General features: G+C 59.7%; 104 protein-coding genes and 1 tRNA gene. 56 read left to right on the plus strand and 49 right to left on the minus strand.

The window, feature by feature from the left end; genetic code table 11:
* Positions 1–314: 314 nt before the first annotated feature.
* The 3 genes from AAFN47_RS22270 to AAFN47_RS22280 all read right to left on the minus strand — a co-directional run bounded on the left by AAFN47_RS22270 (position 315) and on the right by AAFN47_RS22280 (position 2912).
* A complete protein-coding gene (locus AAFN47_RS22270; protein WP_499811468.1) occupies positions 315–1934 on the minus strand; it encodes a site-specific integrase in 1620 nt (539 codons plus the stop codon).
* A 202-nt stretch (positions 1935–2136) separates the two neighbouring features.
* Positions 2137–2544, minus strand: a complete 408-nt coding sequence (locus AAFN47_RS22275; RefSeq protein ID WP_499811469.1) for a helix-turn-helix transcriptional regulator — start codon at positions 2542–2544, stop codon at positions 2137–2139.
* 278 nt (positions 2545–2822) lie between these two features.
* A tRNA-Ser gene (locus tag AAFN47_RS22280) sits at positions 2823–2912 on the minus strand.
* Positions 2913–3164: 252 nt separating this feature from the next.
* On the opposite strand from AAFN47_RS22280, the gene AAFN47_RS22285 reads away from it, so the two are divergent.
* The 3 genes from AAFN47_RS22285 to AAFN47_RS22295 all read left to right on the plus strand — a co-directional run bounded on the left by AAFN47_RS22285 (position 3165) and on the right by AAFN47_RS22295 (position 5324).
* Positions 3165–3482: a hypothetical protein gene (locus tag AAFN47_RS22285; RefSeq protein ID WP_499811470.1), complete on the plus strand. Its 318-nt coding sequence runs from the start codon at positions 3165–3167 to the stop codon at positions 3480–3482.
* 11 nt (positions 3483–3493) lie between these two features.
* The gene (gene msrA, locus AAFN47_RS22290; protein ID WP_499811568.1) at positions 3494–4153 is read left to right on the plus strand and encodes a peptide-methionine (S)-S-oxide reductase MsrA; all 660 of its coding nucleotides are present in this window, start codon (positions 3494–3496) and stop codon (positions 4151–4153) included.
* A 178-nt stretch (positions 4154–4331) separates the two neighbouring features.
* Positions 4332–5324 carry a BMP family lipoprotein gene (locus tag AAFN47_RS22295; protein ID WP_499811471.1) on the plus strand — a complete coding sequence of 331 codons (993 nt, stop codon included), beginning with the start codon at positions 4332–4334 and terminating at the stop codon, positions 5322–5324.
* Between the two features lie 62 nt (positions 5325–5386).
* Here the strand turns inward: AAFN47_RS22295 and AAFN47_RS22300 are convergent, their stop codons facing one another.
* Complete coding sequence (locus AAFN47_RS22300; protein ID WP_499811472.1) at positions 5387–5758, minus strand: YraN family protein; 372 nt, start codon at positions 5756–5758, stop codon at positions 5387–5389.
* Positions 5755–6639: a 16S rRNA (cytidine(1402)-2'-O)-methyltransferase gene (gene rsmI, locus AAFN47_RS22305; RefSeq protein WP_499811473.1), complete on the minus strand. Its 885-nt coding sequence runs from the start codon at positions 6637–6639 to the stop codon at positions 5755–5757. Before rsmI ends, AAFN47_RS22300 begins: the two co-directional genes overlap by 4 nt.
* A 141-nt stretch (positions 6640–6780) precedes the next feature.
* Between rsmI and AAFN47_RS22310 the strand changes: the two genes are divergently transcribed.
* Positions 6781–8028 (plus strand): penicillin-binding protein activator, encoded by a 1248-nt coding sequence (locus tag AAFN47_RS22310; RefSeq protein WP_499811474.1) that lies wholly within the window; start codon positions 6781–6783, stop codon positions 8026–8028.
* A gap of 12 nt (positions 8029–8040) precedes the next feature.
* Here AAFN47_RS22310 and AAFN47_RS22315 read toward each other — a convergent pair whose 3' ends face one another.
* Complete coding sequence (locus tag AAFN47_RS22315; protein ID WP_499811475.1) at positions 8041–8544, minus strand: DUF2244 domain-containing protein; 504 nt, start codon at positions 8542–8544, stop codon at positions 8041–8043.
* A 22-nt stretch (positions 8545–8566) separates the two neighbouring features.
* Here AAFN47_RS22315 and nth point away from each other — a divergent pair, with 22 nt between their 5' ends.
* The gene (gene nth, locus AAFN47_RS22320; protein ID WP_499811476.1) at positions 8567–9316 is read left to right on the plus strand and encodes an endonuclease III; all 750 of its coding nucleotides are present in this window, start codon (positions 8567–8569) and stop codon (positions 9314–9316) included.
* On the opposite strand, the gene AAFN47_RS22325 is transcribed toward nth, so the two are convergent.
* Positions 9317–10030, minus strand: a complete 714-nt coding sequence (locus AAFN47_RS22325; RefSeq protein ID WP_499811477.1) for a sulfate transporter family protein — start codon at positions 10028–10030, stop codon at positions 9317–9319. It lies immediately after the preceding gene.
* 194 nt (positions 10031–10224) lie between these two features.
* Here AAFN47_RS22325 and AAFN47_RS22330 point away from each other — a divergent pair, with 194 nt between their 5' ends.
* On the plus strand, positions 10225–11250 hold the full coding sequence (locus AAFN47_RS22330; RefSeq protein ID WP_499811478.1) for an adenosine kinase: 1026 nt from the start codon (positions 10225–10227) through the stop codon (positions 11248–11250).
* A gap of 27 nt (positions 11251–11277) precedes the next feature.
* Here the strand turns inward: AAFN47_RS22330 and grpE are convergent, their stop codons facing one another.
* Both grpE and hrcA read right to left on the minus strand, forming a co-directional pair.
* Complete coding sequence (gene grpE, locus AAFN47_RS22335) at positions 11278–11931, minus strand: nucleotide exchange factor GrpE (RefSeq protein ID WP_499811479.1); 654 nt, start codon at positions 11929–11931, stop codon at positions 11278–11280.
* Between the two features lie 140 nt (positions 11932–12071).
* A complete protein-coding gene (gene hrcA, locus AAFN47_RS22340; protein WP_499811480.1) occupies positions 12072–13148 on the minus strand; it encodes a heat-inducible transcriptional repressor HrcA in 1077 nt (358 codons plus the stop codon).
* Between the two features lie 196 nt (positions 13149–13344).
* Here hrcA and rph point away from each other — a divergent pair, with 196 nt between their 5' ends.
* From rph to hemW, 4 genes are read left to right on the plus strand one after another with little or no spacing between them, the layout of a single operon-like run.
* Positions 13345–14061: a ribonuclease PH gene (gene rph / locus AAFN47_RS22345; protein WP_499811481.1), complete on the plus strand. Its 717-nt coding sequence runs from the start codon at positions 13345–13347 to the stop codon at positions 14059–14061.
* Between the two features lie 9 nt (positions 14062–14070).
* Positions 14071–14487, plus strand: coding sequence for a VOC family protein (locus AAFN47_RS22350; protein WP_499811482.1), 417 nt, complete (start codon positions 14071–14073; stop codon positions 14485–14487).
* Between the two features lie 4 nt (positions 14488–14491).
* Positions 14492–15103: an RdgB/HAM1 family non-canonical purine NTP pyrophosphatase gene (rdgB, locus tag AAFN47_RS22355; RefSeq protein WP_499811483.1), complete on the plus strand. Its 612-nt coding sequence runs from the start codon at positions 14492–14494 to the stop codon at positions 15101–15103.
* 2 nt (positions 15104–15105) lie between these two features.
* The gene (gene hemW, locus AAFN47_RS22360) at positions 15106–16269 is read left to right on the plus strand and encodes a radical SAM family heme chaperone HemW (RefSeq protein WP_499811484.1); all 1164 of its coding nucleotides are present in this window, start codon (positions 15106–15108) and stop codon (positions 16267–16269) included.
* Positions 16270–16282: 13 nt separating this feature from the next.
* Here the strand turns inward: hemW and AAFN47_RS22365 are convergent, their stop codons facing one another.
* Entirely contained in the window at positions 16283–18244 is a 1962-nt protein-coding gene (locus AAFN47_RS22365; RefSeq protein ID WP_499811485.1) for an FAD-binding monooxygenase, read from the minus strand.
* Between the two features lie 110 nt (positions 18245–18354).
* Here AAFN47_RS22365 and AAFN47_RS22370 point away from each other — a divergent pair, with 110 nt between their 5' ends.
* The 4 genes from AAFN47_RS22370 (at position 18355) to AAFN47_RS22385 (ending at position 21644) form a co-directional block, all read left to right on the plus strand.
* Entirely contained in the window at positions 18355–18816 is a 462-nt protein-coding gene (locus AAFN47_RS22370; RefSeq protein ID WP_499811486.1) for a MarR family winged helix-turn-helix transcriptional regulator, read from the plus strand.
* A 201-nt stretch (positions 18817–19017) separates the two neighbouring features.
* The gene (locus AAFN47_RS22375) at positions 19018–19413 is read left to right on the plus strand and encodes a (R)-mandelonitrile lyase (RefSeq protein WP_499811487.1); all 396 of its coding nucleotides are present in this window, start codon (positions 19018–19020) and stop codon (positions 19411–19413) included.
* Positions 19413–19913 (plus strand): NUDIX hydrolase, encoded by a 501-nt coding sequence (locus tag AAFN47_RS22380; RefSeq protein WP_499811488.1) that lies wholly within the window; start codon positions 19413–19415, stop codon positions 19911–19913. Before AAFN47_RS22375 ends, AAFN47_RS22380 begins: the two co-directional genes overlap by 1 nt.
* Before the next feature lie 138 nt (positions 19914–20051).
* The gene (locus tag AAFN47_RS22385) at positions 20052–21644 is read left to right on the plus strand and encodes an inorganic phosphate transporter (protein ID WP_499811489.1); all 1593 of its coding nucleotides are present in this window, start codon (positions 20052–20054) and stop codon (positions 21642–21644) included.
* A 9-nt stretch (positions 21645–21653) separates the two neighbouring features.
* On the opposite strand, the gene AAFN47_RS22390 is transcribed toward AAFN47_RS22385, so the two are convergent.
* The 5 genes from AAFN47_RS22390 to mepA all read right to left on the minus strand — a co-directional run bounded on the left by AAFN47_RS22390 (position 21654) and on the right by mepA (position 27374).
* Positions 21654–22289, minus strand: coding sequence for a 2,3-bisphosphoglycerate-dependent phosphoglycerate mutase (locus tag AAFN47_RS22390; RefSeq protein WP_499811490.1), 636 nt, complete (start codon positions 22287–22289; stop codon positions 21654–21656).
* Between the two features lie 16 nt (positions 22290–22305).
* Positions 22306–23124, minus strand: coding sequence for a 4-hydroxy-tetrahydrodipicolinate reductase (gene dapB / locus AAFN47_RS22395; RefSeq protein WP_499811491.1), 819 nt, complete (start codon positions 23122–23124; stop codon positions 22306–22308).
* Positions 23121–24974 (minus strand): ABC transporter ATP-binding protein, encoded by a 1854-nt coding sequence (locus AAFN47_RS22400; protein WP_499811492.1) that lies wholly within the window; start codon positions 24972–24974, stop codon positions 23121–23123. Before AAFN47_RS22400 ends, dapB begins: the two co-directional genes overlap by 4 nt.
* A gap of 35 nt (positions 24975–25009) precedes the next feature.
* A complete protein-coding gene (locus AAFN47_RS22405) occupies positions 25010–26050 on the minus strand; it encodes a glucokinase (protein ID WP_499811493.1) in 1041 nt (346 codons plus the stop codon).
* A 286-nt stretch (positions 26051–26336) separates the two neighbouring features.
* Positions 26337–27374: a penicillin-insensitive murein endopeptidase gene (mepA, locus tag AAFN47_RS22410; RefSeq protein ID WP_499811494.1), complete on the minus strand. Its 1038-nt coding sequence runs from the start codon at positions 27372–27374 to the stop codon at positions 26337–26339.
* A gap of 349 nt (positions 27375–27723) precedes the next feature.
* Between mepA and AAFN47_RS22415 the strand changes: the two genes are divergently transcribed.
* The 10 genes from AAFN47_RS22415 (at position 27724) to trxA (ending at position 42809) form a co-directional block, all read left to right on the plus strand.
* Entirely contained in the window at positions 27724–28101 is a 378-nt protein-coding gene (locus tag AAFN47_RS22415) for a GtrA family protein (protein ID WP_220228867.1), read from the plus strand.
* A gap of 339 nt (positions 28102–28440) precedes the next feature.
* Entirely contained in the window at positions 28441–28842 is a 402-nt protein-coding gene (locus AAFN47_RS22420) for a PTS sugar transporter subunit IIA (RefSeq protein WP_220228868.1), read from the plus strand.
* Between the two features lie 2 nt (positions 28843–28844).
* Positions 28845–29132, plus strand: a complete 288-nt coding sequence (locus AAFN47_RS22425; protein ID WP_499811495.1) for an HPr family phosphocarrier protein — start codon at positions 28845–28847, stop codon at positions 29130–29132.
* Positions 29133–29270: 138 nt separating this feature from the next.
* A complete protein-coding gene (gene ahcY, locus AAFN47_RS22430) occupies positions 29271–30671 on the plus strand; it encodes an adenosylhomocysteinase (protein WP_499811496.1) in 1401 nt (466 codons plus the stop codon).
* A gap of 195 nt (positions 30672–30866) precedes the next feature.
* Complete coding sequence (locus AAFN47_RS22435) at positions 30867–33428, plus strand: sensor histidine kinase (RefSeq protein ID WP_499811497.1); 2562 nt, start codon at positions 30867–30869, stop codon at positions 33426–33428.
* 42 nt (positions 33429–33470) lie between these two features.
* Positions 33471–34976, plus strand: coding sequence for a tRNA (adenosine(37)-N6)-threonylcarbamoyltransferase complex ATPase subunit type 1 TsaE (gene tsaE, locus AAFN47_RS22440; protein ID WP_499811498.1), 1506 nt, complete (start codon positions 33471–33473; stop codon positions 34974–34976).
* A 25-nt stretch (positions 34977–35001) separates the two neighbouring features.
* Positions 35002–35730, plus strand: a complete 729-nt coding sequence (locus tag AAFN47_RS22445) for a nucleotidyltransferase family protein (protein ID WP_499811499.1) — start codon at positions 35002–35004, stop codon at positions 35728–35730.
* On the plus strand, positions 35727–38858 hold the full coding sequence (gene addB, locus AAFN47_RS22450; protein WP_499811500.1) for a double-strand break repair protein AddB: 3132 nt from the start codon (positions 35727–35729) through the stop codon (positions 38856–38858). The genes AAFN47_RS22445 and addB overlap by 4 nt, the downstream gene beginning before the upstream one ends.
* Positions 38858–42388: a double-strand break repair helicase AddA gene (addA, locus tag AAFN47_RS22455; RefSeq protein ID WP_499811501.1), complete on the plus strand. Its 3531-nt coding sequence runs from the start codon at positions 38858–38860 to the stop codon at positions 42386–42388. The genes addB and addA overlap by 1 nt, the downstream gene beginning before the upstream one ends.
* Positions 42389–42488: 100 nt before the next feature.
* A complete protein-coding gene (gene trxA, locus AAFN47_RS22460; RefSeq protein WP_220228874.1) occupies positions 42489–42809 on the plus strand; it encodes a thioredoxin in 321 nt (106 codons plus the stop codon).
* A 578-nt stretch (positions 42810–43387) separates the two neighbouring features.
* Here trxA and AAFN47_RS22465 read toward each other — a convergent pair.
* The 9 genes from AAFN47_RS22465 to gyrB all read right to left on the minus strand — a co-directional run bounded on the left by AAFN47_RS22465 (position 43388) and on the right by gyrB (position 53861).
* The gene (locus AAFN47_RS22465) at positions 43388–44683 is read right to left on the minus strand and encodes a bifunctional folylpolyglutamate synthase/dihydrofolate synthase (RefSeq protein ID WP_499811569.1); all 1296 of its coding nucleotides are present in this window, start codon (positions 44681–44683) and stop codon (positions 43388–43390) included.
* 16 nt (positions 44684–44699) lie between these two features.
* The gene (gene accD, locus AAFN47_RS22470; RefSeq protein WP_499811502.1) at positions 44700–45704 is read right to left on the minus strand and encodes an acetyl-CoA carboxylase, carboxyltransferase subunit beta; all 1005 of its coding nucleotides are present in this window, start codon (positions 45702–45704) and stop codon (positions 44700–44702) included.
* A gap of 54 nt (positions 45705–45758) precedes the next feature.
* Positions 45759–46598 (minus strand): tryptophan synthase subunit alpha, encoded by an 840-nt coding sequence (trpA, locus tag AAFN47_RS22475; protein WP_499811503.1) that lies wholly within the window; start codon positions 46596–46598, stop codon positions 45759–45761.
* Between the two features lie 8 nt (positions 46599–46606).
* Complete coding sequence (gene trpB, locus AAFN47_RS22480; protein WP_499811504.1) at positions 46607–47827, minus strand: tryptophan synthase subunit beta; 1221 nt, start codon at positions 47825–47827, stop codon at positions 46607–46609.
* Between the two features lie 30 nt (positions 47828–47857).
* Positions 47858–48514: a phosphoribosylanthranilate isomerase gene (locus AAFN47_RS22485; protein WP_499811505.1), complete on the minus strand. Its 657-nt coding sequence runs from the start codon at positions 48512–48514 to the stop codon at positions 47858–47860.
* Between the two features lie 66 nt (positions 48515–48580).
* Complete coding sequence (locus AAFN47_RS22490; protein ID WP_499811506.1) at positions 48581–49309, minus strand: M48 family metallopeptidase; 729 nt, start codon at positions 49307–49309, stop codon at positions 48581–48583.
* A gap of 108 nt (positions 49310–49417) precedes the next feature.
* A complete protein-coding gene (locus AAFN47_RS22495; RefSeq protein ID WP_499811507.1) occupies positions 49418–49834 on the minus strand; it encodes a DUF2852 domain-containing protein in 417 nt (138 codons plus the stop codon).
* Positions 49835–49961: 127 nt separating this feature from the next.
* The gene (locus AAFN47_RS22500) at positions 49962–51272 is read right to left on the minus strand and encodes a polyhydroxyalkanoate depolymerase (protein WP_499811508.1); all 1311 of its coding nucleotides are present in this window, start codon (positions 51270–51272) and stop codon (positions 49962–49964) included.
* A gap of 153 nt (positions 51273–51425) precedes the next feature.
* Entirely contained in the window at positions 51426–53861 is a 2436-nt protein-coding gene (gene gyrB / locus AAFN47_RS22505) for a DNA topoisomerase (ATP-hydrolyzing) subunit B (protein WP_499811509.1), read from the minus strand.
* A gap of 221 nt (positions 53862–54082) precedes the next feature.
* On the opposite strand from gyrB, the gene AAFN47_RS22510 reads away from it, so the two are divergent.
* Complete coding sequence (locus AAFN47_RS22510) at positions 54083–55447, plus strand: cytochrome P450 (protein ID WP_499811510.1); 1365 nt, start codon at positions 54083–54085, stop codon at positions 55445–55447.
* 70 nt (positions 55448–55517) lie between these two features.
* Here AAFN47_RS22510 and AAFN47_RS22515 read toward each other — a convergent pair whose 3' ends face one another.
* The 11 genes from AAFN47_RS22515 to AAFN47_RS22565 form a co-directional block, all read right to left on the minus strand.
* The gene (locus AAFN47_RS22515) at positions 55518–55697 is read right to left on the minus strand and encodes a hypothetical protein (protein ID WP_499811511.1); all 180 of its coding nucleotides are present in this window, start codon (positions 55695–55697) and stop codon (positions 55518–55520) included.
* A 235-nt stretch (positions 55698–55932) separates the two neighbouring features.
* A complete protein-coding gene (locus tag AAFN47_RS22520; protein WP_499811512.1) occupies positions 55933–56910 on the minus strand; it encodes a complex I NDUFA9 subunit family protein in 978 nt (325 codons plus the stop codon).
* Between the two features lie 88 nt (positions 56911–56998).
* On the minus strand, positions 56999–57520 hold the full coding sequence (locus tag AAFN47_RS22525) for a GNAT family N-acetyltransferase (protein WP_499811513.1): 522 nt from the start codon (positions 57518–57520) through the stop codon (positions 56999–57001).
* 30 nt (positions 57521–57550) lie between these two features.
* Positions 57551–57838, minus strand: a complete 288-nt coding sequence (locus tag AAFN47_RS22530) for a DUF1330 domain-containing protein (protein WP_499811514.1) — start codon at positions 57836–57838, stop codon at positions 57551–57553.
* A gap of 23 nt (positions 57839–57861) precedes the next feature.
* A complete protein-coding gene (gene pyrF, locus AAFN47_RS22535; RefSeq protein ID WP_499811515.1) occupies positions 57862–58560 on the minus strand; it encodes an orotidine-5'-phosphate decarboxylase in 699 nt (232 codons plus the stop codon).
* 61 nt (positions 58561–58621) lie between these two features.
* Positions 58622–59209, minus strand: a complete 588-nt coding sequence (locus AAFN47_RS22540) for an NADPH-dependent FMN reductase (RefSeq protein ID WP_499811516.1) — start codon at positions 59207–59209, stop codon at positions 58622–58624.
* Positions 59210–59239: 30 nt separating this feature from the next.
* Positions 59240–59845: a phospholipid N-methyltransferase PmtA gene (gene pmtA, locus AAFN47_RS22545; RefSeq protein ID WP_499811517.1), complete on the minus strand. Its 606-nt coding sequence runs from the start codon at positions 59843–59845 to the stop codon at positions 59240–59242.
* Positions 59846–59858: 13 nt separating this feature from the next.
* Entirely contained in the window at positions 59859–60998 is a 1140-nt protein-coding gene (gene dnaJ / locus AAFN47_RS22550; protein ID WP_499811518.1) for a molecular chaperone DnaJ, read from the minus strand.
* A 226-nt stretch (positions 60999–61224) separates the two neighbouring features.
* Positions 61225–63156 carry a molecular chaperone DnaK gene (gene dnaK, locus AAFN47_RS22555; RefSeq protein ID WP_499811519.1) on the minus strand — a complete coding sequence of 644 codons (1932 nt, stop codon included), beginning with the start codon at positions 63154–63156 and terminating at the stop codon, positions 61225–61227.
* A gap of 283 nt (positions 63157–63439) precedes the next feature.
* On the minus strand, positions 63440–64054 hold the full coding sequence (locus tag AAFN47_RS22560) for an acyloxyacyl hydrolase (RefSeq protein WP_499811520.1): 615 nt from the start codon (positions 64052–64054) through the stop codon (positions 63440–63442).
* A gap of 193 nt (positions 64055–64247) precedes the next feature.
* The gene (locus AAFN47_RS22565) at positions 64248–66404 is read right to left on the minus strand and encodes a transglycosylase domain-containing protein (RefSeq protein ID WP_499811521.1); all 2157 of its coding nucleotides are present in this window, start codon (positions 66402–66404) and stop codon (positions 64248–64250) included.
* A gap of 159 nt (positions 66405–66563) precedes the next feature.
* On the opposite strand from AAFN47_RS22565, the gene AAFN47_RS22570 reads away from it, so the two are divergent.
* Entirely contained in the window at positions 66564–67652 is a 1089-nt protein-coding gene (locus tag AAFN47_RS22570; protein ID WP_499811522.1) for an acyltransferase family protein, read from the plus strand.
* On the opposite strand, the gene AAFN47_RS22575 is transcribed toward AAFN47_RS22570, so the two are convergent.
* Positions 67621–69018, minus strand: a complete 1398-nt coding sequence (locus AAFN47_RS22575; RefSeq protein WP_499811523.1) for a dipeptidase — start codon at positions 69016–69018, stop codon at positions 67621–67623. The genes AAFN47_RS22570 and AAFN47_RS22575 overlap by 32 nt on opposite strands.
* 794 nt (positions 69019–69812) lie before the next feature.
* On the opposite strand from AAFN47_RS22575, the gene polA reads away from it, so the two are divergent.
* Positions 69813–72764, plus strand: a complete 2952-nt coding sequence (polA, locus tag AAFN47_RS22580; protein WP_499811570.1) for a DNA polymerase I — start codon at positions 69813–69815, stop codon at positions 72762–72764.
* Between the two features lie 213 nt (positions 72765–72977).
* Here polA and AAFN47_RS22585 read toward each other — a convergent pair whose 3' ends face one another.
* Positions 72978–74522 (minus strand): ABC transporter permease, encoded by a 1545-nt coding sequence (locus AAFN47_RS22585; protein WP_499811524.1) that lies wholly within the window; start codon positions 74520–74522, stop codon positions 72978–72980.
* Positions 74519–74851, minus strand: a complete 333-nt coding sequence (locus tag AAFN47_RS22590; RefSeq protein WP_499811525.1) for a hypothetical protein — start codon at positions 74849–74851, stop codon at positions 74519–74521. The genes AAFN47_RS22585 and AAFN47_RS22590 overlap by 4 nt, the downstream gene beginning before the upstream one ends.
* A 46-nt stretch (positions 74852–74897) precedes the next feature.
* Between AAFN47_RS22590 and AAFN47_RS22595 the strand changes: the two genes are divergently transcribed.
* Positions 74898–75161, plus strand: a complete 264-nt coding sequence (locus AAFN47_RS22595; protein WP_499811526.1) for a hypothetical protein — start codon at positions 74898–74900, stop codon at positions 75159–75161.
* A gap of 6 nt (positions 75162–75167) precedes the next feature.
* Here AAFN47_RS22595 and AAFN47_RS22600 read toward each other — a convergent pair whose 3' ends face one another.
* Positions 75168–76250: a LacI family transcriptional regulator gene (locus AAFN47_RS22600; protein ID WP_499811527.1), complete on the minus strand. Its 1083-nt coding sequence runs from the start codon at positions 76248–76250 to the stop codon at positions 75168–75170.
* 385 nt (positions 76251–76635) lie between these two features.
* Between AAFN47_RS22600 and AAFN47_RS22605 the strand changes: the two genes are divergently transcribed.
* From AAFN47_RS22605 to AAFN47_RS22630, 6 genes are all read left to right on the plus strand, one after another.
* Complete coding sequence (locus tag AAFN47_RS22605; protein WP_499811528.1) at positions 76636–77871, plus strand: ABC transporter substrate-binding protein; 1236 nt, start codon at positions 76636–76638, stop codon at positions 77869–77871.
* Between the two features lie 68 nt (positions 77872–77939).
* Positions 77940–78833: a carbohydrate ABC transporter permease gene (locus AAFN47_RS22610; RefSeq protein ID WP_499811529.1), complete on the plus strand. Its 894-nt coding sequence runs from the start codon at positions 77940–77942 to the stop codon at positions 78831–78833.
* Positions 78826–79749 carry a carbohydrate ABC transporter permease gene (locus AAFN47_RS22615; protein ID WP_499811530.1) on the plus strand — a complete coding sequence of 308 codons (924 nt, stop codon included), beginning with the start codon at positions 78826–78828 and terminating at the stop codon, positions 79747–79749. The genes AAFN47_RS22610 and AAFN47_RS22615 overlap by 8 nt, the downstream gene beginning before the upstream one ends.
* A 6-nt stretch (positions 79750–79755) precedes the next feature.
* Positions 79756–80841, plus strand: a complete 1086-nt coding sequence (locus AAFN47_RS22620; RefSeq protein WP_499811531.1) for an ABC transporter ATP-binding protein — start codon at positions 79756–79758, stop codon at positions 80839–80841.
* Between the two features lie 50 nt (positions 80842–80891).
* The gene (locus AAFN47_RS22625) at positions 80892–81644 is read left to right on the plus strand and encodes a sugar phosphate isomerase/epimerase family protein (RefSeq protein ID WP_499811532.1); all 753 of its coding nucleotides are present in this window, start codon (positions 80892–80894) and stop codon (positions 81642–81644) included.
* A 3-nt stretch (positions 81645–81647) separates the two neighbouring features.
* The gene (locus AAFN47_RS22630) at positions 81648–82796 is read left to right on the plus strand and encodes a Gfo/Idh/MocA family protein (RefSeq protein WP_499811533.1); all 1149 of its coding nucleotides are present in this window, start codon (positions 81648–81650) and stop codon (positions 82794–82796) included.
* A 59-nt stretch (positions 82797–82855) separates the two neighbouring features.
* On the opposite strand, the gene AAFN47_RS22635 is transcribed toward AAFN47_RS22630, so the two are convergent.
* Positions 82856–84169 (minus strand): MFS transporter, encoded by a 1314-nt coding sequence (locus AAFN47_RS22635; RefSeq protein ID WP_499811534.1) that lies wholly within the window; start codon positions 84167–84169, stop codon positions 82856–82858.
* 457 nt (positions 84170–84626) lie between these two features.
* Here AAFN47_RS22635 and AAFN47_RS22640 point away from each other — a divergent pair, with 457 nt between their 5' ends.
* The 3 genes from AAFN47_RS22640 (at position 84627) to AAFN47_RS22650 (ending at position 89161) form a co-directional block, all read left to right on the plus strand.
* Complete coding sequence (locus AAFN47_RS22640; RefSeq protein WP_499811535.1) at positions 84627–85613, plus strand: LysR family transcriptional regulator; 987 nt, start codon at positions 84627–84629, stop codon at positions 85611–85613.
* Between the two features lie 178 nt (positions 85614–85791).
* A complete protein-coding gene (locus tag AAFN47_RS22645) occupies positions 85792–86838 on the plus strand; it encodes a diaminopropionate ammonia-lyase (protein ID WP_499811536.1) in 1047 nt (348 codons plus the stop codon).
* Between the two features lie 4 nt (positions 86839–86842).
* Positions 86843–89161: a molybdopterin-dependent oxidoreductase gene (locus AAFN47_RS22650; protein WP_499811537.1), complete on the plus strand. Its 2319-nt coding sequence runs from the start codon at positions 86843–86845 to the stop codon at positions 89159–89161.
* A gap of 7 nt (positions 89162–89168) precedes the next feature.
* Here the strand turns inward: AAFN47_RS22650 and AAFN47_RS22655 are convergent, their stop codons facing one another.
* A complete protein-coding gene (locus AAFN47_RS22655) occupies positions 89169–89645 on the minus strand; it encodes an Lrp/AsnC family transcriptional regulator (RefSeq protein WP_499811538.1) in 477 nt (158 codons plus the stop codon).
* Between the two features lie 285 nt (positions 89646–89930).
* Between AAFN47_RS22655 and ehuA the strand changes: the two genes are divergently transcribed.
* From ehuA to AAFN47_RS22680, 5 genes are all read left to right on the plus strand, one after another.
* Entirely contained in the window at positions 89931–90704 is a 774-nt protein-coding gene (gene ehuA / locus AAFN47_RS22660; protein WP_499811539.1) for an ectoine/hydroxyectoine ABC transporter ATP-binding protein EhuA, read from the plus strand.
* A 43-nt stretch (positions 90705–90747) separates the two neighbouring features.
* Positions 90748–91593 carry an ectoine/hydroxyectoine ABC transporter substrate-binding protein EhuB gene (ehuB, locus tag AAFN47_RS22665; protein ID WP_499811571.1) on the plus strand — a complete coding sequence of 282 codons (846 nt, stop codon included), beginning with the start codon at positions 90748–90750 and terminating at the stop codon, positions 91591–91593.
* A gap of 63 nt (positions 91594–91656) precedes the next feature.
* Positions 91657–92331 carry an ectoine/hydroxyectoine ABC transporter permease subunit EhuC gene (gene ehuC / locus AAFN47_RS22670; RefSeq protein ID WP_499811540.1) on the plus strand — a complete coding sequence of 225 codons (675 nt, stop codon included), beginning with the start codon at positions 91657–91659 and terminating at the stop codon, positions 92329–92331.
* Complete coding sequence (ehuD, locus tag AAFN47_RS22675; RefSeq protein WP_499811541.1) at positions 92328–92984, plus strand: ectoine/hydroxyectoine ABC transporter permease subunit EhuD; 657 nt, start codon at positions 92328–92330, stop codon at positions 92982–92984. Before ehuC ends, ehuD begins: the two co-directional genes overlap by 4 nt.
* Positions 92985–93255: 271 nt before the next feature.
* Positions 93256–93705 (plus strand): CreA family protein, encoded by a 450-nt coding sequence (locus AAFN47_RS22680; RefSeq protein WP_499811572.1) that lies wholly within the window; start codon positions 93256–93258, stop codon positions 93703–93705.
* 2 nt (positions 93706–93707) lie between these two features.
* Here the strand turns inward: AAFN47_RS22680 and AAFN47_RS22685 are convergent, their stop codons facing one another.
* On the minus strand, positions 93708–94757 hold the full coding sequence (locus tag AAFN47_RS22685; protein ID WP_499811542.1) for an MBL fold metallo-hydrolase: 1050 nt from the start codon (positions 94755–94757) through the stop codon (positions 93708–93710).
* A 310-nt stretch (positions 94758–95067) separates the two neighbouring features.
* Between AAFN47_RS22685 and AAFN47_RS22690 the strand changes: the two genes are divergently transcribed.
* Together AAFN47_RS22690 and AAFN47_RS22695 are read left to right on the plus strand one after the other, a co-directional pair.
* Positions 95068–96702, plus strand: coding sequence for a BCCT family transporter (locus tag AAFN47_RS22690; RefSeq protein ID WP_499811543.1), 1635 nt, complete (start codon positions 95068–95070; stop codon positions 96700–96702).
* A 49-nt stretch (positions 96703–96751) separates the two neighbouring features.
* The gene (locus tag AAFN47_RS22695; RefSeq protein WP_499811544.1) at positions 96752–97168 is read left to right on the plus strand and encodes a universal stress protein; all 417 of its coding nucleotides are present in this window, start codon (positions 96752–96754) and stop codon (positions 97166–97168) included.
* A 9-nt stretch (positions 97169–97177) separates the two neighbouring features.
* Here AAFN47_RS22695 and AAFN47_RS22700 read toward each other — a convergent pair whose 3' ends face one another.
* Both AAFN47_RS22700 and AAFN47_RS22705 read right to left on the minus strand, forming a co-directional pair.
* Positions 97178–97891 (minus strand): hypothetical protein, encoded by a 714-nt coding sequence (locus AAFN47_RS22700; protein ID WP_499811545.1) that lies wholly within the window; start codon positions 97889–97891, stop codon positions 97178–97180.
* A gap of 2 nt (positions 97892–97893) precedes the next feature.
* Positions 97894–98073, minus strand: a complete 180-nt coding sequence (locus AAFN47_RS22705; RefSeq protein ID WP_499811546.1) for a hypothetical protein — start codon at positions 98071–98073, stop codon at positions 97894–97896.
* 192 nt (positions 98074–98265) lie between these two features.
* Here AAFN47_RS22705 and AAFN47_RS22710 point away from each other — a divergent pair, with 192 nt between their 5' ends.
* The 8 genes from AAFN47_RS22710 (at position 98266) to AAFN47_RS22745 (ending at position 107831) form a co-directional block, all read left to right on the plus strand.
* Positions 98266–98664, plus strand: a complete 399-nt coding sequence (locus AAFN47_RS22710) for a DUF302 domain-containing protein (protein WP_499811547.1) — start codon at positions 98266–98268, stop codon at positions 98662–98664.
* 110 nt (positions 98665–98774) lie between these two features.
* Positions 98775–100004, plus strand: a complete 1230-nt coding sequence (locus AAFN47_RS22715; RefSeq protein ID WP_499811548.1) for a S8 family peptidase — start codon at positions 98775–98777, stop codon at positions 100002–100004.
* Between the two features lie 209 nt (positions 100005–100213).
* Positions 100214–101449 carry a thioesterase domain-containing protein gene (locus AAFN47_RS22720; protein WP_499811549.1) on the plus strand — a complete coding sequence of 412 codons (1236 nt, stop codon included), beginning with the start codon at positions 100214–100216 and terminating at the stop codon, positions 101447–101449.
* A gap of 142 nt (positions 101450–101591) precedes the next feature.
* Positions 101592–102884: a thioesterase domain-containing protein gene (locus AAFN47_RS22725; RefSeq protein ID WP_499811550.1), complete on the plus strand. Its 1293-nt coding sequence runs from the start codon at positions 101592–101594 to the stop codon at positions 102882–102884.
* Between the two features lie 360 nt (positions 102885–103244).
* Positions 103245–104558, plus strand: a complete 1314-nt coding sequence (locus tag AAFN47_RS22730) for a capsular polysaccharide export protein, LipB/KpsS family (RefSeq protein ID WP_499811551.1) — start codon at positions 103245–103247, stop codon at positions 104556–104558.
* Positions 104555–105814 carry a thioesterase domain-containing protein gene (locus AAFN47_RS22735; protein WP_499811552.1) on the plus strand — a complete coding sequence of 420 codons (1260 nt, stop codon included), beginning with the start codon at positions 104555–104557 and terminating at the stop codon, positions 105812–105814. The genes AAFN47_RS22730 and AAFN47_RS22735 overlap by 4 nt, the downstream gene beginning before the upstream one ends.
* 266 nt (positions 105815–106080) lie before the next feature.
* Positions 106081–107103, plus strand: coding sequence for a putative sugar O-methyltransferase (locus tag AAFN47_RS22740; RefSeq protein ID WP_499811553.1), 1023 nt, complete (start codon positions 106081–106083; stop codon positions 107101–107103).
* Between the two features lie 17 nt (positions 107104–107120).
* A complete protein-coding gene (locus AAFN47_RS22745; protein WP_499811554.1) occupies positions 107121–107831 on the plus strand; it encodes a methyltransferase domain-containing protein in 711 nt (236 codons plus the stop codon).
* A 141-nt stretch (positions 107832–107972) separates the two neighbouring features.
* Here the strand turns inward: AAFN47_RS22745 and AAFN47_RS22750 are convergent, their stop codons facing one another.
* Positions 107973–108947, minus strand: a complete 975-nt coding sequence (locus tag AAFN47_RS22750) for a glycosyltransferase family 8 protein (protein WP_499811555.1) — start codon at positions 108945–108947, stop codon at positions 107973–107975.
* A 506-nt stretch (positions 108948–109453) separates the two neighbouring features.
* Here AAFN47_RS22750 and trhA point away from each other — a divergent pair.
* Positions 109454–110131, plus strand: coding sequence for a PAQR family membrane homeostasis protein TrhA (gene trhA, locus AAFN47_RS22755; RefSeq protein WP_499811556.1), 678 nt, complete (start codon positions 109454–109456; stop codon positions 110129–110131).
* An 83-nt stretch (positions 110132–110214) separates the two neighbouring features.
* Positions 110215–110412: a hypothetical protein gene (locus tag AAFN47_RS22760; RefSeq protein WP_499811557.1), complete on the plus strand. Its 198-nt coding sequence runs from the start codon at positions 110215–110217 to the stop codon at positions 110410–110412.
* A 66-nt stretch (positions 110413–110478) separates the two neighbouring features.
* On the opposite strand, the gene AAFN47_RS22765 is transcribed toward AAFN47_RS22760, so the two are convergent.
* A complete protein-coding gene (locus tag AAFN47_RS22765) occupies positions 110479–110892 on the minus strand; it encodes a hypothetical protein (RefSeq protein ID WP_499811558.1) in 414 nt (137 codons plus the stop codon).
* Between the two features lie 133 nt (positions 110893–111025).
* The gene (locus AAFN47_RS22770; protein ID WP_499811559.1) at positions 111026–111820 is read right to left on the minus strand and encodes an alpha/beta hydrolase; all 795 of its coding nucleotides are present in this window, start codon (positions 111818–111820) and stop codon (positions 111026–111028) included.
* 325 nt (positions 111821–112145) lie between these two features.
* Here AAFN47_RS22770 and AAFN47_RS22775 point away from each other — a divergent pair, with 325 nt between their 5' ends.
* Positions 112146–112586, plus strand: coding sequence for a hypothetical protein (locus tag AAFN47_RS22775; protein WP_499811560.1), 441 nt, complete (start codon positions 112146–112148; stop codon positions 112584–112586).
* A 49-nt stretch (positions 112587–112635) separates the two neighbouring features.
* Here the strand turns inward: AAFN47_RS22775 and AAFN47_RS22780 are convergent, their stop codons facing one another.
* Positions 112636–113118 (minus strand): hypothetical protein, encoded by a 483-nt coding sequence (locus AAFN47_RS22780; protein ID WP_499811561.1) that lies wholly within the window; start codon positions 113116–113118, stop codon positions 112636–112638.
* 245 nt (positions 113119–113363) lie between these two features.
* Here AAFN47_RS22780 and AAFN47_RS22785 point away from each other — a divergent pair, with 245 nt between their 5' ends.
* Positions 113364–114254, plus strand: coding sequence for a DMT family transporter (locus tag AAFN47_RS22785; protein WP_499811562.1), 891 nt, complete (start codon positions 113364–113366; stop codon positions 114252–114254).
* A 100-nt stretch (positions 114255–114354) separates the two neighbouring features.
* On the opposite strand, the gene nanR is transcribed toward AAFN47_RS22785, so the two are convergent.
* Positions 114355–115110 (minus strand): transcriptional regulator NanR, encoded by a 756-nt coding sequence (gene nanR, locus AAFN47_RS22790; protein ID WP_499811563.1) that lies wholly within the window; start codon positions 115108–115110, stop codon positions 114355–114357.
* Positions 115111–115343: the final 233 nt, after the last annotated feature.

Raw genomic sequence — 115343 nt, forward strand, 5'->3', positions numbered from 1 at the left:
TCTGGATCGTGCTCGCTTATCTTGACGAGCAAGATCAAGCTCAGCGCTCCCATGTCGGAACAAGATTTTCTGAAGGTGTGATCAGAAAAGGCTCTTCATGGATATTGATCGTGGTTGAAGGTCGAGACCGACGCCGCCCAGGAGGTTCTGACCACATATTGCAATGGGCCAGTAGGCGGTTGCGATGTGCGGTCTCCAATCAGGCACGGGCTTGATACGCGTTCGTGTCTAATATGGCGTGACCTGATCGAAGAACGGTTTCCATTTCCCAGTTTTAGCTTGGTAAGCTCTGCTTCTGGTTGTGTTGGGGGATACTAAGTGGTTAGATTCGCTGCAGCAGACACTCCTTTTCGCCGAATCCTCCTTGCATCAGCAAGCTCTTCTGCTCTTTCAAACTCAGGGGTCTCAGGCGTGAGTTGGTGTTCATAGTACGCTAAAAGCAGATCCTTTTCCTTCTCGGTTTCAAAATCAGAAGTTAGTAGATTTTGAAAAACTTCATCGCGGCGCTGGTCTGTCATCTTGGCATAGTTGGTTTCAGTAATACGCTCATTTTCATGCCCCAGATTGTATGACCACGCCTTGCGCTGCTCCGGTGTGTGACAATAGTCGTCGCGGACCAGTTTCAGAAAATGCCGAGCTGAATGGGGATTGAAATGGGGTAGCGCAGCTTGAGCACAAGCCTTTTCAAAGGCACGCCTGATTGAATCGCCAGTTTTCCAGGGCATGATCGGCGTGCGGTTCGATTTAGAAAAATATTTCGGAGACAGAAGAAACTTGTCTGGTGGAAATAAGGCATCATTCGAGGAGCAGCCAAGTCGATAAAGTTCCTCAATCCAGCCCTTTAGAATGTCAACGAACTGTTGTCCGATGGGAAACCAGACGTTGGTTTGACTCTTCTTGTTCTTCACACGTTCGATAGTGGCATCCTGTGTGAGTTTCTTCTTGTCGACATCGATGGATTTCAAAATGAGTGAAGCAGTGGAATCTGAACGGGTACCAAATAGAAAGGTTGCAACAATTATTGCACGATTTCTACGCTGTATCAGCGTTTTCGTCGGCATCTTAGTTATCAGCAAATCGACTTCTTCTCTGGTCGGGATAGGACGAGGTTCAGGTTGAAGCGCAATATTGGTCAGATCCTTTGGGAGCAGGAAATACTCCCCGAGGATCTTGTTTATTTTTCGATATCCTTCTTGCTGGACCAACCATTCAAAGTACTTTTTCAGATGCGAAGCACGATGCCGAACCGTGCTTCGGCTTAGATCATTCTGACCAGCGGAAATCAGATGCTTGCGATAATTGCTGACATCTTCCGTTCTAATTTTGGACAGTGACTTGTCGTCATGAAATGCCAAGAAGTCACGGACAGAGGCCAGAAAAGCGTCGAGTGTTTGGGATGAATATCGATCGGCGTATTGCTGAAAGGCGAAAATTGTTCGCTCATTCTCAAGGTTCCACTCAGGACGTATTGACCTGGAGTTTGTCCCAATACCAACTAGGAGCGCCCCTTTGTCTTCGTCTATCGTGTGCAAGCTTGTATTGAGTTTTTTGCATTCGCTGAGCGTGTCGCATTCTGTCTCACAGAGTATCTTCCTTAACCGCCCGTTACATTCCGGACATGTCGCTTGGGCTCGACAGTACCTTTCAGTATCAATGGTCAGCATAGATACATCCGGGAACACACGCGCCTTGCAGGTAAAGCATTTAAACTCACCCACGCGAAGCGGACGGTAGTTTCTGAGCGACCGCTGTTCGTGGAACCATTTGAGTTCGGCGCCACGGAAAATCTGCGGACGTCCTTGATCAATTGGACGAAGGCCGTCCTTAATCCAATTGCTCAGCGTATTGCGGCAAATGTCGTAAAGCTGAAGTACCTCTCCAACCGAATAGACCCGATTGCCCTTTGGTCGGACGGAATGGTAGGCCCGGGACATTATCCCGTCCCATCCTGCGCCTGACTATCCAGCAAGTAGTTGCATGCAAAGCATAAACTACTCGCAGCTTGTGAACGATCATTTCTGCGGAAATATCCAAAGTCGAGTGTTGACGGCGCATGACAGAATGCCGAACCTGAGGCCCGCCAACTTGACTGCGACTGCCAGGACAAAGGTCCAAGCGCTAACTTCTGGTCCTTGATCACGCCCGACGTTCCAGACCATTTTCGAATACTTGGATCTCAGATTCTCGCCATCGGGTAGTGCCAGGCGACAGCTTGATTGGTTGGGGAAAGCCAGGAGTGCTTTTGGTCCAGCGCCAAATCGTGGCCTTGGATACGTTAAATCGCTCGCAAAGATCGAGAACGCTAAGGTAGATTACCGGTGAAGGCCGCAGGCCAAGATTCGGCACATGGACAGTCCGCGAGGGTGGGATGTCCACCGGGATTGCAGCGGGCGTTTCGTCTTCTAAAGTATGTAAAGCAGCTTCTTTCTCTTTATCGAAGCTGGTGGACTGATCCGAGCTGTCAGCCTGTTGTCCGGCCGGGTTAGAACTCAGCAGCTTTCCAAAAAGTTCAGATTGTTCTGGTGATGGGTGTATTCGAGACATGCTTGCTCCCATGCTGCAAAGCAGCGTTTGGAGCCCAGCACGTCCTGCGCAGAGGCTTTGTTAAATATCGGTATCAATGTGACTGATTCATACTCAGACTGCAACATTCGGCATCATTTGAAGTCAGATCGTAAACTTCGATGTCTCAGGCCACTCTGTTAAAAGCACCGTCATGGCAATAAGCCAAGACAGCCAAAGAGCAATTGTGGGGCTAAATGATGGGTCGTACGTTTGTCATTTAAAAATTATTTTATTTTACAATTACTTATAGTTATTTCTGGCGGAGAGAGAGGGATTCGAACCCTCGAGACGGTTTCCCGCCTACACACTTTCCAGGCGTGCGCCTTCGACCACTCGGCCACCTCTCCGCAATATGCCGGGCAGGCCCTGTGGGACTTCTTCCGGAACGGCGCGCACTATAGTCAAGACGAAATCAGGATCAACCAGAATCTCGCGCGAAGATGACAGAAATGACACAGCCACAAACCGGCCGCCGGCCGGCGTCGGCAGAACTGGCGCATTTGCGCGTAACCGTAACGTCACTGTTTCGATTTCAAGTATGGCCGACATGGTTTAAGACTTGGATGAGATCCTATATGGAAGTGCAACGGAGCCAAAATATGAGATTTCTGCTTCGCGCCATCAGCTTGCTGGCCCTGATCATGGCCGTGATAACCGGCGTGCAGGACGCCATCAAATCGGTGGCCTCTTCGCAGATCGTGATCACATCGCTCGGATCAGCATGGTACAATGTCAGCCCGGATACGCTCACCCAGAGCCAATCGCTTATCCAGGGTCACCTGCACCCCGACCTGTGGGATCCGGTGATGCAATGGATATTGATGCAGCCGGCCTGGGCCGTGTTTCTGGCGATTGCGCTATTCTTCTATCTCATCGCATGGCGCCGGCCAAAACCGGCCGGGCGCTTCTCCGTCTGACAAGGAGCCGTATAATGTTCACTGACCTCTTTTCGAAACGCCACAAGCTGGAAATGCCCACGCAGGCCGATGCATTGCCGGGTCGCGACACGCCGCTGCAGACGGCAGAAAGCCATTTTGTCAACGGGCGCGCTCTCAAGGGTCCCTATCCCGACGGCATGAAGACGGCGATGTTCGCCATGGGCTGTTTCTGGGGCGTTGAGCGGATTTTCTGGACACTCGGCGGTGTGTGGATAACGGCGGTGGGCTACGCCGGAGGCATAACGCCCAACCCGACCTACGAGGAAACCGTCACCGGCATGACCGGCCACGCCGAAGTGGTGCTAGTCGTCTATGATCCGGAAAGAATTTCCTACGAAGAATTGCTGACTGTATTCTGGGAAAGTCACGATCCGACACAAGGCATGCGCCAAGGCAACGACATCGGGACCACCTACCGATCGGCAATCTACGCCTCCGACGATGCACAGCTTGCAGCGGCCGAAAAGAGCCGAAAGGACTATCAGGCCGCTCTCGACAAGGCCGGATTCGGTTGTTCCATCACCACTGAAATCGAAAAGGCGCCCGTGTTTTATTTCGCCGAAGACTACCACCAGCAATTTTTGGCAAAGAATCCCAACGGCTATTGCGGTGTCAGGGGAACCGGCGTCGCCTGCCCGATTGGGGTGTAAAGCATAATTGCGCATTTCATGGGCCTCAGAGGCCTTTGCCTGCATTTTATGCGTGATTCTTGCCATGAGCCATGCAAGGATACGCCAAGGCCGGCGGCGCACAGCGCAATGGCCCGCCGCAACCGGACTGGCGGTGCGGAAACCAATAACGAATGGAACAACGACAGGGTTGGTCACAATGAAGCGTACACTTCTCAGCATGTTTGCACTCGCCGCGATGTCGGCCACGGCTTTGGCCGCCGATATCAAACCGGCGATCATCTATGACCTCGGGGGAAAATTCGACAAGTCATTTAACGAGTCCGCCTATAACGGCGCGGAGAAGTTCAAGGAAGAAACCGGTATCGAATACCGGGAATTCGAAATCCAGAACGATGCGCAGCGTGAGCAGGCACTCCGCCGCTTCGCCCGCGACGGCAACAATCCGATTGTCATGGCCGGCTTTTCCTGGGCAGCCGCACTCGAAGACGTCGCGGCAGACTATCCGGACATCAATTTCGCGATCATCGACATGGTCGTCGACAAGCCGAATGTCCGCTCGGTCGTCTACAAGGAGCAGGAAGGCTCCTATCTCGTGGGCGTGATGGCCGCCATGGCGTCCGAAGGCGACACGGTGAGCTTCATCGGCGGCATGGATATTCCGCTGATTCGCAAATTCGCCTGTGGCTACAAGGGTGGCGTGATGGCCACCAAGGAAAACGCGAAAGTTCTCGAAGCCATGACCGGCGACACGCCGGAAGCCTGGAACAACCCGGTCAAGGGCGGCGAGATCACCAAGTCGCAAATCGCCCAGGGTTCTGACGTCATCTACGCCGCCGCCGGCGGAACCGGCATCGGCGTTTTGCAGGCGGCCGCCGACGAAGGAAAACTCGGCATCGGCGTCGACTCCAACCAGAACGGTCTGCAGCCCGGGCACGTGCTTACCTCCATGCTGAAGCGCGTGGACGTCGCCGTCTACAACGCCTTCAAGGACGCGCAGGAAGACAAGTTCACCTATGGATTCAACGTTCTGGGTCTCGCCGAAAACGGCGTGGACTACGCCATGGATGAAAACAATGCGCCGCTGGTGAGCCAGGACATGCGCGACGCCGTTGAACAGGCGAAGTCGGACATCATTGAAGGCAAGATCGTCGTGCACGACTACATGTCGGACGAAAGTTGCCCCTATTGATGGCATTCGACGACAAGTGATCATGAAAGCCGCCGGGCCGAAAGGCCCGGCGGCTTTCTTTTTCAGAAGGCATTCGGAAAATGAACCGGCCAGCGACCCGGGATGACCGCTACGATGTCATAGCGCAGGGACAAGCGCGAAGCGTCCGATTGCCGTGAGAGCCATATATCGCCGGCGGCCGCAATGCGCCTGGCCGCGGTCGCTGTGACCGCATCGACGGCGGCCTGTTCGCTGGCGCGCGCCTTGACCTCCACAAAGACGGCCAGATCGCCCTTGCGCATGATGAGATCGACTTCGCCATGGCGGGTGCGATACCTCCGGGCGACCGGCCGATACCCTTTCAGGACAAGCGCCAGCGCAGCGAACCATTCACTCAAATGCCCTTTTCTGAAGGCCTTTCGACGAGCTGCGACGCCTGTTTTGCCGCCGTTCACGCGCCGCCAGCCTTCATTGCGAGAAGCCGGCTGTAGAGCGACTTGCGGGAGATGCCGGTCACCTTTGCGGCTTCAGTCGCCGCCTTTCCGGGCGCAAGGGTTTCGCCAAGTTCCCTGAGCAGACCATCGACATCGACTTCCTCCATCTCCCTGGCTTCGGGAGGACCGATCACGAGCACGATTTCGCCGCGCACATTGTCCGTCGCGGCATAGCGCAGGGCAAGCTCCTCCAGTTCGCCACGCCGGACTTCTTCATAGGTCTTTGTGAGTTCACGGCAAACCGCAGCCGGCCGGTCGCCGCCGAGCGTTTCGGCGCAGTCGACCAGCGACGCAGAGAGGCGCTTCGGCGACTCGAAGAAAACGAGTGTGCCCGGAATGCTCTTCAACTCGTTCAGCCTGTCGATCCGCGCCTTTTTGCGATTCGGCAGGAAGCCTGCGAACAGAAATGCGTCCGTCGGCATGCCGGAGGCGACGAGTGCGGCAAGCGGCGCCGAAGCGCCTGGAACCGGCGTCACCAGAATACCCGCCTCTATCGCCTGTTCGACTAGTCTGTATCCGGGATCGGAGACAAGCGGCGTTCCCGCATCAGAGACGAGAGCGACCGATTTGCCTTTTTCAAGTGCTGCAATCAGTGCCGGCCCGGCCTTCGCCGCATTGTGCTCATGATAGGCGAGCGGCCGCACGGAAATAGCGTATCGATCGAGCAGCTTCCGCGTAACGCGCGTATCCTCGCAGGCGACGATGTCGGCCGCTGCAATGGTCTCCAGCGCACGTATCGTGATATCGCGAAGATTGCCGATTGGCGTGGCCACGAGGTAGAGGCCAGGCTCGATTATCCCTGCGGAAATTTCCTGCGATCCGATGTGAAAGCTGCCTGCCATGCGCCCTGGTTCCGCGATCCCGTCCTCTCGGTTTCGCATACTTTGCCTGCTGCTGGCAATTGCCAGGCCGGCGACCCGCTGCCCCCTTTACCGCTGGTATTTTAATCAATACTAATCGTTCGGATCGCCATTGGCGAAACGATGGGGGACTGGGGATTGCGGGATATACCGAAACGGGCGTTCGCTCGCCTTACGGGGTTGAGCATTGCGACCGTCGCCTTGGCGCTCGCTTCATGCCAGCAGACGGTCAATTACGGCCTGCCCACGGATATCCAGCAGGAACCCGCGTTCCAGGCAACAAGTTTACCAGAAAAGACAGGTCCCGCGCTGGGGGAAGTGCTGGGCTCCGGTCCGACGCGCGTCGCCATGCTTCTGCCGCTGTCGGCGCCGGGAAATGGCGCGCGGGTCGCCGCCGAGTATCGCAACGCCGCTGAACTGGCGCTGGAGACGCGCGGCGAGCACACGATGGAACTTGTCATCAAGGACACCGGCGGCACCCCGCAAGGCGCGCGAGCGCGCGCCGAAGAGGCATTGCGCGAAGGCGCAGCTCTCGTGCTTGGTCCGGTCTTCTCAACCAGCGTCGCCTCGGCCGCAAGCGTCACCCGACCCGGCAAGCGGTACGCAATCGCATTTTCCTCTGATCCGACAGCCGCTTCGCCTGGCGTCTACCTGATGTCGTTCCTGCCAAGCCAGGTTGTCGACCGGGTCATTTCCTATTCTGTGAGTATCGGATCTCCGTCCATCGCTGCGATTCTGCCGGAAGGCGCCTATGGCGCGCTTGTCGAGCAACAGTTGCGCGCTTCTCTGAAACAGCGCGGCGGCAGGCTGACCGGAGTTTCCTACTATCGCTATGACAATCAGTCTCTGGTTACCGCCGTAGAGCAGCTTCTTCCTGCGATCGAGGAGGCTGATGCGATTTTCCTTCCCGATGGGGGCCAGGCGCCCACAGCGCTTGCGCGGGTTCTCCAGTCGGAAGGCGTAAACCTCCTCGAAAAGCGCCTGATTGGCACAGGGCAGTGGCGGTCGTCCGATCTGAAATCCGCCTATCTACAGGGCGGTATCTTTGCTGATATGGACGAGACCTATTTTACGCCGTTTCGTGAAAACTATCGCGAGAAATTTGGCGCCGACCCGACCGTCAACGGCGGTCTTGGCTTTGATTCGGTGATGCTGGCCGCCGATCTGTTGGCCTCCGGAAACCCTGAAGCGCTATCGCGTTCGAATCTCGAAAACAACCGCGGATATCTCGGCGTCACAGGCGCCTACCGTTTTCTGCCGGACGGTCTCAGTTCGCGAAGCCTCGCCATCTACCAGATACAGGAAGGCGCGACGGTCGTTCTCCAGCCGGCGCCCGCCCATCCTGGCGCCATCACCACGGCCCAATACTGAACCCGCTATGCGTCAGCGACGCGCTCTTGCGAGAGCTCCTGAAAATGCATCCGCAAATGTCTCCCTGTCCTCCGGATTGAGAAAAGAGCCAATATCGGTTTCGCGCCCTTCTCCGGACACGTCCATGCGCGTGATGCCGATCTCGTCGTGCCGGGAAACATGAAACCGCGCCCAAAGCGGGTTCCAGTGAAACTCGGTGGAACGGCCGGAGGGCGCATATTTGTTGATCAGCAAATCGGTCCGGGAGACGCTCACCGTTTCCCTTGCGCGCGCCGAACGATAGTTTAGCCAAAAGGCCCCGAAAAGAAGTGCAAGATCGAGCCCGAAAAATGCGCCCACAGGCCAGGCGCCGGAAACCATGAAGACCGTCGAATGCGCCAGGGTGATGACAGTGGCGATGCCCATCACGACGATGAAGCCCACACGGCCGAGAGAGCGGTGCGGCGTAAGCATGGCCTCGAAAATCGGTTTCTCCGGATCGGGCGCGACGCACTCCGAAGAATTGCTTTTGTCCATGACAGGCGAATATAGAGAAAAAATGCAAAAGGCAAAACCAGAATCAGCGCCTGCAGGCGCACGCGGTCCGAAGCGGCGCAAGCCAAGAAAAAGGCTTCCAAAAAGCCTCTATTCAATGAGCGAACTGGACGAGATCTTTCGACGTTTCTCAGTGCAACGACCCGAGCCGAAGGGCGAACTGGAGCATGTCAACGCCTATACGCTTCTGGTCGCAGTCGTCTTGTCGGCGCAGGCGACCGACGCCGGCGTGAACAAGGCGACGCGCGCTTTGTTTCAAATTGCCGACACGCCCCAGAAGATGCTGGATCTCGGAGAAGACAGGGTGCGGGAGCACATCCGCATGATCGGCCTTTACCGCAACAAAGCGAAGAACGTCATCCTGTTGTCGCGCGCGCTCATCCATGACCATCTCGGAGAGGTGCCGGCCGACCGCGACGCCCTGACGGCACTGCCAGGCGTCGGACGAAAAACCGCCAATGTGGTGCTTAACATGGCGTTCGGCCAGCCGACCATGGCTGTCGACACCCATATTTTTCGCATCGCCAACCGCATCGGCCTTGCGCCAGGGAAGGATGTCGACGAGGTCGAGCAAAATCTGCTGCGCACCGTGCCGGAATGCTATCTGCTGCACGCCCATCACTGGCTCATTCTGCATGGCCGCTATGTATGCAAGGCCAGAAAACCGGACTGCGCCGCCTGCGTGATCGCCGACCTTTGCAAATACAAGGCCAAGACGACGGATATTCCGGCGGCGCTTATGCAGATTTCCTGATCACGCCGCGAATTCGGGGTCTTTGCGCGAAATCATCTTGTGAAGATGGACCATCATGGATGCGCCGAAGATCGGCGTCAGCAGATTGACGATCGGTATGGCGAGCACCACCGCAATGACAAGACCGCCGAGGAAAATCGTCGTGCCGTGCTTCGATCGCATCCTACGAACTTCTTCTTCGCTGCGGAATCGCATTGCCGCGAATTCGAAGAACTCGCGGCCGAACAGATATCCGTTGACGACGAAAAAGGCGACGAAGTTTATGCCAGGAACCAGCAGCAGAAAGAGCGCAAGCAGATTGCCGGCGATGACGACGCCGAGGAACTTCACAGTATAAATCGCGGCGCGGCCGATGGGGAGCGCCTGTCCCGGCGCATCGGCCGGGTAATCGCGCGTTTCGATGATTTCAGCGACGCCGTCGAGAAAAAGGCCGGCGATAATCGCTGTCACCGGCGCGATCAGAAGAACGAAAGCAGCAGCAAGTCCCAGCGAGGCGATGATGCCTGCGAGAGAACCGAGCCAGACGACCCAGTCCGGCATCGTCGGCAGGAAGGTCTGGATCCACGGCGCCACATAGGCGACGAATATCTCGCGAATCAAAACCCAGCCGCCAATGAGCAGCAGCAGGGTCAATCCGAGAATTCTCCAGAAGGCGGCCCGCGTCTCCGGCGCAAACATGTTGCGGCCAGCAAGCCGCGCGGCTTCAAGAATCATGGGAAGGGTTCGTCTGGATCATGGGATGCAGATAGTGATCCGCCTGACCAAATCAAGCGCAAAGAAAACAGGTCGCGCGATCGCGAATTCCCAAAACCCCGGTCATCGGCTTTTCAAAGGCGGCAAACCCGGCTAGATCACTCTCGTCATCAACGGGCGACACAATCGAACCAACAACATGAGGGACTGACCGCATGAGTGATCTGGATGTTCTTTGCATCGGAAACGCAATCGTCGACATCATCGCAAGATGCGAGGACTCGTTTCTGATCAAAAACGAGATCACAAAAGCGGCCATGAACCTGATCGACGCCGAACGGGCTGAACTGCTCTACAGCCGCATGGGGCCGGCCATCGAAGCCTCGGGCGGCAGCGCAGGAAACACGGCCGCCGGCGTCGCGAGCTTCGGCGGCAAGGCCGCGTTCTTCGGCAAGGTCGCCGACGATCACCTTGGCGGCATCTATCGGCACGACATCCGCTCGCAAGGCGTGGTGTTCGGTACAAAAGCCCTCGAAGAATATCCGCCAACGGCCCGTTCCATGATTTTCGTGACCCCGGACGGCGAACGGTCCATGAACACCTATCTGGGCGCCTGCGTGGAGCTCGGCCCGGAGGACGTGGAGACGGATATCGTCGCGGCCGCAAAGGTCAGCTATTTCGAAGGTTACCTTTGGGATCCGCCGCGCGCCAAGGAAGCAATCGTGTTGTGCGCGAAGATCGCGCACGAAAATGGCCGCGAAATGTCGATGACGCTGTCAGATCCATTCTGCGTCGATCGTTATCGCGACGAATTCCTGGATCTAATGCGCGGCGGCACTGTCGACATCGTGTTCGCCAACGAGCATGAAGCGATTTCGCTGTATCAGACGGCTTCACTGGAAACCGCGATTGACCTGCTGGCGCAGGATTGCAGCCTCGCCGTCGTCACACGAGGCGAGAATGGCTCCATCGTCGCCAGGAAGGACGAGCGGATCATCATTCCAGCCATCGAGATCAATGAGCTTGTCGACACGACAGGCGCTGGAGATCTCTACGCCGCCGGCTTTCTCTACGGCTACACCAATGGTCGGACGCTGGAAGATTGCGGACATCTCGGAAGTCTCGCCGCCGGTCTGGTAATCCAGCAGATTGGGCCTCGGCCCATGCTCTCGCTGAGACAGGCGGCGATCGATCGGGGGCTTGCAGACGGCGCATCGACGGACACGCGCGACCAAGCGTGACAGGCCCGGGCTTTTTGGCCTTTCCGACTATTCCTGATCGCCGGCTTCCGCGCTAGCGGCTTCGGTCTGTTTGGGGCCGCCTTTGGCGACGCCTACCATGGCGGGCCGCAACACGCGCTCGCCAATCACGTAGCCGTCCTGAACCACGTCGACGACCGTGTTGTTGGGCACGTTCGGATCAGGCACCTCGAACATGGCCTGGTGAAAATTCGGATCGAATTTCTCGCCCTTCGGCGCAAGCTTCTTAACGCCGTGGCGCTCCAGGGCCGACAGCATCGAACGCTCTGTCATTTCGACGCCTTCGATCAGCGTCTTCAGGCCAGCCTCGCCAGCCTCTCGTGCTTCGGCGGGTATGGCGTCGAGGGCGCGACGCAGATTATCAGACACACTGAGCATGTCGCGCGCGAAACCGGATACGGAATAAGACTTGGCGTCCTTGACGTCTCGAGCCGTGCGGCGACGCAGATTGTCCATCTCCGCAGCCATGCGCAAATATTTGTCTTTCCATTCGTCGGCTTCGGCGGCAAGAATCTCCAGCGGCCCCATCGGATCGGCGGATTCGCCATTGCCGGCGTCCTGTTCGACGACTTCATCCTGCGGCGCAGAGTCGTTGGCGGCGTCCTGTTCGGGCACAGTCTTACCTTCGTCGTCAATACCGGGTTTATTCGTCTCATCGGTCATGACGTGACTTGTCCTTCTTTCTTATTTTCGATGTCGTGACGCATATCGAGGTTTCGCGACAAAAAATCAAGGGACGAAACCACCCGAATCGCGGCTTGAAAGCCTGGACGGGGGCCATGCTCTCTGTCTTGCGCGGAGGCCTAGCGAATCATTCTCGACACAACCTGCGCGGTGTAGTCAACCATCGGGACGATGCGGGAATAGTTGAGCCGCGTCGGACCGATGACGCCGACCGCGCCGACGATACGGTCATCACTGTCGCGATAGGGCGCAACCACAAGGGAAGAGCCGGAAAGGGAAAACAGCTTGTTCTCCGAACCGATAAAGATGCGGACGCCGGAACCGGCCTCCGCAAGGTCGAGCAATTCGATCAACCCGTCCTTTTTCTCCAGATCATCGAAGAGCATGCGCAACTTGTCGATCTCCTCGATGTCTCGCATGGTGTCGAGCAAGTTGGCGCGGCCGCGCACGATCAGACGTGCCGGCTGACCTTCCGACGAACCCGACCATACGGCGACTCCCTTCTCGACGAGGTCGCGGGACAGCGCATCCAGTTCGTCGGCGACCGTCTGCTTGAGGCGATGCAACTTCCCGCGCAACTCGGGCAGGGTATGGCCGGCCAGGTGTGCGTTGAGAAAATTGGCCGCCTCGACGAGCTGGGACGCCGTGACGCCGACAGGCAATTCGATGATCCGGTTCTCGACCTGGTCGCCCTCGCCGACAATGACGACAAGGGCGCGCGCAGCGTCCAGCCTGACGAACTCGATATGACGCACGATGGCGTCGCTCTTGTTGGCGATCACCAGCCCGGCGCCGCGCGAAAGACCAGAAAGCAACTGACTCGCCTCGGTCAGAAGCGTTTCCACCGAGTGATCGCGGTTGCCGCCGCGCACCTGGCGTTCAATCATGTCGCGCTCTTCGGCTGAAAGGTCGCCTGTCTCCATGAACGCGTCGACGAAGAATCTCAAACCCTGCTGGGTCGGAAGGCGTCCGGCGCTCACATGCGGCGCATAGATCAGTCCAAGCTCCTCGAGATCGCTCATCACATTACGGATCGATGCGGGCGACAATGGATGGACGAGGATGCGCGAAAGGCTCCTCGAGCCTACCGGCTCGCCGGACTCCAGATACGTCTCCACCAGACGGCGGAATATTTCACGCATCCGCTCGTCATGCGGCATGGCGTTGGAGAGATCGAAATTTGCCATATTACTCATGCGAACCCCGTGACCGGCCATTTCCGGACGCTGTCTATCGATCAAGCTACAGCCCGTTCCACCCTTTCGATCAGGCCGCTGACGACCGGAAAATATACATTTGTTATATCACTATATAGGTGTTTTTCTTTGCTTGCATACACAAGGGGCGTTACATAGCAACAGAAACAGTAAGTCGTTCCAAGGGAGTTGAAAGATGCGGCCATCAGGCAGGAAGCCCGACCAGATGCGGGACGTCTCTTTTGAAAGAGGCTATTCCAAACACGCTGAAGGCTCTTGCCTGGTCAGGTTCGGCGATACGCATGTGTTGTGCACTGCGAGCCTCGAAGAACGGGTTCCGCCATGGCTGCGCAACGCAGGTCGCGGATGGGTTACGGCGGAATACGGTATGCTGCCGCGGGCGACAGGCGAACGCATGCGCCGTGAAGCGAGCGCTGGCAAACAGAGCGGTCGCACGCAGGAAATCCAGCGACTGATCGGCCGGTCGCTTCGCGCCATTACGGATCTGGAAGCGCTGGGAGAGCGACAGATTTCCATCGATTGTGACGTTATCCAGGCCGACGGGGGAACCCGCACCGCATCAATCACCGGAGCCTGGATTGCGCTGTACGACTGTCTGAAGTGGATGGAAAAGCGCCAGATGGTGAAGGCGGAAAAGGTTCTAAAGGATCACGTCGCCGCGATTTCCTGCGGCATTTTTCTGAATCAATCGGTGCTCGATCTCGACTATGCCGAAGATTCGTCTGCTGAGACGGACGCCAATTTCGTCATGACTGGCGCGGGCGGCATCGTGGAAATACAGGGAACGGCGGAAGGCGCGCCGTTCAGCCAGGACGAATTCCAGGCGATGCTCGATCTCGCCAAAGCCGGTATTTCAAATCTTGTCGAATTGCAAAAACAAACCATCGGATAACAACAGGCCATGACAGCCATCTCCGGCATTCTTGAGACAGTCCTATATGTTCGAAACCTCAACGCAGCGGAAATATTTTACGGGAACATTATCGGCCTTGAAAAGGAAGTGCGGGTCGGCAATCGCCATGTGTTCTTCCGTTGCGGCCATGGCATGCTCCTGATTTTCAATCCGGAAGAAACGGTAAAACCTCCGACCAGCTCCAAGACGCCGGTTCCCCCGCATGGCGCCCATGGCGAGGGGCACGTCTGTTTCAGCGTGCCGGGCGATGAACTTGACGCCATCAAGGACATGCTGGAAGGCAACGAAGTTTATATCGAGGCGGATTTCCGCTGGCCCAATGGCGCCCGTTCGATCTATATCCGAGACCCGGCTGGCAACAGTGTGGAATTCGCCGAGCCGCGCCTGTGGGATTTTGAAAAGTAGTCCGTTGCGCAAACTCACCGAAAGAAAACTCGTGATCGCGAGCCATAATCAGGGCAAGGTGCGCGAATTGCGAGCGCTCATGGATCCGCTTGGCTATGAAGTGGCGACGGCCGCCGATCTCGATCTCGACGAGCCCGAGGAAACCGGCGCCACCTTTGAAGCCAATGCTGAGCTGAAAGCGCTGGCCGCCGCAAAGGTCGCCAAAAGGCCTGCACTTGCGGATGATTCCGGCCTGTCCGTGGACGCCCTCAATGGCGATCCCGGGATCTATTCCGCTCGCTGGGCAGGACCGGACAAGAACTTCCGGCTGGCGATGCAGAAAGTCACGGAGCGGCTTGCCGGACTGCCGCCGGAGAAACGCTCCGCGCAGTTCGTGTCGGTCATCTGTCTCGCCTGGCCTGACGGCCATGCCGAGTTCTTCCGTGGCGAGGTTAAGGGAACGCTGACGGAAAGTCCTGTCGGCGACGGCGGGTTCGGATACGATCCGATCTTTGTTCCGGAAGGGCATGCGCGTACTTTTGGCGAGATGGGCGCTGAGGAAAAACAGGCGCTCTCGCACCGGACCCGCGCCTTCGCCCAGTTTGCCGACCAGTGTCTCGTTAAAACTGGACCCTGACTGTGCAGCCCCGTGATCCTGCCGAACCGGGATTCGGCGTCTATGTGCATTGGCCCTTCTGTGCAGCCAAATGCCCCTACTGCGATTTCAACTCCCATGTCCGGCACGGAGGGATCGACCAGGATCGCTACGTCCTAGCATTTGCGCGCGAAATCCGGCGCATGCTGGAACTGACAGGTCCACGCGCGGCGACCAGTGTGTTTTTCGGCGGCGGCACGCCGTCTTTGATGGGACCGGCCACTGTTCAGGCGGTTCTCGACCTGATCGACGCCGCCTGGCCGTTCGTCGACGGGGCAGAAATAACCCTTGAAGCCAACCCGTCCAGCGTCGACGCACAGAATTTTCGCGGATATCGCAGCGCTGGCGTCAATCGCGTTTCGCTCGGCATTCAGGCGTTGAACGATCCGGACCTACGATCGCTTGGGCGGTTGCACGATGTCGCTGAGGCCCTGCGCGCAATCGAGCTTTCCAGGGAACTGTTTCCACGCATGTCCTTCGACCTCATCTACGCCCGACCCGGCCAGACAGTGGAGGCGTGGGAACGTGAACTTAATCAGGCGATGTCCTACGCGGTCGATCATCTGTCCCTGTACCAGCTTACCATCGAACGCGGCACACGTTTTTTCGATCTGCACAAGGCCGGCAAACTCGTCGTGCCCGACGGCGACCTGTCTGCGGAACTCTACGAAGCAACGCAAGAACTCACGGAGGCGGGCGGCCTGCCCGCCTATGAGATCTCCAACCATGCAAGACCAGGTGCGGAGAGCCGGCACAATTTGACCTATTGGCGCTACGGCGACTATGTTGGACTGGGCGCGGGCGCGCATGGCAGGATCACGACGCAAGAGGGCAAGATCGCGACCTCCAATCATCGCCTTCCGGAAACCTGGCTCGAAGCGGTTATGAAGAAAGGCAACGGCTTCGACGCGTTTGACCCGCTGGACGATCCGGCGCAGGCGGACGAACTGATGCTGATGGGTCTGCGTCTGAGAGAGGGCATGGATCTTGTGCGGTGGAGCAGCCTTTCGGGCCGCTCCATTGATCCCGGCACCGAGACCTTCCTGCAAAGCCACGGACTGATCGAGCGCGCCGGCAATGCGCGGTTGCGCTGCACGCCGGCGGGCATGATGGTGCTGGACGCGGTCGTCGCAGATCTTGCGGTCTAAGGACGTTCCTACCCTATAGCACAATGGATTCCTTGAGTTTTTCGGTCGCAGACGGCCGATATGCTTCAAGCATGAAGCCGTCGAAGAATGCGGCAAGGTCTGCGTGTGCTTCAAGCGGAAGCACATGCGCCACATACTGGTCCGGTCTGACCACGACCATGCAGCCAAGATCGCGGTCGACGCCCCGCGTGTCGAATATATCGCCGCGCGTCGGATCCGGGCAGTATATCTTGGTATAATCGATCAGACCGTGACGCCCTTTCACGGGCTTCAGAAATGCGGGTAGTGTTTCCAGCGCCAGTTCCCTGTGGCCCTGCTGGAATACCGCGCGGACGTCGATCACCGAATCGACATCGGAGTCCTCGGACGTGTACATGCACACCGGAGAATTGGGCGATCCGGAAAGGAACTTGCAGAGCGCATCAATCGACGAGCCGGCTTTTGAGGGATCTTCCGAAGGCGCGAATGCATAAATACGCCACCGACCGTCTGCCATGGCGGCATGGCCAAGCTCGATCGGCTTTGCGTCAGCCAGACGGATAACCGGAGCGGAATGCAATCGCATGCCGATCGTCAATCCTTTCGCCAGATGCTGATGGGTCGGTTCGGCTGAAATCACGGATTGGCGATAGCGCGTTGCGGTCCCCGCCGTGTAACGGCCGTGGCGTACGAAATAATCCTGCACGTCGGCAGGCTCCACGCCGTCGGGATTATCGGCGGATTTCAAGGGCGCACTCAGCATTTTTGCCCATTCCCGATCGAAGTCGATCAGTTCCGCGGCGATCGCCTGGCGTTCGGCCGAATAGCTGTGCAGCAAGGTCGGCGGCGTCTGGCCTCTCAGAACCGCAGCGAGTTTCCAGCCGAGATTGAAGGCGTCCTGCATCGAAACATTCATGCCTTGCCCGGCCTTCGGACTGTGTGTGTGGCAGGCGTCGCCGGCAATAAAGACCCGCGGCAGGCGCTCCGCCACCTTGCTCTGTGGCACGTCATCGAATTTGTCGCACAGCCGTTGTCCGATCTCGTAGACCGACCACCACGCCACCTCTTTCACATCGAAACTGTATGGATTGAGAATCCGTTTCGCCGCCGCGATTAGATGGTCAACGGTGATGTTGCGGTTCGCCACGCGTTCGTTTTTCCTCAGTTTGTCAAGCTCCACATAGACGCGGACAAGATAGTCGCCTTCCCGCGGTATCAACACGATACTGCCTTCGCCGGTCGACTGAATGAGCGATTTGCGGCGGATATCCGGAAAATCCGTCACTGTTAGAACGTCCATAACACCCCAGGCCTGATTGGCCGAATCGCCGCGCAATTCGCGACCCAGAAGCCGGCGAACCGCGCTTCGGGCGCCGTCGCACCCCACGACATAGCGCGCGCTGACGGTTTCCGTTTCACCTTCGTGACCCTGATCGACCCTTTCGAAACACGCAGTAACCGGTGAACCTTCCCCATCTCCGATTTGCATGTCGGTCAATCGACGCGAATAATACGGCGCCATCCGGGACGGTGATCCGCGCATGGTTTCGAGATAGAAATCATGCACCCGAGCCTGATTGAGAATGACATGGGGGAACTCGGAAAGGCCGTCTTCCACGTCCTGAACTACGCCATGTCGCTTGATTGCATCCGGCCGGGCGTCGTCAGGCCTCCAGAAGGCTGTCTCGTTGACCCAATAGGCCTCCTTCAATACTCTTTCGCTAAAGCCAAAAGCGTGGAACATCTCCATTGTGCGACAAGCAATGCCGTCCGCCTGGCCCAATTCGAGCGGGCCGGGTTTCTGATCAACGATCATCGTCTTTATATCTGGGAAGGCCGACAGTTGCGTCGCCAGTGTAAGGCCAGCAGGGCCGCAACCGACAATCAGAACATCGACCGTGTCGGGCCAGTTTTCCCCGGACAAGGCCGGATGGGCCGTCGAAGCCTCGGAGACCGCCGGGTCTCCAGTTCTGAATCCATTGAGATGAAATTGCATCGATACGCCCTCCTCACGCCCCGCGACAGATCCGGGCTCGCGTTTTCTATTGATCAGTATACTGATTATCAGTATACATGTAAACCTTGATTGATCACAAGGAAATAGGCATGGACAGTTATGATGTAATGCCGGGTCATCTGGTGCGCAGGTTGCAGCAGGCGGCGGTGGCGATCTTCCAGGTCGAGGTTGCGCGCGCGGGATACGATATGACGCCCGTTCAGTATGCGGCGCTGACCGCCGTCCGGGTCAATCCGGGCATCGATCAGGCGACGCTCGCAGGACTTATCGCCTATGATCGGACGACGATTACCGGCGTCGTCGATCGACTGACCCAGAAGGGTTTCCTGACGAGGAAGCCGAGCGAGACTGACCGGCGCGCCCGCATACTGCAAGTCACCGAAAACGGGGACAAGGCGCTTCGAGAAATCCAGCCTGCGGTGGAGCAAGCCCAGCACATCATGCTGAGAGGTCTGGACGATGCTGAATCGCAGGAATTTATGCGCCTGCTCGCAAAAACCGTAAACGCCGTCAACGAACTCAGCCGCGCGCCGCTCAAGGCGATCAGATAGAATCTTCTTTCAATACTTGCCTTGTCGGGGTCGTCTGACGCTTCGTCGCGTTGCGTGACCAGGCGGGAATTCCGCTTTGCGCATAACAAGGCGTTGCCGCCAACACGGGTCGAACAATTGCTCCTCAACCCTTACCGAACGCCGAGGAAGCGCTATAAGTACATTAAACAGGTGTTCACAACCTGAAAGCGAGGGATTTTGATGGATATCAGCAAAGCAGGCGCCCGCCCTTCCAGACCGGGTCCTGAAGAGTGGTTTACAGGGCGGGTTCGGATCGATCCGTTGTTCGAAGCGCCTTCACCGGCTCGCGTCGCCGGCGCCAGCGTGACGTTTGAACCTGGAGCCCGTACCGCCTGGCACACACATCCGTTGGGGCAGACGCTGGTAATTTCAGCCGGGTTTGGACTGGCGCAACGCGAAGGCGGACCCATCGAGGAATTACGGCCGGGTGACGTCGTCTGGTTTGCGCCGGGTGAAAAACACTGGCACGGCGCCTCGCCTTCAACGGCGATGACCCATATAGCGATACAGGAAATGCAGGACGGCAAAGCTGTCGACTGGATGGAACAGGTCTCTGCGGAGCAGTATCCAGCCTGATGGTATTTTCAAACATCCTCGACTTGTTGACTGGCCGGGCGCTCTCTCCGCCTCCGCGCATCCAGTTTGCCGCTCTGCCCTATCGCACAAAGAAGAAGACCGTCGAGTATCTGCTTGTGACCAGTCGCGACACAGGCCGCTGGATCATACCCAAAGGCTGGCCGCTGAGCGGAGGCGATGTTGCAGAGACAGTGATGACGGAAGCTTGGGAAGAAGCCGGCATTTATGGAAAATTGCATGGTGAACCCGCCGGGCAGTACAGCTATGACAAAAAAATGGAGAGCCATTCGGTTCGGTGCCGCGTCATTTTCTATCCTGTTCTGGTGACAAAACTCGCAAAGGATTTTCCAGAGCGAAACGAGCGCCAGAGGGAGTGGTTAAGCGCAACCGAAGCCGCTGTGCGCATCCAGGAACCTGATCTGCGCGAACTGTTCGAGAGCGGAAGACTTGACGCATTGATCAACAGGATCGAGCACGGGGATCAGGACGATTCGTCCTAGATATTCCGCCACAGGCTCATAAAAACTTCAGAATCCTCCAATAATGCGCCCGCCGGACATCGGGCCTCGCAATCTTATCCTCAGAAAAAAGACTGCAATTCGGACAAAAATTTGAGGCTACCGGCCAAATCTGCATAGGTGTTTCCGAAACTCGGGGGCCATACAATAAGCACCAAACATCCAGCGCTCAAAAAGAGCACGCTCGACAAGGATCTCGACAAATTCGTTCATCTCGAAGAGGCGACCGGATTCCTGTCGCGGGGCTTCGTGCTTCCGGGTTTGGGATTTCTGTTCATAGTGCTGTCGGGCGTGGTCGCCGCCATATCCGTGACCGGCGAGCCACGCGCGGCGTTTATCGTCGCCGCCACTGCGATCGGCGCCTATATGGCTCTCAATATCGGCGCCAACGACGTCGCCAACAATGTCGGGCCGGCCGTCGGATCGCGCGCCATGTCCATCACGACGGCGCTGCTGATTGCGGCCGTTTTCGAATCGGCCGGCGCGTTAATTGCCGGCGGAGACGTGGTTTCCACCATCTCCAAGGGCATTATCGATCCACAGACGGTCTCCGACCCGAATGTATTCATTCTTGCAATGATGGCGGCGCTCATGTCGTCCGCCTTGTGGATTAATCTGGCGACCTGGCTCGGCGCGCCGGTGTCAACCACGCATGCGATTGTCGGCGGCGTTATGGGCGCCGGGATCGCCACATCCGGCTTTGGAGCCGTCGAGTGGCCAATAATCGGCGGCATAGCGGCAAGCTGGGTGATTTCTCCACTATTGGGAGGGGTCATCGCCGCAGCTTTCCTTGCGTTTATCAAGACGTTTGTCGTCTATCGCCAGGACAAGATTGCCGCCGCCCGACTCTGGGTTCCAATTCTGATCGCCATCATGACGGGCTCCTTCTCGGCCTATCTCGCCATGAAAGGCGTGAAGAAGATCATACACCTTTCACCGCTGGTTATATTGTTGATCGGCGTCGCCGGTTGCGCGCTCGGCTATTTCGCGGCAAAACCCTACATCCAACGGAAGTCGGCAGGCCTTCCAAACCGCAATCAGTCCTTGCGGCGCCTCTTCCGGCTTCCGTTGATCATCTCGGCCGCGCTTCTGTCGTTCGCCCATGGCGCCAATGATGTGGCCAACGCCATCGGTCCACTGGCGGCCATCGTCCATGTCGCCGAATTCGGCGCGGTGACGGCCAATGTGGGCATTCCGATCTGGGTCATGATGCTTGGAGGGCTTGGCATCTCCTTCGGTCTGGTCGTCTTCGGATCGAGACTCATCCGGATGGTCGGAAAGCAGATCACCAAACTCAATCCGATGCGTGCTTATTGCGTTGCGCTGTCGGCGGCCATCACGGTCATTATCGCTTCCGCTCTGGGGCTGCCGGTGTCATCGACCCATATAGCCGTCGGCGCTGTCTTTGGCGTCGGTTTCTTCCGCGAATGGTACACTGCCAACTCTAGGCGCCGCGCCGACTACATGGCGCGCAAGGGTCATGGTCAACATCGCAACAAAACCGCCAAACCCCTGAAATCAAACGACTATGCGTACACACGGGATATGTTCGTGGCGGATAGCGCAGCTGTGGTCGGAAATCCGGAAGCGACGCGACGCAAGCTCGTCCGCCGCCAGCATTTCATCAGCATCGTCGCGGCTTGGATCATTACAGTTCCGGCGGCGACACTTCTATCGGCCCTGATCTTTCTGGCAATGCAATCGCTAGGCTGACCGAAATGGTCAGTGGGCGGCGGACATGTCGCCCAGAATTTCCTTTGAAGCCACGGTCGAATCCGGATTAAGGCGGTAGACTATCGGCACGCCCGTGGCGAGATTGAGTCCGGTGATTTCGTCCCGGCTCATCCGGTCGAGAACCATCACCAGCGAGCGCAGCGAGTTACCATGCGCAGCGACCAGGAGCTTCTGTCCGGACAGGACGCGCGGCAGAATTTCGGTCATGTAATAAGGCCACACGCGCGCGCCGGTGTCTTTGAGGCTTTCTCCGCCGGGCGGCGGCACATCGTAGGAGCGGCGCCAGATATGCACCTGTTCCTCTCCCCATCTCTCCCTGGCGTCATCCTTGTTGAGTCCAGCCAGATCGCCATAATCGCGTTCGTTCAGCGCTTCGTCATGAATAGTCTCTAGGTCCGGCTGATCGATCAGGTCGAGAATGATCTGGCAGGTGCGCTCAGCGCGCAGGAGGACAGACGTGAAGGCAATGTCGAACTGAACGCCACATTCCTTGAGGGCACGCGCGCCCTCTTCCGCCTCCGTGACACCCTTCTCGGTAAGGTCGGGATTCTTCCAGCCTGTAAACAGATTCTTGAGATTCCATTCGCTCTGGCCGTGGCGGACGAGCACAAGGGTGCCGGACATGGAAATAACCTTTCGATCAGTTTTCGGATAAGCCCAGGACATCAATCATGGAATAGATTCCCGGCTCGCGGTTGCGCGCCCACAGCGCCGCCTTGACCGCGCCGCGGGCAAAGATCGATCGGTCCGTCGCCTTGTGCGAAAGTTCCACCAATTCGCCTTCCCCTGCGAGCATCACCGTGTGTTCACCGACAATGGAACCGCCGCGCAGCGTCGCAAAGCCAATCGAACCGGCGGGACGCGGTCCGGTATGTCCGTCGCGCACCCGGATCGATGCTTCGTCGAGGTCAATGTCACGCCCTTCCGCCGCGGCCTCTCCGAGAAGCAGCGCCGTTCCCGACGGCGCATCCACCTTATGGCGGTGATGCATCTCGACAATTTCGATGTCCCAGTCCTCCGGATCCAGGGCCCTGGCGGCCTGGCGTACAAGCACGGACAGAAGATTGACGCCAAGGCTCATATTGCCCGACTTGACGATAATCGCTTTTTCCGCGGCTTTGCGGATTTTCTCCTCATGCGCGGCGGCGCAACCGGTCGTCCCGATGACGTGAACCAATCTGTATTGGGCGGCGAGGCCTGCGTTCGCCACGCTGGCTTCCGGCGTAGTGAAATCCACCAACCCATCTGACACGGCCACCGCCGCCTCAACATCATCGGTGAAGGCGACGCCGATCTCTCCGAGCTGCGCATGAACCCCGGCGTCTCTTCCGAGGATATCCGATCCGCTTCGCTCGATCGCCGCAGAGACGACGACGCCGTCCATCGAGGCGATCGCACGGATGAGCGCCTGTCCCATCCGGCCGGCGGCGCCCGCGACAGCGAGCTTCATGTCACTCATTGAGCCGGGTCCTCTTTCGAAGGTTCAGCGCCATCCAGCAACTGCAGTTCTTTCTCCTCATGCCGTTTGCCAACATCCTGCATCTTGAGGAATCGCGCGTAAAGGCCATCCTTCATGGCCGTCAGAGACCGATGGTCGCCCTGTTCGACCACTTTGCCTTCAAGAAGGACGACGATCTTGTCGGCATGGGCGACGGTCGACAGCCTGTGCGCGATGACGAGAACAGTGCGGCCGCTCATCGCCTGTTCAAGCGCCTTCTGGACGAGAACCTCCGATTCGGTGTCGAGCGCCGACGTCGCCTCGTCCAGAAGCAGGATTGGCGCATTGCGAATCAGAGCCCGCGCGATGGATATGCGCTGGCGCTGACCGCCGGACAGGCTCATGCCGGCTTCACCCACCGGCGTGTCGTACCCGTGTGGCTGCTCGAGGATGAAATCATGCGCGTAAGCAAGCCGCGCGGCCTGTTCGATCTCCTCATTCGTGGCTTCCGGCCGTCCATAACGGATATTGTCGCGGATCGTGCCTTCGAACAGGTAAGGTTGCTGCGACACATAGGCGATCGCGTGACGCAATGAATCCTTGGTGATTTTGGACACGTCCTGCCCGTCGATCAAAATACGCCCGCCGTCCGCGTCGTAGAAACGGGGCAGCAGGCTCATGATCGTCGACTTACCCGCGCCCGACGGACCGACCAGCGCGGTCATCTTGCCGCCTTCAGCGACGAAACTGACATTGTGGAGCACCGGGCTCGCCTCGCCGTAGCTAAAGGAAACATCCTCGAAACGGATCTCGGCGTCTTGAATCTCAAGCACCTCATCTCCGGACAGATCGGGCTGGTCCGGCTCTTCATCGAGGATTTCGTAGATCATGCGCGCGTTGACCATCGCGCCTTCCATGGTGATCTGCAGCCGCGCAAGCCGTTTTGCGGGTTCATAGGCGAACAGCAACGCCGTGACGAAAGAAAAGAAGTCGCCCGGCAGCACGCCGCCATAGATCGTGCGGATCGCCGCATAGGCAAGCACGCCGGCGATGGCGAGGCCGGCCAGCGTTTCCGTCAGCGGCCCGGTGCGTTCGGTTAGCCTTGCGATACGGTTGGACCGGGCTTCGGAGTCGCGAATGAGAACGTCGACATTCTTGCCGAGTTCCTTCTCCATCGTGAAGGCCTTTACAACCGCAATTCCCTGCAGGGATTCCTGCATCGTGCCAAGCACGCGGCTGTTCACGAGAACCGCCTCCCGCGCTATGACCCGCAAGCGGGTTGCAATATAACGCAGAGCCAGCACAAGCGGCGGCGCCACCAGCACGACGCCGGCGAACAGAACCGGATCACGATAGATCATCACTGCGACTAGACCGATTACGGTGAGAAGATCGCGCGCAAGCGATGTGATGGTCATGTTCAGAACGGATCGAATGCCGCCGGCGTTCTGCGACACCCTCGCGGCGAGCTGCGCGGAACGCACCTCGCTCAGATAGCCGACGCTCATCTTCATGAGATGGGTGAAAAGACGACGCTGATAGCGCGCCACAATATTGTTGCCGACCTTTGCGAGGGCGACTGCCTGGCCATAGCCTGCAAGTCCGCGCACGACAAAGGTAAGGAAAACGGCGCCGCTAATCCACCAGACCACTTCCCCGCGCTGTTTCGCAAAAGCCTCGTCGACAATGTCCTTGGTGATCCAGGCGGTAAACGCAGTCGTCGCCGCAACCAGCATGAGGCAGGCGATGGCAAATATATAGGTGCCGACATAGTCGCGGAAATTCTCCGAGAATATGCGCTTCAGGAGCGGCCAGATTGTTTCCCTTTCCAGGGGTTTTTCTCGCGAATGAGGGCCTCTGCCCCGCGCCATTGGAGGCCTCATTCCGGGTGTTGGTCTGAACTGGTTCATGCGTGCAACATCTGCTTCTTCCAACGCCGACCATCCGTTGTCACGCCAAACCGGCCAGGAGCGCGCGCATAGGCGGAAAGCCCTGTAAGCGCAGCCAGCGGATGAGTGATAACGCAGGTGGGAATGGATTTCATGAGTGTGGAATGCGGAGCTTTGTCTTCGAAGGCGTTTCGGAAATCGGGCCGCATCAAAACAGGAATGATCTTCTGCGCGATACCGCCGGCGATAAAGACGCCACCTCGAGCCATAAAGATCAGAGCAAGGTCGCCGGCGACACGACCGAGATAGGCGGCGAACAGCGTAAGGGCTTCGAAAGCCGCCGCGTCCTCGCCGTCAAGCCCGGCTGCGGTGACATCGGACGGTTTTTCGCAAACCGGATCAAGCCCATCGGATTTGCAAATGGCTCTGTAAATATTCAGTAAGCCGTCGCCGCACAGGAGCTGTTCAGCGGAGATACGTTCTTCAATCGCTTCCAGATACGGAAATATCTCAAAATCGCGAGGCGAACGCGGCCCGAGATCGACATGTCCGCCCTCCCCGGGAACTGGAATCCACATGTGATGCGAGTGGACAAGGCCTGCTACGCCAAGTCCCGTCCCCGGGCCGACTACCACTCGTGTCGCGTATTTCTCAGCCTTCGCCTCACCGATCGCGTGCAGATATTCCGGCTCGAGCGACGCGGCCGCCAGCGCCTGGGCTTCAAAATCATTCAGCACGATGACTTCCTCGAAGCCAAGCCCTTCAATCATCGCATAGGGTCGAACGACCCAATTGCAATTGGTCAACTTGATCTCGTCGCCATCGACCGGGGCTGCGATTGCAAAGATCGCCGATCGCGGTTGAACCGATGTCCTGTCAAGAACAACGGTCTGGATCGCTTCGTCAATCGTGTCGAAATCGGCTGTCGCGAAGACCGGAAACTCCCGAGGGCTCGCATTTGCATCGACAAGAATGGCGAAACGCGCATTGGTTCCACCAATATCGCCGATAAGGATCGGAAAACTGACCGCGGCGTCCTGGTCATGTTTTTCGGTCATAGTGCATTCTACTCTCGATAATCCACCCGGTGTGCTCACACCGGCGCCCCGTCGCCGGTTATTGTACATAACCGATCGGGACTGGTCCCCTATAGGCAAGGTTGTCAGCAATTGAAAGATGCGATCCCCGCAAACATCAAAGGACTGGGTATGGCGGATTTGACATTTGATCCCGCTTGCCGCGCGCTCACGCTCAGATGTCAAAACCGACCGTCAAACCACAAACCGCAAAATGGCCGTCGTTGCTTCCAACGCCCGCGCCGGTTTGCCGGCGTTTGTCGCCGCCTTATTGCACAGCCGGGCGGGGTTTGGGAAGCGGTATGAGGGCGGGCATGGAATAAGGCGTCGCAACAGCTTCAACCCGCGCGAAAGCGCTCGCGCCTGCGTCAGTTTTGCGTGTCGCCGCCGCAGCGGACGCCGCCAGCACGGCGCGGCACACGGAAGGCAGGTCCGACATCATGATGTGGCGCGGCTTTGCGGGCGTTGTCGACGGCTTCGCTGGCTTCTTGGGCTTCTTGGGCTTCAACGCGACATTGAACCACCAGTCGAGCGGCTCGCCGCATCCGTCATCGGTAGGCACCGCATTCTGAGCTCTGCAGGCCTTTGAATCGTCCGGGCAGCGTATCCGCACATGCATGTGATAGTGGTGTCCGTAGTAAGGCCTCACCTTGTTCAGATTCTTGCGATCGTCTCTCCAGGTCTCGCATAGCTGCTTCTTGATCGCCGGATGGACGAGAACACGCTGGACCTGCGGATAACTTGCGGCTCGCATGATCAGGCCGGCGTGCGCATTCGTCCAAACCTGGGGATCGATCTCGACGCTGCTCGGCTTGAGAACGGAGATTGCGCTGATCGTTTCCCTGTCCGGTCCGGACAGGCGCCGGTCGGGCATTGGGGTCAGCCAGATATCCGCATCGAGCCCGACCTGGTGCGAGGCGTGTCCCGTCAGCATCGGTCCGCCCCGGGGCTGCGACATATCGCCTACCAGGAGACCCGGCCACCCATCGTGGCGCGCAGCGTCTTCCGACAATTGCTGGATCGTGTCGATCAATTGGGGATGTCCCCATCGCCGGTTACGGGACAGGCGCATGGCCTGCCAGCGTGGTCCGTCCACCGGAAGCGCCACGCCGCCGGCTAGACAGCCCTTGGAATAGAAACCGTAAGCCTGCGCATCTAGGCTGGCCGGCAGATCGGCAGCGCCAAAGAGATTTTTGGCTGGCGTCTGGTCAGCGGCGAGCGAAAGGTCTCCGGCGGCGATGACGCCGATAGAGACCATTGCGACCCACCGCGCCGCCCGTCGCATCCATGAATAAACACCCACCATGAGCTCCTGCTATTCTTTTTGCTTGCGGCAAAACATACATCAACTCTGTTTCCGGCTCCATGCGGAAGGATCTGTCATTGCTGGAGTATATCGGCATCGCTCGTGATTGCGACAACGGTCCGTGGCTTTACATATATGTCACATTCGAATATGGAGGCGACCATATTCAGACCGAAATCAAAGGCATCAGCTGATTGCGGACCGGAACGCCGGCCCGCCCGTCACCGGGTCAAAACCATGTTGCACCGTCTGCCAGCCCGACCGGAGGATTGCATGCCAGGGGTTGCAGGGATCATTCAAGCCGACCGTTCAGGTTTCGCGCCTTCCACTCGGGGATTCCACTGACCGGATGAACAGCCGTCTCTTGAAATTTCTCGTCGTCGGCGGGGTCGGATACGTGACGGACGCCGGGATCCTCATGGCGCTGTTGCGCTGGACGGAAATTGATCCGTTTACCGGCCGGCTCATTGCCATTGCGATCACCTTGCAAGTCACCTGGTTGCTAAACCGCCGCTTCACGTTCGAAAAAAGCCATCGTCACGCCGCCGTCGAGGGAATGCGTTACAGCGGCGTTGGCATTGCGAGCAGCTTGCTCAATTATCTGGTCTATTCCTGCCTTCTTGTTTTTGTTCCTACATTGCCGCCGGTCGCAGCCCTGACGCTCGGATCGGCCTCCGCTACAATCTTTTCCTACACAGGCTATGCGAAACTCGTTTTCGGCCGCTAATAGAGCCTCTTCCGGCTACTGCGCCATGCAAAAAGTTTTACTGGTCTTTGAGATGAACAGTGTGCACTATGTTGCTCTGGAAAGCGGACCGGTCTATCGGTTTGCTCAATGGACGACAGGGCAAAAGTGCAGGCCAGGGCGGATCACCTGGATCTGCTCACGGCCTCCGCGTCGCATTTCGCCGGTATTTCAGGGCTGTGCCGGAATCGGGAGAGACATCAGGGGATTCGTGTTTGACCAATTACGTAAAGCAGCAGGCATTTCCAACGAAACGCCTGGCCCGGTTTCATGTGCTGACCGACGCAGCGGGTGGGATATGACTACGGGAGCATTAAGCATATGATCGGACTGGTGCTTGTGACCCATGGCAAGCTTGCGCAGGAATTTCGCAATGCGCTCGAGCACGTGGTCGGGCCGCAAAAAAATCTTGAAACGGTGTCTATCGGGCCCGAAGACGACATGGATCAGCGCCGGATCGACATAATTGAGGCAGTTGCGGCTGCCGAGGACGGCCACGGCGTCATCATTCTGACGGACATGTTTGGAGGAACGCCGTCCAACCTGTCGATTTCCGTGATGGACAATGGCCGAATCGAGGTGATCGCCGGCGTCAATCTTCCGATGCTGATCAAGCTCGCGAGCGCGCGGACGGAAAATGACATGGAAGCCGCCCTCGCCGATGCGCAGGAAGCCGGACGCAAATATATCAACGTCGCCAGCCGGGTTCTCAGTGGTAAGTAGACATGAACCCGGTCCAAGCCATCCCGAGCCGTCGCTTCGATATCATCAACAAGCGCGGGCTGCATGCGCGCGCCTCGGCCAAATTCGTGCAATTGGCGGAATCCTTTGACGCCGACATCACTGTTTCCAAGGATGGCGTCAGCGTCAACGGCACATCCATTATGGGATTGATGATGCTCGCCGCCAGTCCGGGTTGCTGTATAACCGTTGCTGCCGAAGGGCCGGACGCCGAAAAGGCGCTCGACGCTCTCAACGATCTGGTGGCCAGCCGGTTCGGCGAGGACAACTGATCGCGGCGCGATCAAACTTCGTCCAATCACATAAAGACTTCTTTATATGCTGTTGCCCTTTGTCGCATAGCCTGTTAAACGGCGGCCAGACAAAGACAAACAAACGGGTTGCAGCCCGCATCCGCGCTGGAGACAATCATGAGCAATGAAAAAGACTACGTCGTATTGGATATCGGCCTTTCCGATTTCGGTCGCAAGGAGATCGAGATAGCGGAAACCGAGATGCCCGGACTGATGGCGTGCCGGGAAGAGTTCGGAGAGGCCAAGCCTCTGAAGGGCGCGCGGATCACCGGTTCGCTGCACATGACGATCCAGACAGCGGTTCTGATTGAAACATTGAATGCGCTTGGCGCGGATGTGCGCTGGGCGTCCTGCAACATCTTCTCTACACAGGACCATGCGGCTGCCGCGATTGCGGCGACAGGCACGCCGGTGTTTGCAGTCAAGGGCGAGACGCTGGAGGAATACTGGACCTATACGGACCAGATCTTCCAGTGGCCGGACGGCGAACCGTCGAACATGATCCTCGACGATGGCGGCGACGCAACGATGTATATCCTGCTCGGCGCGCGCGCTGAGGCTGGCGAGGACTTGCTTTCTTCTCCGGGCAGCGAGGAAGAGGAAGTCCTGTTCGCGCAGATCAAGAAGCGGCTTGCGGCCTCTCCGGGTTTCTTCACCAGGCAGCGCGACGCGATCCGCGGCGTGACCGAAGAAACAACGACCGGCGTAAACCGTTTGTACCAACTCCAGAAGCGGGGGCTGTTGCCGTTTCCGGCGATCAACGTAAACGACTCGGTTACGAAGTCGAAATTCGACAACAAGTATGGCTGCCGTGAATCGCTGGTCGACGGAATCCGTCGCGGGACGGATGTCATGATGGCCGGAAAGGTGGCGGTCGTCTGCGGTTACGGCGACGTCGGCAAGGGTTCGGCGGCTTCGCTGCGCGGAGCAGGCGCCCGCGTGAAGGTGACCGAAATCGATCCGATCTGCGCGCTTCAGGCGGCGATGGACGGCTTCGAGGTTGTTCAGCTCGAGGATGTGGTCTCCACGGCCGACATTTTCGTGACCACGACGGGCAACAAGGACGTTATCCGGATCGAGCATATGCGCGAGATGAAGGACATGGCGATCGTCGGCAACATCGGCCACTTCGACAACGAGATCCAGGTCGAAGCCCTGCGCAATTACAAATGGACAAACGTAAAGCCGCAGGTCGACATGATCGAGTTTCCGGACGCCAGCCGGTTGATCCTGTTGTCGGAAGGACGGCTTCTGAACCTCGGCAATGCAACCGGCCATCCGTCCTTCGTGATGTCTGCGTCATTCACCAACCAGGTTCTCGCGCAGATCGAGCTTTATGCGCGAGGCGACCAGTACGACAATGAAGTTTACGTGCTTCCGAAGCATCTGGACGAGAAGGTGGCGAAGCTGCACCTCGACAAGCTGGGCGCGCGGCTGAGCGAACTCTCCGACGAGCAGGCCAGCTATATCGGCGTCGAGACAACCGGCCCATTCAAGCCGGAACACTACAGATACTGATTTTTCAGATTCTTCCCACAAGATATGGTAGGCGCGCCCTTGACAGAGGGTGCGCTTTCTTTTTTTCACCCTGCGGCTTCACGCTGATTCGCCAATAAGTTATTCTGAATCCACAATGATTCGCGGACCCGACGAGGACAAGACGGGCCGCGTTGCAGGGCTGTCTTGGCAGAATGCGGCAAAGAGGTACAAGACATGCCGGGCACGAATGTGTCTTCAAGGGCTGAGTCCAGTCGGATCGGCGCCGGCGGTAGATTCACAACGGGGTTTTCGGGGATCCGCTTTGGAACCTCGCTCCTGACGTTTTTGGGCTGTGTTGTCATCACGGCTGCGACGGGACGATCCCTCGCGCAGGACTTGCGCGGGCTTGAGGCCGCCGAGACCGACGGCGGAATGGGACCTTTTTCCAGCTCTTTTGACCTTATTTATCTCTCGCTTGTCATCGGCGCAGTGTCCGCTGCAATGATATCAGCAATATGGATGATCCGGGAACGCGCGCGCACCGCGCAGCAGGCAGATGAACTTCGAATCGGCCTGGCCCAGGCCCAGGCCGACATATCGCGCTATGAAGCGTTGATTGCAGAGAATGATCGCTGCTACGTCATCTGGGACGGCGATTTGCCGCCGCATGTTCTCGGCAGCCTTGCTTCACACCTGAGCGCCCTGCGCTCCGACAGCGACCTGCTCGCCTTCGGCAAATGGCTGGAGCCCAAATCCGCCGCAGAGATGGACGAGGCGGTGGACAAGCTGCGCAGTCGGGCCAAGGTCTTCGAATGCTCCGTCGAAACCCGTGATGGCGAAATGCTGGAAGTTCAGGGGCGAACGCTCGGCGGTCGCGCCTTTATCCGCTTCTGCCTCCTGGCCGATCTACAGGCGGAGTTGGCGGCGATGGAATCCGAATGCAGCCGGCTGATCGCGCGCTCGGAATCGCTGCAAGCTCTCATGGACAATCTCGAGACGCCCATTTGGTTACGCGACGGCGACGACCGCATGGTCTGGGTCAACCAGGCCTACGCGGCGGCTGTTGAAGCGTCGGATTGCCGCGAGGCGATCGAAAAGGAAATCGAGTTGCTCGGGACGCAGGCGCGCCACAAGATCGCGTCACATACGACGTCTGAGCGGCCTTTCGTGGGAAAAGTGTCGACAGTGGTCCACGGCAACCGCACGTTCTTCGACATCACCGAAGCGAGAACCGCATCCGGCTCGGCCGGCTACGCCGCCGACATCACCGAGACCGAAGCGGTTCGCGACGAACTGAGACGAACTGTCGACAGTCACGCGGAAACGCTGAACCTCCTGACAACCCCGGTCGCCATGTTCGACAGTCATCAATGCCTGCAGTTCTACAACCAGGCCTTCCAGGATCTCTGGGGGCTCGACACGCCGTTCCTGAAGAACCGCCCGACCAATTCGGAGCTTCTCGAAAAGCTGCGCACTGACGGCCGCCTGCCGGAGCAGCCTTCCTGGCGTGACTGGAAGGAAGAAACGCTTTCTGTCTACCGATCCGTCGATCCGGAGCCGCGCCTGTGGCATCTCGCGGACGGACAGACGCTGAACGTCTTCGCCAACATTCATCCAGGCGGCGGCGTGACCTGGGTTTTCGAGAACCTGACCGAAAAATACGACCTGGAATCCCGTTACAACACACTGGTGAAAGTACAGGGCGAAACCATTGACCACCTTGCCGAAGGGGTGGCTGTATTCGGCGCAGATGGTCGTCTGCGCCTCTCCAATCCGGCCTTCCGCGCTCTCTGGACAATTCCGGAAAAATCGGCGGCGGCAGGAGTGCATGTCCGGGAAATCGCCGGGCTCTGCAAACCCTCTCACGACGGCCCGGACGGCTGGCCCTTCTTTACTTCGGCCATAACCGGATATGACGAAGAGCGCCGAACCCACCAGGGGCGCCTGACGCTGAACAGTGGACTCATTCTCGACTATGCGGTCGTCCCGCTACCGGACGCGCAGATCATGCTCGCCTTCCTCAACGTCACCGACAATGCGATGGTCGAAAAGGCGCTGACGGAGAAAAACGACGCGTTGCGCAAGGCCGATGCGCTCAAAAACGATTTCGTGCAGCACGTCTCGTATGAACTCCGCTCTCCGCTCACCAACATTATCGGTTTCACCGATCTTTTGAAGACCCCTCAGGTCGGCGAACTCAACCAGCGGCAGACCGAGTATGTCGAACATATCTCCACCTCGTCGTCGCTGCTCCTGACCATCGTCAACGACATTCTCGACCTTGCTACCGTGGACGCCGGCATCATGGAACTGAGCATGACGAGCGTCGATGTCATCCAGCTTGCGGAAGAAGTCGGTGAACTGTTCGCAAACCGGCTCAAGGAAGACGATATTTCCCTGCGCATCAATGCGCCGAACACCATTGGCCGCATCGTCGCCGACGAACAGCGCCTCAAGCAGATCCTGCTCAAGCTGCTCGGCAACGCCGCCAATCATGCGCCCGCCGGCAGCGAAATCGACCTTTCCTGCGCGCGTGAGGGCGAGGATATCGTTTTTGCCGTATCAGACACCGGCGCCGGCATTCCGGACGACGTGTTGCAGACGATCTTCAAACGCTTTGAGTCGCATGCGCCCAACGGCCGGCGCAGCGGCGCAGGCCTTGGTCTGTCCATTGTCGACAGCTTCGTAAGGTTGCACAATGGCATGGTCGACGTAAGAACCTCGCAGGGCAAGGGCACGACCGTGATCTGCCGCATGCCGGCGAATGCCGAGATCCAGGCGGACGCCGCGGAATAGGCGTCCTTGCCAAACCGGACCGATATCGACTATCGCCAATCAATGACAACCCGAACCGAAACCCTGCAGCTGGAGAACGAAGCCGCGACCGTGCAACTCGGTCAGGACCTCGCCCTGGCCGTCGCGGCCGGCGATTGCGTCGCTCTTTCCGGCGATCTCGGCGCGGGCAAATCGACTTTGGCGCGCGCCCTCATCCGGGCGATCGCGGATGACGACGAACTGGAAGCGCCGAGCCCCACCTTCACGCTCGTCCAGACCTATGAATTGCGCCTGCCGGTCGCCCACATCGACCTCTACCGGATCTCGGACCCACAGGAGATCGATGAACTTGGCCTTGACGACGCGCTCGCCACCGGCGTCGCCCTGATCGAGTGGCCCGAAAGGGCGGAAGGGGAACTGCCTGACGAGACAATCCTGATCGCGTTCGCGGAATCCGGCGTCGGACGATCCGTCACGATCTCTGGCCAGGCAGAACCCATGGACCGTATCGCGCGAACGCTTCAGATCAGGGCCTTTCTGGAAACATATCGACCAGGAGCCCAAAGACGATACTTCCAGGGCGACGCCTCGACCCGGCGGTTCGAACTGATACGCGGCGACAACGGCGAGGAGCTGTTCCTGATGGATTCGCCGGAAAAGCCCGCCGGTCCAGTGGTGCGCGACGGCAAGCCGTACACGGCCATTGCTCATACCGCCCTGACGGTTACGCCTTTCGTCGCGATCGCGGAATTCCTGCGCGCTTCCGGCTTTCGGGTTCCGGAGATCATCGCCTGTTCGCTGGATGACGGAATTCTGCTTGTCAGCGATCTTGGGCGGACCGGGGTGCTCGACGCGCATGGCCGACCGATCGAGGAACGGCTGTCGACGGCGATCGACTGTCTGCTCAAGCTGCACCGAACGACGATCCCGCCCACCATCGCGGTTCCCGGCGGGCCAGACTACGCGATACCACCCTATGACGCCGACGCCATGATGATAGAGGTCGAGCTCTATCTCGACTGGTATCTGCCCCATTTCGCGGGCGAGACGGTTACGGCGGAAGAACGGAAACGCTATATCGCCGACTGGCGCGCCGTCATCGCCAGGCTTCAGGGCGCCGTACAAAGCCTGGTCCTGCGGGATTTCCACTCCCCCAACCTGATTTGGAATGCTTCCGGAGAGGGAACCGACCAGATCGGTATTGTCGATTTCCAGGACGCACTGGCCGGTCCGGCCGCCTACGATGTCGCATCGCTCGTTCACGATGCGCGGGTGACGGTCGATGCTGAGCTCGCCAGGCGGCTGGTGGCGCGCTATCTTGATGCGCGCAACAATGACGAGAGTTTCGACCAAGAGAGCTTTCTGGAGGCGCTCGCCATTACTCAGGCGCAGCGGGCGACCAAAATCCTCGGCCTCTTCGTTCGACTGAAGGAGCGTGACGACAAACCCGGATATATCGCGCATATGCCGCGCATCCGCGCCTATCTAGCCAAGGCTCTGCGACACCCGGCGCTAATTTCCTTGCATGAACACTATTATCGGGCTGGAATCGGCCCAGACGAATCATAGCGGACCATCCGCCGGGGAACGCATCATGCCCAAAACAGCCATGATCCTGGCAGCAGGTCTTGGAACCCGCATGCGACCGATCACCGACACGCTCCCGAAACCGCTGGTCGCGGTCGCGGGACGGACCCTGATCGACCACGCTATCGACAATCTCGTGGCGGCCGGCGTCACGCGGGCAGTGGTGAACGTCCATTATCGCGGCGCTCAGTTGCACGAGCACCTGCAGACAGTCGACCGGATCGAGATCGAGATTTCCGACGAAACCGGGAAGCTGCTCGATTCTGGCGGCGGCATCGTCAAGGCCTTGCCTCTGCTTGGCGCCGGTCCATTCGCGATCGTCAACGCCGACACGTTCTGGCTGGAAGCCCCGGGCGGCGACGTCTCCAGCCTGCAGGCGATGGCCGACGCCTGGGACGCGGACCGGATGGACATGCTGCTGATGACGGCACGTCTGGACCAATGCACGGGATACGACGGAAAGGGCGATTTCCTGGTCAAAGCAGACGGCAGGTTGCTCCGTCACGATCGCGTCTCCGCCGATCCGGTGGTCTATCCGGGCGCGGCGATCATCCATCCGCGCATATTCGATGGCGCGCCAAACGAGCCCTTTTCTCTCAACTGGTGCTTCGACAAGGCGATCGCCTCCGGCCGCCTGTTCGGCTTCGCCATGAGCGGCCATATCCTGACCATCGGCACGCCCGAAGCGATCGGCGAAGCCGAAGCGGCGATGGCCCGGTTTGGCGCAAACCCATGACGCGGAACAATCTGTTCACGATCCCGCCCGGCGCGCCATTTCTCAAGGTGCTGGCGGCGCGTCTGTGCGACGGAACGCTAGTCCAAGGATTTCGCCATAGCGCCGACGACCCCTTGTCGTTGGCTTCCGCCGTGATCTATGTTCCGACACGCAGGGCGGCGCGCGCGCTGCGATCCGAGTTCGTCGATCTGCTGCCGGCGCCAAGCGCAATATTGCCGGTCATCCGGCCGCTCGGAGACTATGACGAGGACGCAGGCTTTTTCGACGAGACGATTGCGCAGGAAGACCTTGCGCCGCCCGTCGGCCAGACCGAAAGGCTGCTCGAACTCGCCAATCTGATTCTCGCCTGGAAACGCCAGCTGCCGAAAGCCGTCGCCGACGTGCATGGCGATCACCCGTTGCTCGCGCCGGCAAACCCCGCGGACGCAGTGTGGCTTGCCAGAAGCCTTGCCGACATGCTCGATTCCATGGAAACCGAGGAACGGCCCTGGTCGGCGCTCTCCGATATCAGCAGCGAGGATCATGCGCGCTGGTGGCAATTGTCGCTGGAATTCCTCAAGATCGCCTCGGTCTTCTGGCCGCAAAGGCTGGTCGAACTGGACAGATCGAGCGCGGCGGCGCATCGCAATGTCGTCTTGCGCGCTGAGGCCGAACGCCTGAAGAGCGCTCCCCCCGACGGACCGGTTATCATCGCCGGGTCAACGGGATCAATCCCTGCGACGGCCGAACTGATGCGAACCGTGGCCGGTCTGGAGCGTGGCGCCGTGGTGCTGCCGGGTCTCGATTTTAACATCGGCGAAGCGACATGGCCGTTGGTCGGCGGCGCGCCTCGGGACGAATTTTTCGACCCGGCGATCTGCGCTCACCCGCAATATGGCCTGTTCGCCCTGCTCGCAAAACTCAAGGCCAATCGTGACGACGTGGCGAGCCTCGCCGAACCGGATGCGGATATGGCCGTGCGCAACCGGATCGTATCGACTGCGCTGTTGCCTGCGGAAGCCACGCAAACCTGGATTGAAAGCGATCTGACACCGTCAGAAATCACGGGAGCCTGCAGGCGCATTGACCTGATCGAAGCGGCGAACGAACGCGAAGAGGCCCTGGCGATTGCAACAGCCATGCGGCTTTCGGCCGAGCCGGAAGCAGCAAGCCAGCCGCGCAATGTGGCGCTGGTGACGCCGGACCGCAAACTGGCGCGCCGGGTATCCGCCGAACTCAGGCGCTTCGGGATCGACGCCGACGATTCCGGCGGACAGTCGCTTGCCCTCACTCCGCCGGGCGCGATATGCCGGCTCATACTCGCCGCCTGCTGCCGACCGCAGGATCCGGTGGCGCTTCTGTCGTTGATGAAACATCCGCTTTCCCGCTTTGGCGGCACAGCGACCGAAGCGCGCCAAAACGCCCGCCTCTTCGAGCGGATCGTGCTTCGCGACGCCAGGTTTCCGGTCGAAACCGCCTCGATCGTCGCGGCGTTCGACCTCCGCCTTGCGGAACGCCAGGCGGAGGCGCGTCATGCGCCCTTCTGGTGGCGACGGCTGACTGACGTCGATATTCAGCGCTGCCGAACTTTCGCCGAAACCGTGGAAGCCGCTCTTGCGCCCCTGACAGGCGTGAAGGCTGCGCTGCCGGTCGCCGAATGGATCGGCAGGACGATAGAGGCGCTGGAGGCGGTAGCGTCGGACGATCGCGGCGACCTTTCGGACTTGTGGTCGGGAGAGGCCGGAGAGCAATTGTACGGCTTGCTTGCGGAAATGCTGGAGGATCGCTCGGGCCTTGCTTGCAGCGCCTTCGAATGGATGGGTATGACGCCGGCGCTGCTGGCCGGCGAGATGGTCAAACCGCGCGCTGGGAGCCATCCGCATGTTTTCATTTGGGGTTCTCTCGAGGCGCGTCTGCAGCCAGTCGACACGTTGGTCATGGCAGGCCTCAACGAGGGTACCTGGCCAGGACAGACCTCGACAGATCCTTTCCTCTCGCGCAGCATGATGACGGAGATCGGTCTTGAACCGCCGGAAAGGCGGACCGGGCTTGCCGCCCATGACTTCCAGATGAATCTCGGCGCGCCCCATGTCATCCTCTCGCGCTCTGCGCGGTCTGCAAACGCGCCAACGGTGCCTTCCCGCTGGCTGCAGCGGCTTCTCGCGATCGTCGGCGACGACGCGGCGACGGCCATGCGCGCGCGCGGCGCTCGTTTCGTGCAATGGGCCAGCGACCTCGATCTTGCCAGCGACATGCCGCTCGCCGCACGGCCAGTCCCGAAACCGCCGGCGGAGCTTCAGCCGAAGCGCTACTCCTTCAGCGAAGTTCAGAAATTGCGGCGCGACCCCTATGCGATCTACGCCAGGCGCGTATTGCGGCTCGACCCGCCGGAAGAGCTCGGCCTGGAGCCGGGACCCGCAGAGCGCGGCACCTTGTATCACGGCATCGCCGAGCAATTCGCCGCCGTGGCCGGGCAGGACGACGCCGAAGACCGTTTGCGCGACATCTGGCGACAGGCTTTCGAGGAAGCCGGCCTGCCCGCGCATATCAGGATCATCTGGCAGACGGAGTTCGAACGGATCGCCGGACCGCTGATCAAATGGGAACGCGGCCGCGCCGCCATGATCGCGACACGCCATACCGAAATTCGCGCGGCCTACGACATAGACCAATGCGGCGTGCTTTTGACGGGGATCGCCGACCGGATCGACATCGCAGATGACGGTGCTGTCGAGATCATTGATTTCAAGACCGGCAGTTCGCCGAGCCGTAAAGTGGCCTGGACCCTGCTCGACCCGCAATTGCCGCTGGAGGGAGCGGCCCTCATGGCCGGCGCCTTTACCGGCGTCGATCCTCTTGATCCGGAGCACCTGATCTATGTGCGGCTTCGTCCTGACGACAATTTCAAGGCGGAGTATGTGGACGGGTCGATCCGCGGATATCCGGACGCGAAGTCGGCGACGGATCTTGCGACGGAAGCGCTTACCCGTTTCACCGACCTGATCAACGCGCTGGCGCGCGGCGAACTCGGCTTCGCCTCGCAGATCATCCCCGACGCGACCGCTCAATATGGCCACGAATACGACCATCTCGCCCGCGTTCAGGAATGGTCCGTCCTGGAAGACAGCCCGAACGGGGACGGCGATTGATGAGCGATTCCTTCGACATCACCTGGACGCAGGCGCAGCAGGAAAAAGCGTCCAATCCGGCCCGGTCCGCATGGGTGTCGGCGAACGCCGGCTCGGGCAAGACGCATGTGCTGGCGCAACGGGTCATCCGGCTGCTGCTGGACGGTTGCCGGCCATCCGCCATTCTCTGCCTGACCTATACGAAGGCGGCCGCATCGGAGATGTCGAACAGGGTATTTGAACGGTTGGCGGAATGGACACGGCTGGACGACGCCGCGCTTTCGGCGAGGCTCGCGGATATCGAGGGGCGACGGCCGAACGCCCTGCGCCTCGCCTTTGCCCGCCAGCTCTTCGCGCGCGCGCTGGAAACGCCGGGCGGCCTGAAAATCCAGACTATTCACGCCTTCTGCGAGGCGGTGTTGCACCAGTTTCCGCTGGAAGCCAATGTGGCCGGTCACTTCGAGGTTCTCGACGAAGCCGACGCGCGACGCCTGCTTGACGAGGCCCGCGAAACCTTGCTGACAGAGGTGGCGCAGGACGCGAATGCACGGCTGGTCGATGCGTTCAGAAACGTGCTGGCCGCAACCGGTCAATGGGGCATGGAACGGCTGTTCGAGGAGATCGTCGGCGAACGTGCGGCGATCACCGAATTCCGGCTTGCGGCGGAACGCCAGGGCGGCGAAGAAAAATTGTTACGCAGGATCACGGGGCTCGATCCGGACGACACGGAGGCCTCCATATTGAGCTCCGTCTGGCCGCTCGCCGGATTTCAGGGACCAGCGCTCGCCGATTTTGCGGAAATCGCGCGCAGTCAGAAAGCCAAGCGGGCGCGCGAATTTGCGGACGGACTGATGCAAGCCGCGGCGTTGGACGATCCACAGGATCGCTATTCAGCGCTTGCCATGCTGTTCCTGACGTCGGAGGGCAAGCCCCGCAAACTCGCCTCCCTGGCGACAAAATCGATTCAGGAGGCCATTCCCGATCTGGAAGACCGGATAACAAAGGCCCAGGATCAATTCATCGCGGCGCGCGACCGGCTGCAGAGATTGCGCATGGTGCTTCTGACCTGCGACGCGCTGGTGCTCGCTCGCCGTCTCGACACCGGCTACGAAGCGCTGAAGCGCCGCGACGGCAAACTGGATTTCGACGACCTTGTCGCCCGAACCGGCGCGTTGCTGGCGCGTGACGGCGCAGGCCCATGGGTGCACTACAAGCTCGATCGCGGGATCGACCATATTCTCGTCGACGAAGCGCAGGACACGAGCCCTGAGCAATGGGCGGTGATCAGCCGGCTGGCCGCAGAGTTCTTCGCCGGTCAATCGTCGCGCGAAACGCTTCGCACCCTGTTCGCCGTCGGCGACGAGAAACAGTCGATCTACTCCTTTCAAGGCGCGCGACCGGATCTCTTCCGGATCAAGCAGCGTGAATTCAGCCTCATGGCCCGCGACGCAGACCGGCATTTCGAACAGCCGAGGCTGCGGCTCTCCTTCCGTTCGACGGCGAGCGTGCTTGCGGCGGTGGACGATGTTTTCGAGCCGGAAGAGAACCGGCGCGGGCTCGGCGAGCCAGGCGAGCCGGTCGCCCACAGCTCCCACAGAGGCGGCGAACCGGGCGTCGTCGATCTGTGGGAGATGATCGGCAAGCAGGCGAGCGACGACCATGACGACTGGCGCGCGCCTTTCGACGCGATCGCGGAAGCCGCGCCGCCGGCGGAACTCGCGCGCCGGATCGCCGGGACAATTGTCGGCTGGCTTCGCAAGGAGGAATGCATCGTGCGCTCCGGCGCGAAGCGCCCGATCAGCGCGGGAGACATTCTGGTGCTGGTGCGCAAGCGGGACGCCTTCGTCAACGCGCTGATGCGCGAATTGAAGAAGGCGCAGATTCCCGTCGCCGGCGCGGACCGGCTGGTGCTGACCGGACATATCGCCGTACAGGACCTGATGGCGCTCGGTCGGGTTATGCTGTTGCCCGGAGACGATCTTTCGCTGGCCGCCGTTCTCAAGAGCCCGCTGTTCGGTTTTGACGAGGACATGCTGTTTCGCCTGGCGGCCGGACGGCCGGAACAGGCGAGCCTGTTCGATCATCTCGCAACGCTTGCGGAAACAGAAGGCGACGTCTGGCGGGGAGCGCATTCCCGGTTGACCGGACTGCTTGCGATCGCCGACGCCGCCTCTCCCTTTGAATTCTACGCGCGCCTGCTTGGACCCGACGGCGGCAGACAGCGCTTCCTCGCACGGCTCGGCACGGAAGCCAGCGACATTCTGGACGAGTTTCTTTCGTTCTGCCTCGATCATGAATCCGGCGACCTTCCGGGTCTGCAGGCCCTGATCGCGTCGCTGGAAAACGCCTCTCCCGTCATCAAGCGCGAACTGGAGCAGGGGCGCGACGAAATCCGCATCATGACGGTGCATGCCTCCAAGGGGCTCGAGGCGCCGGTGGTCTTCCTGGTGGATTCCGGAGGAAAGCCAGCCGACGAACGCCATGCGCCGCGTCTGCAGACGCTGCCGATAGAGGCCGCAACCGGATTGCCGGTGTCCGCGCCGCTCTGGATTCCCGGCAAAAGCTATGCCAACAGCGTCGGCGACGCCGTGAAATCGGACTGGCTTTCGGCCATGGACGACGAATACCGGCGGCTTCTCTACGTCGGAATGACGCGCGCCGCCGACCGGCTGATCGTCTGCGGCTATCACGGGATCAAGGTCCCCTCCTGGCGTCACTGGCACGCGATCGTGAAAGACGCCCTCTCGGAAAGGGCCTCCGCATCGCCCGAGACTTTCAGCGCCGGTGGCGCGCAATGGGAAGGGCTGCGCTACACGCTGCACGACGCCGAGGGCTTTCAGCTGCAGTCGGGCGCGGCTGCGCCCGAAAGCGACCATCCGCCGCTTCCCGACGCGCTTGGCCGACCGCTTCCGAAGCCGAAGCGCTTGCCGCGTCCTTTGACCCCGTCATCGACGGGCCTTGCGGTCGAGGCCGAACCGTCCGACGCGCCGGTCATGACGTCGCCCTTCGACAACGAGCGGGGCGACGAGCGGCCGCTGGAGCGCGGCCGGATCGTTCACAGGCTGCTGCAGCTTCTGCCCGAACAGGCGACTGCCGAGCGGCGGCGTCTGGCCGCCCGCTATCTTGAGCGGGCGCTTCCCGACTGGAGCTCGCAGGACCGCGAAGCCCTCGCCGACAACATTCTTGCGATCCTGGAGAATCCCCGGTTCGCTCCGGTGTTCTCCCCCGCAAGCCGCGCCGAGGTTTCGATGATGGGCACGCTGGAGATCGCCGGCGAGCAACGGGCAGTCTCGGCGCGGCTCGACCGGCTGGCCGTCTCGGAGGGCGAGGTGTTGATTGTCGACTACAAGACCGACCGCAACGTCCCGGCCGACGAAAGCGAAGTCGCCCAGGTGTACCTGACACAGCTTGCGCTCTACCGCGCGCTGCTGCAGCCGATCTACCCGGACCTGACGGTGCGCGCGGCGCTTCTCTACACGGAAGCTCCACGCCTGATCGTCTGCGACAACCGGCGCCTCGACGAGACGCTTTCAGCGCTGTCGACAATGTGAGCGCGTCCGCCTTGAAATTCTGCCGGCCGTGTCTGATATTAGGCCCAACGACAGGGTCCGATTCTTTGCGGGCCCGATTTCAATTCGAAGGAGCAAATTCATGGCCACTGTGAAGGTCGATAATGCAAATTTCGAGAAGGAAGTCCTCAATTCCGCCGAGCCGGTGGTTGTCGACTTCTGGGCCGAATGGTGCGGACCGTGCAAGATGATCGCCCCCAGCCTGGAGGAAATCTCTGCGGAGATGGAAGGCAAGATCAAGGTCGCAAAGCTTAACATCGACGAAAATCCGGAGCTCGCCGCCCGCTACGGCGTGCGTTCGATTCCGACGCTGACCATGTTCAAGGCCGGCGAAGTCGCCGACATGAAGGTGGGCGCTCTGCCGAAATCGGCGCTTTCCAGCTGGATCAGCGGCGCCGTCTGAGCGGACTCACTTTTTAGACATTCAGCCCGCAAAGCCGTGCGGCCTTGCGGGTTTTTCTTTGCCCTGTGGAGGCTGGCTTTGGGTCGCAAAGGCTGATTTTTCCGAGAGACCGGATGGATCCCGGCTCGGGGGCCGGGATGAGGGCGGGAAGGAAAGACGCAAAGGCGTCAAGCCTTTGTTATTATTACATATTCTTCTTTGTGATTACAGCGCGCACGCACGCCATTCCTTCTCATTTGGCTTTGTTTCGGTAATTCCGCTTTTTCGCTCGCTGGAGATCTGGCTTCGTTTCGGGAATCGGTGATTTGCAATCTGTACCCACCCTCTGAAGCCCGGAAAACCTGCCTCCGTCCAGCTGGCTGGACGCGACAGGACAGGGCGTTCATCCAATCTGGCTTTGTTTCGGGATTTTCAGTTTTCCATCTTTCAGGACGGTCTGGCTTTGTTTCGGGAATCGGCGTTCGTCACCGTTTCTGAACGCTTGGGCCGACACTGAATCCCTGTTGCGAAAGGTGCAAGCATAGCACATCCAGCCCAAAATTACACCGTAAGTTCTGTCTTTGTTCCGATCATCGCGGCTACTGCGGCGGAGTTCCGTTTTCGGCGAGGATCTCGCCGACCAGGTAGAGTGAGCCGCAGATCAGGATGCGCGGCGGGACGTCGAGCTTTTTCCAGTCTTCGGCCATCAGATCGAGCGCCTGGTAGACGTCGATGGCCGGCTGGGCAGTCAGGCCCGCCCGCGCCGCGTCGTCGGCCAGCGCGACCGGATCGATGCCGGCTTCCGAGCCGCTGACAGGTATGGCGTAGACGTGGCGCGCCATATCCTCGAAGACGCGGAAATAACCGAATGGATCCTTTGTATTGATCATGCCGGCTATGAGAAACAGCGGACGCGAAAAACGCTCCTCAAGTTCAGCCAGGGTTTCGGACACGACCACGGCCGCGCCCGGATTATGGCCGCCGTCGACCCAGATTTCAGCTCCGGGCAGCGCTGCGTCGACGATCCGGCCGGACGCCAGGCGCTGCATGCGACCCGGCCAGCTGACAGTGTGCAGGCCTTGTTCGATCGCTTCGGGCGCGCAGGCGAACCCCGCCGCCCTGATCGTGCGGATGGCGGCGGCCGCATTGGCGATCTGGTGGCGGCCGTTCAGCGCCGGCAGATGAAGGTCGAGCAGGCCGGTCTCGTCCTGATAGACGAGGCGTCCATGTTCTTCATAGGCCTGGAAATCCTGTCCGTAGACGCTCAACGGGCTTCCAAGCCTGTTGGCGGCTGAAACGATCGTTTCGCGCGCTGCGTCCTCGGACTGAAAGCCGACCACAACCGGACGTCCCGGCTTGATGATTCCGGCCTTCTCCGCTGCTATCAGCTCCACCCGATCGCCGAGAAAGGCCTGATGGTCGAGCGCGATCGGCATGATGAGGCTGACCGCGGGATCGCTGAGGATATTGGTCGCGTCGAAACGCCCTCCGAGACCGACTTCAATGATTGCGACATCAGCCGGCTGTTCGCTGAACAGCAGGAACATGACAGCGGTCAGGATTTCGAAAACCGTGATTGGCTGGCCGCCATTGGCCTTGGCCACGCGTTCGATGGCGTCGGCGAAGAGATCGTCGTCGACAAGCTGACCCGGCCTCGATTTCGACGCAATGCGATAGCGCTCATGCCAGTTCACCAGATGCGGCGAGGTGTGGACATGCACGCCAAGGCCGGCCGCCTCCAGGATGGACCGGCAAAAGGCCGTGGCCGACCCCTTGCCGTTGGTGCCGGCCACATGAATGACGGGCGGCAGACGGTCCTGGGGATCGCCGAGGCGGCTCAACAGTTTACGTATGCGTTCGAGCGTAAGATCGAAACCCTTCGGATGAAGGGTCATCAGTCGTTCGATCGCTTCAGTCGCTCTTGTCTTTGTCACCTGGCTCCGATCCGGCGGCGTCGGACGTCTCGATTTCCTCGTCAACAGCGGACGACGCCGCTGTTTCAGTCGGCGGCGCTTCGGCTTCCGGCTCCTCGACGACTGCCTCAGGACCGACAGGTTCTTCAAGCGCGGGCAGGCCCATCAGCATCCTGAGCAGGCTTGCTAGCGTGTCCGGCAATTCGTGGCGGGTCACCACCATGTCGACCATGCCGTGTTCCATCAGATATTCCGATGTCTGGAAGCCTTCGGGTAGCTTCTCATGGACGGTCTGCTCGATGACGCGCTTGCCGGCAAAGCCGATCTCCGCGCCCGGTTCGGCGATATGGATGTCGCCGAGCATCGCGTAGGACGCCGTCACGCCGCCGGTCGTCGGGTTGGTCAGCACGACGATATAGGGCAGACCAGCCTCTTTCAGCATTTCCACCGCGACCGTAGTCTTGGGCAATTGCATCAGGGAGAGAATGCCTTCCTGCATCCGCGCGCCCCCGGAAGCGGGAAACATCACCAACGGACATTCGTTCTTTATCGCCATTTCGAAGGCCTGGACGATCGCCTCGCCTGCAGCCACGCCGAGCGAACCGCCGATGAAGTTGAAATCATGCGCGCAGGCGACGAGCTTCAGTCCCTTGACCGAGCCAATGCCTGCGACGATGGAATCTTCCAGACCAGTCTTTGATCGGTTGTCGCGCAGCCGGTCAGTGTATTTCTTGGAATCGCGGAATTTCAGCGGATCCTGCTGAACCTGCGGCGCGGGCAACTCTTCGAATTCGCCCGCATCGAACAGATAGCCCAGACGCTGTCGCGCTGTAACGCGCATGTGGTGTCCGGACCCCGGAATGACCCACATGTTTTCCTCGAGATCGGTGTGAAACACCATCTCTCCGGTGGAAGGACATTTGATCCAGAGGTTTTCCGGCACCTCCCGGCGGCCAAGCATGGAGCCGAATTTCGGCCGGACAAAGCTGGTAATCCAGTTCAAGGCGAACTCCCGTGCAAGAGATATTGAGCTTTACATCTCTTCATATTTGGTGATTTATTCGGCCGCGGCAAGGCGTGCGGCGCGAACGCCGTCGGCCAGAGACCGAACCAGGTCGGTCACGGCCTGCACTGAATCACCGGTCGCACGGCCTTGATCGTCCAGCGAACCGGCGATGGCGTTGACGATGGCCGTTCCGACAACAACGCCGTCCGCCGTCGCGCCGATTGCACGCGCCTGCTCTCCGGTCTTCACGCCAAATCCGACACAGACCGGAAGCTGCGTATGACGCTTGATGCGCCGAACGGCGTCGCCCACCTTGTCCGTATCGGGCAAGGCGGAACCGGTGATTCCGGTCATCGAGACATAGTAGACGAAGCCCGACGTATTGTTGAGAACGGTGGGCAGACGCCGGTCGTCAGTGGTCGGCGTCGCCAGACGGATGAAATTTATTCCCTTTTCCAGCGCCGGCAGACACAATTCGTCGTCCATTTCCGGCGGCAGATCGACGATGATCAGCCCGTCGAGGCCGGCGACAAGCGCATCGGTCAGGAAACGGTCGACGCCGTAGATATAGATCGGGTTGTAGTAGCCCATGATCACGATCGGCGTATCGTGGTCGTTTTTGCGAAATTCGCGGACCATCTCCAGGGTCTTCGCCAGGGTCTGGCCGCCCTTCAGAGCCCTTTGTCCCGCCGCCTGGATGGACGGGCCGTCGGCCATGGGATCGGAAAACGGCGCGCCCAGCTCAATGACGTCGGCGCCGGCCGCCGGCAGAGCTTTCATGATTTCCAGCGAAGCGGCGAAATCCGGGTCGCCGCCCATGAAATAGGTCACAAGCGCCGGGCGTCCCTCCGCTGCCAGCGCCGCAAACCTTCTGTCCATACGTTCGGTCATGTCCGCTCCTACAACTCGATGCCGAGGTGACGGGCCGCGGTGAAGACGTCCTTGTCTCCGCGGCCGCACAGATTCATGACGATGATCTGATCCCGGTCCATATCCGGCGCCCGCTTGATGACTTCGGCCAGCGCATGCGACGGCTCGAGCGCGGGAATAATGCCCTCGACGCGCGTGAGCCGCTGGAAGGCGGCCAGCGCCTCGTCATCCATGATCGGCACATATTCCACCCGGCCCATATCCTTCAGCCAGGAATGCTCCGGACCGATGCCCGGATAATCGAGGCCGGCGGATATGGAATGGCCCTCCTCGATCTGCCCGTCTGCGTCCTGCAGCAGATAGGTGCGGTTGCCATGCAAAACGCCGGGGTTGCCGGCCGTCAGCGAGGCGCAATGTTCTTCCGTGTCGAGCCCCTTGCCGCCGGCTTCGACGCCGACGATCGCGACCTGCTTGTCATCGAGGAAGGGGTGGAACAGGCCGATGGCGTTGGATCCGCCGCCAACGGCTGCGACCAGAAGGTCCGGCAGGCGGCCTTCAGCCTCCAGGATCTGCTCGCGCGCCTCGCGGCCGATCACGGACTGCAAGTCGCGCACCATTTCCGGATAGGGATGCGGTCCGGCCGCAGTGCCGATCAGATAATAGGTGCTCTCGACATTCGTCACCCAGTCGCGCAGCGCCTCGTTCATCGCGTCCTTGAGGGTGCCGTTGCCGGCCTCGACGGGGATGACCTCGGCGCCGAGAAGCTTCATGCGGAAAACGTTGGGCGCCTGCCGCTCAATGTCGGTCGCGCCCATGTAGACGACGCAGGGAAGTCCGAAGCGCGCGGCGACCGTTGCGGTGGCGACGCCGTGCTGACCGGCGCCCGTCTCGGCGATGATTCGGGTTTTGCCCATCCGTTTGGCGAGCAGAATCTGGCCCAGGCAATTGTTGATCTTGTGGGATCCGGTGTGATTGAGCTCGTCGCGCTTGAAGTAGATCTTCGCGCCGCCCAGTTCCTCTGTCAGCCGTTCGGCGAAATAAAGCGGGCTCGGCCGGCCGGTGTAATGGGTGTTGAGGTTGTCCAGTTCGCGCTTGTATTCGGGATCCTTCTTTGCGAAGGCCCAGGCCTCCTGCAGGTCGAGGATGAGCGGCATCAGGGTTTCGGCAACGAAACGACCGCCGAAAATTCCGAATCGGCCATCCTCGTCGGGACCGGCGCGAAATGAATTCGGTTCAATGGGCTTGTTCACGGACACTTCCACATCATAGCGACTTGCACATCAGGCAGCGGGCTGGTTGACAGCCGCGACCTTTTCGAAGAACCGGGAGATCAGGGCGCTGTCCTTGACCCCCGGAGCGGATTCCACACCCGACGATATGTCGATCGCCGTGGCGCCGGTGGTTTCTAGGGCGGCGCGGACGTTGCCCGCATTGAGACCACCGGAAAGCATGTAATCGACGTCGCCGTCAAGCGTGCGCAGCAGCGACCAGTCGAATGAGACGCCGTTGCCGCCCGGAAGCTCCGAGCCCGCGGGCGCCTTGGCGTCGAGCAGGAAACGGTCGGCGACGCCGCGCCAGGCCTGTATCGCCTCGATATCGGCCGCGTCGCGGATCGAAAAAGCCTTGATGACTGGCAGGCCGTAGCGCGCGCGGACCTGGCGAACGCGTTCCGGCGTCTCACCGCCGTGAAACTGCAGATAGTCCGGTTTGACCTCATCCACGATCCGGTCGAGGACGGCGTCGTCGGCGTTCACGGTGACGGCCACGACGGACGCACGATCGCCGATTCCCCGGCGCAGGCGGCCGGCTTCTTCCGGCGTCACGTTGCGCGGGCTTTTCTCGAAGAAGATAAAGCCGATAAGGGACGCCCCCGAGGCAAGCGCCGCCTCGATGGTCTCTTTCGTCTTCATGCCGCAGATCTTGACCGTCGTCGTCATGCGCCGCTCGTCGCATGAATCCGTTGCAAAGTCGAGAGTTTTCGTGGTTTGGCGGGGCGACGAAGCCTAACCGAAATCGACGGCGTGAAGCGCCGAACCGTGGCGCTTCAGCCAGGTTTTCGCCTCCTCCGTGCGCGGGCAAAGCGTCCGGCAGAGATGCCAGAAACCGGGACCGTGATTCATTTCGCGCAGGTGCGCGACTTCGTGCGCGGCCAGATAGTCGAGCACGTGATCGGGCGCCATAATGATGCGCCAGGAAAAGGAAAGGTTGCCTTCCGAGGAACAGGACCCCCAGCGGCTGCGCGTGTCCTTGAGGCGGATGGCCCTGGGCTTGCGGCCAAGGGCGGACGCATGACGGGCGACGGCGGCCTCGAGCTCCGCGCGGGCCTCGCGCCTCAGATAATCGACGACCCGTCGGGCCAGATGTTCAGGCGCGCCGCCGACGAACAGAATGCGCCCCTCACCGGTCTCGCGGACCTCGGTGAGGCCCCGCAACGCGCCGGTGCGACGGATAGTGTGCTCAACGCCGCGAATTTGGATCGAGCCGCCGTCTGCGAGCGAACCCGGCCTGGGCAATTTGCCGAGCCGGGACGATAGCCAGCCATTGTTGCGCAGGAGGAACCGCTCGACTTCACGGTCGCTGACGCCTGGCGGCACGGTCATGCGCAGGGCCCGGCCGCCCGGTTCGATCCTGAGCGTGAGCCGCGTCGCACGGCTGTGTTCCCGGATCGTCAGGGGCAGTCGCCTGCCGGCGACGGCGATGTCGCGTTCCTTCGGATTGGCTGGCAATGTCATCAACCGGTTTGTCTTCAGGAAATTCCTAGCTGATTCTGATTCAATAGCGCAAAACAAAAGAGCGCCCGAAGAGCGCTCTTGAAGTGTTTCTGTTCAGGCGATGGCCTGTCAGTCGTTGTCCTCGTAGCGATCACGTCCGGGCTTGCGCTGGGACATGAAGCGGTCGAACTCTTCCTGGTCCTTGGCGCGGCGCAATTCGCGAAGATAGTCGTCAAATTCCTGACGCGCTTCCTCGAGCTTGCGGCGCTCTTCCTCGATTCGCTTGAGTTCAGTTTCACGCCACTCGTCGAAAGCGACGTTTCCGGTGCGCGCATGAAAGCCGCCGTGACGGCGGGTATGCTTGCAACCGAAGGCCTTGCCACTCGTGGCCTTTCTAAAGTCCTGCTTGAATTCGTCGAGCCGGTCGCCCCAGATAATGTAGGCGAGCATGGCCAGGCCGAGTGGCCAGAACACGACAAATCCCAGAACCATCAGGCCTATAGTAAGAGGCGTCCAGGCCGGACGCAGCATTGAGGTGTTGGTCATCGAATAGCCCTTGTTCAAACAGACGAGACGAAAGTGTCTGCGCGAAAAACCATGTGGGTGGTGAACGCCGCTGATTCAAGAAAGATTCAGAAGATACAAAGTAGGCTATTGAATAAATTAAGTTTTCTCAGGCGCTTTTGGCTGTCCTGCGTGACCGGGTCGGGCGCTTCGCCGCAGGTTTGGCGGCCCGCGCCGACTTTTTCGGCGCTTCGTTGTGGGTGCGCATGAAGTCGAGGATGCGGGGCGCGATCTCCGAGCGGAACCGCGATCCGTTAAACACCCCGTAGTGACCGACCTTGGGCTGCATGTAATGCATGCGCATGTCGTCGGGAATGTTCGGGCAGATATCGTGCGCGGCCCTGGTCTGGCCGACGCCGGAAATGTCGTCATTCTCGCCTTCGACGGTCAACAGCGCCACGCGCTTGATCGCCGAAGGGTCGATCAGTTCGTCGCGATGCATGAATTCGCCCTTGGGCAACGCATGCTCGATGAAGACGCGCTCCACCGTCTGCAGGTAGAACTCGGCCGTCAGGTCCATAACCGCAAGGTATTCGTCGTAGAATTCGCGGTGTTTTTCCGCCGAATCGCCATCATTGACGACCAGATGCTGGAAGAAATCCTTCTGCGCGATCATGTGCTTGTCGAGATTCATCGACATGAAGCCGGAGAGCTGTAGGAAACCGGGATAGACTTCGCGCATGAAACCCGGCTGCGGCCAGGGCACGCGCATGATGACATTGTCGCGGAACCACTCGATCGGACGGTTTTCCGCAAGTTCGTTGACGGCGGTCGGATTCTGCCTTGTGTCGATGGGGCCGCCCATCAGCGTCATCGAGCGCGGCACCTGACCGTCATTGTGCTTTTCCATCTGCGCCACAGCGGCGAGGACCGGCACGGACGGCTGGCAGACGGCCATGACATGAGTGTCGCCGCCCATGGAATGCAGCATCGAGATGATGTAGTCGATGAAATCGTCCAGGTCGAAAGAGCCTTCCGACATGGGCACCATGCGCGCGTCAGTCCAGTCGGTGATGTAGACGTCGGCATAGGGAAGCAGCGTTTCCACGGTGCCGCGCAGCAACGTCGCATAGTGTCCCGACATCGGCGCGACAATGAGGATCCTGGGATTCTTGCCGCGATAGTTCGCCGGCATCGACCGTTCGAAATGGATGAGACGGCAGAAGGGGCGCTCCCACACGATCTGTTCGTGCACGGAGACCTTCTGAGCGTTGATGGATATCTCGCCGATACCGAATTCGGGCTTGCCGTACCGGCGCGTCGTGCGCTCGAACAGTTCAAAGCTGGCCGCCATGGCTCTGCCGAATGTGGTGCGGGAAAACGGATTGAGCGGATTGGCGTAGGTGAGACGCATTGCGTCTGCCGCCGTCCTCCAGGGAAACATGGCGGCGTGGCCCAATTCGTAGAACTGATAGAACATATGCGATCAAACCTCTGCGGGACGCAATCCACCGATTTTCACATAACCCATGCATCGGGATCGGCTGACCCGGTTCAGCCGAACCAAACTAACATGATTTTGCTGCAACGCAACAGCGCGAATCATTTTCAAACGGACAGGCGGCATTACCGGTCAGATGTCGAGATTGGCGACGCTCAGCGCGTTCTCCTGGATGAAATCGCGCCGCGGCTCCACCTCGTCGCCCATCAACCGCGCAAACAGCCCGTCGGCGTCGCTCGCATCCGCAACCTTGACCTGAAGCAGCGTCCTGGCGTTCGGATCCAGCGTGGTTTCCCACAACTGGTTTGCGTTCATTTCGCCAAGACCCTTGTAACGCTGCATGCTGAGGCCCTTGCGGCCAACCGCGAAGATGGTTTCGAGAAGGTCGGCGGGCCCATGGATCACCGTGGACTGCTCCTTGCGCAGCAGCCGGACGCCGCCCGAATAGATTTCGTCGAGCCGCTGGAACATCTGGTCGATGCGACGCGCGTCGGCGGAGCCGAGAAGCGCTGAGTCAAGCAGATGCGATTCCTTCACGCCGCGCACGGTGCGCTCCACCAGCAGGCCGTTTTGCGGGGTGATCTCGCCCGTCCAGCCGCGTTCGGTTTCCTCCGAAATCGCGTCAAGCCGCGCGGCGACCCGCGTTGCGATGGCCGTGGCGCGTTCCGAATCGTTCATCGCCTCGAGACTGAAGCCGCCGACGATCGCTGTCTGCTCGACGATCCTGCGGTCGTATCGGGAATGCAGATTCTCGATCAGCGCGCGCATGCGCCGCGCATCTTCGATGACGGCGCGCAGGTCCTGTCCGGCGCGAATTTCTCCGTCGCGGAGTTCAAGCGAGGCTTCTTCGAGACCCAGGCCGATCAGATATTCTTCCAGTTCCTCCTCGCCCTTGAGGTACTGCTCCGACTTGCCGCGCGACACCTTGAAGAGCGGCGGCTGGGCGATATAGAGGTGGCCATGCTCGATCAGCGCAGGCATCTGGCGGAAGAAGAAGGTCAGGAGCAGCGTGCGAATATGGGCGCCATCGACATCGGCGTCCGTCATGATGATGATGCGGTGATAGCGCAGTTTGGCGATATTGAACTCGTCCTTGCCAATGCCGGTGCCCAGCGCCGTGATCAGCGTGCCGATCTCCTGGCTGGACAGCATCTTGTCGAAGCGGGCCCGCTCGACATTGAGGATCTTGCCGCGCAGGGGCAGGATCGCCTGATTTTCACGCGAACGACCCTGTTTGGCGGAGCCGCCGGCGGAATCGCCCTCGACGAGGAAGATTTCCGACTTGGCCGGATCGCGCTCCGAGCAGTCCGCGAGCTTGCCCGGGAGCGAGGCCACGTCCAGCGCGCCCTTGCGCCGAGTCAGTTCGCGGGCCTTGCGCGCGGCCTCGCGGGCGGCGGCGGCCTCGACCACCTTTCCGACCAGGATCTTTGCTTCCTGTGGATGTTCCTCGAGCCACTGATTGAGGCCGGCGTTGACGAGATTCTCGACAACGGGACGGACTTCCGAGGAAACCAGCTTGTCCTTGGTCTGGGAAGAGAACTTCGGATCAGGCACCTTGACGGAGAGAACCGCGGTCAGACCTTCACGGCAATCGTCGCCGGTCAGCGAGACCTTTTCCTTCTTGGTCAGGCCGGAACTCTCGGCATAGGCGACGATCTGGCGGGTGAGCGCGCCGCGGAAACCGGCCATGTGGGTGCCGCCGTCGCGCTGTGGAATGTTGTTGGTGAAGCACAGGACGTTTTCGTGGTAGCTGTCGTTCCACCACATGGCCACTTCGACGGTGACGCCGTCCTTTTCGCCGTAGATGGCGATCGGCTCTTCCACCAGCGACTTTCTGTTGCGGTCGAGATATTTCACGAAGGCCTGGATGCCGCCGTCATAGGACATCTCGGTCTTGCGGACGTCGGAATGACGCAGATCCGTCAGACTGATGCGGACGCCGGAATTCAGAAAGGCAAGCTCGCGAAGCCGATGTTCGAGCGTGTCGAAATCGAACTCCGTCATGGTGAAGGTCTCGCTGGACGGCAGGAAGGTGACCTCTGTGCCGGTTTCCGGGCCGGCCTCGCCGGTTACGGCGAGCGGTCCGTCGGCGACGCCGTGGGTGAAGCTCATTTCATGGACCTTGCCGTTGCGGCGAATGGTCAGCCTGAGCATGACCGACAGGGCGTTGACCACGGATACGCCGACGCCGTGAAGGCCGCCGGACACCTTGTAGGAATTCTGATCGAACTTGCCGCCGGCGTGCAGCTGCGTCATGATGACTTCGGCCGCCGAAATGCCTTCGCCCGTGTGTATGTCGGTCGGAATGCCGCGGCCATTGTCTGTCACCGTGCATGAACCGTCGGCGTTGAGCGTGACGGTGACGTCCGTCGCATGGCCAGCCAGCGCCTCGTCGATGGCGTTATCGACAACCTCGTAGACCATGTGGTGCAGGCCGGAACCGTCGTCGGTGTCGCCGATATACATGCCCGGACGTTTGCGAACCGCGTCCAAACCCTTCAAAACCTTGATGGATTCGGCGCCGTATTCCGGGCTGGACTGGTTTTCGCTGGCGGATTCGTCGCTCATATTGCCTGTTCTTTCCTGCAAGGCGCGGGATTGCTTTCGGCGCTTCCGAATCACCCCAGCCCGTAAGCCTGAATATAATGATTTTTTTCGGTTTTTCCAAATCCGGGATCGTAAAAGGCAGGTGGTTCCCGGATGGTCCACAGGCTCGATCGGAACCGATGCTCCAACTGTTACTGGCGGGCCGGAAGCCATGTAACTATATTGGACGCAAGGAGCAGTTCATGGACGCGCTTATCGAGCCATTCGAACCACCGGCGCCGAAACCCAGATCGCAACCGCCGAGCCGGCTGCAGGTGATAAAAACCATCTACCGAAACCCCATAGAACTGTGGGGCGAGCCGGCCTACGCCAATCCCGTTTTGAAGGCGAAAATGTTCAACGAGAGCATGATCGTCGCCAACCAGCCGGACTTCATCCGGCATATCCTGGTGGACAATGCGAAGAACTACCGGATGGCGCGGGTGCGCCAGCTGGTCCTGAGGCCGATCCTGCGTGACGGATTACTGACAGCGGAAGGTCCGGCATGGAAACGCTCTCGCAGGGCGGTGGCGCCGGTCTTTACGCCGCGGCATGCGGCCGGTTTCGCCGACCAGATGCTGGCATGCAGCGAGCGTTTCGCCGAACGTTTCGCGGGCGACGGCGGCGTTCACGACGTGGCGCTGGCGATGACGGACCTGACCTACGAGGTTCTTGCCGCAACGCTGTTTTCCGAGGATCCAAACCCGAATTCGTCGCTGGCCGAGAATGTCGCGCGGCTTCTCGACACGATGGGGCGAGTGGATCCGCTCGATCTGCTCAAGGCGCCGGAATGGATTCCGCGCCTTACCCGCATCCGCGGCCGCGGCTCGCTGAACTATTTTCGCAAGATGGTGCGCGAGATGATCGCCCGACGCCAGAAAATGCTGACGCGCGGCGAAAAGGCGTCTGAGGATTTTCTGACGCTGCTCATTGCGCAACAAGGACCGGACGGCCTGACCGAGCAGGAAGTGGAAGACAACATCCTGACTTTCCTCGGCGCCGGTCACGAGACGACGGCGCGTGCGCTCGGCTGGACGATCTATTGCCTGGCCAATGCGGCGTGGGAGCGCGAAAAAGTGGAGGAGGAGGTCGACCGGATCGTCGACAGCGGTCTGGAACCTGTGAAATGGCTGGACGCCATGCCCTATACGAGAGCGGCTTTCGAGGAGGCCATGCGGCTTTATCCTCCGGCGCCGTCGATCAATCGCGAGGCGATCGCCGACGACCGCTGGGGCGAAACGGAGATTCCCGCCGGCACGACAGTCCTCGTGCTGCCCTGGATCCTGCACCGCCACCAATTGCTCTGGGACCGGCCGAACGCCTTCATTCCGGAGCGTTTTCTGCCGGAAAACCGTGCGAAAATCGAGCGATTCCAGTATCTGCCCTTTGGCGCCGGTCCGCGCGTATGCATCGGCGCTACCTTCGCGCTGCAGGAAGCCGCCATTGCGCTGGGCGTACTGATGAAGCGCTTTCGATTCGACTGCACGCAGGACACGAAGCCGTGGCCCGTGCAGCGCGTGACGACGCAGCCGCTGGGCGGCCTGCCGATGACTGTCACGACGCGCTGAAAATCAAAATCTGGACTGGAGTTTCCGTCCGCCGCGAAAGCAGCGAAAGCCGGAAGAGACCCGTGAAAGCTTACTTCGCGGTGTCAGCTGCGAATTCCTGCGCACATGGATCAACGCCGTAGGACGGCGCGCAGCCAGTCTTGCTGGCCGTCACGAAATGCGGCGCCGCGAATGCGCCGGCCAGAATAATTGCGCCCGCCACGATGAAGGACGTGACGATTGTCCTGCCGAGTGTTTTTTGTTCGGCCATGTTGCCTCTCCGGTTATACGGGCGTTCCCCAACGCCGCCTTGTCAGACGATAATCCGCTTTGGAAGCAATCGTTCGACCACTCCGCCTCAGCGAAATCTAGCAAGGAAATACTAACGAAACCTCACGCGATTTAACGTGGCAAACAACACACTTCAATGACATTCTGGCCACAGTCGAGCAACTAGAATGCATTTTTGAAGAAAAAGTTCCGAACGGATAAAATAGCGTCCGCCGTCAGACGGGCGCTCCGCGGGTAAACTGGCCAGCCGGCCGGAATCGAACCAGGTAGGAGGGCAGAACTGATTCGATGGTCGCTGGAACGATACCCATGCCTTCCAGGGTCCGGCCTTCGGCGATCGCGGCGTCCGAGACGATCGTGTCGCCCTTGAGCAGCTGCACCTGGTCGTAGGTGAGCATCGGATCGATGAGCGGAACAAGCGACATCAGACGCCCCAAGAGACCGGCGACAGACCAGGGAATGTTGGCGTAGACGCGCTGGCGACGAATGACCTCGAGCATGTAGTCCAGACACGCCTTGAAGGTCAGCACTTCGGCGCCGCCGAGCTCCCAGGTCTTGCCGCGTTCGATCGCTCCATCGACATCGCGGGCAAACGCTTCCGCGACATCGACAACATAGACCGGTTGGAATTTGGTTTCGCCGCCGCCAATCAGCGGAAGGAAAGGCGAGAATCGCGCCATATCCGCAAATTTGTTGAAGAATTCGTCTTCCGGTCCGAAAATCACCGAGGGACGCATGATCGTTGTTTCCGGCAGAATTTCGCGGATCGCCTGTTCGGCGAGACCCTTGGTGCGGGCGTATTCGGACTCGCTCTCGGGATCGGCGCCAATCGCCGACATGTGGGTCAGCGGCACGCCGACGGCGCGACAGGCCTCGGCGATTGCCCTGGCGCCAAAGTCCTGGACGCTGTCGAAGGTGTTGGCGCCCTTCGGAAACAGGATACCAACGAGATTGACGACATGGTCGGACCCGGCGACGGCCCGATCCACGGAAGCGCGGTTGCGCAGATTGGCCTGAACGCCGACGATCTGTCCGACATTGCCGAGAGGCTGAAGAAAGTTTGCAAGGTCAGGGCGGCGAACGGCGACGCGGATATAATATCCCCGGCGGGCGAGCGCCTGGACGAGATGGCGGCCGACGAAACCCGAACCGCCGAATACGGTAACCACTTTCGGAGATTTGCGTGTCATCATGATGCGTACCTGACTTCGAAACGTTGTCTCCGTCATACGGAAATCCGACGCCGAGGTGAAGTCCCGGCAGACCGAATCATCAAATATGTCAGGGGCGGCGGACCATCAATATGCGGCTGGCCGGATCCAGTCCCTCTGGCGCTTCGTCGTAGAACCGGTCGCGCAATTGCTGCGACGCCTGATCGAGCGGCAACTCGACAAATCCACGCCGACGATAAAACGGAGCGTTGAACGCAACGCAGCGGAACGTCGACAGCGCGCAACGGGCTGCGCCATCGCTGCGCGCGCGCCATATATACGCGTCCAGAAGGGCGGAGCCTACGCCCTTGCCCTGATGATCGGGTTGCACCGACAATTCCCGCAGATAAAGGCAGTCGAGCAGGTCGAGAGCGGCCGCAAACCCGATCGGTTGGTCACCTTCGTCGCAGGCGACGAAGACCGGACCACCCGACAGGACAGGCATGAATTCCGCCAGGGGAACGGGCGGATGTTCCGCGATTGCGGCAATTGCCGGATCGGGAACCGTTGCAAACAGACGCGCGGCGGCCTGTTCAATATGATGAAGGAGCGGCGGATCGCCGTCTTGCATTTCCCGTAAGCGGACAGACATGATGGTCGCCCCGACGCATTATCGCAGGATCTAGCAGCCTTCGACGATGACGAGTTCGGCGTCCGCCACACTCTGGCGAATGGCGCGGGCGGCGGTGTATTCGGGCGAATTGTAGCAATCGAGCGCATCCTGCTTCGATGCGAATTCGATGACGACGTTGCGGCCGCGGTTCGGACCTTCCAGATCCTCAAAGGCGCCGCCGCGGGCGAGAAACTTCGCGCCGTAGCGTTCGAAGGCGGGCTTTGCGCCAGCAACGTAATCCTTGTAGCGCTCCGGGTCGCGCACATCGACGCGGGCGATCCAATAGGCTTTGCTCATTGTCGTTTCCTCCAGTTTTTCGTTCAGGCGGACGCGCCATCCATTTCGGCGAGGATAGCGCGGGCGGCGGCGACGGGATCAGGCGACTTGACGATGGGGCGGGCGACCACCAGGTGGCTCGCCCCGTTTTCCAGGGCATCGGCCGGCGTGACCACACGTTTCTGGTCGCCGTGATCGGCGCCTGCGGGACGGATGCCAGGGGTGACGACGGCCATGTCGGGTCCGACGACGCCCCGCACCGTCGCCGCCTCCTGCGCAGAACAGACGACGCCCCCCATACCGGCGTCGCGCGCCTGACCGGCACGCTTACGCACCAGCGTTTGAGGATCGTCGACATAGCCGGCGTTCCTCAGATCGTCCGTGTCCATCGACGTGAGCACCGTGACGCCGAGCAGGCAGAGTTCCGAGCCGCGCGCGGATTCCACCGCAGCGGCCATCGCTTTCGGATAGGCGTGAAGCGTCAGCATCGTGACGTTCATCCGGACGATATTCTCCACGCCCTTCGCCACCGTGTTGTCGATATCGAGGAGCTTCATGTCCAGGAAGACCTTCTTGCCACCAGCAATCAGGTCTCGGGCGAACTCCAGTCCGCCGGCAAAGACGAGCTGGTAGCCAATCTTGTAGAATGCGACTTCGTCACCCAGGGTCTCAACGATCTTCTCCGCCTCACCGACGGTCGGAAGGTCCAGTCCGACGATCAGCCTGTCCCGCACCGGTTGCATTCGCCTCGTCTCCTGTGATGTCGAATCCGCATAACCCGTTTGGCATGCCGGACCTGCGGGTTCAAGCCGGGCGGGTGGTTTTTCGGAAAGCCTGCGCCCGTTCGTAGAGCTGCAGGCAGGTTTTTTCGAGATCGGCGCGATCCTGACCATCCTGCGGCCAGCCGTCCTCGTCGAAGGCGAGGTCGGATTTGCCGATGCAGCACTGGGCGGCTATGACGTCGGCGTCGAGACGACCGAGCATCCGGCGCAACTGATCGGCGACCGGACCCGCCTCTCCTTCGGCTCCGCCAGCCGCAACGAGCCCAACCACACGGTCCCGCCAGGGCAGCGCCGGGCGTTCGCCGGCGCTTGCGCGCGCGGTCCAGGAAATGAGATTGACGAGCAGGGGCGGGACAACGTCGTGAAGCGAGGGGCTCGATATCAGCACGGCGTCGTGATGACGGATCATGTCGCCCAGCCGGGCGGCGATCTGCGGAACCACCGTGGCGTTGGGTCCATCAGTGACCATCGGCAAGGGGTGGTCCAGCGGGGAGACCCGCGTGACTTCCGCCCCGCGCTGGGCGAGCACAAGCTGGGCCGCGTTGGCGAGCCGGTTGGCGGGCGAACCGAAATTCAAGGACCCTGAAAGAACGAGTATGCGCGGCACCATTGATTTGACGCTCCGGCGTCCTTCTGTTCATCAGGCCCGACGATAAATCCACATCTGGGCCGGCGGAATATTCCGGATTTCGACGCCGAAGCGTTCGACGGTATAGCGGCCGCGCCCCGCCGGAACCGGCGAGGTTGGACCGTAGGAGAATTGGATCATCGGCCGACCGTGCGCGATGTGACCGAGACAATCCTCGACCAGCGCGATGCGTTTGCCAACGCTGAAATTCAGAAGCGGCAGGCCGGAAATCACGCAGTCGAACCGGGTGTGGCCAAGTTCGGCCAGCGTCTTGTCGAGATTGAAGGCGTCGCCCTGTATAACCTTGATTTCCGGATGTTCGGTTTCGAGAAGCCGGCAGAAATAATCGGAATATTCGACCGCGACAATGCGTTCCGGCGGCAGGCCGCGCCGCAACAAGGCCCGGGTAACGACGCCGGTGCCCGGACCCAGTTCCAGAACGGGCAGTCCCGAGGCTGCGCTGGCGACGCTAGCCATCCGACGCGCCATGAAGACGGACGTCGGAACAATGGCGCCTACGGATTTCGGCTGGCTGACGAGACCCTTGAAAAAGCGCAGATTACGACTCAGATGCGTGGTCAGATGCCGCGGCAGGTTCGTGTGCTTGCCCAACGCCATCTCCGGTTTCGTATCAGTCGCTGAGCGTGTCGAAGAAATGCCGCATCTTCGAAAAGAAGCCGTGTGATTCCGGATTGTTTTCGTGGGACGAGATCGATTCGAACTCCTCCAGAAGCTCGCGCTGCCTTCGTGTCAGCTTCTGCGGCGTTTCGATCGAAATCTGGATGTACAGATCGCCCATCTGAGATGAGCGAAGCACAGGCATGCCTTTGGATTTAAGCCGGAACTGGCGGCCGGTCTGCGTGCCTTCGGGCACTTTGACCCGGGTCTTCGCGCCATCCAGCGTGACCACATCGAACTGTCCGCCGAGGGCGGCCGTCGTCATGGAAACCGGAACGTTGCAATAGAGATCCGCGCCGTCGCGCTGGAAGAACTGGTGCGGCTTGACCGACAGAAAAATGTAGAGGTCGCCGGTCGGACCGCTGCGCAAGCCGGCTTCGCCTTCGCCGGCCAGGCGGATGCGCGTGCCGTCTTCGATACCCGCCGGAATGTTGACAGACAGGCTGCGTTCTTCGGTGACGCGACCCTGGCCCGAACATTTCTGGCACGGGTCGGCAATGGTTTCGCCGCGGCCGTGACAGGTCGGGCATGTGCGCTCGACCGAGAAGAACCCTTGAGACGCGCGAACCCGGCCGGAGCCACCGCATGTGGCGCAGGTGGTCGGGCTCGAACCGGGCTTGGCGCCGCTACCAGAGCACTCGTCGCACTGTATGGAGGTCGGAACGCGGATCTGCGCGGTCTTGCCTGTGAAAGCCTCCTCGAGGGTGATCTCCATGTTGTAGCGCAGATCGCCGCCGCGCTCGCGCCCGCCGGACGAACGACGCTGGCGACCGCCACCCATCATCTCGCCGAAAATATCCTCGAAGATATCCGAGAAACCGCCGCCTCCACCGCCAAAGCCGCCGTTGAAGCCTCCGCCTCCGCCGCCTTCGAACGCGGCGTGACCAAACTGATCGTAGGCCGCGCGCTTCTGCGGATCCTTCAGCGTCTCGTAAGCCTCGTTGACTTCCTTGAAACGGCGTTCAGCGTCTGCATCGTCCGGATTCTTGTCCGGATGGAACTTCATCGCCAGGCGCCGGAAGGCGCTCTTCAGATCCTTGTCCGTTGCGCTGCGCGAGACGCCAAGCGTTTCGTAAAAATCCGCCTTAGCCATTCACGTGCTCCGCAGACAAATTCTCGTTCATTTTCCGTTTGCCATCGCGTTCCGGAAGACCGTCGAATACGGTCCGGTTGAATGGGGTTCTATTCATCCTGACCAATTTCGTACAGTTCGTTATCCAAGTAAATAATCAACTGTAGCCTGGGGAACACTATTGCTCCCCCGACAACAGAAAAACCGGCGCGAATGGTCCAAGCCAATCGCGCCGGTATTATGATGATCAGGCCGACTTCTTCTCGTCGTCGTCGTCGATTTCCTCGAAATCGGCGTCGACGACGTCATCGTCGGAAGCCTCATCGCGGGCGGCGTCGGCGGCTGCGTCAGTTTCGGCGGTTTCCGCCTGCTGCTGCTCATACATCGCCTGACCGAGTTTCATCGACACCTCGGCGAGAGTCTGGGTCTTGGCCTTGATGTCTTCGCCATCGGCTTCTTCGGCCGCGACTGCGGTCTTGAGCGCCTCCAGGGCGTCCTCGATCGACTTGCGGTCTTCGTCGCCGACCTTGTCGCCGTAATCAGCCAGCGATTTCTCTGTCGAATGAATCAGGCTTTCAGCCTGGTTCTTCGCCTCGACGGCTTCACGGCGGGCCTTGTCGGTCGCGGCGTTGGTTTCGGCGTCCTTGACCATCTGTTCGATGTCGTCGTCGGACAGGCCGCCAGACGCCTGAATGCGGATCTGCTGCTCCTTGCCGGTGCCCTTGTCCTTGGCCGAGACGTTGACGATGCCGTTGGCGTCGATGTCGAACGTGACCTCGATCTGCGGCACGCCGCGCGGCGCTGGCGGAAGACCAACCAGATCGAACTGACCGAGCATCTTGTTGTCGGCGGCCATTTCGCGTTCACCCTGGAAGACCCGGATCGTCACCGCGTTCTGATTGTCTTCAGCGGTGGAGAAGGTCTGGGACTTCTTTGTCGGGATCGTGGTGTTGCGATCGATCAGACGGGTGAAGACACCGCCGAGCGTTTCGATACCCAGCGACAACGGCGTTACGTCGAGCAGCAGAACGTCCTTGACGTCGCCCTGCAGAACGCCGGCCTGAATTGCAGCGCCCATGGCCACGACCTCGTCCGGATTCACACCCTTGTGCGGCTCCTTGCCGAAGAACTGCTTCACCGTTTCCTGGACCTTCGGCATGCGGGTCATGCCGCCGACCAGAACGACTTCGTCGATTTCAGCGGGCTGGATGCCTGCATCCTTGAGGGCCGCCTTGCACGGCGCGACCGTGCGCTGAACCAGATCGTCCACGAGGCTTTCGAACTTGGCCCGCGACAGCTTCATCGTCAGGTGCTTCGGACCGGTCTGGTCCGCAGTGATGAAGGGCAGGTTGATTTCGGTCTGCGAGGAGGACGACAGTTCGATCTTGGCCTTTTCCGCAGCCTCCTTGAGGCGCTGCAGGGCAAGCTTGTCGCCGGTCAGGTCGACGCCCTGGTCCTTTTTGAATTCCTTGGCGAGATATTCGACCAGACGCATGTCGAAATCCTCGCCGCCGAGGAAGGTGTCGCCATTGGTCGACTTGACCTCGAAGACGCCGTCGCCGATCTCGAGGATCGATATGTCGAAGGTGCCGCCGCCAAGGTCGTAAACGGCGATGGTCTTGCCGTCTTTCTTGTCGAGGCCATAGGCGAGCGCCGCTGCGGTCGGCTCGTTGATGATGCGCAGAACTTCGAGGCCTGCGATCTTGCCGGCGTCCTTGGTGGCCTGACGCTGGGCGTCGTTAAAGTAGGCCGGGACCGTGATGACGGCCTTCTCGATCGACTCGCCAAGATAGGATTCGGCTGTTTCCTTCATCTTCTGAAGGATCATCGCAGAAATCTGCGACGGCGAATAGCTTTCGCCGTTGGCTTCGACCCATGCGTCGCCATTGTCGGCCTTGACGATTTTGTAGGGAACGAGGTCCTTGTCCTTCTCGACCATCTTGTCGTCGTAGCGGCGGCCGATGAGGCGCTTGACAGCGAACAGGGTGTTTTCCGGATTGGTGACGGCCTGCCGCTTGGCGGGCTGACCTGTCAGACGTTCTCCGTCTTCACTGAAAGCGACCATGGACGGCGTGGTGCGCGCGCCCTCCGCGTTTTCGATGACTTTCGCGTCTGATCCATCCATGACGGCGACGCAGGAATTTGTCGTTCCCAGATCGATACCGATTACTTTTGCCATGTTTCATACTCCTTGAAGCGAACCGCCCGGACCCGTTGAGGCATTCCGATTGGCAGTCCCTAGCATAGTCTCTAATTCCCCCGGCGCGTGCGCATGCGCCAGTGTTGCTGCGTATATAAGAAAGCCGTTTTCGGACTGCAAGACGGATTCAGAATTCGGTCGAAGCCCGAATATGTCGCCGCGAGTAGCATTGTGCCCGGTTGCATGCAATAGCCGGAGACGCACGCTGTGCCGGAAGGCGCAACGCAACCGCTCCACGGGACCGACCGTAACCGTCAAATTGTCAGAAGCGGTAGCCTATACGCGCGCCGACGGATTCGAGACCCGGATTGGTGTAGGCCAGATTGGCGTTGGAAAAGTGATTGTAGAAAATTTCCATCGTCACAGTCGACGTGATGTCGTAACCCAAGCTCGCCTGGAGATGGAACAAATACTCCGAACCGAGATCCTTGGTGACGCCGTTCGCGCTCGTGGTGATCTGCGAACTGACCCAGGCGCCGCCGCCGCTGAATCCGATATAGAGTTTCGGCGTGAAATAGGCCTGCCAGTTCAAACCGGCGTAGACGGCGTGAATGGCGTCGTCAGAGATGGCGATATCCGTGCCGAGATACACCCTCGGCGATCCGATGAAGGACAGCGCATCGAACGTCGGCGCCAGAATTTCCGCATTGACGACGCCGCCGCTGAAATCGCTCGGCGTGGCCGGACCCCAATCGTAGACGCCGCCGCCGAGGCGAACTTCCCAATAGTCGGAATTCTTGCCGAAGACGATGCCGCGATGAATGAGCTCGTCAGCCGGAGCCGGTTCGCTCGACAGCGTAATGTCGGCCGCACTGGCGCTGGCGGCAAGCATTAGAAAACCTGCCACACCCAAGAAGAGCCGGTGAAATGGCCGCATGTTTTGGATGTCCCCTAACCTGATTAACGATTCTTAACAGAACGCGGCCCGGCTGATAATTCAAGGGGTTTGTAGAAAAGCGATCGCAAAGAAAAATATGTGTTGTATTTCGGCATCAGTTGCAGCGGAATTTCGTCCGCCAAACAGGCTTTCTGCACTTAAATCGACTGAATACATGCAGTTTCAACATTTTTTACTCGCCGAGAAGAATTTCGAGCAAGGTTGTCTGACCGCCGCCAGCAGCTTTGCCGCCGCCAACGGTAGCTGGCGGAAGCCTGCGATTCGTCGATGCCGTCTGTTCGGTCGAAATCCCGGGGGAGGAATAATCTTCTCCCGACCGCACAGCCGGCGTCGCGACCGAACCACCGTCCGACACGCTGTAGCCTACAGGCAGGCGAGCCATTGCGACGCCTTCATGCGCAGCGGTCATGAAACCGCGCCAGGCCTCGGCCGGCATCGTGCCGCCGGTGACTTTTTTGGTGGGCGTTCCGTCGTCATTGCCGAACCAGACGCCAGTCGTCAGGTTGGCCGTGTAGCCGACAAAGAGCGCGTCGCGGAAGGACTGCGTCGTCCCGGTTTTGCCGGCGGCGTCGCGCCGCCCGAGCGCCGCCCGGCGACCGGTGCCCTCGCTGACGACGCGCATCAGCATGGAATTCATCATGCCGGCGACCTGCGGCCGCAAAACCCGCGGGGGATTGTCATAGGTGTTTTCGTACAGCACCTTGCCCGACGCCGTGCGCACCCGCCTAATGATGTGCGGCGTCGCCTTGTAGCCGCCATTCATGAAAGGCGCATAGGCGGCCGTCAGTTCGGTGAGCGTCACCTCCGACGTGCCGAGCGCAATCGAGGCGTTGGCTTCCAGTCTGGACTCGATGCCCATTCGATGCGCGGTCTTGACGACGTGACGCGGCCCCGCCTCCATGACAAGCTGCGCGGCGATGGTGTTCAACGATTTTGTCAGCGCTTCGGACAAGGTCACAGGACCGCGATACTCGTCGTCATAGTTGGACGGCGTCCATTTGCCGATCCTGACCGGCGTATCGTTGCGCACGGTCTCTGGCGTGCGACCCATTTCCATGGCGGCGACGTAGACGAACGGCTTGAACGCCGAGCCCGGCTGCCTTTTGGCCGTGGAGGCGCGGTTGAACTGGCTCACCGTATAGTCGAAACCGCCGATCAGGGCGCGGATGGCGCCGGATCCGTCGATCGAAACCAGCGCGCCTTGCGCAACGTTCTTTGCTTCGCCTTCGCGGGCGATCGCTTCCTGAATGACTGCTTCGCCATGTCGCTGCAGACGGTGGTCGATGGTGGTGTCGACGATCAGATCCTGATCGATCTTGCCGTCGAGGATATCCTCGAGCCGGTCCATGACCAGGTCGGCGGCGTAGTTTTCCGAACCGCTCCAGTAGCTGCGCGCGCGGGTCGGCGCCTGGGTCATGGCGGTGGTGATTTCGCGGTCGGTGACGAAATCCTCCTCCCGCATGGCTTCCAGCACAAGCTGGGCACGGGCTTCCGCTGCGTCCGGGTCACGCGCCGGCGACAAACGCGACGGCGCCTTGAGCAGGCCGGCAAGCAGCGCCGCCTGGGCGAGATTGACGTCACGGGCGGATTTCTTGAAATAACGCCGGGACGCGGCCTCGACGCCGTAGGCGCCAGAGCCGAAATAAACCCGGTTAAGGTACATTTCGAGAATCTGGTCCTTGGTGAATTTTTGCTCCAGCCAGAAGGCGAGCATGACCTCCTGCGCCTTGCGCTCGATTGTGCGCTCCGGCGACAGGAAAAGGTTCTTGGCTAGCTGCTGCGTGAGCGTGGAGCCGCCCTGTACCATGCCCCCCGCCATCAGATTGCTGACCATCGCGCGGGCGAGGCCGATCGGATCGACCCCGAAATGCGAATAGAACCGGCGATCCTCGATGGCGATGACGGCCTGGGGGATATAAGGAGACATGCTGGCGAGCGTCAGCGCCTCGCCGCCGGTAGCGCCGCGATTTGCGAGTGTGCCGCCGTCTGTTGAAAGGATCTTGACGTTTGGCGGACGTTCCGGCACGGCCCATGTGGTCGCGCTCGGCATTTTTGCCGCGTAATAGGCCATCAGACCGGCAAGACCGATCGCCCCCCAAAGACCGATGACGAAACCCCAATAGAGGCTGCGTCGCGCCGCAACCGCGAGAAACCTGCGCAGCGCGCCGGATCGCTTGGCGCCCGCTGACTTCTTTGCGCCGCGTTTCGCGCGCCCGGACTTGCCGGACCGGCCAACCCTGTCCTTTGCGTTGGCCCTGAGATCGGACTTCCGGCCGGACTTGTCCAGCACAGGATCGATCTTCTTGCGGGTCTTTTTGTTTCTGGCCATGAATCCATCAAGGGTTTTGCAGTGCAGTCGACCCTAATTGCGGTTTTTTAAGGCGTCGTTAATCCTGACGAACGTCTGGCTTGCCGCACGCTGTTATCTTAACGCTCTGTCATTGCGTCGGAGTTAACGCTTGACCGACGCGAAGGAGGCGACTGTCGGATGGCCAAGAGAGGCGGACATTCCCCGAAGGAAGGGGCCGGTGAACCCTATATTCACCTGGAGGCCGGAAGGGTCGGATGGGTCGACTACCTGAAAGGGTTCTCGATCCTTTTGGTCGTGATGATGCATTGCGTGCTCGGCGTGGAGGGAGCAATGGGGTCAGAGGGATGGATGCATGTGTTCGTGCAGACGGCGCAGCCATTCCGCATGCCTGCCTTCTTCATGGTCGCCGGGCTCTTCCTGATGCGCTCGATTGACCGGCCGCTCGACCGGTATATCGATTCGAAAGTTGTCCACTTCGCCTATTTCTACCTCCTGTGGCTGACGATCCAGTTTGCGTTCAAGGCGCCCGGCATGGCGATGGAAGGCGGATTGGCGGCGCCGCTGATCGCCTGGCTGACGGCGCTTGTCCAACCCTTCGGCACGTTGTGGTTCATTTATATCCTGCCGATCTTCTTCCTCGTGACGCGGGCCGTGCGCCGGTTGCCGGCGGCGGCCGTCGCGATCGCCGCGCTTATCCTGCAGATGCTTCCGGTCCATACCGGCCTCGTCGTGATCGACGAATTCGCCAGCTACTATGTCTGGTTCTTTATCGGATACGCGTATTCCGACCACATCTTCCGGTTCGCGGATCTCATGAGAACGCGACTGCCCGCATCGCTTGCTTTCAGCGCGATTGCTCTCGCCACAATCTGGTCTTTCACCGAATGGACGCCGTGGAACGGTATCGCGGCGTCGCAGTGGCCCGGCATATCGTTCGTGCTTGGTCTCGCAGGCGCAGCGGCGCTGATCGCGATTTGCGCAGCGCTAGACCGTCACCGCATGGCGCGCGCTATCCGCTGGTGCGGCGCGCATTCGATCGTTATCTATCTGGCGTTCTTCCTGCCGATGGCGGCAAGCCGGGTCATCCTCGTCAAATCCGGACTGATCGACGACGTGGGCGCCGTATCCTTGCTGGTCTGGATCGCGGCGGTCGTCGGCCCGGCCGCCCTGTTCCTGCTGGTTGAGAGGACAGGTTACGGCCGTTTCCTGTTCGAGCGGCCCGGTTGGGCGCGGCTTACGCCTTCGGCGCGGCAAGCGCGTCCATGATGCGAATCCAGGACCGGATGCCCTTGTGGTACGATTTCACGTCGTATTTTTCATTGGGCGAGTGGATGCAATCATCCTCCAGCGCGAAACCGACCAGAAGCGACTGCATGCCAAGCATCGACTGGAAGAATCCGACGACGGGGATAGAGCCGCCCATGCCGACGAAAGCGGCGGGCTTTCCCCATTCCTCGGTCAAGGCCTTGCCGGCGCTCGCCAGTTCGTCTGACTCGTAGGGCAGATGAATGGCGCCTGACGTTCCATGCGCCTTGAATTCGACGGAGCAATCTTCCGGTATGCGGGAGGAGACGAATTCCCGGAAGGCGGCGCGCACGGCATGCGGATCCTGTTCGCCGACAAGGCGGAACGAGATCTTCGCCGAAGCTTCCGCCGGGATAACCGTCTTGAAGCCAGGCGCCGTGTAACCGCCCCAGACGCCGTTGATCTCGGCGGTCGGCCGGGCCCAGGTGAGCTCCAGCACCGAACGGCCGTCTTCACCGGACGGTTTGGAGAGACCCACCTCGCTCAAAAAGGACTCCGCCGAGCGCCCGAGGCCATCCCACATCGCCTTGATGTCGTCCGGCGTTTCGCTGACCCCGTCATAGAAGCCGGGAATCGTCACCCGGCCGGTCTCGTCATGCATCTCGCCGAGTATCCGGGTCAGAATATGGATGGGATTGGCGGCCGCGCCGCCATAGTGGCCGGAATGCAGATCGCGGCTGGCGGCATGAATCGTAATCTCCTCGCCGGTGAGGCCGCGCAGGCTGACGGAAATCGCCGGCGTCTGTGCGTCCCACATGCCGGTGTCGCAAACGAGCGCCAGATCAGCTTTCAGTTCATCGCTGTTGGCCTCAAGAAACGGAATGAGCGACGGCGACCCGCTTTCCTCCTCGCCCTCGAACAGTATCGAGACGTTCAGCGGCAGGTCGCCGCGCGTCTCTTTCCAGACTCGGCAGGCCTCGACAAAGGTGAGAAGCTGGCCCTTGTCGTCGCTGGTTCCGCGGCCAGTGATAATCTTGCGGCCGTCCGGCGTTTCCGAAATGGTCGGCTCGAACGGATCGGTGCTCCACAGTTCGAGAGGGTCGACCGGCTGCACGTCGTAGTGGCCGTAAAACAGTACATGCGGCGCAGCGGCGTCGGCGCCGGCATGATGGGCGACGACCATTGGATGACCGTCGGTCTTTCTCACTGAAGCCTCGAAACCGATTTCCAACAGGCTTTCGACCAGCCATTCCGCAGCCTTTTCGCAATCGCCGGCGTGGGACTTGTCGGTTGAAATGGAGGGAATGCGAACCAGGTCTTTCAGGCGCCCGAGACTCGCCTCCAGACTGGCGTCGGCTGCTGAGAGAACGTCTTCGAGATCGGCCATGGCTGCTATGCTCCTTTGAAACGCCGGGACCATAGGCCTTGCCGGTCGACGAATACAAGCGGCGATGATCGCATTTTCCGGGAGGCGGATAAAAAAAATGCCACCGTGACTGGAGGGGGATGTCACGGTGGCGTTGGGGATGCAGGCGGCGACCCGGAGAGGGGGGATGAGGTCACCGCCCTATGTCTGACGCGGCGGGGGACATGCCTCTCGCCAGACATCGGCATTATCTAATTGCCGGTTCCTGATATTTGTGGAGACAAATGTGGCAATTCAAGGACACAATTGCCGCCGCAAGCCCGCAGGAACGCCGCGAACAGCGATTTCAACGCCGTCGCGATCACGCGAATCCCGGGCGGTGGTCCGAAACTGAATATCCAGGCTCGATAGAAACTATCTGCACGATGAATATTTGCCTGTTTCGGTCCGGATTCGGCAATGCGACAAGTTGTCATTAGAATCAAAGGCTAAGCCGCATCATCACCCGAACGGGTGAGCGCGGCGAGAATCCTGGCGCAACTCGAAAGCCAAGAACCGGCCATTTTGGCGCGGTTCAGCAACCCTGACGGTAACCGCCCCGAATCGATCAAAAAATATTTTTGAAATCTGAGTTGGCAGCACGGGATTCCTGCATCGAACTGTCAAATGAGTTGGGAAAATCGACCGCCGCGCCTGATTCTTCGCCGCATTTTGCACGACCCTCAGCGGCGCGCGCGCTCCTGTTGGCAGAATTGAGGCTTGCGGGCGAACCAATGGCATGGACGCGGTATCGCGGCTGGGGTATCCATTCCGCCATGAACAAGAATGATCATCTCTTCCTGGTCGACGGGTCGGGCTACATTTTCCGGGCCTTCCACGCCCTGCCCCCTTTGACCCGCAAATCCGACGGCCTGCCGGTGGGCGCCGTCGCCGGCTTCTGCAACATGCTGTGGAAACTTCTCGCAGACGCGCGAGACACGTCCGTCGGGGTCACGCCCACCCATCTGGCGGTGATCTTCGACTATTCCTCCAAGACCTTCCGCAAGGAACTCTATCCCGACTACAAGGCCAACCGGTCAGAGCCGCCGGAAGACCTCGTTCCGCAGTTCGGCCTGATTCGCGAGGCGACAAAGGCCTTCGACCTGCCCTGCATCGAGATGGAAGGCTTCGAGGCCGACGATCTGATCGCCACCTATGCGCGGCTCGCCGAGGAAGCCGGCGCCGACACCACGATCATCTCTTCCGACAAGGACCTGATGCAGCTCGTGACCCCGCATGTGTCGATGTACGACAGCATGAAGGACCGGCAGATTGGCCGTGAGGAGGTCATCGAAAAATGGGGCGTGCCGCCGGAAAAGATGATCGACCTGCAGTCCCTGACCGGCGATTCCACCGACAATGTTCCGGGCGTGCCTGGAATCGGGCCAAAAACGGCGGCCCAGCTTCTGGAAGAGTACGGAGATCTCGACACGCTGCTGGCGCGGGCGGAGGAGATCAAGCAGAACAAGCGACGCGAGAACATCATCGCATTCGCCGACCAGGCGCGTCTGTCGCGCGAACTCGTGACGCTCAAGATCGATACGCCGGTTGAGGACGATCTGGACAGTTTCAAACTGGAGCCACAGAACGGTCCGAAACTGGTCGCGTTCCTGAAGGCCATGGAATTCACGACGCTGACCCGTCGCGTTGCGGAGGCGACCGGCGCCGAAGTCTCGGACATCGATCCGGCCACCGTCGCGGTCGCGTGGGGCGCCGCGGCGCGTGGACCGGATCTCGACGAGGGCGACGCCGCAACGCCGGAGGCTTCGACCGCCGGCGACTCTGAAGAAGGACAATGGACGCCGAAGGCCCTCGCCAAGGCGCGGGCCGAGCAGGCCGCGAGCGCCAAGATCGATCATTCCTCCTATCAGTGCCTCCGTGACGTCGAGGCGCTGGACGCCTTCATCGCCGCCGCCCGGGAAACCGGCGTGGTCGCCTTTGATACGGAAACGACCTCTCTCGACCCGATGCAGGCCGAATTGGTCGGCTTTTCACTTGCCTATCAGCCACAGGACGGCAAGGCGGCGGCAAGCGGGCCGATACAGGCCGCCTATACGCCGCTGATCCACAAGGCGGGCGCCGACGATCTGCTGGGCGGCGGTCTCGTGGAAAACCAGATCCCGGTCGATGAAGCGCTGACGCGGCTGAGAACGCTGCTGGAAGACCCGTCCATCCTCAAGATCGCGCAGAACATGAAATATGACTGGCTGATCATGAAGCGCCACGGCGTCGAAATCGTGAGCTTCGACGACACGATGCTGATCTCCTACGCCATCGACGCCGGCGTCGGCGGCCAGGGCATGGACGCCCTGTCGGAACGCTGGCTCGGCCACAAGCCGATTCCCTACAAGGAGGTCGCCGGAAGCGGACGCTCCGCCGTCACTTTCGATTTCGTCGATATCGAAAAGGCCACGGCCTATGCGGCCGAGGACGCCGACGTCACGCTGCGTCTCTGGCAGGCTTTGAAACCGCGTCTTGCGGCCGACGGCCTTGTCAGCGTCTACGAACGGCTGGAGCGTCCGATGGTGGCGACCCTTGCCAATATGGAAATGCGCGGCGTCAGCGTCGACCGGCAGATCCTGTCTCGATTGTCGGGCGATTTCGCGCAAGGCGCCGCAGCCCTCGAGGACGAGATCCAGACGCTCGCCGGCGAAAAATTCAACGTCGGATCGCCGCGCCAGCTCGGCGAGATCCTGTTCGGCAAGATGGGGTTACCGGGCGGTACGAAAACCCGCTCCGGCCAATGGTCGACCACGGCGCAGAAATTGGAAGAACTGGCGGCGGAAGGGCTCGAACTTCCCGGCAAGATCGTCGAATGGCGCCAGCTCACAAAGCTCAAGTCCACCTACACGGACGCGCTTCCGGGCTTCATCAACCCCGAGACCGACCGGGTGCACACTTCCTATGCGCTCGCCTCGACGACGACCGGCCGGCTCTCCTCATCCGAACCGAACCTGCAGAACATTCCGGTGCGCACCGCCGAGGGCCGCAAGATCCGCACCGCCTTCATTTCACAGCCGGGCTATAAACTGGTGTCGGCCGACTATTCGCAGATCGAATTGCGGGTGCTCGCCCATGTCGCCGACATTGAGGCGCTGAAAAAGGCCTTCGAAGAGGGTCTGGACATTCACGCCATGACCGCGTCGGAAATGTTCGGCGTGCCGGTCAAGGACATGCCTTCGGAAATCCGCCGCCGCGCCAAGGCGATCAATTTCGGCATCATCTATGGTATTTCCGCCTTCGGTCTCGCCAACCAGCTCTCCATTCCCCGTTCGGAGGCAAGCGAATACATCAAGACCTATTTCGAGCGCTTCCCGGGCATCCGAGACTATATGGACTCGACCAAGGCTTTCGCCCGCGAGCACGGCTATGTGGAGACGATCTTTGGCCGGCGCGCGCACTATCCGGAGATCAAGTCATCCAATCCGCAGGTCCGGTCATTCAACGAGCGCGCCGCCATAAACGCGCCGATCCAGGGCTCGGCCGCCGATATCATCCGGCGCGCGATGATCCGCATGGACGAAGCGCTGGACGAAGCGAATCTGACGGGAAGCATGCTTCTGCAGGTGCATGACGAACTGATCTTCGAAGCGCCGGACGACGAGGTCGACGCAACGATCCGGGTCGCGACCGACATCATGGAGAACGCCGCGATGCCGGCGGTGGCGATGAAGATTCCGCTGAAGGTCGACGCCCGCGCCGCCTCCAACTGGGACGAGGCGCATTAAGGCGAGCCGCAACCCCGCAGCAACGTGATTTCTACCAGTACGCTTCCAGCGGCCTGAATTTGTCGCGTTCCCACTGGCCGAACCTTCGATACTCTCGCGATGCCGAAATCCCTCTGGCGCTTTTATAAATCTGATCTTCATGTGGATCGCCATGCTTGTTATCGGATACATTGCCGAGGACGCCGTCAAAACCTCACCCTCGTAATCGCCGCCTCAACGCGGCCGGGTCATCCGGTCGATCGCATAAGTAAGCTGGTATAGGGCGACAGCCACCAGCACCGAGACGAGCGCGACGGTCCAGATCATCCCGTAATCGAGATAGCCGCGCGACTGGTTGAGCAGATTGCCGAGGCCTCTGCCCGTCGCCAGCCATTCGGCGATCATGACGCCGAGCAGCGCCTTGGGCATGGCGAGCCTTGCGGCGACGAACAGCCAGTTGCGGCTTGCAGGAATGGCGACCAGCCACAGCTTCTTGACGGTGTTCGCGCCATAGGCGTCGACCAGATCGAAGGCCGCGCGCGGTATCAGCGCAAAACCCTGCGCCAGCACCACAAAGGCGGCGAAGAAGGTCACAGACACCGTTATGACAAGCGTCACGGCGACGCCGCGACCGAAGATGAGCACAGCGAGCGGGGTGAGCGCAACGAGCGGCATCGTCTGGGTGATGAGCGCGAAAGGCAGGAGCGCGTTCATGATGGTGGGGGCGGCGAAGGCGATCAAGGCCAGAACGAAGGCGATGGCGAGACCCAGGAACATACCGCCGATGGTCATTGGAATGGTTTCGGCGAGCGCCGCCAGCAGTTTCTGTTGCGCGACGGCGCTGGCGTTGGAGAAGAACAGGTAATCGACGACGCCGAGCGGCGTCTTGGCGATGATCGGCGAAAGCTGGCTGATTTCGAGCAGCGCCTGCCAGACGAGAAACGGAAAGGCGATCGCCGCGATCGTCATTGCGATCGACCGCAAACGGCTTTCTGCATCGCCCGCCTGCGGCGGCTCCGGGGCCATGGTCACGCCTCGGTTGACGCCCGTTGTCATGCGCGCGACGAGCGCCGCAAGGCCATAGCCGACGCCGGCGATCGCCGTGGCGGTGAGGCCGATGCCCCATAGCCTGTCAGGCTCGGCGCGGCCGAGTGATCCCAGAAGATAGGTGCCGAGACCCCAGCGCGCGCCGCTGCCGAATTCCGCCAGGATTGCGCCGAGCACGGCCGCCGGCGCCGCAACCTGGAACCCGCTCATCATCGCGGGCACGGCGGCGCGCAGCCGCACCATGCGAAGCGCGCGGAACCGGCCGCCGCCATAGGCGGAAATCAGATCGGTGGTTCGCGGATCGACGTCGTTCAGCCCCGATAGCGTCGCGGTCATGGTCGGGAAATAGACGAGCAGCGCCGCCAGAGTGATGCGCGCGACCTCTCCGTCCAGCGCGATGACGAGGACCGGAACAAGCGCGATAGGCGGCACAGCGAAAATCGCGATATTGACGCCGCGCATGAGCCGCTCGGAAAAGGGCCACAGGCAAAAACAGATAACCGCAAGGATCGCGATTGCGTTTCCAATGACGAAACCCGCCGCTGATGTGCGCAAGGTCGCCAGCACATGCGGCCAGTAATCCGCCCGATCGACAAAGATGCGCGCCAGGATCGCCGACGGCGCCGGCAACGTGCCGCCGGCGACGAGCTGGAGCCGTCCGGCGATCTCCCAGATAACAATGAGGGCTACGAGCAGGACCAGAGTCGCCACGCGGTTTCCGGAATCGTTCATGAATCGGCGCCGTCCGCAGAATGATCGAGATACGAACCGATCTCGTCACACAATTCATGGAACTCCGGCGCGCGGTGAAGATCAGCCGGGCGCGGCCGCTCGAACGGAACCGTGACATCGGCGACGATCCGGGCCGGCCGCTGCGAGAGCACCACCACGCGGTCTGCGAGATAGACCGGCCGGGTCTGGGTTGCGGGACTTGGCATAGAAAACGGCCTCGCCAAATATCTCCACATCCTCCTGTCGCGCATCCGGCCGGGCGTGCGTCTGATTTCGGAAAACGCGGCGACCTGGCCGGAAGAACTGGCTTCGACCGGGCCGAACGACACGCTGATTGTCCTCGCGGTGCGACCCTAACAGCCACAGATTTCGACCATGCTGACCTTTGCGCGCACGACGCGGCTGCGGTCGATCGCGATCACCGACCCGACCAACGCCGGCAAAGCGCAGCGCAAGGGCGCGCTGGTGCTCAATTGTCACGTCTCCACTCCCTGGGACGAGATGACCGAGACGAGCATATTGAGCATGGCGCAGCTGCTTGCGGCGGCGGCGGCCGGCAGGCTTGGCGACAAGGCGCATATCCGCCGCAACCTCATTGCCGATCTCGCCGAGGAGTTCGAGGACGGAGACGATACCTGATTCCGGCTAGACGGGTTCGCTGGCCTCGAGCTTGCTTCCGATCTCTTCGGCGACGCCGTCATAGACCAGCGTCTGGTGGCTCGCGACCGGATCGCCTTCGATCAGCCCCAGCACCGAACGGGCGAGATCCCGGCCGGCTTCGCGAAAATCCTCGCCGATGACGTGGATCGCCGGTCGGAACCATCGAAGATAGGTGAAGGACGACTGTTTCGAGACGATCGACAGGTCCTTGCCGATCGCCAGACCCGCCTTTTCCGCACCGACGCAGATGCCGATCGCCGTGGCAGCGCTTCCGCTGACGATCCCGTCCGGACGACCGGCCGACGTCATCAGCCGGTAAACCGCGCTTTCGATTTCCTCGATGCGGTCATCGACCGTCACGTCATTGATGGCGACGGTTTCAAGACCGTGGGCCGCGACACCGGCCTGAAACCCCGACCGCATATGCCGGGAATAGGTCTGGTTGTCGGGTGGTCCGAGCAGGGCGAGTCGCCGGCAGCCAAGACCCGCCAGGATATCGACGGCTTCGCGCGCAAAGGCGCAGTTGTCGAAATCATGATACGCGTGCTCGACCTCCATGTCAGTCCGGCCATGCGTGGCGAACGGCATGTTGTTTTGCGCCAGATAGCGCACGCGTGGATCGTCAGGCTGGGTGCGCGACAGGATGACGCCGTCAGCGGATCCGGTCTCTACAACGTAGCGCACCGGCCCCATGCGGTCTCCCGGATCGCCATAGGGCGTGACCACGAGGTGGTATTGCGTTCGGGCGAGAACCTCGGAAATGCCCCGCACCATGTTGGAGGTCAGGCCGGTGATTTCATCCTCGGTGTCCAAAATAAGGCTGATGACATTGGTTTTGCCGGTGCGCAGGCGCACGCCGGCGCGATTGGGCAGGTAGCCGATCTGGTCCGCCACAGTCCGCACCCGATGTTTGGTGTCTTCGCCGATATCCGGCGCATTCTTCAGCGCTTTCGACACGGTGGTCACGCCGAGGCCAGTCAGATAGGCGATCGTCTTCAGCGTTGGCCGCTGGCCGCCGAGACGGTCAGCCGAACGGGCCGGGCTTCCGGGACGCGCTGACTTGACCATGACCGAGATACCCTCCAGGCGATTGACCGGCGTGAACGAAGTGGGAAAAAAGACTGGGTCGTCAGCCGGTCCGGGCGCATATTACTAAAACGTTGCAGGAAAAAAGCAAGTCCGCCCGCCCGCGCGGCGCAGGATAGCGACACCCACAATCCGCTTTGACGCTCAAATTCACCCTGCGCCGGATCACTGTAAGGGTCTGTTTTTCTTATAATCTCGGCGTTTCATGAAATTTCTGTTTGCACTCAACGGTTGTTTTCGGTTAAGCCGAAAACGCCTGCGTGGCGTCGTTCAGACCCGCATTGAATCGATTTGAACGGCGCTATTGCAAATTGAAATCTTTTCTTCTAACGTTTTTACTGCAACGTTGCAGATTGGGAGGACAACTATGCGTTTTCATACTCGACTTCTCGCTTTGGCGGCTACAGTGGCGATGCCGCTCGGCGCGGCTCAGGCGACAGACCTCGAAGTGACACATTGGTGGACATCAGGCGGTGAAGCCGCTGCGGTCGCCGAATTCGCCAAGGCTTTCGACGCCACCGGAAACAAATGGGTCGACGGCGCGATCGCCGGCGGCGGCGGCACGGCGCGTCCCGTCATGATCAGCCGCATCACCGGCGGCGATCCGATGGGCGCCACGCAGTTCAACCATGGTCGCCAGGCCGAAGAACTCATCGAGGCCGGACTGTTCGTCGATCTGACGGAGCTCGCTGAAAAGGAAAACTGGAAGGACGTCGTCAACCCGCCGTCGCTGCTCGACAGCTGCACGCTCGACGGGCGCATCTATTGCGTGCCGGTCAATATCCATTCCCCGCAGTGGCTTTGGCTCTCTCACAAGGCGTTTGAAGACGCCGGCGTTCCGGTTCCCACGAACTGGGACGAATACGTAGCCGCCGTCCCCGCTCTCGTTGAAGCCGGCAAGGTGCCGCTGGCGCTCGGCAACCAGCCCTGGCAGTCCAACCTGCTCTTCGGCGCTGTGCAGATCGCGATCGGCGGCATTGACCTCTGGAAGCAGGTCAACCTCGGAAAAGACGCCGAGGCGGCGCGCAGTCCTGAAATGGCGAAGGTCTTTCAGGCCATGGCCAACGCCCGCGAAATGGCGAAGGAATCCAACGTCCAGGACTGGAACCAGGCCACCAACATGGTGATTACCGGTGAAGCCGGCGGACAGATCATGGGCGACTGGGCGCAAGGCGAATTCCAGGTCGCAAACCAGGTCGCAGGCCAAGACTATTCCTGCCTGCCGGGTCTCGGCGTGCATGAATACATCTCGACGGGCGGCGACGCCTTCTACTTTCCGAAACTCGACGATCCGGAGCAGACCAAGGCGCAGCTCGAACTCGCCTCGCTGATGGCTTCGAAGCCGGTGCAGGTCGCCTTCAACCTGAAGAAGGGCTCCCTGCCGATTCGCGGCGACGTCAACCTTGAAGCAGCCAATGACTGCATGAAGAAGGGTCTGGAAATCCTCGCCGCCGGCCGCATGCTGCCTTCCGGCGACCAGGTCTTTTCGGCCGACACCCAGACGCAGTTCAACGATCTCATGGTTGAGTTCATGAAAGATCCGTCGATCTCCGCCGAGGACGCGCAGAAGCGCTACGCTGACATCGTCGAAAACGCCGACTAAGGCTGAACCGAAATGACCCGGTCCGGCGGCAATGCGCCGCCGGACCGGGATCAGCGGGGGGAAGCCGCATGTCGAGCAATCGGCCAATCAGGCTGTTCCGGAATCTGAATGCGAAGATCAGCGCGATCCCGATGATCGCGACGGCGCTTGTCGTATTCGTCGGCGGCACCGTCTGGACCATCATCTATTCCTTCACCAATTCCAAATTGCTGCCGCGGGCGAAATTCGTCGGGCTCGATCAGTATGAGCGCCTGTGGAACAGCAACAAGTGGCTGATTTCCATCGAGAACCTGTTCATTTTCGGGATCTGCTCGCTGATCTTCTCCTTTATCATCGGATTTGTTCTCGCGGCTCTGCTCGATCAGAAGATCCGCTTCGAGGACACGTTCCGCTCGATCTTTCTGTTTCCGTTCGCGCTGTCCTTCATCGTCACCGGACTGGTGTGGCAATGGCTGCTCAACCCGGATTTCGGAATCCAGAGCGTGGTGCGGTCGCTCGGATGGGAAAGCTTTGATTTCGATCCGCTCTACAACGCGAACATCGTCATTTTCGGCATCCTGATCGCCGCGCTCTGGCAAGGCACCGGGCTTGTCATGTGCCTTATGCTCGCCGGACTGCGCGGCATTGACGAGGACATCTGGAAAGCTGCGCGCGTCGACGGAATCCCCATGTGGAAAACCTATCTCTTCATCGTCATTCCGATGATGCGGCCGGTCTTCATCACCGCCGTCGTCATCATCGCGTCCGGCATCGTGCGCGTCTACGATCTGGTCGTGGCGCAGACCAGCGGCGGGCCGGGCATCGCCTCGGAAGTGCCTGCGAAATACGTTTATGACGCGATGTTCCTGTCACAAAATCTTGGACAGGGTTTCGCAGCGTCGACGATGATGCTGCTATCGGTGGCGATCGTCGTCATTCCATGGGCCTATCTCGAATTCGGAGGCCGCAAGAGCCATGGATAGTTCGACCGCAACGTTCCCGGCAAGCCAAGCCGCCAGGGCCGAGCCGCGCGGAATGAAGCCGCAGCGCCGGCTGTCTCGCCGCAACATCATCATCTACGGCACGCTGACGGTCGCCGCGATCTACTATCTGCTGCCGCTTTACGTGATGGTGGTGACCTCTTTGAAAGGAATGCCGGAGATCAGGCTCGGCAATATTTTTTCGCCGCCGCTGGAAATCACGTTCGAACCCTGGGTCAAGGCCTGGGCGACGGCCTGTACGGGGCTGAACTGCGACGGCCTCTCCCGCGGTTTCTGGAACTCGGTGCGGATCACCATTCCCTCGGTGATCCTGTCGATCCTGGTGGCGTCGGTGAACGGATATGCGCTGGCGAACTGGCGCTTCAAGGGCGCAAACATCTTCTTCACGATCCTTATCGTCGGCGCCTTCATCCCCTACCAGGTGATGCTCTATCCGATCGTCATCATCCTGCGCGAAATCGGCCTCTACGGAAGCCTGACGGGGCTCGTGATCGTGCACACGATCTTCGGCATGCCGATCCTGACCCTGCTCTTCCGTAACTACTTCACGTCGATCCCGGAAGAGCTGTTCAAGGCGGCGCGCGTCGACGGCGCCGGTTTCTGGACGATCTATCTGAGGATCATGCTGCCGATGAGCCTGCCGATCTTCGTCGTCGCCATGATCATTCAGGTCACCGGCATCTGGAACGACTTCCTGTTCGGGGTCGTCTACACAGGTCCGGAGACCTATCCGATGACAGTTCAGCTCAACAATATCGTCAATTCGACGCAGGGCGTGAAGGAATACAACGTCAACATGGCCGCCACGATCATCACGGGCCTTGTGCCGCTCATCATCTATTTCATCTCGGGCAAGCTATTCGTGCGCGGCATCGCCGCCGGCGCGGTGAAAGGGTAAAAAGTCGTGGCAAGCGTATCGGTTAAAAACCTGTTCTTGAGTTTCGGCGAGGTAAAGGTCCTGCAGGATCTCAATCTCGAGGTCGGCCGCGGCGAGTTCCTGGTGCTCCTCGGTTCGTCGGGATGCGGAAAATCAACGCTGCTGAACTGCATCGCCGGCCTGCTCGACATCTCCGACGGCCAGATATTCATCAGTGACAAAAACGTCACCTGGGAGGAGCCGAAGGACCGCGGCATCGGCATGGTGTTCCAGTCCTACGCCCTCTATCCGCAGATGACGGTGGAGGGAAACCTCGCCTTCGGGCTGAGAAACGCCGGCGTGGGGCGCGACGAGATCGCCAAACGGATCAAGCAGGCCGCGGAACTTCTGCATATCGAACCGCTGCTCAAGCGCAAGCCGGCGCAGCTTTCGGGCGGTCAGCGGCAACGCGTCGCCATCGGCCGGGCGCTGGTGCGCGACGTCGACGTATTTCTGTTCGACGAGCCGCTCTCCAACCTCGACGCCAAGCTGCGCGCCGAATTGCGTGTGGAAATCAAGCGTCTGCACCAGCAGCTTGAAAACACCACGATGATCTACGTCACCCATGACCAGATCGAGGCGCTGACGCTGGCCGACCGGATCGCCATCATGCGTGGCGGCGCAATCCTGCAGCTTGCCGATCCGCACACGATCTACAATCGCCCGATCAACAAATATGTCGCCGGATTCATCGGTTCTCCGAGCATAAATTTCCTGGACGGAGCAATCACGCGCGACGGGAAACCGCGCTTCACTTCTGGCGACGTGGTCGTGGATCTTGAGCGGTATCCATTCGAGGACGGCTCGTCGGAGGGCGCCTGCGCCTTGGGCGTCCGTCCGGAACATATCGCTTTCGGCGACGCAGCCGCCGATTCACCGTTCAGCGCAGAGGTCCGGGTCGACGTGGTCGAGCCCATGGGATCCGATACTCTCGTCTGGTCGAAACTCGGCGGCCAGGATTTCCGGTTTCGCGTCGACGGCCAACTCGCGGTCTCGACGGGCGAGACCGTCAGGATCGGCTTCGATCCGGCCCGCGCGTCCATATTCGACAAGAAAACGGAGCTTCGGCTCTAAGCCGCAGCCTTGCGCTATTCAACCGGCCTATATCCACGAACGGAAATCCCATGAAAGATATATCATACCAGCTCTATTCTTCCCGCGAATCCCCCCCCCTTGAAAAAACCCTGTCGATGCTAAAGGGGCTCGGCTACACCCAGGTCGAGGGGTATGGCGGCCTCTATGCGGACCCAGCGTCGCTCGGAGAAGCGCTCAAGGCCGCCGGTCTTGCTATGTCGTCCGGCCATTTCGGCCTCGACATGCTGGAAGACGCGCCGGACAAGGCGATGGCGGTGGCGCAGGCAACGGGCATGAAGATGGTAATCTGCCCCTATCTGATGGAGCCGGACCGGCCGGGCGACGCGGCTGGCTGGCGGGCCTTCGGCGCGCGTCTCGAAAAGGCCGGTCAACCGTTTCGAGACGCCGGCCTGACGGTCGGCTGGCACAATCACGATTTCGAATTCCGCCCGCTGTCCGACGGCAGCAAACCGCTGCAGCATATCCTGGACGGCGGTCCGACGCTTGCCTGGGAGGCCGACATCGCCTGGATCGTGCGCGGCAAGGCCGACCCGCTTTCCTGGATCGACCAGTATGGCGACCGCATTGTAGCGGCGCATGTCAAGGACATCGCTCCCGAGGGCGAAAACGCAGACGAGGACGGCTGGGCGGATGTCGGCCATGGCGTGATGGACTGGAAATCATTGCTGGCGTCGCTGGAGAAGGCCAATGTCAGACTGTACGTGATGGAACATGACAAGCCGAATGATGACGAGCGTTTCGCCCGCCGTTCGATCGCATCCCTCAAGGCCCTGACGGAGTAGACCATGCAGGAAAAAAAACTCGGCGTCGGCATTGTCGGCTGCGGCAATATCTCTCAGGCCTATTTCAGCCTTGCCCCGCTGTTTCGTGGCGTCGAGGTGGTGGCGTGCGCCGATATCGACCGGAAGGCCTCAGCCCAGCGCGCCGCTGAATTCGATGTGCGCGATAATTCCCTTGAGGAGCTTCTGGGCGCCGCCGATGTCGACATCGTCGTCAACCTGACCATCCCCGCGGCCCATCACGACGTGTCGAAGGCGGCGCTGCTGGCCGGCAAGCATGTCTACTCGGAAAAGCCCTTCGTGCTGTCGCTCGATGAAGGCCTCGCCCTGGCCAAACTGGCCGACGACAAGAAGTTGCGCATCGGATCGGCGCCCGACACGTTTCTGGGCGGCGCGCACCAGCACGCCCGTCACCTGATCGACAGCGGCGCGATCGGCAAAATCACTGGCGGCACGGCTTTCGTGATGAATCACGGCATGGAGCACTGGCATCCCAATCCGGACTTTTTCTACCAGAAAGGCGGCGGACCGATCCTCGATATCGGCCCGTACTACATCACCGATCTTGTTCAGCTCATCGGACCGGTGGAGAAGGTCGCGGCGCTGACCGCCGCGCCGAGCCGGCGCAGGACGATCTCCTCCGAGCCGCGCGCCGGTGAAACCATTCCCGTGGAAACGCCGACGACAATCCACGCGCTGTTGCAATTCGCCAACGGCGCGGTGGTGACGTTTGGCGCCAGCTGGGACGTGTGGAGCCATGAACACGGCAATATCGAACTGTATGGCGAGAAGGGCACGCTTTATGTTCCCGATCCCAATTTCTTCGGCGGGGCGTTGTCCATGACCGAAGGGACCGAGCCGGTGAGCCCGCTGGAAGCCTACGACCACCCCTTTTCAGTTCCCAATCAGGAACACCACAGCCTGGGACCGCTCGCCAATTATCGCACGGCCGGGCTGTCCGACATGGCGCTCGCCATTCTGGAGGGCAGACCGCACCGCTGTTCGCTCGAACTGGCGCTGCACGTGATCGACATCATGACCTCGATCCTGAAATCGGGGGAGACCGGCGAGTTCGTCACGATAACAACAGGATGCGAGCGGCCGCGGCCGCTTGCCATGGAGGAAGCCCGCGCCATGCTGGTGCAGCAGGCTTAGGGGCGAGAGCCCTGCACGCTGCGCGGCTTCCTCCTGCAATTTCTACAGGCGCGCAGGCGTCACCGGGCGGACCGCCGGGTGGCGCCCGCCACGCGGCGCACCTTGCGTGGCGCCGCAATCCAGATGCACAGCATCGACAGCGGGCAGGCGATGGCGACAACCCATAGACCGACAGTGTAGCTGCCGGCCAGATCGTAAAGATACCCGGTGACCCAGGGTCCCGTTCCGGCTCCGAGATTGGCCATGACGGCGACAGTGCCAAGGATTGTGGCGAAACGCCTTCCAGCGAAGATTTCGGCAGTCACCGGGCCAAACAGCGACGCTATACCGTATCCCAACAACCCCTGACAACCGACCGCTGCATAAAGCAGCAAGCGGCTCGGATGGCTCTCCATGACGACCATAGCGATTGCACAAAGCAAAAAACCGGAAACCGCGACGCACCAGCCGATCTCACGGCCGAAACGATCGGAGAAATGACCGATTGTAATCTGGCCGATTACGCCGGCGGCGGCGACAAGAGAGAAGGCGAACGCCGCTTCCCTTGCATTGACGCCAACATCAAGAAAGAACCGAATCTGATGGACCTGGACCGCATACCAGGCGTAGAGCGCCAGAAAATATCCGGCGGCGATCCACCAGAAACGCCGTGTTCTCATGGCTGCAGGCAGCGTCCAGTCACGCTCCGCCCAGGCCTTGTCGACGATGACGGGACCGCCGGCGGCGGAATCCGCTCCGTCGGACGCCTCTCCATTGTCGGCGGAAAGGCCGACATCCTCCGGCCGGCCGCGCTGAAGCAGCAGGTTGAGCGGGATGATCACGATGATAAATGTGCACGCCATGGCGACGCATGCGGTGCGCCAGCCCGATGTGTCGATGACGATCTGCAGCAGCGGAAATAGGCCGAGCGCCAGTACTCCGACGCCGGAAAAGGCGACGCCGAGCGCCAGTCCCCGCCGGCGCACGAACCAGTTCGGAAGAAACATGGAATGCCCGACATAGGCCAACGGCATAGATCCGCCGGTCGCCAGCAGGCCAAGGCTGAGGTAGAATGCAAGGGGCGTGCCGGCTACGGTCGCCGCGTAGTAGCCAAGCGCCACCACGACCGCGCTGACAGGCAGGATCACGCGTGGCCCGTAACGGTCCATCAGCATGCCGATGAAAGGGACGGACGCCGTCGACGCGATGAAACCGACAGAGAAAATGGCGGCTGTGACGCCGCGCTCCCAACCGAACTCGTCAAGAATCGGCGGATACAGGAGCGAAAAGGCCGTGCGCGCATTGACCGCTATGCCAAGCGTCAGAAAGGCGACGGCGATCGCGACCCACCCATAGTAAAAACGGGTGGCGACTGGTGGTCTTCCACCGTTCATATAACACCCCCCCCCTCCGCCGAATCGCCACTCCAAATGGCCTAGCCTTTCCACGCCAATCAGCCCACCCGTGTCAAGATGAAGGTTTCTGCGTCTGTTGTCCTTTAAACAAGATCTCCGGGCGGCGACTAAAGCGCCTGCAAAGTCATGAGTTCAAGCTTTCGCCATGACTGTCACATTACGTGGTTTGAGCGCGTGTCTTTTGTGCAACCGTACGCTTGTGCGGGATTGAATTACCGTCCATACTGCTGGTAACAGAGTGATTTTCTACTGAAAAAACAATGATAGAGCGGGCGCGACAACGATGACGGCACAACAGGAAAGAGGAGAAGTGGCCACCACGATCCAGTCGCTTGAGGCGCAAGATGGACGACCAGATCATCGCGACCACGGCCAATCAGTAGAAAATCTGGATTAATTGTGGAAATGAATTAATTATATAGAATATATTAATCTGATGAATATACAGACTCTTGATCTCAATCTGCTACGCATCCTGTTCGCTTTGCTACAGGAGCGATCGACCGTCAAGGCGGGCGCGCGCGTAGGATTGTCGCAACCGGCGGTTTCGGCGGCTCTTGGCCGATTACGGGAGTCTCTCGGCGACCCGCTCTTCATCCGACAGGGGCAACGAATCGTCCCGACGGATTTCGCCAAAAGCCTCGAGTTGCCGCTTCAGCGCATGTATGAGGATCTCGACGCCCTTTTAAAGCGGGCGGAAGCATTCGACCCCACCACATCGAGCGTTTCCTTCATGATTTCCGGCACGGATTTCTTCGGTGACCTGTTGATGCCCTCGCTCGCGAAGATCCTTTCCAGCCATGCGCCGCATATGCGGATTCAGTTGACGGAACTGCAGGATCCGGAAGGCGTCAACGATCTCGAAAACGTGCATATCGACCTTACGCTCAGACCCAAGATGGATTTTCCCGAATGGGTTGAGTATGTGCCGGTGTTCAAAACCGAATATGTGATGATCGCCCGGGAGGGCCATCCGGCGCTCGCCGAGGCCGGCGTGTTGCCTGGAGACGTGGTCCCCATGGACCTGTTTTGCAGTCTCGGACATATGCTTATGTCGATGCGGGGCAATTTGAGGGGCCTTGGCGACGATGCGCTTGCGCAGATGGGGCGCGAACGCCGCGTGGTCATGTCCACGCCAAGCTTTTCAGGCGTCTACAACGCTGTATCCAAGAGCGACCTGGTGGCGCTGATACCACACCAGCTTGCCGAAAGCATCGGGCCGCGCATCGGTCTGTCGATCTACAATCTGCCGATGAAGGTGGATCCCGTTACCATTTGCATGATCTGGCACCGCCGAAGAACCGCCAGCTCCGCACATCAATGGCTTCGTGAAACCGTCATGAATATCATGACCCCCCTGAACAGGGCCAGCGCGCCAACCCAACCCGTGTCCGCGCGAATTCCGAAGCGGGAAATCAGCTAAGATAGCCGCATAAATCGGGGTTTCGGACTTTCTTCGAACCAAATCCCTGCGCCCGGCAATGGCCGTGGCAGTGATCCGGAAACCGCAATTTTTATGCGAAATCTCAAGAAAAAACTCTGCCTTTGGCCAAAAATTGGGCAATTTTCTCGCATCATGACTGCATAATGCGCACATGCTGATGACGAGGAAACGCCACGATCGCGGGCAGCGCGATTATATGTTCCGGGTCTCGGCCGAGCGTCCCGCCCGGCTTGTGGAACGACGACCCGAATACCAACCGACCACGGTAATGGACCTTCCCGAGATAGCCGATGATCTCGGGATCAACCGGCTGTGGCTGAAAGACGAATCGCAAAGGATGGAGCTCGGCAGTTTCAAGGCGCTTGGCGGCGGCTTTGCGGTCGCGCAGATGATCAGCGACGCAGCCGAGGCCGACGCAGAAAGCGAGGCGGGAAGAAAGGCTGCAGCCTCCATGACCTTCATCACGGCGAGCGCGGGCAATCACGGACTGTCGGTCGCCTCGGGCGCACACAACTTCGGCGCGAAAGCAGTCATCGTACTGCCTTCCAGCGCGCCGGCGGCCTTTGAAGAACGCATCCGGCGAACCGGCGCCGAGGTCCAGCGATTGAATGGCACTTACGAAGAATCAGTCTCCTACGCCGCGGATCAGGCGGACCGTCACGGGTGGCTGCTGCTTGCCGACGGGTCGTGGGAGGGGTATGTGGAACGGCCGGCGCTGGTGATGGAGGGTTACACGGTGATTGCCGAGGAATGCCGCGTGGAGTTCGACCGTTCCGGCTCCTGGCCAAGCCATGTCTTTCTGCAGGCGGGCGTCGGCGGATTCGCCGGGGCGATCAGCGCCCACATCCGCAGCTTCTGGGAGCAACAGCCGACGATCGTCGTGGTAGAGCCCGATCGGGCCCCATGCCTGTTGCGCAGCGTAGAAACCGGAACGCTCACACGCGCCGACGGACCGCTTTCCAATATGGGCCGGCTCGACTGCAAGGACGCCTCGCTGATCGCGTTCGACACGCTCGAAACGGATGCGGACTGTTTCACCACCATTACGGACGACGAGGCGGAGAGAGCTTCGCAACAGTTAACCGAAGCGGGAATTGCGACAACGCCCAGCGGCGCCGCGTCATTCGCCGCGCTTGCCCGTTTCGACGCCGGACCGGAAAGCCGATGCCTGGCTTTCATCACGGAAGGGCCGGAGGCGCGCTGAGATCATGCCCCAATCCGGAGATCCCCTAGTATCGACGCATTGGGGGACCTATCGCGCGCGTAATGACGCCACCGGCGCAAAAAGCCTTGCGGCTTTCGAGGACGATCCTGATCCGTCGCCGATAGGCGACTCCATCATTGAAACGCTCTCCGATTCCTGCCGGATCGCACGACCGATGATCCGCAAGGGCTATCTCGAGCGCGGCGACACGGCCCACCGCGGGCAAGACAGCTTCGTCGCCGTGTCCTGGGAGGAGGCGCTGGACCTTGCCGCGCGCGAATTGACCCGAATTCGGGCGGATTACGGCAACGAGGCGATTTACGCAGGCTCCTATGGTTGGGCCAGCGCCGGCAGGTTTCACCACGCACAGAGTCAGCTTCGCCGGCTTCTCAACCTGTTTGGCGGCTACACCGCTTCTAGAAACACCTACAGCTACGCAGCGGCTGAAGTGGTGCTGCCGCATGTCGTGGCGCCGCTGGACCAGTTGTTCAACGATCACACGTCGTGGCGGGCGATCGGCGAAGCCCGCGCGCTCGTTGTGGCGTTCGGCGGCGTGTCCCTGCGCAACAGCCAGATCAATCCCGGCGGCGTGGCGCGTCACACCCACAAAGGCGACATCGCCGACGCGGTTGCGGCCGGCGCGCATATCGTTTCCATCACGCCCTCGCGCGACGAGGGATATTCGAACGAATGGACGCCGATACGTCCGAACACGGACCTCGCGCTGATGCTCGGGCTCGCCCACACGCTGACAAGCGAAGGACTACATGACAAGGACTTCCTGACGCGCTATTGCACCGGGTTCGACAAGTTCGAATCCTACATTTGCGGCGAAACGGACGGACTTGCGCGCGACGCCGACTGGGCAGCGGTGATCACCGGCGTCGATGCGGACACGATCCGCGCCCTCGCCAGACGCATGGCGAAACAGCCGACAGTCGTCAATGCAAGCTGGTCGCTGACCCGTCAACATAATGGCGAAATGAACTACTGGATGACCGTTGTCCTTGCGGCGATGCTCGGCGGCGTGGGACGCAAGGGAGAGGGCTTCGCGCTGGGGCTCGGCGCCGTCAACAGCATCGGCAATACCCGCCGGACGGTCCGGCTCGCCGCGCTGCCGACAGGCCGCAATCCGGTATCGGCGTTCATTCCCGTGGCGCGGATCGCCGATATGCTGCTTCATCCGGGTCAGCAGTTCCGTTACAATGGACAGACCCTGCATTATCCGGACATCCGCCTGGTCTACTGGGCGGGCGGCAATCCGTTCCACCATCATCAGGACTTGAACAGACTGCGCAAGGCCTGGCGTAAGCCTGAAACGGTGATCGTCCACGAACCGCACTGGACGCCGCTCGCGCGCCATGCCGACATCGTATTTCCGGCGACACTCCCGGCGGAAAGAAACGACATTGCAGGCTCGCCGCGCGACACCCACCTCTTCGCCACGAAAGCGATTGCCGCACCCTTCGCCGAAGCGCGCGACGACCATGACATATTCGCCGGGCTTGCTGCGCGGCTTACCTCGCCGGACAACCGCCTGAATTCTCTGGAGGCGGCGTTCACCGGCGGCAAAGACAAGGATGAGTGGCTTCAATCCCTTTACGACCACACCCGCGACGGCCTCGCCGAAACGGGCGTCCATATGCCAGCATTCGAAGCGTTCCGGGAGGCCGGATTTTTTGCATTCGACGCCCCAGAAGACCCTTGCATATTGCTCAAGGCGTTTCGCGACGACCCGGACGCCCACCCGCTCCCGACGCCGTCCGGGCGCATAGAGATCTTCAGCGAAACGATCGCCGGCTTCGGCATTAGGGGCAATCCGGGGCACCCGACCTGGACACCGCCGGTGGAATGGCTTGGCGCGCGCCTTGCGGAGCGATGGCCCATCCATCTCGTGACACACCAGCCGGCCCGGCGCCTGCACAGTCAGCTCGACCAGGCGCGCCACAGCCTTGACGGCAAGATCGGCGGGCGAGAGGCCTGCGTGATCAGCAAGCAGGACGCAACGAGGCGCGGCCTTCGTGACGGCGACGTAGCGCGGATCTTCAATGACCGCGGGTCATGCCTCGCCGGCGTTCGCATTTGCGAGGACGTGTTGCCCGGCGTCGCCATGATGCCAACCGGCGCATGGCTGGACCTCGACGAGTCCCTGACCCCGGCCTGCTGCAAGCACGGCAACGTCAACATCGTCACCGCCGACAGGGCGACCTCGGAACTTGCCCAAGGGCCGGCGGCGCTGTCCTGTCTCGTCGAGATCGAGCGCCATAAGGCAGAACCCCCGCCTGTCACCGCCCACCGGCCGCCGAAGATCGAAACCGCCTAAACGGCGATCAGTCTTCCGCCGGCTCCTCGACGGGCACATCCACGCCCACCTTGGTCCGGTCCATTACGACCGACGTCCGGAACCGTTTGACATTGCTGTCATCGAAGAAGAGGCGCTGCGTCAGTCTCTGATAGTCATCCATGTCCCGGGCGAGCGCGACCAGTGCGAAATCGGCTTCGCCGGTTATGTAATAGCACTGCTGAACCCTGGACTCCTGTTTGACCTTTCGTCTGAAGGCGTCTAGCTGATCGATGCGTTCGCGCTCCAACTCGACGAGAATGATGAAGGTCATGTTGTAGCCGAGAGCCTGCGGAGACACGATCGCAGCGTCGCGCTCGATGACGCCGGCGTCCTTCAGCGCACGTACGCGCCGCTGCGCCGTGGCGACGGAGAGCCCCGCTTCATAGGCGATTGTCTCGAGCCGCTCCCGAGCGTTTTCCTGAAGCATCCGCAAGATGATCAAATCCGAAGGCGTAATGTTCATCGCGTTCTCTTTCTCTCACATATTAAAAATTTTTGATGCTATTTTTTCAGAATGCCATGTTTTGCTGCACATTAGGTGCAAATTGCTTTGTTATGATGATTTTCAACATCACATCCAATAAGAGATGTAAAGGGGAACATCATTATTACTTTTGCAATGCGCCCAAAGCTGGCGCAAAGGGTTTCGTGCGGCCCGATCGACGAAGCAAAATCCAGTTCCGTCAGGCGTAAATCGCCGGCGCTGCGATGCTCCTCTGCCCGCTGAAGAAGGGGTCGAGGTCCAGTCATGGCGAACATCATCGAATTCCAGAACGTTCATAAAAGCTTTGGCGAGCTGAAGGTTCTCGACGATCTGAACCTGCATGTCGAGCCAGGTGAAAAGCTGGCGCTGATCGGCCCGAGCGGCTCAGGAAAAACCACGATCCTGCGTATCCTCATGACTCTCGAAACGCTGAGTTCCGGTCGGATCATCGTTGATGGGGACTATCTGTGGCACGAGGAGAAGGGCGGGCGTCTGGTCGAAGCGAGCGACGCCCACCTCCACAAGATGCGCGACGGGATTGGGATGGTGTTCCAGCACTTCAATCTATTTCCACACCTGACCGCGGTTCAGAATATCGAGCAGCCACAAATCCTCGTGCGCAAGACGCCGAAGATCGAAGCGCGCGAAAAAGCCATGGAACTGCTGGGGCTCGTCGGTCTCAGCGACAAGCAGGACCACTTTCCACACGAACTTTCCGGAGGACAGCAGCAGCGCGTCGCCATCGCCCGGTCGCTCGCCATGGATCCGAAGATCATGCTGTTCGACGAAGTGACCTCGGCGCTCGACCCGGAACTTGTCGACGAAGTTTTGAGTGTGCTCAGGCGTCTGGCGGCCGACTCCGACACGACAATGCTGACAGTGACGCACGAAATGCACTTTGCCCGTGATTTCGCTGACCGCGTGCTTTTCTTCGACAAGGGAAAGATCGTCGAGGCCGGAAAGCCCGAAGAAATCTTCACGCATCCGAAAGAAGAGAGAACGCGCAACTTCCTCAGCAAGTTCATCACAGTCACGTAACGATCCTCCTGAACGACACCAACCGAAAGGACCTTCCATGACTATGTCATTTCTCAAAAAGCCACTGGAAATACTTGTCGTAACCGCCGTTGCAGGCCTGGCTGCTGGCGCGGCGGCGCAGGCCGACACGCTCGAGAAGCTGCGCAAACAGGGCTTCGCCACCGTGGCGGTCGCCAACGAGCCGCCCTACAGCGACATCAAGGCCGACGGCTATGTGACGGGAGCAGCGCCCGACGTCGCCCGGGCGGTGATGAAAAAGCTCGGCGTACCGGAGCTCAAGGCCCAGGTGGTGCCCTACGGATCGATGATTCCCGCCCTGCTCGCCCGTCGCGTCGACATGGCGACGTCCGGTCTCTATATCAAGCCGAACCGGTGCGAATCCATTATCTATTCCGAACCCGATCTTTGCGGCGCCGAGGCCTTCGCCGTCGCCAAGGGAAACCCGCACAATATCAAGACTTATGAAGACATTGCCGCCAATCCGGACGTGACGATGACCACCTGCGCGGGCTGCGCCGAAGAACTCTACGCCAAGGAGCGCGGCGTCAAGCAGAACCAGATCAAGGTCTTCACCGATCCGCCGAGCGGCATCAAGATGCTGCAGCAGGGCCGCGTCGATGTCTTTGCGCTTTCCGGTCTAGGCACACAGGATCTCCTGAGGAAGACCAATGACCCCAACCTGGAGCTGGTGATGCCGGTCAAGGGCGTGCCGATCGGATGTGCGGGCGCAGCATTCAACCCGGAAGACACCGCTTTCCGGGAAGCCTATGACATGGCGCTGGCCGAACTCAAGGAAAGCGGCGAATTCGCCTCGATCATCGAGCCCTACGGGTTCTCGGCCGAGGCGACATTCGAGGTCAAACGCGACGATTTCTGTCCCGGCAACTAAGCCTGACCGCAACTCCGAAACCGCAGCTGCTCCCTCGCGGGAGCAGCCCTCCAGGGCGATCCGATGGGCCAGATACTCGAATTCACACCACTGCTGATCGAAGGCGCATGGATGACCATCAAGCTGACGGTTGTCAGTGCAATTCTCGCTCTCGTCATCTCCTTCGTCGTCGGCCTGTCACGCCTGTCTCGCTCCAGGTCCGTGCGCGTGCTGGCGACGATCTATCTGGAATTCTTCCGCGGCACCTCGGCGCTCGTGCAGATGTTTTTCATGTTTTACGTGCTGCCGCTGCTCGGCCTGACGCTGTCCCCCTTTACTGCGGGCGTGATCGCCTGCGGGTTCAATCTCGGCAGCTACGGATCCGAAGTGGTGCGCGGCGCCGTGCAATCGGTCGGAAAAGGCCAGCATGAGGCCAGTACGGCGCTGAACTACACTGTTTATCAACGGTATCGATACGTGCTGATCCCGCAGGCGGTTCCGATGATGATCCCGCCTTTCGGGAACCTGCTGATCGAACTGATGAAATTGACGGCGGTCACTTCGCTGATCACCATAGCCGATCTGACCTTCGTCGCGCAGATCATACGCGCACAGACTGCGATGACGCTGGAACCGTTCCTGCTGATCCTTGTCATATATTTCCTGATCGCCTCGGTTCTTGTCGGATTCACCGATTTCATTGCGCGCAGCATCGCGCGCAAACGCCACATCACGCTTGCCGGAGTGAGACGGTCATGAACTGGAGCTGGACCGTTGCGGCGGACGTGCTTCCGCTGCTGCTCGGAGGATTGGTCGTCACCGTCGAGGCGACCATCATGGGGGCCGCCGTCGCTTACGTTCTGGGGCTGTTTCTGGCGATCATGAAACGTTCGCAAAACCGACCCCTTGCTCTGACGGTGTACTGGATGTCGGAGTTCATCCGCCGCACGCCGCTGCTCGTCCAGCTCTATTTCCTGTTCTACGTGCTGCCGGACCTCGGCCTTTTCCTGTCGCCGTTGGCCGCCGGCGTGATCGGCCTCGGGCTCCACTTCAGCACCTATACATCGGAAGTGTTTCGCGCCGGGATCGACAATGTTCCGAAAGGCCAGTGGGAGGCTTCGCGCTCGCTCAATTACAATCCGTGGCAGACCTGGCGCTACGTGATCCTTCCGCAGGCTATTCCACCGATGATCCCGCCGCTCGCCAACTATCTGATCACGATGTTCAAGGAAACGCCGCTGCTCGCCGCAATCACGGTCATCGAACTGTTCAACGCCGCCAATATCTATTCCAACAGCTACTACAAATATCTCGAGCCGATGACCCTTGTCGGTCTGCTGTTTCTGCTGGTCTCCATACCGGCCGCCTATCTCGCCATGCGGCTGGAAAGGAAATACACCGTCCGGCGTTGACCGGACGGCGTTACCACCGGTCCCTTCTGACACTGAGAACATGTTCGGAACGGCGGCCTACCGATCCGATCTATGCGGTCGACGAAGCGAGATCTGTTCCATCCGCCTGATCTTTTCCGCCTCACCTGGGCCGGCTCCGAAACGCTGCTGGCGAAACCGAAAGCGCTTCCTACATGTAGCGGGCCCGGAACAATTCCCGGCGTCCGGCGTCTTCCACATGAAGCGCCGTCCCGTCATGGAGATTGATATGCGAAAGTTCATCGCCCTCGTCATGCTCGCCATCCTGTCGGCAGGCTCCGTTGCGACCGGATCGCAGGCCGAAGAAGTCGGTCACGTCGATGTCGACTGGCTTGGCAACGATATCATCATCGAAGCGATCGAAGATCCGAAAGTGGAGGGTGTGACCTGTCATATCGCCTATTTCGACCGCGGACTGATCGACCGCCTGCAGAAGGGCAACTGGTTCGAGGATCCCTCCAACTCCTCGATCGCTTGCCGGCAGACCGGGCCGATAACGATCGGCGATATCGACATGTCGGAGGAAGGCGAAAACGTCTTCAGGGAACGACGCTCGATCATCTTCAAGACGCTTCAGGTCAAGCGCATCTATGACGAGGCGCACAACACACTGATCTATATATCGCACGCCCGGCAGGTTCAGGACGGATCGGCCAAGATGGCGATATCGACGGTTCCGATACTGAAGCTGTCCGGGGAGTAGGATTACGCTGCGGCAGTTCGCAGGACACCGTCGTCACCGGTTTGCCAGACGAGTTCACCGCGCTCGACCATCGCGTTGACGTGGGCGTGAACTTCGCTGAAGGCGAAGCTTAACTGATGCGCGTCAAGCTTTCGGGTAAAGAGTATTGGCACGAGATCGGCGACCGATCTCGCCTGACTTGAGCAAGCCGCGGCGATCACCGCGCAGCGTTCGTCGTGATGAGCGACGAGTTCGTCAATCCGTGTGTGCAGACCGTAAAACGGAAGCTGGTGACCGGGCAGAACGAGCACGTCATCCGGCACGTCGGACTTCAGAGCGCCAAGCGAGCGCATGAACAGACCCAGGGGATCACCATCCGGATCGACCGCCCACACGCCGATATTCGGGGTTATCCTGGCAAGAACCTGGTCGGCGGCGAGGAACAGGGCTTCCTCCCTGCACCATAGCATGAGCTGCTCCGGCGCATGGCCTTCGCCGCTAAGCACCGAAAATTCCCGCGACCCGATCCTGAGCGTATCGCCTGCGATAAGACGGCGAAAGGTCGGCGGCAGCGGCCTGACCAGCTTCAGATATCCGTGACCGCTGGTTGCGACAATTTCGGTGGTCTCTGCGTCCAGACCGTGCCGGAGATAGAAATCGCGATAGGGCTTGGCGTCGAGGGCGCCGGGGCTCAGCGATATATTGAGACATGCGAGCCATGCCGTCTGGCTCGTCAGCACAGGGATGTTGAACCGTTCGCAGAGCCAGCCCGCGAGGCCAATGTGATCCGGGTGGTGGTGAGTTACAATCAGTCTCGTAAAATGGCTGTCGGCGAATGGCCCGGCGGCAAGCGTCTCCCAAGCCTCCTGCGTGGACCCTATACCGAGCCCGGTATCGACGATCGCCCAACCGTCGCCGTCCTCAAGAAAATAGATGTTCACATGATCGAGACGAAACGGAAGCGAGAGGCGGGTCCAAAGCAAACCCGGCGCCATTTCGACAAGTTCGCCTTCGTCGGGAGCTTCGGCAAAGGGGTATTCAAGCGTTCCTTCGAGGGCCTCTTTGCGGGTCAATGCCATGTCCTTGCAGTCTTCAGGGAACCGCTTCTATCGAAGCTTTGGCGACCGATTGCAAGCAGCGCAGTCAATTTTGTAGACGCGCAAAACGCCGGTATCGCATGGGTTTGCGGGGCCGGTCCACATGCGATCTGGCGCGTAGACTTTCGCTAAATACTTTAAGATGTTAGCCTTTTGGCCAATTCGGCGATGCAAGACGATCTCCGCCGGGCCTCGAAAACGCCTGATCCTCGCGATGAAAGGGCAGGCTCCACTCACTCGGGACCCGCAGCAGCCGATACAGGGATGAATACGGGAGAGGCCTGTCATGGCAGACAATGTCGACATTTCAATCGAAGAAGCGCCCGATGCTATCGAGACCGATTACGAGATCGGCCAGGACAATATCACGCCTTTCGGTCTTGATATTCACAATCCGGTCTTCATGATCTCCAGCATCTCGATCGTCGCCTTCGTGATCCTCACGCTGATGTTTCAGGACAGCGCATCCGAATTCTTTGTCTGGCTTCGCAACTTCCTGACGCAGAACTTCGACTGGTTCTTCCTGTCAGCCGGCAACATCTTCGTGCTGTTCTGTATCGTGTTGATGATTTCGCCGCTTGGAAAGATTCGCCTCGGAGGGCCTGACGCCGAACCGGATTACAGCTACATGGGCTGGTTCGCGATGCTGTTCGCAGCGGGGATGGGGATCGGGCTGATGTTCTTCGGCGTCTCCGAACCCATATCGCACTTCAATTCGTCGCTCGGAGGCGCAGCGCTCGAGGAAGGGGTGCGCTCCGACTGGGCGCCGCTTGGCGCCGCGGCCGGCGACCCGGAGGCGGCACGCAACCTGGGCATGGCCGCTACGATCTATCACTGGGCCCTGCATCCCTGGGCGATCTACGCGGTCGTCGCCCTCTCGCTTGCATTCTTTTCCTATAATCGCGGCCTGCCTCTGACCCTGCGGTCTTCCTTCTATCCGCTGCTCGGAGAACGGGTCTGGGGATGGTGGGGCCATACCATCGACACAGTCGCCGTATTCGCGACGCTGTTCGGACTGGCGACCTCGCTCGGTTTCGGCACCCAGCAGGCGCTGGCGGGCATGAACTATCTGTTTGGATGGAGCACCGGCGACTTCGCCAAGGTGCTGCTGATCGCAGTGATCACCGTGATCGCGCTGATTTCGGTGCTGCGCGGCCTCGACGGCGGCGTCAAGCTGCTGTCGGAAATCAACATCGCGATGGCGGCGCTGCTGCTCGTCTTTGTCATGCTAATCGGACCGACGGGCGACATTTTCTCGGCGATTGTCTCCGGCGGCCTGGCCTATGCACGGGAGATCATACCGCTTTCCATGCCCTTCGGACGCGAGGACACAAACTTCTCGCAGGGCTGGACGTCGTTCTACTGGGCCTGGTGGATCTCCTGGTCGCCTTTCGTCGGCATGTTCATCGCGCGCGTATCGCGCGGGCGTTCGGTGCGCGAATTCATCTTCTGCGTGATCATCATACCCACCATAGTCTGCATCCTTTGGATGGGCGTCTTTGGAGGCACGGCGATATCGCAAGTGGTCGCCGACGCGTCGGCCGCCGTGAAGGACGCGCCGCTCGAGCTCAAGCTCTTCGAGATGCTGCAACCGCTGCCGCTGGCGACCTTCACCTCGTTCCTCGGCATCATACTCGTGCTTGTGTTCTTCATCACGTCGTCGGATTCCGGCTCGCTGGTGATCGACACCATTACAGCCGGCGGCAAGACCAGCGCGCCGGTCGCGCAGCGCGTGTTCTGGTGCACATTCGAGGGCGTCGTCGCAGCAGTGCTTCTGCTGGTTGGGGGCGCAACAGCGCTGACCGCGCTGCAGGCAATGGCCGTCAGCACCGGTTTCCCGTTCACCATCGTGCTTCTGGCCATGTGCGTCAGCCTGTATCTTGGCTTGCGAGAAACGCAGAAGATGCAGCAGGATGCCTGACAGGCGCCCCGCAGCCCGAAGGACGCTGTGAAGCAAGAGGAACAGGACAATGTACAAGAACATCATGGTTCCCGTCGATCTCGCCCATGAGAGCCGGCTGGAAAAAGCGCTCGCAACAGCCGCCGATCTCGGCCGTCACTACGGCGCGGAGATTCATCTGATCGGCGTGACGGGCGTGCAGCCGGGAACTGTCGCCCACACGCCGGAGGAATACAAGCGGATTCTGGACGAATTCGCCGACCGGCTTTCGCGTGAAAAAGGCGTAGGTTTTCATGCCCACGCCGAGGTTTCCCACGATCCAGCCGTCGAGCTGGACAAGATCATCGAACGCAAGTCGGAGGAGATCGGCGTCGATCTCGTCATCATGGCGTCGCACGTGCCGGGGTTCGTCGACCATTTTGTACGATCCAACGCCGGCTATCTTGTCGAGCATTCAAAAATTTCGGTGTTTGTCGTCAGAGGTTAGGTTTGGCGATCAGAGACCGCAGATTTCTCGGTCGATGGTGACGCGGCCGTCTTCATAACCGTCGCTGCGGCTTAAAAATACGTGTTCGATGGTCGCGCCCGCTTCGAACAACTGGCGCAATAGTCCGTTGTTGCAATTGCCCTGAGTCAGGACTCTACGCCATTGTTCCACACTCGCGCCGTCATCAGAAACGACGCTATAGATATAGAGCAGCGTATCGCTTTTTATTTCAACCCGGATCAGGATCCGTGCGTCTTCGAAGTTGGCGGGTACGTCGACGCCCTTGGCGACCAGGCCCAGAGTTCGGGTCAGCCCATAGGTGAGCAGAGCGATATCCAATCTTTGTTCCAGCTTGTCCGGCGTAGAGAAACGGTCTTCGTTTATCCGCTGCACTCTTTCTGGCAGACTATTGATCAGGGTAACACCGATAACCCCGGACACCAGGCCGATAACAACGCCCATAGACCCTGAGAAGAGGCGCGGAGCCATTATTTTCCTCTCGGAAAACAGATCCTGGCCGCGTGCGAAAACGAGATAGAATCCCGCCAGTGGGATGAAAGCCAGGATCGCACCGTAGCCGTGTCCGAATATGTCTCGTGACCGGGCCATCGCCAGCACAGCTAAGAGAAAACCATAAATAAAGAAGGAGATGAACTGGACGAAATATAGCAGCCAGAGAAAACCGCCGCTCATTGCGATCGGAGCGGCCAGCCGGAACTGCATTGTCACCGATAAAGCCAGAAAGAGCAGAAAGGAACAGGCAAGTAGGGAGCGCGGTCGAGTTCGCCAAGACTCCTGGCGAAAACGGGTGCGAACAGCCCGCCAATGATCATGAACAGGATGTTCAGTGCTATGATGTACGAAACTGAAACGGTCGACAGTTTCAGGGCAAGATTTTCAAGCATCAATATCGGCAAAGAGACAGGTTGGAATATAGTGTCGAGCCTAGCTGGCAGGGGATGGTTGTCAATCGTCGCCCGGCGCCTCAACCAGTTTCGGCTTGTAATCGCTCATTCAACCTTTATATTAGTATATACTAATATATGATCTGCAGCGGTCACGCGCTATTTCAGCGGACCAGACGACAGGAGGATTCAATGAGTAACCAAGGCTACACCATCAACCGCACATTCGAGAACGACAGCTTCGACGCGATCGTCGAACGCGCCCGCATGGCGCTTGCCGATCAAGGTTTCGGCGTCCTGACGGAAATCGACGTCAAGGCGACGATGAAAAAGAAGATCGACGCCGATATGGACAACTATCTCATTCTCGGCGCCTGCAATCCGAAGCTTGCGTTCAGCGCCTTGCAGTCGGAGCCGCGGATCGGCGCGATGCTGCCCTGCAACGTGATCGTCCGATCGACCCCGGGACAGGGCGTCGAGGTCAGCGCCGTCGATCCTGTCGCCTCGATGCAGGCGGTGGAAAATAACGAACTCGGGGCGGTCGCCGGCAAGGTGCGCAGCATGCTTGAAACGGTCGTTGCGGCGATCTGACTCTGCGCATTCAAGGTGGCGATTGCCACAGAACGCAATCCTGATTTGCAGCACGATATAGCAGCGCGGGCGCAGGTTTCATGCGGCCCGGCGTGAAAAGGAGGCATGCCATGACCGACTATATCGTACTGAGAGACAAAAGCCTGGGACGTCTCAATCCCGGCGAACTGGAATCACTCAGGCCAACAGGCGGGCCTGGGCCATTTTCCGACCGCTTCGGTCCTTCCTCACATCCGGTGATCGAACCGGAACCGGAAATCAGCGTCGAATCACTCGAACAGTCCGACATGCGCGACCTGGCCCGGGACCCGACATTCCGGCAGAAGGCCCGGCCGATGCCGACCAAACTGATCGACACGGTTGGAACATCAAACGCCCACCCGCAAGGCCAGACCACCTGGGGCGTTCACGCCGTGGGAGCAGATGACACCGATGTAAACGGCTCCGGCGTGACGGTCGCGGTGCTCGACACCGGCATCGATCACGATCATGTCGCGTTTTCCGGCGTCAACATCATCGAGAGAGACTTCACCGGAACCGGCAACGGAGACGGAAACGGCCACGGCACCCATTGCGCCGGCACGATCTTCGGAAGAAACGTAGACGGGTTGCGCATAGGCGTGGCGCCGGGCGTCTCGACGGCCCTGATCGGAAAAGTGCTCGACGACAATGGCAGCGGCGGATCGCAAATGCTTTTCGAGGCCATGCAGTGGGCGGCCATCCAGCAAAGCGCCCACGTGATCTCGATGTCGCTGGGTTTTGATTTTCCAGGACTTGCGAAAAGCCTCGCCGACCAGGGTTGGCCTGTCGAAATCGCCAGCTCGGTTGCTCTCGAGGCCTACCGGGAAAACCTGCGCATGTTCGACGCAATCATGGACATGATACGCGCGCACAGCGCCTTCAGCGGCGGAAGCGTTGTTGTCGCCGCCGCCGGCAATGAGAGCCGCAGACAGGTGCACGCGAACTTCGAAGTCAGCGTTTCCGTGCCGGCCGCCGCCGTAGGCGTGGTTTCCGTAGGCGCCGCGGGAGAAGGGCAGAACGGCCTGACCATAGCCGATTTTTCCAACACAAACCCGCTCGTCTGCGGCCCCGGCGTGAACGTGATTTCAGCCAAAGCCAATGGCGGTCTTGTATCCTTCAACGGCACAAGCATGGCGACGCCCCATGTCGCGGGGGTCGCCGCCTTGTGGTGGGAAAAACTTCAGACCCTGCCCATTCCGGTGACATCGGACACGGTGAGAGCGCGGATCCTGTCAAGTTCCGTCACTGATCCCTTTGCGCCGGGTGTCGACATACCCGATCGCGGGGCCGGTCTGGTTTCGGCGCCCCATATACACTGAATGGATAATTGCTCCCGGTCGCGTATCGCGAGAACGCGACCGGCAATAGATGACAAACAAGATTAACTTGTATTAAGGGTTGTATATCTTATCAAGAAATAGATTATAACTCCAAACCTGTAATTCTTTTAACCATAGTGACTAGCAAAAATTTCCAGTAACGCTTAAAAAGAGGCGATAGAAGGATTCCAGGATACAACGACAGTCATATGAGCGCCGCATCTAAAGACTATACCCGCGAAATGCTGATACCGGATATCCCCTATACGGCACCGGAAAACGAGACTGAAAAAACTATCGTTCGCATATGGTCGGAGGCGTTTGGCATCGCCGATATTGGCGTTGAGGACGATTTCTTCGATCTCGGAGGCGAATCCGCGATCGCGGTGACTGTAGCCAGAAAGACTTCCGAAGCCTTCGGCGTGACACTCAAGGCCGGCGCCTTCCTGGAATCGCGGACCGTTCGCGACATTGCGCACCTGCTGGCCGATAAAACCCGCGCAGCGCTGCCCACGCATATCGTGAAACTGCGCACCGGCGGTGACCGCATCCCGATCTTCATCGTCCATGGCGCCGCCGGCATTCTGTTTCCGAACGACGCCTTCATGGACGGTTTTCACGACGATCAGCCGGTCTACGCCTTCCAGGTTCCTGGTTATGACGGCAATTGCGAACCGCTTTCAACAGTGGAAGACATCGCGGCCGAATATCTTCGTTGCATGAAGCTCGCGAGCCCCCGTGGCCCATGGCACCTTGCCGGTTTCTGCCACGGTTCCTGGATCGCTTTCGAGATGGCGCGGCGCCTGGCCGATGAAGGCCAGAAACCGCTCAGCCTCACGCTGCTCGATCCCGGCGTTCAGGAAGGCCGCATGCATAGCGAGTTCATGCGAGAAGTCGCACAGCGGCGCTGCGGAATGCTCAGCGGCCTAAAACTGGGCAGCAAGAGACTGGCGGACACCATTCGGTGTTATAGCACGACCGGCAAATGGATCGACCCCTCCGATCCGGCGGCTTACGATATTCCTGAGGTCTGGGACTACATACAAAAGCGCAACGGCAGGAAACTCGCCAAGGCGATCGCGCGAGACAATGTCGCTACCGGCGAAGGCGACATAAAACCGTGGATGGCCGATCGCAGCGAAACTTTCGAAAACGAAAGGGAACTTGAATTTCGCAGATCGCCGCAAGCCAGTCATGCTGCGAACCTGCTCAAACGCGCCTTTCACAAATACTCCTCCGATACGCCGCTGGAGATGCCCGTGCACCTGATCGCAAGCGCGTTTCAGGCCGCCAAGATTGACGAACCTTCCTATCCGCTGAGACGGCTGATGCCAAACCTCGAAGTCACGGTGCTCGGCAAATACCACCATGACACCATTTCAACGCGGGATTCCGGCAATTCTTCAATCATTCAGCGCGTCGCCGACGAAGCAAGCCAGGATTGATGCAACCTTCTCCTGTGTTCGGCGACCAGGTTCGCTGACGCGCCGATCCGGAAGTATTCAAAAAGTGCCTTTCGGTCCAACGCGGTTTGAGCAATAGTATCGCAAGTTCAATATCCCTATCCAGACAAAGCGAAACAGAACAGTGGCTGCAACCGAGGAACTAACGCGCGATTCGCTCATGCTGGACACGCCTCATGCGGCGCCGACAAGCAAGGCCGAGGACACCATCCTGCAGATCTGGTCGGATGCATTCGGCATAAGCGGCCTCGGTATCGATGACGATTTCTTCGATCTGAACGGCGATTCCCTGGTTGCCGAGACGATCACGAACAAGATCAGCGAAGCCTTCGACATTCCCCTGAAGCCGGGCGCACTGGTCGAAGCCAATACGGTGCGCGAGATCGCCGCGCTTCTGCAAGGCAAATCCGGACCGGCGCTTCCAAGTCATATCGTTTTGCTGCGTTCTAACGGCGACCGTGATCCGTTGTTCATCGTTCACGGTGCGGCCGGCCAATTGTTTCCCACGCAAGCCTTCTTGAACGGGTTTCACGAAGACCAGCCCGTCTACGCTTTCCAGGTTCCGGGCTATGACGGCCAGAACGAACCGATGGACACCGTCGAGGCCATCGCCTCGGAATATCTGCGCTGCATGAAAATGGTCAGCCCCGATGGCCCCTGGCATCTGGCAGCCTTCTGCCAGGGCTCATGGATCGCTTTCGAGATGGCCTTGCAACTGCGCAGGGAAGGCAAGCGTCCTCTCAGCCTCACCCTCATCGATCCTGGCGTTATCAACGAAAGCAGAATGCACAGGGACTTCATGCGAACCATGGGCCGGAAGAACGGGAGCGGCCTGTCGTCCCTGCTGTCCGAAACCCGGTTCCGGTACAAGAGCCTGTTGAACAGGATCAGGTGCTATCGGGCGACCGGCATATGGGCGGACCCTACAGATCCGGATTACTATCACATTCCAGAAGTCTGGGACTACATGCAGACCCGGAACAGCCAACGTATGGCAAGGGCGATGAAAAAGGTCGAAACCTCCGGCAGCGACGAGGAACGCGGCGAGCGACAGGCCATCAGGGACGACCTGGATCAGATGAAAGCCCTGCACGAACCGGAAGCGTTCGACAACGAGAGGGAACTGGAGATCCGGCGGACCCCCGAAGCCAATATGGCTGCCCGGAAGCTGAAGCTTGCTTTCTATCGGTACGGGCCCGACACGCCAATCGACCTGCCGGTCCATCTCGTCACCAGCGAGTTCCGAAACCGCAACCTCGACAATCCCCTGTTTCCGATCCGCCGCTGGATGCCGAATCTGAGCATTCTAGTTCAGGGTCAGTACCACAGCGACACGGTATCGACCCGCGGCCCGGAAAACTCTTCGATGATGCAGCAGGTAATTGATACCGCGACCAGCGACCGGTCTGCCCGGTGAGCCACGACCGCGCAAGCCACTTTGTGCACAAGACGACGGTTGCCGTCTGATAAACACAGTCGGATCCTGACGATATGGACTGGACAGCCACGGCAACCCTTTAGTATCAGATCGTGCGCGAGGGCCGAAACGAAGCGAAACTGGCCTGGTTCTGCCGGCGTGCAGCAGGCAAGTATCCGCACATGATCCGGAATTTGCCAGGTTCGAAACGAACCAGGCGCATCTGAGTCGGCCAGGATAGAAGCAAAGAAGAGCGAAGTCGAAGTGTCATTTTTCGGGCGGTTGAGGTTCAAGCGTAACAGGAAACGCATTCACGAAACGATCCGCCGCGCCCACATGATCAGCGAACAGGATCCCGCCATGAGCGCACGCGCTTTCCGGATGGCGGACGATCTCGTCGCCTCCGCACGACGCAAAAGCGGCGTGAACGAACGAAACTGGCCGTTCTATCTGGATTTCAGTCTTTCCGCCTTTGACCTCGAAGGCGCCGAAGATCTGACGAAGCAGGCTTGCGGGCACAATTACCCCGAAAGCGACAAGGCCCGGCGCGACATCGAGACGATCCGCCTGGAGACCGAACCCATCAGCAAGGAGATCGCGGCCGCCCGGAAGCATTTTCTGAGCAACACGATCGCGGCGCAGCATCCCGATCTGGTAGTCGCGATACCGTCCGTCATCCTCGACAGGCATACCGTCAACACTCCGGTCGACCCCGGTCAAATACGCTTCATCTATCGTGAGATCTTCGAAATCCTTCGCCGGCACAATATCTGCTATGGCGTGAGTAGCCGGTTGAACCAGCATGGCCGACCGCATCTCGACAACGGTGTCAAATATATCGGCTTCAGAACCGAGGATCCCACCAGGCGAGGCCTCCATTTTTCCACGACGGAAAAAAAGGGCTTCTTTTCCTTCGACAGGAAAGGCTATGCCGGCTGGTCCGAATTTTCCAGGCTGAGTCCGGACCAGATCCTGGCGCTTGCGCCCGATCAGAAAACGGCTGACATCTTCTTCGAGAAGGAAGCTCGCGACATGATCAACAGCAACGCTTCCAAATACCGACAGCCCGACGGTCAGGCTGATCTGCAGCTCGATCGTCCCTATATCTTCGTTGCCATGCAGACGGTGAATGACGCGGTTCAGCAGCTTGCCTATGTACCCATGCTGGAGATGCTGGACGAGGTCTGTGACACCGCCGGAAAGGCCGGTTTCGCGGTTGTCGCCAAACGCCACCCGCTATGCAGATCGCCGGAGGTCGAAGCCGCGCTGGAACGCCATTCGACCTCCGACGATTTCTTTGTCTCTCAAGGCTCCATACACAAGCTGATCAGTTCCAGTGTCGCTGTCTGCACGGTCAATTCCAGCGTGGGCGCCGAAGCGCTGCTGCATCTCAAGCCAGTTTTTGTATTCGGAGGCGCCCCTTATCAGCAGGCCTGCTTCGTGGTTCGGGAAAAAAGCGCCTTCCAGTCTATGTTCGTTCCGGATCGGCTTCCCCATGACGAGGCATTTATCCGCAAGTTCTTCCATGTCTTCCGCAATCATTATGAGCTTGACATCGAAGACAGCGCATTTTCCGGCAAGCTGGAAGAGCGAATTCTGGATCTCGTCAATGCGACCGGTGACATGGATAATGCGGCGGATACGACGATGCGAAGGATGGGAACAGGTCAGTGAGCCAGCATACGGAAACCATCACCCGGGAATCGCTAATGCTGGATACGCCCTTTGCGGCTCCCTCCAACGAAACCGAAACGACCATCCTGACTATATGGTCCGAAGCGTTCGGGATCGCCGGTCTCGGAATTGACGACGACTTCTTCGATCTCGGCGGCAATTCGCTGATAGCCGCGACGGTTACCCGCCAGATCGGCGAAGCGCTCGGTGTTCCATTGAAGACCGGCGCGCTTGTGGAGGCCAACACGGTTCGCGAGATCGCGATGCTGGTGCAGGACAGGACAGGATCGTCCCTGCCTTCGCATATCGTGCCTCTGCGCTCCGTCGGCGACCGCATCCCGATCTTCATCGTCCATGGCGCTGCGGGCCTGCTATTTCCCTCTCCCGCCTTCATGGGCGGATTCCACGACGACCAGCCGGTCTATGCCTTCCAGGTTCCGGGCTATGACGGCCAGTCGGAACCGCTGGAAACGGTCGAGGCGATTGCCTCCGAATATCTGCGCTGCATGAAGTTGGTGAGCCCGAGAGGCCCCTGGCATCTCTCCGGCTTCTGCCACGGATCCTGGATTGCTTTCGAGATGGCCTCGCAATTGCGGGATGAAGGGCAGAAGCCGGAGAGCGTGACGGTGGTCGACCCGGGCGTCCAGGAAGGCAGGATGCTCAGCGACTACATGCATTTCCTGAGACGTCACGGGAAAGGCCCGGTTGCGGCTTCTCTCTCAGAGATGAAATCCCAGTGCAAAGGCCTCCTGAACACCTGGCGCTGTTACCGGGCGACCGGCATCTGGGCCGATCCCACGAACCCGGATTCCTGCGACATCCCGCAAGTCTGGGACTATATCGACATGCGCAACCGCAAACGCCAGGCGCGGGCCCTGAAAAAGGCGGCCGCGACGGCCTCCAGAGAGGAACTGGAGGAGCGCCAGTGGATGTGGGACCGGCAGGATGAAGGCGCCTTCGAAACCGAGAAGGAACTGGAACTGCGCCGCACCGCGGAAGCCAATACGGCGATCGACAAGCTCAAGCTCGCCTATTACAAATACGCCCCTCGGAAATCTCTGGACATTCCGGCGCACATGATCGCCAGCGAATTTCAGAACGAGAAGCTGAAGGACCCGACATACCCGATCCGTCGTTTCATGCCCGATCTCGACATCACCGTGCTCGGCCAGTATCACAACGACACGGTTTCGACCAGTGGTCCGGAAAACGCCTCCATCATTCAGCGCGTCGCCGACGAGGCATCTGGCTGCTGAGTCTCATCGACGATGACGATCAAGCTGGTTTGACATCATCATGGGCGACAAAATTTGCCTTCTACAATATTTGTATTCTTTATTGTCACGGCAAAAATTGCTTCTTGCAATACAGAGGCATCTGTTCGTCAGATGATTTTAACAGCCGCTTAACGTCTCTGTGCAGTATGTATTTATCGTATATGTGTATTTTCCGCTTTAGAGCTGGCTAGAAGCTGGCGCTATGTATTGAGTGAAAGCTTATGAGTCTGCCGAGTGCAACCCGAGTGAAAGAACAGGTTTTCGAAGAGATAGGAGAAGAATGGCTATCCTATCTGAAACGGGGTTTTGAAACCGAGGATCCCGAGTCGCACACGGCGTTCTGGAAAAAACGCCTGGAGATCGCCAGGCCTTCGGACTCCGAAGGAAGGATCAATCGGGACGTACTGGAGAACTTCAGGGGATCGAGGGTCAGCGTCGGCGACAACCCCACGCCGGCGCGCGGCGGATTAAGCAGATTCGGCATGAAACGGGGAGAACGGGCCATGCTGAAACGCTGCCTGCAAGCCATCAGGAATGATGGCGATGAAAGCCTCCTGAGAAAATACCCCAGTCATCCGGCAGGCAATCCGTTGACGTTCGACTGGAAGGGCGTGCCCGTAACGCACAGATGGATCAAGCACATCCATCATCTCGGTATGGTCAACCGGGTGCTGGGGTCCCGACTTCCGCAAGGGTTCGCGCTGCTCGACATCGGCAGCAGTTACGGGATTTTCAGCTATCTGATGTTTCGTGAGTATCCGGGTTCGCACCACATACTCGTTGACCTTCCCAATCAGCTGATTTTTGCCCACTACTATCTGCGAAGTTGTTTTCCCGAAGCGCGGATTGCCGGTCCCGCGGAACTGCAGAAATACGGTTCCATTACGCGTGATGTGGTTGAAAATTACGACTTTATTCTGCTGCCGACCGATATCTACGAGAAACTTGCGGCGGACAGTGTCGATCTGGTCACAAGTTTCGCCTGCCTTGGCGAACTGAAACGCATTTATTTCGACAGTTACGTCAAATCTCCACCTTTTCGCACGGCGCGCTATCTTTATACCGCCAACCCCGTCGACAAGCTCGCCGGCATGCGGGACGCGGAGGTATGCGTGCTCGATTATCCGATTCTCGATGCCGCTAAACGACTGTTCTTCGGAATATCGCCGGTGTTTCTTTTTCCCTATTTGCCACCGTCACCGCACCGACTGTTCGGATACAAGCTTTGGTGGCACGATCCCTTTTTTGAATGCATCACAGAAATTTGAACCCAGAGGCTATGACAATGGGACAAGTGGACCTCAAGATAGACGCACCCAATGCCGGGTGGTCGTTCGAAAACATATCCAACGAATTCGATCGGCATGTCGAGCGCTCAGTACCACTCTATCAGCAGGGTCACGAGCTGGTATGCCAGCTAAGCGATTTTTTCCTGCCGAGAAACGCGGTCGTGACGGAGATCGGAACTTCCACCGGCGTCCTTGCAGAGCGGTTCCTCAACCACCATGCCGACAGGAGCGACATCCGTTATGTCGGAATAGACATTGTCGACAGCATGATCGAAAAGGCATCGGAAAAGATGCAAGCCGACCGTCGTGCGGAATTCATCACGGCGGACATCCTCTCCCACCCTTTCGAACGCAGCAATATGATTATCTCATACTATTGCATCCAGTTCATTTCTCCGAGAGTGAGGCAGAACGTCTTCGACATCGTCTACCAGACGCTTGAATGGGGCGGCGCATTTCTGCTTTTCGAAAAGGTTCGGGCGCCGGATGCCCGTTTTCAGGATATTTGCGGCCAAGTCTACCAGGAATACAAACTGCATCAGAATTTCAGCGAAGCCGAAATTCTCAACAAGCAAAGAAGCCTGAAAGGCGTACTTGAACCCTTCTCCACCCAGGGCAACATCGACCTGATGAAGCGGGCCGGATTCGTCGACATTATGTCTGTTATGAAATGGGTCAATTTCGAAGGCTTTTTGGCTATCAAATAGATCCGGAGTCCGCAAGAACCTGACCCGCAAACCTCCCTGAGCCTTGGAGAGTTCCAAAGGATGAAATAGTCCGGCTCTGGGTCGGGCTTATCTTGTCTCCCGATCAGCACTATTCTTGCGGAAATGTCGACGAGCCGGGTGTCAATCCGGGCGGGCGAGTTCACGGCAAAGCCTGTCCAGGCCCGGTCGATTCAGCTCCATGTGATAGACAAAACTTTTCTGCAGGCTGTTAAAGCGACGCCCTCTGACGTCGTTGCGCTTCAGGTCACGACGGGCCAGCATCGCACAGCGGAAATCCTGGATCACTTCCCGGAGATCCTGGAAAGAACGAGGAATGCTGCGGGGGACAGAATAGTCGGACCACGGCGTCATCGATCGATAGAGACGGTAGATGCCGGCGCCCGGTGCATTGCGCATCTTCCACGGCTTCTCCTTGCCTATGAAGTGGAGGACGGCCGGCCGAACCAATGGGTCGCGATTGGTCTTTGCTATGAAGTTCCAGCGACCGTGTATCGGCAAAATATCCTGCCAGGCGACGGCGCACAGAACGTCCTGGGTCGGGAACCGGATGATGTCGCGATTGTTTCGTGCAAATGTCTCGGCACGCGTGGTGATGTCATTTTTGCGCCAGGCGGCCGGATCGATGAGGAGGGAACCTGTATTGAAATAGGTGCCTGTCTCGGGCATTCCCAGTTCGCGCTTCCTCGCAGACATCCGGTCGAGAGTCGCATCGGGAATGGCAGCCAGCGTTCTGCCGGAAAGATCCGTTTCCATCAGCCCGGTCAGATCGTCGGTAACCACCATATCGCAATCCAGATAGAGCAATCTTGAGCAGCCGGCCGGCGCCAGATCCGCCAGGAAGAACTTTAGCCAGACGCCGGCCGACCATCGTTCGAAGAGGGGAAACTGCGAGAGATCAACACCGGACGCCTCGACCATCGAAAGCTCTACGCCGACCCGGGCCGAAAAAGTTTCGAGCTTTTCCCTGTTTTCCGCGCTGATCCCGTTGGAGACCAGCATGACGGGGTATCCGGGGCTGTTGCAGGCGATGGAACCGAGAAGTGTCGCGAAATGCGGAACGAAATTCTCATCAGCGATTGCACAGATACAATTCATCGGCCACCTTTGCTAAGCTCCGGATCCGGACTGGACTGACGCCATTGCCGAGACCTCTCGGCAGACATTCGGTTCGGGAGCCTCATCCACGGAAGAGAGCACCAAGTCTCACTCGTTTCCGGTCCTTTATCCGACGAAAAAACGAATTTCGATCATGACTACAATATAGGCAAGCATCTGTCGCTCGCAAAGGAACATTTCGGCAAACATATCAAGGAAATGGTGATGACAAGGGAGTTCAGCGCGGGCTGGAGGCTCCGGCGGGTTTCCGCGAGCGGCGCGATGGTCTTTGCCGAAAATCCCGCAATGCATGCGCCCTTGCGGCGAATGGGCCCGCCATCGCTAACATTCTGACTTTCCATAATGGCAATTCGATGATGCTGATCGGAGAGATGGTGAAATGACGCCTGACGCCACACCGACAAATGCGAGGCTGGAAAAAGCAGAAAACTTTGCTACGCTTGTAGCGTTTCAGGCAGAAAGCCGATCATCGAACGGGTTCGAACATGTCTCGTGAAAGCAGGATTGTCGCGGAGTTCACACCTCGCGAAGAACTGTGGAATGCCGCGACGCACGCCATGGGCGCGATGCTTGCGATCATCGGACTGATCGTGCTTCTGACCCGCGCCGAGACCATCGGTCAAGCGGGAAGCCTGATGGTTTTCGCTGTTTACGGGGCGGCCCTGGTTCTGCTCTATATATTCTCCGCCGGGCATCACGCGATCGCGCATCCGTCGACCAAGCAGGTGTTCCTGGCGCTGGACCATTGCGGAATCTATCTGCTGATCGCAGGCACCTATACGCCGTTCTTTCTTATCATGCCCCCCGGTCAGGGATGGTTGTTGCTGGCCTTCATATGGGGCCTGGCGGGCGCTGGCATAAGCGTCCAGATAACGTGTTTCATGACCGGATACAGCGATCATTACGAGCGTTTCGCCTTCATCGCCTATCTCGCTTTGGGATGGATTCCGCTTTTCTGGGTCTGGGACGATGTCATCACGGGAATTCCGACGGGCGGACTGGCGCTGCTAGCCGCCGGCGGACTGGCCTATACGACCGGCGTGGCCTTCTATCTGTGGCGAAGCCTCGTCCATCATCATGCGATCTGGCACCTGTTCGTCGTGGCAGGCAGCGCTCTGCAGTTTCTGACCATCTATCTCTACGTGGCGCCGGTGACGAACTGATCAAGCCGGCTTGCGTCTTGCAGCCGGCCTTTGATATGGAGACAGTCCGGAGCCGAAGCCAAACTGACGATAAGGGATCGATGATGGCGAAAGACGATAATGAGCTGGACAAGCTGCGCGGCGCGCTCGACGTGCTTTTTGAACTCAAGGAAGAATTTGCGCAGTGGGTCGACGAGGCTCAGGACGGCTCAAAACACGAGGCCCTCGACAACGTTCTCAACCATGTCGAAACCATGGAGCGGGAATATCGCAGACGCTTCGAGGAAGCGTCGCGCGACTGAGGCCAACCAGCCGCGCGAAGACAGTCTCCCGTCTGCCAACGCCCTCAATATTGAGGGCCGATGATATCAGTCGCCGCTGTTGATGCTGTGCACGCTTTCAAGCACGAAATGCTGGAAGATGAGCGGTTGACGGCGCGCTCCTTCCAGTTCTTCAAGCACCTTGTGTCTCACTCCGGCCGCCTGCCAGGCCTGCATCGCCTCTTCGTCGGGGAAGATGGATATGGCGACGACTTCGCTTGCGTGTTCGTCGACGAGAAAGAATATCAGCCGGTCCAGACCATGATCGTTGATCGCCTCGGTGAACCCGTCGATCACCAGCTTCTTGCCGGCCTCGAAATCGGCCGGTTTAAATTTGTGGGTGTAGACGATCACCGGATCGCCTTCATCGGGAATGAGCAAGCTCTCCTGCGCGGAAGCAGGCGCTGAAGCCCATGACGCAACAAAAAGCAAAGCGACCACCAGAAGCAAATGCGGTTTCATGAAAATACCTCCAATTTGAACCCCTACAGTCAGTACACAGGCTACGCGCCCATGCAACCTATGCGATCTAGTAGTACCGTTTCAATTTGACGGTTTTTCACATTCCGGTTTGAACATTAATGGCGGCGCCGGCTCAGGGTGTCGCGCCGAGACATTGCTGGATGTAATCGCCCACCCGCGTGACGAGGCTGCTCGGCACGCCGACATGCCCCCTATCGTGCCGCCAGAGCTCGGCCTGGCCGCCGGCCTGCTTCACGGCTTTCTCATAAGCCACAGACTGGCTGAACGGCACGATGTCGTCGCGCGTGCCATGAACGAGAATCGTCGGCGACATTCCGCCATGCACGGCATACAACGGCGAGGCTTTGCGGGCATCGTAATCTCCCAGCATCTTTGTCGTTTCATTGTTCTGCAGGGTCGTGAAATCCAGCGGCGGAGCATAGAGCACGGTGCACCGCGGGTTTTCCGTTATGCCGAGCCAGGCGGCTTCCGTGCTGCCAGCGCTTGCGCCGCGAACCGCATAGCGATCGGGGTCCAGACCCCATTTGCGGGCGTTCTTCCTCGCAAATTCGAACCCGTTCTCCACGTCGACGCGCTGGGCGGGCCAGGTCGCCTGGTCCGAGAGGCGATAATCGGTGGAAACGATGGCGACGCCGCGGGCCGTGATCTGCTGCGAAAACCGATAGCTCGGCATCGTGTTTCTGTGCATCCAGCCGCCGCCTGGAACATTAAACAACCATGGGATCGGACCTTCCGCATTGACCGGCTTCTGCACGATCACTTCGTTTCCGAATTTGTCGAAGACGTATCTTTCCGTTGTATAGGACAGCGGTCCCGCCGGCGGTTTGAATTCACTGTCGCCGGACTTGCATCCAGCCGCCGCAAGCGCCACCAATAGGGCCAGAAGACAAACTCTTACTATCATCATTGGTATGGGATTCCTTTCGAGCCGCTTCTGTCGGCGGCCTATAAGGCGGTTTCATGACGAAGCTTCTGATTGGAAGAAACCGGCTGAACGGATGCTGAACGAATGGTTACCGCGCTGGGTTGCATCAGGCGTCATGGTAACAAAGCAGGTTGAAAAATGGCGCTTCGGCTTGTCGGGCGACACGACGTGAAATCTATGCGCCGAATGATGATTGAAGGCGCGTTAACAGTATTGGGCACAGTTCGTGGACGTGTCACATATTATTGAGTAAGATTTGACACGGTACGTTTTGAAAATAATGGCAACGAATCAAACGAGGTTGAGAATGATACAGAAAAAGATTGTCGCGCTTACCAGCGCGTTCATGATGATCGCAGGCCTTATGCTTGCCCCGACGACCGCCTATGCAGGCCAGGGAAAAATTTCCATGGAACTTCTCAAAGCCGCCTTCGTCGTTGGCGGCACGGGCGGAAAAGGCACGCTGACCTTCGACGGCAAGACTTATCCGTTGCGGATCGGCGGCTTGAGCGCCGGATGGCAGATTTCGCTTTCGAAGGCCAATCTGCAAGGAACCGTCAAGAACATCAATCAGCCTTCCGACATCATCGGCGTCTATTCGGCGGCGGGCGCGGGCCTTGCTATTGCGGCAGGGGCCAAGACAGCCGTGATGATCAACGACAAAGGCGTAACCCTTGAATTGATCGGAACACAAATGGGCGTCGACGCGTCGCTCAACCTCGAAGGCCTTTCGGTCAAAATGCGCTGATCCTTGGGCTAACCGGGATCACCCGGCTGCGGTCTCCGGTCGCAGCCGTTTAATCCTTGCGCACGCGTTCGAAGACGATCCCGTCTATCTCGAAGTGCAGCCGGTCCGGCGCCGACCAGACATGCTGTGTGCCATCATCGCACAGCAGGGTTGGCGAGGCGGGAATCAGGCATTCCATGCTGACACAGAAACTCTCCAGACAGCCCGGCCGCCGCAGCCTGTAACGTCCCTGCATGGTGCGATTGATGATGTGGCCGGACACATCGCGCCAGATCCAGAAGCTGTGCCGGAGCCGATCGACCTGCCTCACGAACAGGCAATTATTGTCGCGGCCCCTGCTGAATTGCGCCGCACAGCGCTGCATCAGATCAGAATATTGCACCATCGCGACCGTATCGCGTCCTTCCGCGTCCACTGACAGTTTACTGGACAGAAGCTCCACCGAGATTTCGATGCTGGATCGCGCCGGCGCGGAGAGGCAAAGAAGCATGACAAGGCAACACAGGACGCCCGATATGCTGTTTCTTCTCATCCCGTACCTGTCTGCATTTTCAAACCCTGCCGTCATCAAACAGACAGGTCGCGCTCGTTTCAAGTCGAGATTGATGCCTGAGAAAAATGTCGCGATTCTGGCGCCGGCCAAGTTAAGGCGACAAGTGGCGTATTCAGACGCGCGAGGAATCAGGTGGTCTGCTTGTTCCAATCATATAAACAATGCGATAGGTAGTGTTCTTCCGTGTCGTGCGACAGCAGGCGCCGGGCACCGAGGAGACCAGCATGAGGGATGCGCCAGCCGGAAAAGAAACCCAGCAAAGGCTTTCCGGCATCGCGCTGATGTGCTTTGGGGTCGCCTGCCTGTGCGTCAACGACGCCCTTGCCAAGGCCCTGACCGCCAGCTATTCGCCGCTCCAGATCATGTTCATGCGCAATATCATCGCGCTGCCCTTCGCCATTCTTATCGCGCTGAAAATGGGTGGCGTGAGCGCCCTGAAGTCCACCAGGCCGGTGACGCACTTGCTGCGCACTGTGTTGTGGATCGCTGCGACCTTGTTGTTCTTCACCAGCGTCAAGCTGTTGCAATTGGCGGAGGCGACGGCGCTGATTTTCGTGGCGCCGCTTTTCATTACCGCCATTTCCGCACTGTTTCTGCGCGAGCACGTCGGCTGGCGCCGCTGGATGGCGGTGATCGTCGGCTTCATCGGCGTGGTCATCGTTATCCGGCCGGGCGGATCGACTTTCCAGCCGGCCTCGCTGCTGCCGGTGGCGACCGCCTTGATCTACGCCTTGCTGATGATCAGCGCCCGCTGGGTGGACGCGCGCGAAAGCATGTGGACGCTTATGCTCTACCTGACCGGCTGCAGCGCCTTCCTGAGCAGCTTCATCACGCCGTTCTTCTGGAGCGCCATTCGGTTGGAACATCTCTGGCTGTTCGTCGCGATCGCCCTGTTCGGCACGGCCGGCATGACGATGATGACCCAGGCCTTCCGACTGGCGCCCGCAGTGGTGATCGCGCCTCTCGACTATACGGCGCTGATTTGGGCGACGGCGCTCGGGTGGTTCATCTGGGGCGAGGTTCCCGATTCAGTCACCTATGTGGGCGCGGTCGTCATCATATCAAGCGGGGTGTTCATCATCGTTCGCGAGTACAGGACGCACAAATCCGGATGAGCGACGGATGATGCGGGAAATAGACGCATCGGCGTTTGATTTCCAGGTGACTAGCTAATCATTGTTTGGGTATTCAAATTGTATCGAATAATTTTATGATCTACTGACTCAATCGGCTGTTATCCGGTTTTACTGTATACAGCGGGTCGGATCTGTTGAGATGCTCCGTCATAAGTCGTACAGCGCCTTCGATATTGTGACTTGCGACCAGGTCGAGAATACCCTCATGTTCTTTCAGCGTCGTTTCCTCGCGGCCGGCCCAGTGCAGCATAGGTTTATAGTATGTGAACAGCCATGAAAGCATTGTCTGGGTGACCGTTTCGAGCAGCGGGTTGCCGGTCAGTCGGGCCAATCCGACATGAAAGTCGATATCCGCCTTGATGAAGGGTTTTTCCTTGCCAAGCATCGCACGCTGCTTGTCCACCAATGACCGCAAATCTTCGACATCGTCCGCTGTGCACTTTTCGGCAGCGATTCGGACCGTTCCGGCCTCGAGAATTTTTCGAAGTTGCTTCAGGTTCTCCAGATTCGCCGGTTTGGACGACAGCATGAGTTTGGCGATATCTTCAACCTGCTGAAGTGCGGCCCCGGCAGTCAACTCGTTGACCCGGCTACGTTCGCCGTGGGAGATCGTGATCAAGCCCTTGCTCGCCAGCATTTGCAGGGCCTCGCGCACAGCCGGTCGCCCCACTCTGAACCTTTCCATGAGCGCACGCTCGGATGGCAGTATGTCGCCGGGCGCCAGCTCCCCTGATTCGATCAAGTGCCACAACCGCTCAAAAACCTGGTCGGACAATTTTTGGCGTTGAATTGGCTCGTTGTACAACGGATCAGAAGGTGATGACGCTGATGACATGGCAAGTTTCCCGATTTGTAATGATCAGTATGCGCTAACTGGTATGATGAGGCAATATCATTCGCAGGTCTCTTGGGATATTGAATACCATGTTCAACTGAAAACGGTCAGTTCAATAGCATAGGCTTGTTGAAACCGGCTTCAGATAGGCTTTCCGAAGTCGATATGCGAACGAGCAGGTACTTCCGTTTCATGGACCTGCCATGACTTTACGACACGCGGAATGACGAGTC

Origin of the sequence: Hoeflea sp. CAU 1731, from assembly GCF_039888615.1 — a bacterium.
Taxonomy (GTDB): Bacteria; Pseudomonadota; Alphaproteobacteria; order Rhizobiales; family Rhizobiaceae; genus Flavimaribacter.

Excerpts from the sequence above, each read along its gene's own strand:
- AAFN47_RS22285 (WP_499811470.1), top strand. The coding sequence starts at position 3,165 with ATGAGATTTCTGCTTCGCGCCATCAGCTTGCTGGCCCTGATCATGGCC.
- AAFN47_RS22310 (WP_499811474.1), top strand. The coding sequence starts at position 6,781 with ATGGGGGACTGGGGATTGCGGGATATACCGAAACGGGCGTTCGCTCGC.
- addA (WP_499811501.1), top strand. The coding sequence starts at position 38,858 with ATGAGCGATTCCTTCGACATCACCTGGACGCAGGCGCAGCAGGAAAAA.
- AAFN47_RS22630 (WP_499811533.1), top strand. The coding sequence starts at position 81,648 with ATGCAGGAAAAAAAACTCGGCGTCGGCATTGTCGGCTGCGGCAATATC.
- ahcY (WP_499811496.1), top strand. The coding sequence starts at position 29,271 with ATGAGCAATGAAAAAGACTACGTCGTATTGGATATCGGCCTTTCCGAT.
- pyrF (WP_499811515.1), bottom strand. The coding sequence starts at position 58,560 with ATGCAACCGGTGCGGGACAGGCTGATCGTCGGACTGGACCTTCCGACC.
- dnaK (WP_499811519.1), bottom strand. The coding sequence starts at position 63,156 with ATGGCAAAAGTAATCGGTATCGATCTGGGAACGACAAATTCCTGCGTC.
- AAFN47_RS22635 (WP_499811534.1), bottom strand. The coding sequence starts at position 84,169 with ATGAACGGTGGAAGACCACCAGTCGCCACCCGTTTTTACTATGGGTGG.
- AAFN47_RS22315 (WP_499811475.1), bottom strand. The coding sequence starts at position 8,544 with ATGGACAAAAGCAATTCTTCGGAGTGCGTCGCGCCCGATCCGGAGAAA.
- AAFN47_RS22690 (WP_499811543.1), top strand. The coding sequence starts at position 95,068 with ATGGCAGACAATGTCGACATTTCAATCGAAGAAGCGCCCGATGCTATC.
- AAFN47_RS22500 (WP_499811508.1), bottom strand. The coding sequence starts at position 51,272 with ATGTTCTATCAGTTCTACGAATTGGGCCACGCCGCCATGTTTCCCTGG.
- AAFN47_RS22350 (WP_499811482.1), top strand. The coding sequence starts at position 14,071 with ATGACAGCCATCTCCGGCATTCTTGAGACAGTCCTATATGTTCGAAAC.
- AAFN47_RS22600 (WP_499811527.1), bottom strand. The coding sequence starts at position 76,250 with ATGGTCAAGTCAGCGCGTCCCGGAAGCCCGGCCCGTTCGGCTGACCGT.
- AAFN47_RS22785 (WP_499811562.1), top strand. The coding sequence starts at position 113,364 with ATGAGGGATGCGCCAGCCGGAAAAGAAACCCAGCAAAGGCTTTCCGGC.
- AAFN47_RS22770 (WP_499811559.1), bottom strand. The coding sequence starts at position 111,820 with ATGATGATAGTAAGAGTTTGTCTTCTGGCCCTATTGGTGGCGCTTGCG.
- AAFN47_RS22585 (WP_499811524.1), bottom strand. The coding sequence starts at position 74,522 with ATGAACGATTCCGGAAACCGCGTGGCGACTCTGGTCCTGCTCGTAGCC.
- AAFN47_RS22400 (WP_499811492.1), bottom strand. The coding sequence starts at position 24,974 with ATGGCGCGGGGCAGAGGCCCTCATTCGCGAGAAAAACCCCTGGAAAGG.
- AAFN47_RS22375 (WP_499811487.1), top strand. The coding sequence starts at position 19,018 with ATGGATATCAGCAAAGCAGGCGCCCGCCCTTCCAGACCGGGTCCTGAA.
- AAFN47_RS22515 (WP_499811511.1), bottom strand. The coding sequence starts at position 55,697 with ATGGCCGAACAAAAAACACTCGGCAGGACAATCGTCACGTCCTTCATC.
- AAFN47_RS22295 (WP_499811471.1), top strand. The coding sequence starts at position 4,332 with ATGAAGCGTACACTTCTCAGCATGTTTGCACTCGCCGCGATGTCGGCC.
- trhA (WP_499811556.1), top strand. The coding sequence starts at position 109,454 with ATGTCTCGTGAAAGCAGGATTGTCGCGGAGTTCACACCTCGCGAAGAA.
- AAFN47_RS22595 (WP_499811526.1), top strand. The coding sequence starts at position 74,898 with ATGCTGACCTTTGCGCGCACGACGCGGCTGCGGTCGATCGCGATCACC.
- AAFN47_RS22705 (WP_499811546.1), bottom strand. The coding sequence starts at position 98,073 with ATGCTTGAAAATCTTGCCCTGAAACTGTCGACCGTTTCAGTTTCGTAC.
- grpE (WP_499811479.1), bottom strand. The coding sequence starts at position 11,931 with ATGACCGATGAGACGAATAAACCCGGTATTGACGACGAAGGTAAGACT.
- AAFN47_RS22540 (WP_499811516.1), bottom strand. The coding sequence starts at position 59,209 with ATGGTGCCGCGCATACTCGTTCTTTCAGGGTCCTTGAATTTCGGTTCG.
- AAFN47_RS22760 (WP_499811557.1), top strand. The coding sequence starts at position 110,215 with ATGGCGAAAGACGATAATGAGCTGGACAAGCTGCGCGGCGCGCTCGAC.
- AAFN47_RS22270 (WP_499811468.1), bottom strand. The coding sequence starts at position 1,934 with ATGTCCCGGGCCTACCATTCCGTCCGACCAAAGGGCAATCGGGTCTAT.
- AAFN47_RS22380 (WP_499811488.1), top strand. The coding sequence starts at position 19,413 with ATGGTATTTTCAAACATCCTCGACTTGTTGACTGGCCGGGCGCTCTCT.
- AAFN47_RS22490 (WP_499811506.1), bottom strand. The coding sequence starts at position 49,309 with ATGACATTGCCAGCCAATCCGAAGGAACGCGACATCGCCGTCGCCGGC.
- AAFN47_RS22710 (WP_499811547.1), top strand. The coding sequence starts at position 98,266 with ATGAGTAACCAAGGCTACACCATCAACCGCACATTCGAGAACGACAGC.
- hrcA (WP_499811480.1), bottom strand. The coding sequence starts at position 13,148 with ATGAGTAATATGGCAAATTTCGATCTCTCCAACGCCATGCCGCATGAC.
- AAFN47_RS22415 (WP_220228867.1), top strand. The coding sequence starts at position 27,724 with ATGAACAGCCGTCTCTTGAAATTTCTCGTCGTCGGCGGGGTCGGATAC.
- AAFN47_RS22605 (WP_499811528.1), top strand. The coding sequence starts at position 76,636 with ATGCGTTTTCATACTCGACTTCTCGCTTTGGCGGCTACAGTGGCGATG.
- rph (WP_499811481.1), top strand. The coding sequence starts at position 13,345 with ATGCGGCCATCAGGCAGGAAGCCCGACCAGATGCGGGACGTCTCTTTT.
- AAFN47_RS22730 (WP_499811551.1), top strand. The coding sequence starts at position 103,245 with ATGAGCGCACGCGCTTTCCGGATGGCGGACGATCTCGTCGCCTCCGCA.
- AAFN47_RS22565 (WP_499811521.1), bottom strand. The coding sequence starts at position 66,404 with ATGGCCAGAAACAAAAAGACCCGCAAGAAGATCGATCCTGTGCTGGAC.
- AAFN47_RS22365 (WP_499811485.1), bottom strand. The coding sequence starts at position 18,244 with ATGCAATTTCATCTCAATGGATTCAGAACTGGAGACCCGGCGGTCTCC.
- AAFN47_RS22680 (WP_499811572.1), top strand. The coding sequence starts at position 93,256 with ATGCTCGCCATCCTGTCGGCAGGCTCCGTTGCGACCGGATCGCAGGCC.
- mepA (WP_499811494.1), bottom strand. The coding sequence starts at position 27,374 with ATGGTGGGTGTTTATTCATGGATGCGACGGGCGGCGCGGTGGGTCGCA.
- ehuA (WP_499811539.1), top strand. The coding sequence starts at position 89,931 with ATGGCGAACATCATCGAATTCCAGAACGTTCATAAAAGCTTTGGCGAG.
- pmtA (WP_499811517.1), bottom strand. The coding sequence starts at position 59,845 with ATGGCGTTGGGCAAGCACACGAACCTGCCGCGGCATCTGACCACGCAT.
- AAFN47_RS22715 (WP_499811548.1), top strand. The coding sequence starts at position 98,775 with ATGACCGACTATATCGTACTGAGAGACAAAAGCCTGGGACGTCTCAAT.
- AAFN47_RS22275 (WP_499811469.1), bottom strand. The coding sequence starts at position 2,544 with ATGTCTCGAATACACCCATCACCAGAACAATCTGAACTTTTTGGAAAG.
- AAFN47_RS22695 (WP_499811544.1), top strand. The coding sequence starts at position 96,752 with ATGTACAAGAACATCATGGTTCCCGTCGATCTCGCCCATGAGAGCCGG.
- AAFN47_RS22765 (WP_499811558.1), bottom strand. The coding sequence starts at position 110,892 with ATGAAACCGCATTTGCTTCTGGTGGTCGCTTTGCTTTTTGTTGCGTCA.
- ehuC (WP_499811540.1), top strand. The coding sequence starts at position 91,657 with ATGGGCCAGATACTCGAATTCACACCACTGCTGATCGAAGGCGCATGG.
- AAFN47_RS22510 (WP_499811510.1), top strand. The coding sequence starts at position 54,083 with ATGGACGCGCTTATCGAGCCATTCGAACCACCGGCGCCGAAACCCAGA.
- ehuB (WP_499811571.1), top strand. The coding sequence starts at position 90,748 with ATGTCATTTCTCAAAAAGCCACTGGAAATACTTGTCGTAACCGCCGTT.
- ehuD (WP_499811541.1), top strand. The coding sequence starts at position 92,328 with ATGAACTGGAGCTGGACCGTTGCGGCGGACGTGCTTCCGCTGCTGCTC.
- addB (WP_499811500.1), top strand. The coding sequence starts at position 35,727 with ATGACGCGGAACAATCTGTTCACGATCCCGCCCGGCGCGCCATTTCTC.
- dapB (WP_499811491.1), bottom strand. The coding sequence starts at position 23,124 with ATGAGTGACATGAAGCTCGCTGTCGCGGGCGCCGCCGGCCGGATGGGA.
- AAFN47_RS22525 (WP_499811513.1), bottom strand. The coding sequence starts at position 57,520 with ATGTCTGTCCGCTTACGGGAAATGCAAGACGGCGATCCGCCGCTCCTT.
- AAFN47_RS22720 (WP_499811549.1), top strand. The coding sequence starts at position 100,214 with ATGAGCGCCGCATCTAAAGACTATACCCGCGAAATGCTGATACCGGAT.
- AAFN47_RS22570 (WP_499811522.1), top strand. The coding sequence starts at position 66,564 with ATGGCCAAGAGAGGCGGACATTCCCCGAAGGAAGGGGCCGGTGAACCC.
- AAFN47_RS22520 (WP_499811512.1), bottom strand. The coding sequence starts at position 56,910 with ATGATGACACGCAAATCTCCGAAAGTGGTTACCGTATTCGGCGGTTCG.
- AAFN47_RS22575 (WP_499811523.1), bottom strand. The coding sequence starts at position 69,018 with ATGGCCGATCTCGAAGACGTTCTCTCAGCAGCCGACGCCAGTCTGGAG.
- tsaE (WP_499811498.1), top strand. The coding sequence starts at position 33,471 with ATGACAACCCGAACCGAAACCCTGCAGCTGGAGAACGAAGCCGCGACC.
- AAFN47_RS22405 (WP_499811493.1), bottom strand. The coding sequence starts at position 26,050 with ATGACCGAAAAACATGACCAGGACGCCGCGGTCAGTTTTCCGATCCTT.
- AAFN47_RS22495 (WP_499811507.1), bottom strand. The coding sequence starts at position 49,834 with ATGACCAACACCTCAATGCTGCGTCCGGCCTGGACGCCTCTTACTATA.
- AAFN47_RS22780 (WP_499811561.1), bottom strand. The coding sequence starts at position 113,118 with ATGAGAAGAAACAGCATATCGGGCGTCCTGTGTTGCCTTGTCATGCTT.
- AAFN47_RS22425 (WP_499811495.1), top strand. The coding sequence starts at position 28,845 with ATGAACCCGGTCCAAGCCATCCCGAGCCGTCGCTTCGATATCATCAAC.
- AAFN47_RS22435 (WP_499811497.1), top strand. The coding sequence starts at position 30,867 with ATGCCGGGCACGAATGTGTCTTCAAGGGCTGAGTCCAGTCGGATCGGC.
- gyrB (WP_499811509.1), bottom strand. The coding sequence starts at position 53,861 with ATGAGCGACGAATCCGCCAGCGAAAACCAGTCCAGCCCGGAATACGGC.
- AAFN47_RS22560 (WP_499811520.1), bottom strand. The coding sequence starts at position 64,054 with ATGCGGCCATTTCACCGGCTCTTCTTGGGTGTGGCAGGTTTTCTAATG.
- AAFN47_RS22420 (WP_220228868.1), top strand. The coding sequence starts at position 28,441 with ATGATCGGACTGGTGCTTGTGACCCATGGCAAGCTTGCGCAGGAATTT.
- AAFN47_RS22745 (WP_499811554.1), top strand. The coding sequence starts at position 107,121 with ATGGGACAAGTGGACCTCAAGATAGACGCACCCAATGCCGGGTGGTCG.
- AAFN47_RS22465 (WP_499811569.1), bottom strand. The coding sequence starts at position 44,683 with ATGACCCTTCATCCGAAGGGTTTCGATCTTACGCTCGAACGCATACGT.
- nth (WP_499811476.1), top strand. The coding sequence starts at position 8,567 with ATGCAAAAGGCAAAACCAGAATCAGCGCCTGCAGGCGCACGCGGTCCG.
- AAFN47_RS22750 (WP_499811555.1), bottom strand. The coding sequence starts at position 108,947 with ATGAATTGTATCTGTGCAATCGCTGATGAGAATTTCGTTCCGCATTTC.
- AAFN47_RS22610 (WP_499811529.1), top strand. The coding sequence starts at position 77,940 with ATGTCGAGCAATCGGCCAATCAGGCTGTTCCGGAATCTGAATGCGAAG.
- AAFN47_RS22775 (WP_499811560.1), top strand. The coding sequence starts at position 112,146 with ATGATACAGAAAAAGATTGTCGCGCTTACCAGCGCGTTCATGATGATC.
- AAFN47_RS22655 (WP_499811538.1), bottom strand. The coding sequence starts at position 89,645 with ATGAACATTACGCCTTCGGATTTGATCATCTTGCGGATGCTTCAGGAA.
- rsmI (WP_499811473.1), bottom strand. The coding sequence starts at position 6,639 with ATGGCAGGCAGCTTTCACATCGGATCGCAGGAAATTTCCGCAGGGATA.
- dnaJ (WP_499811518.1), bottom strand. The coding sequence starts at position 60,998 with ATGGCTAAGGCGGATTTTTACGAAACGCTTGGCGTCTCGCGCAGCGCA.
- AAFN47_RS22445 (WP_499811499.1), top strand. The coding sequence starts at position 35,002 with ATGCCCAAAACAGCCATGATCCTGGCAGCAGGTCTTGGAACCCGCATG.
- trxA (WP_220228874.1), top strand. The coding sequence starts at position 42,489 with ATGGCCACTGTGAAGGTCGATAATGCAAATTTCGAGAAGGAAGTCCTC.
- nanR (WP_499811563.1), bottom strand. The coding sequence starts at position 115,110 with ATGTCATCAGCGTCATCACCTTCTGATCCGTTGTACAACGAGCCAATT.
- AAFN47_RS22325 (WP_499811477.1), bottom strand. The coding sequence starts at position 10,030 with ATGATTCTTGAAGCCGCGCGGCTTGCTGGCCGCAACATGTTTGCGCCG.
- AAFN47_RS22530 (WP_499811514.1), bottom strand. The coding sequence starts at position 57,838 with ATGAGCAAAGCCTATTGGATCGCCCGCGTCGATGTGCGCGACCCGGAG.
- AAFN47_RS22485 (WP_499811505.1), bottom strand. The coding sequence starts at position 48,514 with ATGACGACGACGGTCAAGATCTGCGGCATGAAGACGAAAGAGACCATC.
- AAFN47_RS22640 (WP_499811535.1), top strand. The coding sequence starts at position 84,627 with ATGAATATACAGACTCTTGATCTCAATCTGCTACGCATCCTGTTCGCT.
- AAFN47_RS22370 (WP_499811486.1), top strand. The coding sequence starts at position 18,355 with ATGGACAGTTATGATGTAATGCCGGGTCATCTGGTGCGCAGGTTGCAG.
- AAFN47_RS22645 (WP_499811536.1), top strand. The coding sequence starts at position 85,792 with ATGACGAGGAAACGCCACGATCGCGGGCAGCGCGATTATATGTTCCGG.
- trpA (WP_499811503.1), bottom strand. The coding sequence starts at position 46,598 with ATGACCGAACGTATGGACAGAAGGTTTGCGGCGCTGGCAGCGGAGGGA.
- AAFN47_RS22625 (WP_499811532.1), top strand. The coding sequence starts at position 80,892 with ATGAAAGATATATCATACCAGCTCTATTCTTCCCGCGAATCCCCCCCC.
- AAFN47_RS22390 (WP_499811490.1), bottom strand. The coding sequence starts at position 22,289 with ATGTCCGGCACCCTTGTGCTCGTCCGCCACGGCCAGAGCGAATGGAAT.
- polA (WP_499811570.1), top strand. The coding sequence starts at position 69,813 with ATGAACAAGAATGATCATCTCTTCCTGGTCGACGGGTCGGGCTACATT.
- AAFN47_RS22700 (WP_499811545.1), bottom strand. The coding sequence starts at position 97,891 with ATGCAGTTCCGGCTGGCCGCTCCGATCGCAATGAGCGGCGGTTTTCTC.
- AAFN47_RS22650 (WP_499811537.1), top strand. The coding sequence starts at position 86,843 with ATGCCCCAATCCGGAGATCCCCTAGTATCGACGCATTGGGGGACCTAT.
- AAFN47_RS22615 (WP_499811530.1), top strand. The coding sequence starts at position 78,826 with ATGGATAGTTCGACCGCAACGTTCCCGGCAAGCCAAGCCGCCAGGGCC.
- AAFN47_RS22330 (WP_499811478.1), top strand. The coding sequence starts at position 10,225 with ATGAGTGATCTGGATGTTCTTTGCATCGGAAACGCAATCGTCGACATC.